Source organism: Caballeronia sp. dw_276 (assembly GCF_018449635.1).
Classification (GTDB): domain Bacteria; phylum Pseudomonadota; class Gammaproteobacteria; order Burkholderiales; family Burkholderiaceae; genus Caballeronia.
Genome location: NZ_JAAVUV010000013.1, coordinates 115,344 through 215,347 on the forward strand (window position 1 = coordinate 115,344; position 100,004 = coordinate 215,347).

The window sequence follows — 100,004 nt, forward strand, 5'->3', positions numbered from 1 at the left end:
CCAGGATATCTATCGACGCTTGACAAGCGGAGAAGAAATGGTGGTCGTACTCTCCGGTCATGCGGGTGACGGTAAGTCGACTGTCGCATTGGAAGTGCTCAAACAGCTGCGGAACATAGCGCCAGAACAACCGCTTTTACAGCCACCCGAGCCACTCGAAGAAGCGTTCGTTAATGGATTGCGTATCTGCATACTCAAAGATATGAGCGAACATACTGCAGTCGAACGCCGCAATAAGTTTGAGCAAGCACTTGAGGAAGGATCAGGCAGTTGGCTCATTGTCAGCAACACGGGTCCGCTACTCAACACTTTGAGCGAGATGCGGGGTGATATCGATGAAAAGGTATTGGGCTTGCTCGACCAACCGATCGTCGAGACGCTCGACGATGAGAAGCATTGCATCAATGACTTTCATAAGCAGATCTTTATTGCAAACCTGAGCAAGCTCGATAACGTGGATACCGCGGTCAATGTGCTGCGTAAAATCTCTTCCCATCCCTCTTGGGATATTTGCAATGGATGTGCAATGCGCGAGCAGTGCCCCATTCAACAAAATATTAGCGCCGTCCAGAACGCACCTGAGCTTAAGGAGCGTGTGTCATCAATATACCGCCTTCTTACTTCCTACGAGCGCCGTCTTACCATGCGGCAAATGACGGCTCATCTAGCATACAGCGTTACCGGTGGGGCAGCTTGTTCCGACGTCCCCGAGCTCATTGAGCAAATCGGAGCTGAGGCGGCGTTACGAAAGCATCTATTTAGCGAGCTATTTTTCGGGTTTTCAGATCGAAAGCCAAATTTGCAGAGCTCCAGTCTGTATTGCGTCGAACAACTTCAGGCACATGTGGAGTCTGGCCGTACGCGGCCAGCGGTCGAACTCAAACTTCAAGAGGCGACATTGCAGACCTTCGCGCCCATCCCTGAGATCCTCGAGCCGGTCCTACAACACTGGCAAATCAAGTTCACGGACGGTGCGCTAGGCGGCACTGCACGCAGCGCCATACGCCGCTTGGCGTTCATGTTTGGCAAACGAGTCGATGTACCTTGGTGGAGCAGTTTTATTGACGACTTCACCGGATCTGCCACCCTTAGCGACTGGGAACAGTGGCGAATCCACGGGTTTGCGAAAGTGAGCCCTGCGGAGCGACGCGCCTTAGTTCGACAGATCTTATCCGTGCTCAGCGAGCATTGTATCGGAGCGATGCGCGCATCAAGCCTCAAGGACAAGCTATACATTACGCTACGTCGCGACGACATGGAAACCACGCAACCCGTCCAAGTCGTAATTGGCGAATACGATGAGAATGACTTCCGACTTGAATTCAATAGTTCAGAAAAGATGCCGCAACTCATCTATACCCCGGCGGGCGGTGAAGTCTTCATGCGTTTGCCACTACCACTTTTGGATTTCGTTAACCGAAGAAGCACTGGCGATTTCGGGCAGGAATTGGATCCTATCCACGTCAACCAACTCGATCTGTTTACCTCACAACTCGTTAGCCGCAAACGCTTGCCAGTGGAAGATATCCGATTATTAAGTATCAGTGTCACTGGAGAGCAACATGTCTATCGAGTAGCGATAGACAATTCCAGTATGGAGATTTACTAGAGATGGCCCGATTCCCTAACTTCAGCCTATCGGAACAACAGCCGGCGAACGAGGACAAGAACGCGGCCATTCAAGTCTTTGGCCGTCGTTTCTTCAAAGACCAAACTCCTGTTGAATATCTCGCAGAATTCCTGCTCGTGTTCGCTTCCGATAAAGACGAAAATGTCACGAATGCGTATTCGTTTCCTCTATATTCTTCGACACCTACGGTCCTGCACTATCATCCACCCTACAAACTTACGCTGAAACTGTTCTCATTTCTAGCGGCATCTAAGCTCGAAACACGTCACCGCAGCCACATTGACTCTTTTAAAGATGGGATTAAGGAATTGGAGCGCCGTATTAGCGCAGGCTCTAAGATCGATCACGACGACGCAGTGCGATTGATCCAGGGGGTGTTCTCTGGTTTTGTGGGCGTAGCGGGCGACCGCACTTGGACGGCTCATACGTTCTTGCCCGCTTCAGAAGGTTTGCTGGCACGGGAGGTTATATGGAGGCATGAGGGGCCGAAGGGGGCAGCAAAAAATCCCGAATTGACATGGGACGTCGCACTCTCAAGAGACTATTTCAACGTAAATGCGCATAGCTTTTTGGCGCGTGGTGGTGAGCACCTATATCTTCAGTTGACTAGTCTCTTCAACAATCACAAAGAGGACGCTTTAACTTCTCTTTTTGATGGAAATTATGCTGATAACTACGCGCATCTGAAGAGCGTAGGGAGTCTGAGTCAACTACGCGAAAGTCTCCAAAAACGCTTACGGCAAATGCTAAGCGAGAGTGATCAGGCAATAGGCCCGCTAGGCGAATTCGTCAGCCAAGCGTTCGATGCAGCAGGGGTCTCCAGTGAAGGCGAAAAAAGTTCGGCTACTCTCGGATGGGTTCCCACTGAAACATCAACAGAAGCATCGTTGTTCGCGTGGGAAATCGATAATATTTGCGCAGCGCAGCGCAGTGGCCTGCAAAAGATCTCATTGCTGAAAGATCTTTGCGTATTACATGTTATGCGGAGTCTTTGTTTTCAAAGCGCGCGCGTCACTAGTGCAGCAATTACCTCGGGATTTATTGGAAATTACGCATGGATAGTCAGTCCTCCCGGTGAGCAAGATAGCAACAACACCAAAAAGATCGCAATTAATGCCTACGTGGACGTCGAAAATCTACTTTACGACTCACTTCGTAGGTACGACCGTTACGAAGAAGGTATCGAGCCGCTGGATACTGTAAGCCGGCAGGAGTGGTTACATCGCGGCGACGATAATGTCCGTAGTTTGTTCCGGAAAATAGGAAAACAAATTGGCGTGATCGTGCCACGCAACGGGTTAGGAATGCGCATCACCCTGCCCGCTCAGATAGTGCGTCTGATGGTCGCCGCACTTGTGCCCCCTGGCACAAGAATTCGACTCGATAAGTTTCATGAACGAATATTCGCGCACTACGGTCTAGCAATTAATCAAGAAACAATCCATTTGGCGTTAGCTAGTTCGTGTACACAGAATGCTGCTGACGCATTCGGCATTGATTCGTCTTGGTTCGAAGAGGAATTGCGTCGCGGTGGTTACCTAATTCCCCTGTCCGACGCCGTAGCACTGGTACTCAATCCTTACAAGGGATAATTGTGAATCTGTTTGTTGAAGAGCTGACAAAGTATTTGACCGATGAGTGCGCGGGTGTATTGAGCGCTGGGACACACGACAAGAACAAAATCACGCTCGTGGTACAGAGCTTGCCATTGGTCGAAACGATCACCGTGCTCGAGCGAGTTGACAATTTTTTCGTTACCAAGTTTCCAGGTATCGAGCGCGCAATTAAGATATCCAGAGGACTCTGGCTAAGCTGGGGTGTTGATGAAAGAGCTGCTCTGCCAGATGAAGAGCGGATCATGGAAAAGTGGGTGGACATGGACGATCAGCTAACCATTTTTCGCAACAGGGGCCATTGCATCTTCTTCGGGTTCGATCATGCTTCCGACAAGGGAAGTCTAAAAGACTTCCATTTGGTAAGCGAAGATCTATTGTGGCGTCGTGTTCTTGTTCAGCGCTACCGTAAGTGGGTTCTTCAGATTGCCGAACAGCTAAATGACCAAGACGAGCGAGCCACTGAAGTGCTTGAAAACTTCCTCAGCACAGTCGAAAAGTTTAGCGCGGGTCGTTTAGTACGTGTGGCGAGCTTCTTCGATCAGATTTTGGCGCGCAAACCCGACACACTACGAGAAGTTGTCTCTGAGTGCTACGCCGATCTCTCGAGTTGGGGTGCCCTTCCCCTGCTTGATGTCCCGATGGGGCGCAATGTGACCAGAGCACAGCACCTAATAACGCAAGGCCACCGTTTTGCAACTCACGCAATGTTTGCTTCAAAGACCGATCGCGACAAGGTTTTGAAGAAAATCGACAAGGCGGAGATTGGCGACGAAGAAACGGAACCGTTCAAACTCCCAACCCCGGTTACCGAGACTGTCACTCCCTACAAAACAGCAGCGGAGTACTTGAATGATGTGCGCTCATTCGTGCGCGACCACGACGTAAGTGCGCTCGCCCGTTTGCAGCAGTGGGACGCTACCCCGCTGTTAAAAGTCATCGAGAAGCGCGAACTAGGTCCTCGTCCCACCCCGAAAGCGATGGTGCTTAGGGGATATAGTGACGTCGTCTTTTTGCAATCCATCAAGCTTACGATTCAGCGATTTTTCGAAGAATACGGCAACAAAGTGACAGCAAACGAGCTTTACAATATCAAATTGCAGCTCACTCGCTATGAAGCAGACGGTGCAGATCTTGCCCAAGATATCTACCGACTCTTAAATGGGATCGTTGGAACCGTCATTCCAGATCGGTTAAGTCTCCCGGGTGTTGATCAGGACATCCCGATACAGTTGGAAGGCTTCGAAGGCATTATAACGGCGCTAACCCGAGCCACAGCAAAAATCTACTTCACTGTGGCCATTAATTCAGAGATGGACACGGAGCCTTTCGAGCAACAATATGTCTGGCCCGTGCCGACTACCCATCCTGAACGCTTACGTCTGGTCTTTGCTGAACAAACCTTAGGCTCGCTATCTAAGCTGTCGGCACCGCGGCTGCCGGCGTTTCATATTGGTGGATTCGATGAGTTGTTTTCCGCAATTGATGAGCAGGATGCACACCGATTATTAATGCTCGGAATGAACGACTTCGACGTTGTCAACGTATTTAACGACGTCGCCAAGCATCCTCTTTATGCCGAGCTCGTCTCTAGCTGTACGGCACTGACTGGCCGCTACAAGGAACACCTAGAGGGGATTCTCAGCAACGGTTTCTATGCAGCGAACGCAAACGTGCATCGGGTCATCACAGCCTATTCCGAAGTGGTCACGCAAGTCATCAGTCGTGCAGCCGGCGCTGAGTACGTATTACCTTGTCTCTACCGTGCCTTTTTGGCGGTAAGGCACAACGATAACCCCACGCAACCCTACCTCAACGCAGCAGTCTCGCTACCAATCTCACCATTTGTCCTTGAGCTTTCGAGCGCGCGTGCCGTTTTTTTGCGGGACGGGTTTAGTGAAATCGTGGCGGAGTTGTTCGACAACGGGAGCGCAGCGGCTGAACAACGTTGGCAACGTCTCGTCGAACTTGCTGAACTACGCCGGCCTGTCGTCGCGCTAGTTGCGGATGCTAACCGTTCGCTCACCAGTGCCTCTCAAGCGTTCGGATTGACGCATTTGATTGGCAACGCCGACCGAAGCGCTCTACCTGTCGCTTCACAGAGCTTGATGCGACAAGAGACTTTTGACGAGGACGACTTAGGACAAATGCTGCAGCCGTCAGGGCGGGCACGAATTTACGAACAACTGATACGCACCTACCAAGGCCTACACAGCCATTCCCACGATCAGCTCAGTTTGTTGTTCACAAACATTGCAGAGATAGACATCGTGCTCTCGGGCGTTGACCGATGGTTAAAGGCGTATCTCAAAGAGACTTTAGACCAGCCGATGCCGTTCTACTTGACCTTGAAAGTCATCACGACGGGAGTTGCGACGACGACAGCCGTCAACATGCTCGTCGCTTGGAAGAACGCTTGGACTGAAAGCAGTTTTAGCAATCAACGAACGTGCTCGATTCACATCGGACATCGACATGCGACCTCGCCCAGCGAACTGGAGGCTATGCTGCGCATGGAGCAGCACCTGCGGTACGACTTGGGCATCATTGCTCATTTTCTCGACGACAAACATGAGGGAGACCAGCTGGAGCCTGTTGAAGCGTTCGATACCGTATATGGGTCGGTTTTACGGCAGTTCCCGCTAACAGAATACCCGCGACCTATCCGACAACTTTCCGCGCAAAGCCAACGGCAGATGTCCATAAGCAATCGTCGCATTCAAATGGCCAGCAAACATACCGAGATTGCAGCTCGGCTGAAGAATCCGCACACGTCTTCTTCACAAGAGCATACGGTTATTACACAAATTGACTTCACACCGTGGAAGCAAACAATCGAAGTGTTGCATCAAAAAGCCGTATGGGTCTCGTGCGTTGACCGTCACATCGATAGCAACCTCATCAGCGCCGCGTCGAGTGAGAATATTAATTTGGACCGCAGAATCGTCGGATTCTCATGTGGTCTAGGTAACTATGGCGAACTGAATCGGACAATCTCCACTGAAGTAAGTGATTTCGGCACGCTAACGAGATCGATTGCGTCTCGCTTACGCCAACACTTGCAGGACTTGACGAAAGAGCAAGCAGAGTTGGGCGCACACAATATCATCAGGTCTGCGTGTGAAATTCCGGGCTTGTCGTTGGTAAAAGCGATTGGACGTGACGAATACATTCGCGATGTCATCGGCTATTCGCTTGTCAGCCGACTGCTCGGCCGTCGGCCCTCATCGGTACTGCAGTCTCTCATCCCACTCGACAGTTTCCCACATTGGTTCCGCGATCGCGAAGATGCGAACATTCCCGATCTGCTTTTTATAGCAGCACATCTCATTGATGGCCGACTCAACATTGAGGCAACCGTTATCGAAGCAAAGTTTGCCCACGAAAACGTGGGGCATGCGGAGAAAGCGTTTGCGCAGGCGAGCGCTGGTTTGCGGCAACTCGTTAAACTCTTCGCGCCCCGAGATGTGTCGTTGAAAGCTACTGTTTTCGAGCGCAAGTACTGGTGGGCGCAATTACATCGCGCGCTGTCGAGTCGTGCGGTCGTAATGCTTGCGAGCGATGACTACCAAGCTTTGTGCACCGCGCTTGACCGATTAAGTGAAGGTGATTTTACTATCACGTGGCAGGCTGTGGCCGCAACCTTCTGGACCAATCGAGCAAGTAGCGATATCTCGCAGCGGTTTATGGGCGCCGTCGATGTAGGATTAGATCGCCCGCTACCTGACGATTTTGGCGTGTACAACATCGAATTTGGTAACGAGACAATCATCCAGCTCCTGACGCAAGACAATCAGGTTCCGTTCGTCGTTCCGGGAACTGCGCTAACTCTTGCCCCGGCGGGGCAGCCTAGGCCCGTGGTACGACCGATCGCGTCGACGGTAGCATCGCTTAATACTGGTGTCGCGGAAAACGCTACGGGAACGCGCTACTATGCGGAGCACCCCAGGCCCAAGTCCAAAACCGAGCAACACACGGCGGACGCGTCCACGGTTTCTTTCCAACAAGTTTCTTCAGAAAAGCCGACTAACGCTGAGCATTACATTCCAGCGACGATCACAAAACCGGAAAATCTCGTGGTGCCGCCGCCCACGCAAACTGTTCCCACGCACGATGTAATCGCAAGATTCTCAGCAAATACGCCGATAGGACTCCCTGCTCGCGTGGGGCGGCTGTTGATAGGTACTGACAATCGAGGACAAGATGTTTTTTGGGAATACGACGACCCGGAATTAGAAAATCGTCACATGCTGATTTTCGGAGCTTCTGGATCTGGTAAGACCTATGCAATTCAATGCTTGCTACTCGAAATGATCAAGCAGCGCCAGCATGCGGCGATCATCGATTACACAGATGGTTTCTTACCCAGCAAACTTGACAATGCATTTGTTGAGCGGGTTATGCCTGAGACACATGTGTTGGTGCAACGACCCTTCCCCATTAATCCGTTTCAACGTCTTTCGAGGGAAGAACCTGGGATCGGCAAATTGTTAGAACAGCCGCACAATGTTGCAAGTCGCGTCGCTGATGTGTTCTGCTCGGTATACACCGTCGGCGACGTACAGCGGGCTGCTCTCGCGCGGCAAATCGAGCAAGGCTTAGTGAGTGGGACTAAGTTCGGTTTAGAAGAGTTGCAGCAAGCTTTAGAAGCAGACCCAAATGCGCCGCAGACACTCGCGCTCAAGATATCAGAATTGGTCAAGCAGAAGCCGTTTTCTATTGAAGAAGGATCGGGCTGGAAGCAGATCTTTGAAGGATCATCACTCGCGCACATTTTACAACTTGTGAATATCTCAAAAGATATGCAGCGTTTGATCGCGGAATTTGCATTATGGGACTTCTTTGCTTACGCAACCAGAAATGGTGATAAAGACATCCCATTACCTGTCGTACTTGACGAAGTCCAGAACTTAGACCACCGTAGCGACCGCGCAATCGATAAATTACTTCGTGAAGGTCGAAAATTTGGCGTCGGCATGATCCTGGCAACGCAAACCATCTCCAATTTTGATAAAGAAGAGCGTGGACGGCTCTTTCAATGCGCTCAAAAGTTATTTTTCAAGCCTGCTGAAACTGAGCGCAAAGATTTTGCGCAAATTCTGGCCGATGTTTCACCAGCGCGCAGCCGCGATGAGTGGATCATTGAACTCGGCAAGCTTGGTAAAGGCGAATGCTGGGCCATCGGCCCACACCGCATTGTTGAAGGCCGACCCATGCGACGCGATCCTATCAAAATCAAAATTGCACCTCTCGAGGCACGCTAGGTAGAATGATGCAACGAACCATTAAGGGCTACCCGCCAAGTTTTCACGAGACGTTCTTCCCGGATCGACGGCACTTAGCTGCCGTCCTGAAGCTAGCCAATCGAGCCTTCGTAGGAACAACCGAGTCAATATCGGCTGAAACAGGAATTCCCACCGGCAAGAGTTCGGGAAAGGTCCTTCCTCATCTCAAATATGCGTACGCGATGGGGATGATAGGCTCTCTTGCGCTAACCGATCGCCTCTACACACTCAAGCAAACGACGTTGGGGCGCCTTTTTTATGCGGAAGATCCACTTTTGCACGAGCCGATAACACAGCTAATTATGCATTTGATGCTGTCACGACCTATTGGTGGGGCCAGCGCGTGGCATGTCTTTTTCGGACGCTCTCGTGTAGCGCTTGGCTTTTCGGCAACACTAGACTCCGCATCGGCGTTCCTTGCACATGAGTTAGGGAACAGTTCAGCGCTGCCCGGTCCGATTTTCTCTACTTATCGAGAAGACGCGAGCCTCGCGCGAACCGGCGTACTCAACATTGAGAAAGAGACTTATGAAAGAAAGGGGTTGCCAATGCTTCCAGAGTATTTTTCGGCGTTTGCTTACTGCTGGCTCACGTACTGGGAACAGACCGCTTCAGGGGAGCAGCAACTGTCCTTAGCCGAGTTGGAAGCTCATTGCGGGTTTGTTGAAGTAAGCGGATGGAGCGAGCAGCAATTTGAAACCTTTTTGATGTGGACCGTCGAGCAAGGTATTACGCGCGTCGATCGTCAAACGGGAACGCCACTGATCATGAAGATAAAGCGCAGCGAAGAACTGAGCACGAGCATCTACAGCGATTTACTGTAGCAATAATGACAAAGTCCCGGGGGAGTAGCAATGAAAGTAGCAGACGTGATCACGTTCAGGTCGGATTTATTTTTTGACGGCGCTGTACAGCTATCTTGGGCAGACAACCAGATTGATCGCGCTGATGAGGCGGCTCGTAGCTTTGTCTTCCACGGTCCACGTTATCACGGAGTCAGTAGAGAAGGGCACGGCGACGACCTCTATCGGCTAACGGATACCGCGACGCTCGCCGCAGAGTTACTTGCTCGCATTGCTGATGGCGCCTCGACGGACACTAATCCGTTTTCGCTCGCCATTGCTGGGTATGGTTCTGGCAAATCCCACTTTGCGTTAGCGTTGACCCGTCTACTAAGAGATCCGCAGTCGGACCTTAGCAAGAAAATTGTCTCAAACTTGAGTCTCGCTGATACTCATGGAGCTGAATTAGCCCGTGAGGCATTGGACACCATCGGTAAGCCTGCGCTCGTTATCGCACTCGACGGTACTGGCAACTTCAATCTCGGAAACGCGCTGAGCGCTTCGTTATTTCGCATCCTCAAGGAGCGCAAGATTGACGACCGCGCCATGCGCGAATTGTCACCGCGGTTTGATGATGCGGTGAGTTTTGTCAAGCGCAACTATGAGCTTCGAACCCGAGAGTTCAACTCCCGGCTATCAGGCAAATCTCAGCGGGTGATTGTCGAGTCACTTGCATCGCGAGATGAAGACACATACGCGACCGTAGACGAGCTGTATTTTGAAGCAAACGGCGCCCATATCCCGGTGTCCGGTCGTGAATCGATCCAAGACGTAATTAGTGTTTTCTGTGACACGTATTGTTCGAAAGACGGTCCATTTTCGCGCTTAGTCATCGTGTTTGACGAATTCGGTCGATTTTTAGAGTACGTTGCAGAGCGTCCTGCGCTCGCAGGCGACTCAGCCCTACAACAGATGTTTCAAGGCATCCAAGACAATGCTTCTCGTGCACATTTCTTGGGCTTTATCCAATACGAGCTTAAAGCCTATCTTGCTCGCTTGGGCAACCGCGATGCCATGCACATTCAGAAGTACATTACCCGCTTTGACGTCGCCAAGAAGTACCATGTCTCGTCGAATCTAGAAACGATTATTGCGCATCTACTTGACAAAAAGGACGACGCTACACTGGAAAAGGCTTTAATTCAGGAACGCCTATCCCACCGATCACTCCATGCAATGATGAGTGACATGTTGCCAGGACTGAGACAACTGCCTGTATGGAACAATGCGGAGGAGTTCGAGCGAGTTATCGTCCGCGGATGTTGGCCGTTGCATCCGTTAGCGACATGGTTCCTCACCCGGCAACAAGATATCGTTCAATCCCGATCGGCGATTACCTTTGTAAAAAAAGCAGTCGATGCATTCCTATCGCGTGATGCTGTCGAACAGAACGGCCTCATCACGATTTCAGCGAGTCATATACTTGCTGGAGACATGCTGACCGAAATGCTTGCGGCAGAACGAGCACATGGCGGCGTAAACGTCGAGAATCTGATGGCTGCGGTCGCGAAATACGATGCTCAGCTCGAACAGCTCGATCGTGCCCTGCTCAACTCGATCGCAGCAGCGAAAAAGATGCGCGTTGTTTCTAGCGAGCAAAGTGCGTTCAATCGGCTCCTCGCAGAGTTCGTCGGCCGCCCAATTGAGGAGTGTGTTTTTCACTTGTCTCGCCTCGAACAAGAGCTCGGGGTGATTGCATGGAGCCGAGAGCTCAAACAATACGAAATCGTAACTGACGCGGCGACGCGGGGCCAATATCAAAAGGATTTACGCAGCAAGCTCGCAAACATCACTTCGATTGACGTTGAGGATATCTTCATTGGCCGCGCCAAGGCATGGAGCGACATGCTGTTCGACGATGTTTCGACCACGTTTGGGCAAGAGCGTGACATCCCAACGCTTGAGTGGGCGTTCACGGCGCAACTTACGAATGAGCAACGCTTAATGAGCGCCGTGCGAAACGCTTTTGTCGACTGGCGCCAAGCGGTCAAGCCCGATCAAGCTAAGGGACAGATCATTTATAGTCTTGTTGCGTCAGACACGGACGTGGTTGCACTGGAATCGAAGATAAAAGAAACCTATAAAGCGGAGCTTTTGCAAGCCGGTGTATCGTCGGCGCCTATCTGGACCGTTTTGATGTTGGATCGGTCTGAGCGTATCCGAAAGTACTTGGCGACGCTATACGTGTTGGATGACCGATTTGACAGGTCTGAGCAGGAGCGTTACGCGCGATTCATTCCTGAAGAGCGAGATACTGCAAAGCAAGGGCTACAGGCGGCCTTGCGAGACGCTATTAAAGAGCGCGTCTCAGTAGTTGCGGGTGCTGTAGTCCCTGCAGGAAGGTTGACCGTTGAAGCCACGACCATTTTAAAACAGGTGTACTCGCAAGTCCTGCCTTTTCCCTTCGATGGTCTAAATACGAGAAATGGTAACGGCAATGCGGACGTAGCCGTCATTGCCCGCGCACTGTTCGGACGTGAAGTCTCTTCGGCATGGTTGGCGGTACAACAAGTCAAACTACAAAACCGAGTTCGGACAGTTCTCGGAGCCTCGTGGGAGACTTTGTCTAGAGACGGTAGCGTAAAACTCCTTCCGGGTAATAGTCAAGTCGCCGGTCTCTTGGCGTCGCTTGAGACGGCTCACAAAGCGGCACCAGACCGGACGTTGGGGGACGACCTCGCGTTGCTAACGCGCCCCCCGTTTGGCTGTAGCCTAGCCTCAGCGTCATTGCTCATTGCATTATTTGTTGGGAAATCTCAGCCACCACGTGCTATTCGATATGAGAGAGAAGGAATCGCACTGAAAGAGTGGTTGGAAGCAGCTTATGGGTCAAACGGAAAGTTTTTAAGTGATGCGGCGCTTAGTAAGACTAGCGTCTTGTTCCTCACCGAGGACGCATTGACGCGCTGGAGTATATTTTTTGCAGCTTGGGAGGCTGAAACGACACTTAAAGGCAACGTCGACCAGTTGCGCGAAGCCGACCGCTTACGTTCCCACGATCCTTTGCCGGAACAGCTCGAGGCGAATTTTCGGTTTTTGCGACACAAGGCACTTGAAGATCAGAATGATTTGGATGCCCATAACCGAGTTATTCGAGAATTGGAGCAACGGCTCGAGCGTGCGATGCAACAAAAGAACGTTCAGGAATTTCTTGCGGTCGCCGACGGCTACATAGTACGACGTAAATTCATGAGCGCTCGTCCGGAAAAATGGACTGCTGAGCAAACAGACGCCATTAAGTCTGAATGCGGACAAATCGCAGACCTTGTTCGTGAGACTGCACCGCAATGGATCAACGCGCAAGCATGCAATTCGAGCGAACAGATCGCGGACTTCCGCATTCGAATGAGCCGTGCACAGAAGACTTTGGAAGGGTTGGGTATCAATGACCTTGCACGGTTAGCCGAAAAGCACAGCGGAGAGATGATCGCTCGCGTCAAGGAGCGCTACCAATATGAAACAACGTTAAACGACACAGCAAACCTCGTTCGTACGTCGGATCAGTTGGCTTCGACGCCCCTGCGAGAAATCAATGACCGTATTGAGAAGGCGGAATCCCTGATTCGAATATTAAGCACGGCGCTACAGAATCTGAACAAAGCAAGCGATATCGCACAACTCATCGAACAGCTACGCGCCAAGCAACAAACATGGCGCCACTTTCGAAGTGAGCGACAACGGCACTATTCCGCACTTTTTGCTCTAGCTCCGGCTACTACGCAAGAGGCGCGTGACGTCTTATATAGCTTAAATCTGGTCGGTCAGCAGTTTCTTAACACGAAAGACGCTGTTGACATCCAGCGCCGGGTTGCGTCGTGCAATGCTTTAGTCGACCTACTGGGTGAATTTGACGAAGTCTCTGGCGCACCAGACGATATAGGATCCATTTTGAAGAAAGTCTATGAACTTTCTGCAGACTGTCCATCCGAAAGTGAAGTTTCGGAGCTTGAAGACGAAATTGACGAAGAGCGCGAGTGGATAGGAACTTGTGTAACGGCGTATATCGCAGGCCGGGAATTGCTGCTGGAGCAACGCTCGAGTGTGTGGACAGCCGCTGCAATTGAAGAACTCAGAACATTAAGCACTAGACTAGAACAGCTCGAAAATGAGGGCGTTCCAACAAAATTCTCATCTCTTCCGGAATCACTGTCAGCAGCAGACCGTTCACGAATAGCAAGAGAAATTCAGACGCTTAACGCAGCCCGAAACCAGGCACTCGAGGATTCACGAGCACGCAGGTCAGCGGTATGGCTGACCGAGCTCGAAACGCAAATTGATAGGGTGAATACTTTATCAGAAAGCGCATGCACCGGCATCCTTACCGCCCTGCAAAACCGCCCGTCCTACGTGTTACCGGCAGATGCCGAGCGGCTTGGAGACCTGCAAAAACGTGTACAGCGACGGCTAGACCAGCTCGACATCTCCGATCTTGTAGCACGCATCAATGCGATGCCTGCTGAGAAGCGCAATCTTCTTCTGCAAGAGTTGCGCAGGATCGATCAACAGATGGCCTAACACACAAAACACGGACGCATCTCAAGGATATGCGCAAAATACCGGCTTACGGCGTCACAGCGCTCGTCTGGTTGGCCAAACAAAACTTTCGACGATGATGTTCCGGTCGTTAGATTTGTTCGGCTGTTTAGGCAAGTATGTCCGGGATGTCGCTACTAAAACGTCACGAGCAGCGGCCAAAGCGACACGCTAGCTCTTCTTACCGTAACATTCGTTTAGCAACGCCCTGTGAGCAGAAACTCACAGCGCTTTAACAACTGACGAACAGCCCCGAGTCATTACTTGTGTAAGCGCGCAATCCAGCACACGGAATCGATATACTTCCGCGCGATCGGCGATCGTGCCTCGCCGGGCGCTTACCTCCGATCTTCAGTTCCTTCAGTAGATCTCCATGTTCACGGACCATAAACGTTCATTTGTGACACACCAGGCAGGAACCCCCGCCTTCGTCTTCGAAATATAGTTCGTCCAAATCTTCGTTCGATATCACCGGCCTTAGCGGATTGACCGGCCGCCGGCTGATCTCCCGCAGGCGTCGGACTTCGAAATCGGTTTCGATCTGCGCTACTCTTTCTGGCTTCTCCAGATCGGTCAATGGTTCGCCCTTTGTCCAAGTGAAGGGTGACCCGTGTTCAAGCGCCGACTTCTCGTAGGTCTTCGCTTCTTCGAAAGCGTCAGGATGTTCACGCTTCAGCCGCACCCACTCAATTTTCTGCTGGAAGAAACAAAAGGTGCATCCGCTTCTCGAACGCCAATCGTAGTATTTTGGTACACCTACACCCGATGCCTGCAGGACATCCATGACACCGGGTTTGTCGATACCGTCTTCTCGGAACGGTAGCTTCACGATCAAACGAGCATGTTTAGATGAATAACCTTCGCGGTACTCTTCGTCCGACCGGATCGCGACATACGAAATAACGGTATCGCCAGCGGCGAGCATCGGTTTCACCCATTGCTCAAACGGCAGCAGCTTAAGTTGCCGAGTACACCACCGCGTTTGAGGAGAAGGTAGGAAATGCCCATACTCCTTCAACCAAAAATCAAAATCCCGACGCGGATTTAGGCGCAAGATCGGCTTACCCAAGAACCCCTCTAGTCGCCCTAAAAACTCATATACTTCGGGGAGCTCCTTGCCTGTATCGGTAAAGAAGTATTCAATGTCTAACTCGGGTCGGTGTTGCCGCATGTATACAGCTAGCGCGGCACTGTCCTTCCCACCCGAGAGTCCAAGAACATGTCTTTCAGCCATGAGATTCTTCCTTATTGTTTTCGGTGAGTGACATGCCGGCCTGAGCTAGCGCCGCCAATAATATCTCCGTCTTCAGGCCCTTCCCCGTCATTTGGCTTAGTAGTGATGTAGCGATCATGTTAACTGTCGGAAGGTCTCTTGCTGCGATATCGAACGTTCGCGAGAACGCTTTGCTGTCTTTGCCGGCACCAATCACGATGGCGAACGCTTCTCGTGTCGGCGCCCTCCGTTGAACTGACAGCAGCACTTCGACTTGTTTAAAGCGTAATGCCCATTCGGCGATTGCGAGCAAGGCAGTATCCACATCTCGGTCATTCCAATCTCGTGGTGGTTTATTCGCCGCCAAGCTTAATACGCCTTCAAGGTTTTCTTTCGTACCTTGATATGATGCTATCCGTGTCGCGAACGCGTCCAATCGAAAATCCCCTGATACTCCAACTAGGCCGACAGCGCGTTTCCGTAAACCATCTAGATCGTCGGCGGAGGCGTCCAGCGCCTCAATCATTCGATCGCTCATCCCCTGAAGCATGTTTTTGTATGCGACCGTGAGCTCTTGAAGCGGACGTTTTAACTTCTTGACATACTCGCTTGCATTGCGTGCACCGAGCAGCGTCATCAAGTCTACGAAGAGTATCTTGTGTGGATCGTTTGCCTTATAAAGCAAATCGCGAACTGCCCTTGCTTCTTCCGACAACGTCTGCGTGCGTTTCACCCACGCCGGGAGTTCGATGACTAATGACACCATCGCGCGCGCAGCTTCTAAAGGATCGGCGATCACACGATTTCCCGTCACGGCACCCAGAATTGAAGCTATGCCCGATAAAATCGCTGCCCGATCTTGATCGACGGTCACCCATCGCAACGAAAAACGCCGAGGATCCTGCAAGCACTCGTCAACATCAGCGTCGCTTAAACCAGGTACGAACATTCCATCCTTGTAGACGGCGATGCTGTCCTTATGCGAGTTTATAAACGCGAGGAAAAGTATCGGATGCACGCCAGAGCGAAGCCCGAAGGGTACGGCGCTCCAACGGCTATAAATTTCAGATAGGTCAACGCGCCTCTCGTGTCCGGAAAACATCTTCTTCGTTGCGGTCCAAAGTGGCACAAACTGACGCGACGGGCTGCCTGACGAAGGCGCGACAAAACGCCAACGGTTTTCGCCTTCGTCATACGCATGCAGACCAGTGCTGGCAAGAAGAGATTGGTAGAGACCCCTCTCTGCCGGATAACCCTCAATCGCTAGCGCTTCTTCGCCTTCATTCAACAGCATTCGATGCAGCAAATCTCGGCGAGCCTTCACGCTGCTGGAAGAGAGTGAGTCTCTGTTCACTAGTTCGTTGTGCAGAGACGGGGCCTTCTTATAGAGTTCATCAGCTATGGACGAGGCGAGCGCAGACAAGCGGATGTCTTTGGTCACCTCGATCGTGCTTCCTAGCCAAAAAGCTCCGGCTAGACCGCCGCGAAGGGCCTCTTCAAGCGACGTCCTAACTGCCGCAGTTCTGGCGGACATTTCGCGGCGCGCAACGGGATCTCCCTCCAGCTCCGGACGGTTGCTCTGCACGGACTGAAGCGCCAGTAATTCAACGCCCAACTCGTGAATTCGCGCGTAGTTGTTGGGTAATCCAAGAACTGTCGAAAATTTCTTATTAGGGGCGGCCTCCAAAAACGAAAGGCAATGCTTTTTTGCACCGCGCAATGTCATGTCCCGAGGTGGTAATACCAAGAGGAACTGCCCAAACTCGCCGCTCACTGGTTCGTAGCGATCAATCACCCTAAGGACGTCGTCCAAATGGCAGATCGACGTGCTCATCCACCTCAGCGTGCCCTTAAGACTGTAGTGCCGTTTTGCTACTACGGGATGCAAATTCGCAAGCTGAGTCAGGAGCTCAAGATTTAACGCCGGGAGCGATCCCCTTGCATCAGAAACAGCAACGTCAATATCAAAGTCGCTGCCTTCGAAAACAGACCATGCACCTATGTGTTTCCGAAAGATAGCAACCCGCCATCGATCGAGTTCAGCTAACGCTGCTTGTACTTCGTCACCAGTCACAAGCGGATGAAGTGACTTTAAAATAGCCGGCTCTGCTGCAAGGCCCGACCCGCTTCGGAAGAGATCAATGATGGCAATGTTTTTGATGAGAGAGATATGGAGCGCCCCCCCACGCGATTGAGCGCGCTCCACCGCCTCGACCGCTTGCGCCCATCGATGGCCGTCTGGAGACGCCAGTATCGCCGGTTCGAGGTTAGCCCGAAGAAAATCCCAATAGTGGTCGGGCTGATACCAGGAAGTCTCGCGGGCCGTATGCTCAATGAGAAAAGCCCTGAAACCATACGGCTCAACAGAAGCCAAAAATCCGAAAGTGCTGCGCTCGTTTTGCCCGAATTGGCGTTTCGAAACGGGGCCAAGAAGTACCGCCATTGTGGGATGCAGAGGCCAGCACTCATCTAAAGTGTTGCCAAATCCATCCCCAAGCATCGGACGGCGTCGTTGAATGGCACTAGCGATGTCAGCAGCAACGCTGGCAGTAGAAGGATGTGGGAAATCGCTTTCCACAGCTTTCGCAAGTAGCTGGACCACTTCGTCGTTTGCAGCCACAAGGGAGATATCTGAAAATCGCCCTTGGACCTTGGCCCAGTCGTCACGACTGTCAAGGCCCAAGCGAGTCGCATACTGCCTAAACGACTGATGCAAGATGCCCACGACCACGAACCTGCCGGACGCGCGTGCGGCGGCTTCGGCGAGTTCTTGAAAAAAATAAACATCGTCTCCACCAGTCGCCGACGCTTCGAGAAATTTCCCCATTTCATCAATGATGAGCATGACACCATCAAATCGCTTGTCGTCGGCAGCCTGACATAACGATTCGATCACAGATACGCCACTAACTTTACGTAAGTCGACAGAATCTTCCTGACCCAGTGCCTTCGCTGCAGTACGAGCGATCTCTCGAACAACGCTACCTCGCTTCCCTACGATCGGGAGAATCAGCCACCCGCCTCTTTTTATAGGCATGGCTGCGTCGAATGAGGCTATTCCCTCGACTCCCAATGATTTTCGCGCCTTCGCACGAAGAGCCCGATCACGACCGACCGCCGACGCTAGCGCGAGCGCGAGCGAAGACTTGCCGCCGCCGAACGGTCCCGTCCAGGTAAAAGCACGCTGATTAGTTTCAATTAGTTGGCGAGTCATATTGTCCAAAACGGCATGTGCCGTTCCGTGACATAGATAACCATCCAGCGCGTCCATCCGTCCATAGTCTGCATCGAGTCGAATTGAACGCTGATAGTGATTCGCTATGCGAACATGCTCCGACAGCGCAGTTTCAATTTTCTTACACATATGCCGCCCTTAACATGTCTACCTCGACAGACTCCAAATTGTCAGTTCGACGAATAACTTGCCGTAAGCCGGCCGTGTCGTCCCAAATTAGACGACCTCTAGTTATCGTCGAAAGCGTGAAGAGCCGCTCAGCGACTGAATCTTCGTCAAGCTTGAAAACCCTTCCCGGGGAGCCGTCTCCGTAAACAATTCCCTCAAATGCTAACGCCGTATCACTAGCAGCAGTTCGGCGCCAATAATTGGATAGCGCGAAGGCGAAAAGCCCATCGGGCAACGTTATTTTGGGTCCGCGGCGGAAAGCGAATACACCCTTCTGTTCTTCTTGAATCAGACCGAGCTCGCCGAGCATCGGCTCGGCGTAGTCTTCGGGTGAGCCGGCTCCGACCCGAGGCACGTAGCTACGAACGCAAGTCTCAATGTCCCGGGTTAGGGTTGAGGCAGAAAGTTTCTGCCCCCTCTTTTTTGCAAACTGAGTTAGCGGCACATGCACATCTTCACGTGTGAACGAAGGCGATGAAACACGGTTAAACAGCCAAAACCACGTCGTGGCTCGGCTCCCTTCCCCTGCAAGGCACCAATGGACGAACCAAGCTGTCGCGAGGTGCTCGGAATAAGGATCAAGCCCGTCGTCGCTGAAAATGGCCTCCCCAAGCGAGGTCACCCCATAGGGAATGCGGCTATCTCGATGGTCTTCTAAAACACGGCATGCAAGCGCCCAATGACGGATCGACGAGACCATATTTTTTCCAACGCCGAACCGAGCAATCGAGTCATCGTTGAGAAAAACGCTTCGATCTACCGTATTTTGTTTTGTGCGCTGATCAAACGCCTTTTTTAACCACATTTGGCGAAGGGGGAAGGTTTCATGCCCCGAAAACGCCGGAAGATAGTTGGCAGATTCAATTAGATTTTCCATTGCACCATGATACTGGAGCAACTCGCCAAGCGGCAAGCTCTGAACTGGTGAATATCACCAGTTCCGCACCCCGCGTTCCCTAGCGCGTTGAAATCCAAATGATTTTCCGTTCGAGATTCAATTTCGCGGAGCGTCGATGAGCCGTTTTATGCGACGGGGCCGCACCGACCCTGAACTGCGATCGACGAACGTGATTTGACCGGACTGCTCAGGCGCCCATGAGACATGAATTGGTCGATCCGGCCCGTAGACATAGAGGCGGTCAAAAGGCAAGTGGTCCACGATCCATTGAGCGACCTCATACATGTCTTCGTCGACAACCAGAAAATCGACGGCGGCGCCTCCTCGATCGCAGATCGCCATCCCCTTGTTTGTGTACTCGCTACAAGCATGTTGGTCAAGCGCCGGTGCAATTCGCCCGACGCCAAGGCGCTTGATAGCGGATGCAAGACGAGCGGAGCAAAAGCCGAAGGTCAATCGAACGCCCCCGAAATAGTCGACCACGGGATCTATGATGCGCGTCGCCAACTGATAGATCGCGTTGTACGTCTCCGGCACCTTCGGGCGATTGTCAATTCCAGCAACCGAGACGGTTTCTCCGCACTCGATGAAATCCCGGTATCGAAACGAAGCACCGCAGGGGTCGTCGAGTGAGGGTATGTCGGTCGCAGGAACAAGCTTAAAACCTTGAATCTCCAGACGCCTCGTCCGCAGCAACTTCGCGAATGCGCTCGCAGTTGCTCCGTGCTCGGGAAAATCAAAGTCGATCGACGATACACAGTCATCAAATGCGACCTGCTCAGCATAGTCCGCGTGTTCCTCATTTAGAAACCGCGACTTCCCTAGCAAGATTGTAGATTCGTACTGCTCACCATACTCAAATAAATCTATTGATTGCAGTCTAAGGTTGATCTTGATACGTCGTTTTAAGAGGGGAATCGGTGACGCGTCAAACGCGTCATATTCCAGCAAGGTGAGCTTTCCGGAGCTGATATGAATTTTCACTAGATCGGCGCTCCGAACATCGCCATACAGTGCCGCGCCCGCACCTACATAGACTCGCAGAATTGGAGGCAGTGCCTCAACAAGTGAAGTGTGTACTTGCAGCGAATGTCCCTCCGCATATGCGCCGAGACCCTGGCTCGCCGCGGATTCACATGCAAGCCTTAGAGCGTCATTCGATGCGATCTGTTGCAGCAAGTCTCTACCTGCCGAAAGCGCAGCGGCAATTGTTCCAAAGAAAGATTTGACATCTTCTTTAAGTGAAGCACTCAGAGGTAGTGCACTCTCCTTCCTCTCGAGACAGCGGAGCGCGAAATAGACCGTCGTGTCGCCCAATCGCTCCTTCCTCGCTGCTTCGTATTCGTCGGCGTCGTACGCCTGTAGACAGGCGTGGACAACTTTCGTGATTGAACCAACGCTACCAATTAGTGAAGCGTGCTCAACAACCTCCTCAATGATCGGCGACCGGCCTAGTGTAAGTAAGACGGCCCAAAATTTCTGAAGCTCCTCGACCCGGCCGTCCAACAGCACCCGATTGGCTTGCGCGCGCGTCCTCGTATTGGGTACTCGTTCAGGGCGAAATAATTTCGCTCTGCGCCAGACACGCGACGACCGCTGACCGGCAACAAGAAATGCCTCATGTTCCTCGGCGGTGGTAAACACAAACGCTACACCCGGCGCCACTGTAACCGAAGGGCGCTTCAAGGTGCATTCCAAAAGTTCCTGAAATGCGTCTCGAGAAAAGTATTTTTGAAACGTATTACGAGTAGTTAGGTAGCCATCGCGATAGGGCGCCCCGGCTATCGAGGACACTTTGTCAGTCATGACAGCGACGGCCAGCACTTTTCCAGCAAGGCCGAAGGCTCGTGACAACGCTTCGGCTCGCTCTGCTACATCCTCAATAACGTTCAGAACAAACCCGAGGTTCACGACATCACTTTTAATTTGCTCTGCGTCGGGGTCAAAATGCGGATCCCATCCAGTCGCGCTGATTCCCTGCTGCCTAAGATTTCGAATGTCATCGCCCTTTCCGCAGCCATAGTCGAAGATGGTCCACTTCCCAGTGAGAAAACCAAACCGGCCTAAGGCTTGCATAGGGGCAGACAAATTTGAACGACTAAGTGCTGTGCGGTGTCTGTCTACGCTGCGATCGCCAGCGACCGACCCTTCAGCGCGTCCCTCATCAGTTGAGTTTGCGAGTGGAACGAAGGAGCCCTCGACGAGTTGATAGCCACTGCGCTCGATCAGCTGCTCCCATTCGCGTTGGAAGCCGATTCGCGACGTATCGACGAAGAGGCCAATGGCTTCCGCTTCATTAGTGACCTTAGAGAACTCCTGTCGACGTGGGTCATGCCGGCCCAAAAAAAGCTCCTTTCGATGCAAAATCGGAGGATTTGACGATCGACTATAATTTCTATGCGCGATAGCCGCCGCGGAATCCGTACTTACGCGCCAGCTGGCTACTAGAACCGGGAACGGCTCTGAGTCGAACCCCGGATAAGATAGGAAAGAAATCTCTGAGTCTTCCAACGAAGCTCTGACTATGTTCCATTCAGCTGCGGCCGAAGGAAGATAGTGACTTGCCTTCACGATCAGGTTTTGAGTTTCTTCATCGATCTCGGTCACTGCGTCTCGATGGACGTACAAGGAGCGACCGACGATTTTTCCCGTCTTGAATTTCGTACTCATATGTCCCCGAATCTAAAAGGTACGAATATAGTCAGTAATGTTCTGCGCCTTGCCCAGGATTTGCTGGACTTACATGATTCACCTTTGGAATCAGCAGACAGGCGGCGACAATTTGGCCAATATAATCCTTTTGGCCCGCGGCGGTTACGAACGGTTTTTGCTGGCAGTCAGCACCATGCCGTCGCAGCTTATTTTCTGATCGTAAAATGCAACTCGTCCGCCCTTGGCGAAACAGTGGCCGTCCAAAAATGGGTCACTGCTGCAGCCCTGAAAATGTCGAGTTGCATGGTGGAGGTTCAGAAAAGCTGGTCGCTCAGGTTTTGTCAGGTTAGCTTATTTGGAGGCGCTTCTGAACATCCCACCGCGTTTACATTTTCCGGGTTATCCACCATACGCCTCGAATAAGAATTGCGAATGAGACACCAACCTTGAATATGGACCCGAGGCAATCAAGATCGTCGTGATCGCGGCGACTTGCGCACCGATCCACTACTCTTGCGTGCGCCTCCTGCCCGCCCGCTTTACCGTCGGCACTTGCCGCTTTGCGCCGGCCTGCGTCAGAGACAACGCCAGTTGGTCTCGCTGCTCGCGCGCCTGCGCCGCTTTACGGGTCGCCGCATCAAGGTCCTACTGCTGGCGTGCAGCTGCCTGCCGCTCGCGGTCGCCTTCCAGTAGCGCCCGGGTTTCGGCGGCTTTGAGCCCGTTCCTGCGCCAGCGTGTCGTCGCCACGCACCTTGTCCAGTTCAGAGGCGAAGTCATGTCGGGCGGTTTCGAGCGCCCGCTGCAACTGCTGCTCGCCCTGTTGCGCAAGGCCCTGCTAGCCCTGCAACGCGGATGCAGTGGCCACGGAGATAGCCAGCACTTGGTCCAGTTCGGTGATGCGGATCTGCGCGCCGTCCAGCGCGGCCGCACTGCCCATCAGTTCTTGAGTTCTCGACGCGCCTGGTCGCGTTCGGCCTCGGCCTGAGCCTGCCGGGCCTGTGCGTCCGCGACCGAGCGTAGCGTCTCGAGCTGCGCGGTCGCCAGCTGCTCCGGGGCCATATCGACCACCCGCGTCCAGAGCGCGACCGCCAGTTCCCGGTCGCCGACTGCAGTTCCACGGGCAGATTAGGATGCTGATGCGCACACGCCTCTTTTCACTGAAGGTGGCCCCGAAGCGCGTCAGCGCCTCGGCCAGCGCATTTATGCTGCCCTTCTTCACCAGCTGATAGAGCCGGTTCGCGGTGAGCGCAATGCGGTGCCTAAAAAATAGCAGCACGCAGAACTCACGATACAGATCTTGCGTGCGCGGAAACTGCGCGCGCAGTTGCTCGATTTCCGCGCACAGTTGGGGCCCCGAGGCGGGCGAGCCATCAGCAACGTTCATGTCTAATCCGTAAGAAGCAAATGAGCAGCTGATGCAAAATGACGAGGGTGACTGCTGGCGGTGAAATGGGTATAACCCGATAGCGGTGCTCACGACAGGCTGCAAAGCTTTTCCCAGACGAGCTGCAAACGCGTGCAGGAAACCTGACGTAAGACACCAATATTTCTCTCCACCAGCTTGCGCAAGCAGTTTCACAACAATCGAGGAAACAGCTGGAGCAGATGCGCGCAACTGGAATCCCTCGCATCGAACTCTATTTACTTTACATACAGCATTGTGGAACGGCACTTCTTCGCACCGCACCGGCATGCCTAGGTCGCTTTCAGTGCTTTGCTGGGTCGGCTTCCAGCATCCAGACGATAATCAATGAAAATTTCGTCGCCAACTTTGATCTTTATGATCGCACGGATATAGACGCGATCCTTGTCCTGCTCGGCCTCGCAGTTCGGTGCGCAACTGTGATTTATCCAGCGCGCGGAGTTGCCGGCGACAGCACCATCGATCACGCGGCCATCGCCGATCCCGAAGAAGAAAGTGTGCCCCGCTTCCGCTTCTGATCGCGCAAACCGTCGATTTGCTTCGCGTTCAGACAGTACCTCACCCTTGTATTCAAGCAAATAGTCGCCACGCGTCATGACCGCCGAGGCGAATACCCCGCGCCCGTGAATAGCTGACCGTCGTACGTAGAACCTGCGCATGCCCTGCTCCGAAAAATGATGCTTGACGAATGTCCCTCCGATGCAAAATCATACCGTTCCAGACAAGATCACAGCATGGGGCTCATGCGAAAGCGCACCTATTATTTGAAACGCCAGCCCGCTCGAGGTACGCTGGTTCGTTACGACGACCGTGTGGCTGAGGTATTGGGTGGTGCCAGGGGCAATCGGGTCATGATTAGATCCGTGCACGGGGACGGGACGACGCGGATCACCGCGGTGAAGTGGCGAAATCTTGCGGCGCTGGGCGCATCCCTTTTTGAGTGACCCGGGATTGACGCATTGTTCTCGCAAGTTCGCAAAGGCTCGTTCATCATGGACAAGCTCCTATCCGAAGCAACGATTAGAGGCGTTATGTCGGAACATACATCGACTCTGGTTAGGTAAGTCGCTCAGCTGTGGTCAGCTCTCGCCTCTTCTCCAAACCGTGCCACATCTAAAGTCCACCTACGGTCTCAGGCGTTGACACGCGTCGGCCAGATGATCCGCGTTTTCGGAGAATCAATCCGGAGGGCATGCTTTCGCCAACGAGGTCAGCTTCGACGCACGGACTCGCACATCGCATGCTCGATTCAGGGAGGCAAAACGGTATGTTGGAAGCGAAGACAGCAGAGCCAGAGCAGATCGGCACGCCTCAGTGGACAGCCAGCGAGGTTGAACGATATTTGCGGACAGGCGAATACGACGGTTTTTTCGTTGGATGGCCGGGTTCTAATCTGGCTGATATAGCGACACGTGCGTCTCAGCGCCTTCGAAGCGCCCTTGTAACAGAGACAATGCGGCGCTCAAAAGGCTTCGAGTCTGTCTCGCGTCTCCCAAATGACCTCCACGCATGGAACAGTGAAAAACTCAAACCTATGGTGGATGGTCTCTTCGACCCGCGTGAACGCGCGATCGTCATTCGCCTGCTTTTAGATAACGTTGTATTCGTCACCCGATCTAACCTGGAAAAAATTTTAATGACTGAACGGTGGCTCTCTACAGCTTGGGATGTGGCCAACATATTTTTGGAGAGCGTTAAGGCCCCGGCGCTATCTGGACAGCCCTGCAATATAGTCGGCTTGAGCCAAGAAACGAGGTGCTACGTGTCGATGGATTACTTTGACGAGACCGACCCATTTGCCGATTTCGTCGTCCACGAGGCTGCGCACGTCTTTCACAACTCCAGACGCGTGGCTTGTGGGCTGGCCGTAAGCGCTCGCACCGATTACGTCCTCGACATTGACTATCGTATGCGGGAGACGTTTGCATACGCCTGCGAGGCATGGAGCCGGATCAGTTCGGCCGCCCATTGTTGTGGTGAACGAGAGGCGTTGATTTTGCAGCATGCCGATAGGGGGTTGCCGAGCGACGATCGAGTGAACCATGACGAATCTCTCGATGTCCTTCTTAGCGCCGCTCGCGCCCATAACGGTTGGCAACGGATCGCCAAGCGGTGTGAACCAGGACAGCGAGCTTCCAAATCGTTTAAACCGCTGGCGACTGATAAGGCAAACTTCTCAGACGTCGGCAGCGCCTAGCAACCTAGCGGCACTCGGCTTAGGAGGAACACATAGTGGCTGCTCCAGCATATGTCTATACGATTGCATGCGTTGCCGTGATGCTGGGCGAACCGGAGGCCTGGTTGGAGGAAATCGCGCTCATGATTCTGGAATCGGAAGACGGGTGTCTATAGATCGTCGATAGACTCGGTCCAGATCGCGAGGAATCGAACACGGTAAACGCATTTACGGAAGCGGGTATCGAAGCTTTGAGAGAGGCCATCGCAGAGGTGAAGCAAGGTCAACGCCGCACGCTTTAGTCGCGCTTGGGCTGTTAGCTGACGGGAACGTAACCTGCGCCTCAAAGCGACTTTTGTCTCGCTCTCCGGCTCAAGATCGCGATCCCGACGGTCATATCCCTCGACAATGCTGAGCTTCGCTTTAACGTCGCGCCGCGTTTGCTGCGTCGATGACAATCGCTAATGTTCTTCGCGCGTCTTCAAGCTCTTGAACCGCAGCGGTCAACCGGGCAAGCTCAAGCGCGGAGGCTTGTCGTTCACCCGGTTTAGCGAAATGCGCTTCTATGGCAGCAGAGGCCGCCTGTACCTCACGTGCAGCTTCCGCCATCCTTTTGAGCGCCTCCGCTTCACGTTCATTGAAACTCTCGTTTGCCACCGGTTATCAACCTTCAGACGTGTAAGAGGCTAGCAGGTGCTGTCCTGCGTGATCAGCTCGACAGGTGTTAGAGCGATGTATAACGGTACATGCTACTCTTGGTTATTCTATCTGCTGCAAGCATTTATGGAGGCCAACGCGATACGCCAGTATGCCGCTGCGGCCGTTATCTTGGCGTCGGGGCGCGACCGCATGGCAGTCGTGCCAAGGCTCTCCGAGATGGTTCTGACTGGCCGACGCCAGCACCGTGACGCTGTCTTAAGCTAACGTACGAGTGATCATAACGAACGACAGGCCGGAATATATTGGCCCGCTCACGACCCGCCGCGCCTGCATGTCGGCGACCAGCATCAGATACTCATGATCACGACGGTACGAAGTTTAGACAATCGCTACTGCAGTTACGCAGCTCAAATCGCTGTTCCGCAATTCGACGAAATTTCGTGATTTGCGCAGCGGTTGAAGCTGCCGCATCTCTCCCAAACCTTGTCGATCCACATATGGCCGGAACAAAACGTAAATCCACCCGCCCGAGTGTTATTCATAAGCCACTGAGCAAGTCCGCGCTTTTGCCGATGTCGGCACAATCGGCACGGGAGTTGTCGCTCGCTCATCATCTTGCGCTAGCTGCTTGTCGCGGTGAGCGTGCGAATCGGCATCAAATCAACGAGTTGGTCCGTTCGGTCTATATGGCCTACTACCTTCAACGCATGGGGTTCGGTGAGGTGCCGTTTGAGTGCTATGAACACGCAGAAGCGGCGTTCGAAAATGCACTAGCAATAGCGGAGAAAAGTGCCAAGTGGACATTTAGCGAGCAGGACGCGCCCGTCATCGAACGCGTGCTCGCGCTTCACGACCAGCAATTGATTGAGGCGCCGATGCACCGGGTGGTGGACGCCGAAAAACAGTAAGCGGTGTTTTCTCCACACTACGAAGGAAGCGTGAGGATCAGCGGTCCGCTAAAACGGCATATCGTCGTAACGCGGCGCGGCCAATGACCGCTTCACAATCTTTAGCCATTCCTTCAGTTGCTTCATGTCTTCGAATACGAGCAGGTCATGTTCAAGGGCGTGGAGGCTCTCCTGCAGCGAGAAGATATCAGAGGCAAGATTGCGCATGATGGTGGCGGGCGACACCTCAATGAAGGGTGGAATTCCGTAGCTGTGCTTGAATCCGTTCTCGACATGCAGGATTTCGTGGTCGAGTTCACCGACCTGTTCCTTTAGTATCTTGTTGTAGTGTTTCAACCGGTCTTCGCCGATGTTGTTGATGGCGCTTTGGTCGATATGTTCCAGCTCCAACTGCAACTCAAGTAATTGCAACAGGCTGTTTTTGCTATACGCCTGATTGGCCCTTTGCATGAGAGCGGTCTTCCGCTCACGTTCCTGCGGATCAGTTTCTCGATCAGGATGCAGAGCGCTGGCTAGCTTTCGGTAGACCTCGCGAATCGATAAGCTGAGCTCTGCCTGCTCCGCTTGTTCTCGTGCCTCTGCAGCGAGTTGTTTAGGGGTCTTTTTTCGTTTCGCGCGGCGTTCTTCACGAGCTTGGTTTTCGACGGCATCTTGTTTTCGGAGCTGCTCCATTTGCGCCTGCGCGCGCTGCAGCACATCCTCGGGCGAACTCATGTCAACGTCGTCGCCTAACTCAACGCCGAGCATGGCCTCGAGCGCCAATTTCATATCGTCAAACTCGGCGGCAGCTTCACTGTCAAAGTCAGAGCCACTGTACCGGTTGTAAATCGTCTTAAGCTCCGGATCATCGCTCTCGGCGACCAACTCCCCCGCCAAGTCGCTGATCAGGTCGGCGATCGTGCGCCGCTCGGATTTGGTCAGCCCCTTCATATCGTATGTTTGGTCCAGGCGATAAACGAGCTTGGTACGCAAGTCGATGGAAGTTTGCTCAAGGGGCGCGAACTCGCTAAGGTATTTCCGATGGAAGGCAGGCATTGCAGCCTCCCAGGCACTCAGCCGGGCACGCCGCTTTTCGATCTGCTTGATCAGCGTGTTGAATGCCTTTTGCCCCTTCGACAGATGAGCCTTATTGTGGTCGGGAGCAATGCTGATGGCCCTGAGATTTGTCCTGGTCATAGGATGATTTCCGCTGGTCGATGCTAGAGAGCGAGCACCCACTATTTTAACGGAGGTCGCTATAGCCGCGTTGGTTCCGCACGCGGCTATAGCGGAGCACGTGCACGTCGCGATCGATGATCGACTCATGCCGGCAGCGTGTCGAACGCCGATTGGACCCCAGAGCGTAGTCTCTTCAGACGTGGGTTGTCACAAGCTGCGTGCGTTTGGCGAAGTTAAACGGCAATAAGTCGCCGATGTCGGCCCCCGGCGCTCGTTGCGGCAGCTCGTTGAGCACATGATGCAGATAGGCATAGGGCTCGACCTTGCATGCCCGGCAGGTCAGCACGAGACTGTAGACCATGGCGCTCGCCTTTGCGCCCGCGACTGTGTCAGCGAAGAGCCATGAATTTCTCGCTGTTGCAAATGGCCTGATATCGCGTTCGAGAATGTTGTTATCTGCGGGGGCACGTCCATCGATCACGTATCGGCTTAAATATTTCCATTGGTTTCTCGTGTAGCTGATCGCCTTACCCAGCAAGCTTTCAGGAAGGACATGGGGTGCCTGCGTATCCAGCCATGTCTTGAACGCTTCTAGCAACGGCGCGCTGTGTTGTTGCCGCAGCCGGTAGGTGTAGTCGGGTTGCGTCTCGCCATCGGGCAGTTTTGTCCGAGCGAGCGTCTCAACGTGGTAGAGCGCCTTGAAGTATTCAAGTGCCTGCAGCGCACGACCACCCGTCTTCTTTTTCTGTCCCTTATGCGCATCAACGAACAAGCGCCTTGCGTGGGCGATACAGCCGAAGTGAGTGGCACCTTTGAGCGTTCGCCATGCACTGTACCCGTCAGTCATCAACATGCCTTCGTAGCCAGCGAGAAACGCCTGCGGATATTGTTGCCCGCGCCCTGGCTGGTAGTCAAACAGCACCACCGGCTGCTCGCTGTCTGCGGCGCTTCTGTACGTCCACATATAACTGGTGCTTTGCGGCGTCTTGCCTTCTTCCTTGAGTACCTGCACCGTTGTCTCGTCGCCGTGGATCAGCGGCTGTGACAACAGTGTTTGGCGCATTGCTTCGTACAGCCGGCTGTAGTGCAGCTCGGCAGGCCTTATGATCCAGTTCGCCAGCGTGCCGCGGCTCACCGCAATGCCTGCGCGCGCCAGCGCGTGTTCCATCCGGTACAGCGGCGTGCCGTCAACATATTTGCCGGTGGTCACCGTCGCAATCATTGCCGCGCTCGCACTGCTCCCCGGCAATGGCTGAACAGGCATGGGTGCGATCACCATCGGCGTGCGTTCGGCATTGCGCTCACAGTGGCGGCACGCATATTTGAAACGCACATGTTGGAGCACCAGCGCCTTGATCTCGATGTGCAACTGCTCGCTTGTTTGTTCGCCCATGCGGTGCAGCGCGTTCTGGCAGCACGCACAGATCTTCCGCTCATCGGGCAGATCGTACTCGATGCGCCGGCGCGGCAACTCTGCCGGCAGCGGCTTGCGCCCACGCTTGCCGCGCTCAGGCTCATCAAGCTTCGGCAATCCCGTATCGGGCAGCGCGAATGCGTCATCCGAATCATCGTCACCGGGTTCAGTCGCGGCGATCTGCTCGGCTTCGTCGAATATGCGATCCTTGAGTTTCTCGCTGCTCGGCGCGAAGCGCTTGAGCTGCGCCAGACGGAACAACTCCTCGAGTTGTCCGACGCGTTGCGCAAGTTGCTGGTTGTGGGACTGAAGCTCGAGAATGCGCGCGATCAACTCATCGGGCGAAAGCTGTTTGAGATCGTCCTCAGCGGACGGATGACTGGCGTCGGTATCCATGTCCTCCACGATAGCGAAGCCGCACACCGGATGGGTTTACGTCAAAGTGTAACAATCGCGCCGGGCGTCGCGCGCGCGACGCTCGGCGCGCTGCTACTGACCCTTCAGCTCACGTGTCGGTACTGCCTCGAAGGGTGACGACGCACGGCGTCGATGTCGATGCCTTCGAGTAACCAGTGAAGCTGCTCGCTCGTCAGTTCCATCACCGCCTGCTGTCGGCGTGGCCAGGCGAAACGGTCCGCCTCTAACCGTTTCATCATCAGCCAGAAACCCGAGCGCTCGTAAAACAGCAGCTTGATGCGGTTGGCACGCTTGTTACGGAAGGCGAAGACCGCTCGGGCAAACGGGTCAAGCTGCATGGACTGCTCGACCAAGATAACAAGACCGTTGATCCCGTTCCTAAAATCGACCGCGTCGCGGTGCAGATAGACCCGCAGTTCAGCGTCCAGTCGGAACATCACAGCGCCCCAACGTTTCGATCATCGCCGATACCAGCGTCGCGTCGTGGGCGCCGCACTCGAGTCTGAGTGTGATGCCATTGGGCATTTCCACAGTTATGCGCGATGGTGCCAACGGGCGCTGCGCGACACGCGTGGCGTCGCGGTGCGGCGGCGGCAACTGGGGAAGTGGTGGTTGTGGGTCGGCGCAAGCAATCTCGACGACCGGAACAAAAGCTGCCGCGTCCCCTGACCCCTGCGTCGCGCCCTCGCCGCGGTACGTCTTCTCGTGCTCGCAGATCCACCGGTGCAGTAAATTCGCGTTCACCCGAGCCCTCAGCGCCATGCCCGCCACCGATACTCCGGGCTGCAGGCAAGCCTCAATCAATCTCTGCCTGTCCCGTTTGTCAAAACGCCGTTTGCCGTCCCGACCCACGCTGATGACCTTAAGCGGCAAAAAATCTGAATCTGAATCATTCTGTGTCATGGAAGGTGTCCATTGATTTTCAGTGCACACATCCTGCGCTATCTGATCTCATGACACCATGTGCGCTCAAATCACCGCTTACCATTCAACGCAACAAATGGATGGCTTTGCTGCCCGAGCAGACAGAGAAACAGAAATCGTAGAGATTGAGCCTTCAACTGAACATGGTTTGTTTCCGTCCAGCCAGAGACTGGTGGTGCTCTAGTCCGATCTCGCAGGTGCAAGAACGAAAACAACTGACAACCTTTGGTCGACGGCGCCTTTTACGGGCAGCGTTGCGCTCTGAATCGAAAGCGGGCGGCCAAGAGGCCGCCCCACGTGCTCTAGACCGATTTACACCGCGGGCGCTTCAATAGCTGCCTGCGTACTGCCGTTATCGTCGGCTACCGTCGCTGCGTTCGCAGCATTGCCTGAACCACTCACCTTCTTCGCAACTCTCTTTTTCGCAGCTGGTCCTGCTTTCTTAGCAGTAACCTTCTTGCTAGCAGCAGAAGGTATCGGAGTTGATTTCTTCGTCGCACTTTTCTTAGCCGCTGCCCTTTTCGCGGTGATTTTCTTCGCTGCAACTTTCCGCGTCGCCTTCTTTGCCGCATTCGCCTTCTTGGCTACAGCAGACGCTTTACGCGCCGCTTTGGTCGCGACCTCAGCAACGGGCGATGCACCCTCCTCCTCAATCAGGAATTTGGTGCAATCTCTGACGTTCGCACGTCATGCTGGCGCGCGTCCTTTCCGCTCAACGGCGAATCGATGCGAAAGACGAACCTAAAGCACGACGCCAACCCAGCAACGTGATCGCTCCAGCTACAATTACGTATTCGCGCAACACCACCTTCCATACTGATCACGGTCGTCGAAACAGCTGATCAACATCACCGAGATCCGCAGTTCGTGCGTTGTCTGAAGGGACTGGCGTATTAATCCGCCCCCGTCGATCGGTGAAGGCGCGCACACCAACTCGATGCGCGAAGCCCACTGGACGTTGCTGGTCAAAGCGACGAGATCCCCCCGCCAACCGACGGCAACGGGATGAAAGATAATGATCCGTCCGGGAGTACAGACAGGTCGATGCCGATAAGTCGACATTCGGTGATGCCGAACGTGCTGCCTTGGTAGGCGCAGATCGAGCGATCGTCTTTCAGACCTGCATTGACGTACATTTCCGGGCTTGAGAAATCCACTACCTTGTCAAAGTCTGGCTGAAAATGCTGCACATCTTCCGGCTTTGCGATTGACTGATCGAGCGAACCAGAAAAGAAATGCAACATCCCTAGTGTCACCGAACTCAGGATCACGCGATTACCATAGCTCGCGATGGGCTTGATACCGTATTGCACGTAGCGGAAGCCGAGTTGCGCACCGCCCCTGATACCGCCGCCGAACAGAAACGAACCGACCTCAAGCGTAAAATGCCCGCTCTCTTGGACTAACGCCCAGCTGTTAAGGTACGAAATTGCGCGGGAGGCAATAACGAGCTCGTACCCAGCCTGTCCAATACTTGCGACAGTCAAAATTGCCATGCCTGCCGTCAGTGCAATTTCCGTGGCGCTGCTGCGCCCGCCGCCGCCAAGCAAGATCGTCTGCTCAGCAACGGTGTTGGTCAGCGTTGGCGCGCCCGACGCTTTTTCGTCGAAAGGCTTCATGCGAGTCAATTTCCATTCGCTGTCCGGTGGATCAGTCAACACATAATGACGATTGCTCTTTACAACGCCGTTCTCGTCGGTGAGTGTCACTACAAAGCCGCGCGAGGACGTACTTAATTTGCATTTGTCGAATAGATTGGCCGACGCTTCACCACGAAATGCAATGTGTTGGATCGCCTTACCATCTGCGGCCGGCGGCAAACTTTGAGTCGTTCCTGCCATCGTCGTTGATGGAATTGAATTCAGGAACGGCAAGTTATAGGTGGTCTGATAAAGCTTCAGATATGGCTGATACGAGCTGTCGGAAGTTATCTTCGAAACGTAGCTTGTAAAATAGTCACTGATATTGCTGTCGCCCTCAGCGCCGGTGTCGTTCCAACATTGCTGGAAACTTGTCGGAAACGACACATCAACCTTGTAAGGGGAAAGATTATTGACCGTTACTAGGGCGTCTACGCCGGCGTGTGCCCCCGGAGCGATCGCCAGTCCAGACAAAACGGCCAGTGCTGTGCGTCGAATAGACCTTAGCGGTTTCATGATTTTGGAAGTCGTTTGAGTTAGTCAGGCAGTCGGCTTGAACGCGACGGCAATAGGCGAGAGAATGGCGTCGCCACTCGCGCTTTGACATGAGGAAATCGCGCCGTCATCAGCGATCGCGCACACCCCAATTGCATCTCCGGTAATGCTCGCGAGATAAAGGCTAGAGCCGTTTGTGACAAGGCCGCCGAGCATCCCCATGCCGGGATCGAGCGAAACTGTCTGACAGCTGCTCAAGGCACCGCTGGCGGTGAGCGTACATGCATAGAGTTCAGCTTTCGTGCCGTTCGTCACGTACGCGTGTCCATTCGCAATGGTCAGGCTCGACAGCGCACTACTTCCTGTGAGATTGCCGACCGCGCTCGCCATGCAGTTGCCGAGCGCGCCATTCGCGCCCGCATCACAACGAGTAACGGTGCTATTGCCGGAATTGAGCACGTAGACCTGCTTGTTCCACAAGGCGATCGACGACGGATACGAAAACGTGCCACCACCATTCTGGGCAGTACAGTTAGATAGTGCCCCGTTGTTGCCAATGCCACATCCGATCACGTTGCCGCTGCCATTGCCCATATAAGCATTCGATTCCGATACCGCGATGCCCATCGGCATTGTCAGCAAGCCACCAGCCTCGGACGTCACACAATTGCCAGGCGCGCCGTCCACGTCGACGACACACGCGTCGACAACCTTCCTCGCAATGTCAAGCAGATACACGCGCCCGTCGGACAGTGAGATGCCTGCGAGGCTTTGTAGCGCGTCGTCGGGAACAATGAAGCGACACTTCGAAATCAGCCCTGACGCTTCGGCGACGCACGAGCTGACAGAGTTGTCGCCGTTCGCGGCGAGCATGAAGCCTATCTTGGTTGTGGGTACCGAAGAGGCGGGAGAGCTGTTGCTGTCGCCGCACCCGGCGACCAATGCCGTAGCCGCGATCAAAGCAGCCGAGAACAAATGAATTCGATCAATCATGGCGCAGTGTCAAAAAGAGGTGACTCTTTTTACGACACTACTTTCGATTTCTTTAGATGAAGCTTGCTGTTTGCTGTTAATTTTCTTTCACAGAGCGCAGGCGCTGCTAAGCCTTTTTGACCGGGGGATGGACTTAAAAACCAAAGAAATCATCATCGTTTGATGTGAATCTCGCAGTCGGAATTGATCTAGTCGTTGTGTTGATTGTTTATCGAGCCATGAGGTCCGTGTGGATCTCCGACCCGAACCAACGGCAATCTCCACATGCAAAGGAAAACCGGATTCCCCTCAAGTTTCTCAAAATAAACCCGTAATACCGAGCAGTTCTTTATCAATAACCGGCATTCAGTGTGCCGCGAATGAGCATATACGCAGCCTTGCTACTACAACACATCTGATTTTTTGGACAACCTTTCAATGAAGAAAGCGGTGCTTGCGGACGCAATCGGCGGAGTGGTTTTGACCGTATTCGTCACAGTCGTACTGACCATGCTGCACGCGCAAGTGGGCGGCAACCATGGCATCGTCAATTTTCTGGGAAGCGCGGAGTTGCCCATCGTCGCATCCGTGCTGATGCTTGACTCGCTACGCGAGGCGATCGGTTCCATCTATGAAGGCGAGTATCGCCAGAACATCTTCGTAGCGGGAATTGTGTTGTTCGTCGTCGCCTTGCTCCTCGCGTCCAAAGGCGTCGATATAGAAGTGGCACGCCATCACGCGCTTGAAGACGCCGTCTTGGGCGCGACCGCAATGGCGCAGTTGCCGGTCGCACAACAACTTGCATGGGTGCACAACGCCGAGCAGGCTTTGCCATTGCCAATATGGGTCGTCCCGGCCAACGTGATCGTCTGGGCGGCAGCAATTATTGTCTCGGTCTGGAATCGCGCTCTTGCCATAGGCGAAAAAGAGCGCTCAATCTCACGCGAAAACGTCGAAGCGTTTGTGCGTCTGATCGACGAAAGCCGGCGCGGCGACACCGTAATCACCGCGTTGCTCGATGATGAGAAACGCGCGCGTGCAGAACTGGAACGCGATTCGGCCGACGGCACCTCCGCTGACCGACAAATGAAGCCCGGCCGCCAGGCCGCAAAGCTGCGGCATACGCGGGCGCTCGAAGCGCTGCAACTTTGCCTGCGCCACAACCTGTCTCCGCACGAGTCGGATGACCCCGCTAAATTCCTCGCCCATTTGCCCAAATGATCCAGCTCCTTCTGCTTCTGCTCGGCCCCCGATTTGCGTCACGGCACCTGTCCAAACTGCTTGCTTTCGGCTTCCTTTGGCTCGCCATTGGCGTGTTCGTCGTGTTCGACGCGCTTGATGGTGCGCTTTGGTTTCCGCTTCATAGTTTCGGCATATTGTTGCTGATCGAAGGCGTGGTAGCGATCATCCTTGCACACAGCGGCTTGTCGTTGCAAACACGTTTCAGGTATGTAAAAGGCGCCATTGGCGTGCTGATCGGCGTGCTCGTCATCACCCGCCACAGCTATAGCGATTTCGCACTGGCGATGCTTTTCGGCGCAGGGTTCGCGCTCGAAGGATTGTTGCTCATCGCCGCAGCCTGGGTCGTGCGCTACCGTCACTGGCGCTCGACCATTGCGCTTGGTGTGTTCACTCTTGTGCTCGCGGTGATCTTTTTTCAGCCATATCCGACGCATTATCACGGTACCGTTCCCTATTGTATTGGCATGTGGCTCGCGACCAGCGGTGTTCGCATGATCTGGCTTTACCGGCGCCAACGTAAAAGCGGTTATGGACGTGAGCCTAATTTGGATACGCTCCGGGATACCGTTGGTGAGGTTGCCACTGACATGCAGCCAATGGTCGTGCATGTATGGACGCCTGTAGGATCTTCGAAGAATGCGGCCCTGCGCCGTCCCGTGATCGACCGCTACATTGCCGCTGTGGACGTCAAAGGCGTGATTTCCACCGGGCACGCGTCGCTTGAGGCGGGCAGCCTTTATCTGAGCCTATACCCAGCGGTCGAGATTGACCGTTCGCCAGATGAATTCGGGCGGCTGTTGCGTGCCGATTCGTCAAACGATGTGCGCGGCCGATATTTGCCGAATTACCCCGAAGAAGCGGCCGCCTGGTGCGAGTCGACCATGAAAATTGCGTTCCGGCGCTATAACGCCATGCGCCTGCGGGATTTCGAGCAACGATACAAGTCGAAAGAGATTTACAACCTGACGAACCGCAACTGCTCCAGCACGGTGGCCGAAGCTATCGACGCCGCGCTGGAAGGCACGGAATACCGGACCGGCGACTGGCGAGACGTGGTTCGCCTGATCATGCTGCCTGAACTGTGGATCGCGGCGCAGCTGCGCCATCGCGCTCAAACCATGGCGTGGACACCCGGTCTTGTGCTCGACTATGCACGCGCATTGCGGGTTGTGTCGCAACCGCCCGCAATTGGATGGATTGCACTCGCAGCGCTCGCATGGCGTCAGTCACGCCGCGCTCGACGCACCCACGAGTCGGAAAGCATCTGAGCCGGTGATGGAGAAGTTCACACACGTACGCATCGTCATGGGCATGATCGTCAGTCTCGGGCTGACGCACATGCTTAAAGGTCTCTCCTCGACGATCCAGCATCCGAAAAAGGTACAGATCTACCCCATTCATATGGCATGGGTAGCGTCGATGGTGCTGTACGTGCTGCATTTCTGGTGGTGGGAATTCTCGCTGCGAGAGATCCCGCGATGGACCTTCGGCATCTATCTTTATTTGCTTTTTTACGCGTTCGTCATCTACCTCATGTGTTCGATGCTGTTCCCAGATTCAATGAAGGAATACGACGGATATCAGCACTATTTCATGTCCCGCCGAGTCTGGTTTTTCGGGCTGCTGCTGGCCAACAGCGTGATTGATATCGGCGACTCGGTGATGAAAGGTGAAGTCCACTTGCTGCACCTAGGTGACATCTACTGGCTCAACACGGCCGTGGTCGCAATCGGCTGCGTCATCGCGATGCGCACGCGTAACCAGGTCTTTCACGCCAGTTTTGTTGCGGTGAACTTGGCCGCGCAAATTTACCTGATTGGCCAGTCTTACTGGAGCGACGCATGATCGGGCAATGGCTGCAATGGCCGCAAGGCGCTGATGCGGCAAGCAACTGGGCGACTGAATACGCAAAAACTGCGTCGGTGCAATGGCGCGGAAGCGTCGCTCGGATCAGCAATGTTCGCAACTTCACTTATCGCACCCGGGACGATTTCACACCTGCCTGGTACGACGCCGACTACGATCTTAATGCACTTACATCACTTGATCTTGTCGTGTCTCACTGGGCCGGGGAATCGGTCGCGCACGTGTTCGTGAGCTTCGGTTTTGCAGATGGGCGCTATTTGGCTGTGTCGATTGAAACACGTCGCCGCCAGGATCAGCAATATTCGGCATTCAATGGTTTTTTGCGTAACTACGGCTTAATTTACGTAGTGGCGGACGAGCGCGATTTGCTCGGCGTACGCTCCGACGTGAGGCGCGAGCGCGTGCGCTTGTATCCCGTACAGCTTCCGGCCGACGCATTGCGCGACCTATTTGTTAGCTACTTGGGTCGAATCGAAGGTCTCAACAAACAGCCTGAGTACTACAACACATTGTTTAATAACTGTACGACTAATATCCTTCGACACGCGCGTTCCGTTGCGCCACGATTGCGCTACAACTGGCGAATTTTGTTAAGCGGGCATGCCGACGAATACACCTACCGAATGGGATTTCTCGATCGCGGCATCTCTTTCGAGGCTTTGAAAGCACGCTGCCTAGTTCGTCGGTCCGCTGACGCGTGCATTACTGAAGGCTACTCCGAAGCAATTCGCCGATCCTAAACATTGTGTGCGTTTTTCCGCGATGGCCTCCCATGGCCTATCGCAAAGCTTTTACGCAACCCGATACACGGCTAAGTTGTTGTCCGAGTAGTGCGAAATAATCAACTTCATCGATTTGTTGGCAGCCCTCCAATCCGAGTGGTGCAGCCCCCTTGTTCCTCTTTGTTAGTCAGATCGGATGCCGGCTCTTTGATAACGAAACAGACCTGCTGGCAAATCCTTAGTCGCGTGATGATGAAAAGAGTTGATCGACCGTTAGTTGATTTTCCCTCGTCAACGGGTGAAAGCGGGAAACTCGATTGACCGTCATCGACCCAACCCGGTCAGACAACTTCCTCCAAACCAGCCACTTAGCGGAATCGATGTCCAGCCAACCGGAGCGCCAGGAAACGGCCGCTGGTGAACTCACCCGATCGGCCATCTACAGTCATTCGCTGGACGTTTTTCGCAGACATTCCAGCGGCCGATCCACTCAAAGAGCCGTCTTTCGAGAGTCGCCGATCGTGTCATCTCTTCGGCCATCGCGGTCGTTCCGCGACCGACTCTCGTCGGTCTGCTACACGTCGCTAACCGGCCGTGTGCCCGAACGTTTCCATAAGGGAGACGCGCATCCTGCGCGAACGCGTACTTACGTTTAGGAAGATATGCCTTTCCGTAAGGCAGAGGTGAGCGCGTAAAGACCTCAAGACCGACCGGCGTGATGCCATCAAACTAGCGCATACGCCGCGCGCGAATTACCGATCGGCCGTATAAGTGACAGGCGTCGATGACGAGGCACTCCGCGATCTGGCGCGCGTATGGTTGACCGCCAAGACGACCTAAAAGCAGGCTCGGCAACGCCTTAAGTCGTTCCTGCTCTCTGTGTACGTTATAGCGGCCGCGCCGACCGGGGACCTGCTCAGCGACACTGGGTAGGCGAGTATCGCTTTGCCACCGGATGGCAGACAGGTAGCGTTTGCAAAATAGTGACGCATGATCGACGGCCGAATGACGCGATGCGCGCGACTTGAACTGGCATTCCGTGATGTGGTGATTCCCTGGCGATTCTATCCTTCAATCCGCGGCCTGCGGGCAATGTGTAGAGTGCAGTCGAACCGGAGCCGCTAGCGCCTTTCTGGCAGGAGTAGACGACTCGAACGGGGGCAGGCAGCATTTCGTCGTCGAACGCGGCGAGCGAGATGGCTTCGGCGCACGTGGATATTACGAGACACCCGGCCAGTGCGAGCGGAAGCAGTCGCCGCATCTTGGCCCCCCGCTCACTTCGATACATTGATGGCCGCGGCGTCTGGCTTTTCGCATATCAGCGGCGTCGATGGCAAATGCGGCCCGGTCGGAGCGTGCACGGAGATTAGATGCCACAGGAGCCGGCCCATCGGAAGCCGGTAAATATCGCTGTGGGCGCCACCGCTAGAACCGGGTGAGTTGAACTCCGTAATGCCGACCGATGTGTCGATATACATCACTTTTCTGCCGACCACTGCCACTTCGTCGTTTGCGGATGTCACACAATCGGGTTTCCCAGCGGGACACACGCTTAACGGTTGGTTGGACCGACTCGGTTGATTGAAACCGTTCGAATCATTGGATCCGCTGTTATCGTGCGCTGCCCAGCAAGAGAATACATCTGCGTACTCGGGGTTCGACGCATCACATGCCTTGCGATACGAATGAATGGATCCCGCTGCCGGATACCACGACGGCCACGCCGTGGCCTGATCCTTGTCCGAGGCAGTGAGCACGATGCGCGTACCCATCAGCATCGAAAAGTCCCGGTACGGCGCGCCTTCTTCGCTCCTAGGAGTAACGAATCGATTGATACTCACTGCTCCCTGGAGTCCCACTGCAAGATCGACGACCGAAGTCGGCGGCTTCTCACTCGCCGCCCCGGTCTCCAGCACCGGCGAACTGAACAGCGCCCGCGTTGAGGCCCGCGCACCGAAGCTATGCCCGATCAACACCGTCCGTAGAGATATCTTGCCATCCGCACTGGCTGTACTTTTTAAAACGCAAGGCAACGTCCGATTCAGCAGTACATTGAGCCAGGATAAGCCAAGCTCGTCAGCATCATCCGCCTTGTTTGGATAACTGAAGAAGTTGACCACGCCGTTGGTCCAGAACGATGGCCACGTCACGCCAATGATCAGCGGGCGAAAAGGTGCGGTCACAGGGCTGACGGAGATGTTTTTCTTCTTGGCGTCGCTTTCGGGATCACCGTCCTCATAAGCTGCATCGATGATGTTTCCAGTGATGTCGTTGAAGTTTCTGATCGCCTCATCTTGCGAGGTATTCCAGCCCATCACAATTACTACAATATGAGTGTAGCCGTGGAGATTGACGTCCTGGGTGAGCTGTGTCTCCAGCGGTCGCAGCGCATCAAGGCCATCGCCGTAGAGCAAGTTGATCGAGCGTGCCGGAACACTGGCTGGCATCGATCCCGCGCCAGCATCCTTGTCGACGCAGTCGCGCCAATTGTACTGCCGAAGGAAATCAACATCGCTCTGGCCATCCTTCGCCACGCCTCTGGCCTTGTATGCGTTGTAAATAAAGCATTGGTAGACCATCTGACTGGCCCGGTCCGCCCCTGGTGCGTCGATCCCGTACCGAACGATATGCGAGATGAACAACGCCTTCCGGTCCCGCGTCTGGAATTCGTGGATCTGATGCTGCGTGCCGTCACTGAATCCCGGCGGCGGCTCTTTTTCGAGATACGCTGCATCGGAATGAACGAAGCCCGCTTTCCCTGTCAACCCTTGCTTCGGGCCACCGATGGTGTCCTGCGGGCTCTTTTCGATGGCAAGCAGGTAGCCCGGGTAGTGCAGCGCCTCACCTTTTGGGAAGTAGAGGACCGAATGAAACTGACGCTCGATCGGACCGTCGATTTCGAGGTTTTTCTCGGCCTGCTGCATGGATGTCAGGGTGTGACACGCGCCGAGCATCATCGATGCCCCGATTCCTGCGAACGAGATGGCATGGCGCAAAGCCTTCGCGCCCGCGCGCCTTTCGCCGAGGCAGTCGTTCATTTCTGGCTCCGCAGTGTCAAAGGGGATGGATGTCATGCCGTGCGGGCCAACAAATTCTCGCGCAGGAAAACGGTGACCCGCTCCAGCGCGACGCGCGTCGGATTAGTCGCTACGTCCTCTGCCGCATCGTATTCATAGGTGAGCAACGCATGCGGGTGCGGCTTCGGTCCGGGATTGTCGTATTCGTAGAGCGTGGCGTTGTTGCCGAAAGCCTCTGCGATCCGGACCACGCGCGCATGCGGACTGACGCGGTCATTCTTGAAACGCTGCACAATCAGTGGGACGTTGTCGGCCGCGCACCGACGCGTGGCGGCCTCTAGGTCGGCGTCCGATACGTTCATGTCGCGCATCCATTCGCCCTCGCCCGAACCGGTGAGGATATAGGCGGGCGAAGTCGGGATCGCGGGTTGCGAGATGACGGCCGCTCGCACGCCTGGCTCGATCACCATCGGGATGACGAACGCGCCGGTCAGACACATGCCGATGACGCCGACGCGCCCGTCTGCATTATCGGCGCTGACCGAACGGGCCAGTCCACGCAGCCAGTCGCACACGGGCGCGGACCGGTTCGACTTCAAGTAGGCGAACTCCTTGCTGATGCAAAGCCTGGCGTAGTTCAGCGTGGAGTCGGACCACATGGGTGCACCGAACAAATGCGGCGCATGCACACGAAAACCCGCGGCGGTCAGTCGATCCAAAAAATGCACCGTGTGTTCGTCGAAGCCGGGCAACTCATGCATGACGATGACCGACGGCCCTGTGCCTTTGACATATACCAAATGCCGATAAGAATCGTCATCGAACGTGTAGGCGTCGAAGCCGAGCTTCCGCATGGTCTGGTCGGGACTCATGGCGAGAGCGCCCGCCTGTGATTCTCGCGCGAGGGAACCGGTGAGGAGCGCAGCGCCTGCGGCGAACTTGAGCAGGCACCTTCGTTTACGGTTGCGATGCATGACAGGCCCATTTGTATTCTTATATCCGACGCGTATCCCGCTCCGGTGACGGTCCGGATCCACACATGCGCTGCTCTTCTTTCAAGACAAGCATAGGATACCTACGCTTCTATTATTCGCTGGTGTTTGTACTAATTGAAGATGAGGCGTGAGCCACGTAGCGGTGATGGCCGGCATATCTGCGTCGGATTTGGAAAGGAAGTTGGCCGAACTGGCCTCCATTCGATGCTTGGTTTAGCGTTTGCGTGTGCTTCAATTGATCGAACACTTATGCATCACGGGGACGAAAATGAAGACAACGACCTCCGGCTTTTCTGCTTGCGCAGCAACGGTCCTTTTGGTCGCGGTCGCGCTCGCGCTGAGTCTTCAAGGTTGCGTGTCCCGCAATCCGTCCGCAGATATGAGACATACATGCGAAGGGAAATCGGGTCATGTGGAAGGCACGAGTCAGCTTTTTGACCCGGCGACCGCCGTACGCCCGTCGCCGAAGCCGATCGTCAAAGTCATCGAGTTCACCGACAACGGCGAGTTGACCGATCGCTGCCAATTGTCCGATGTCTACGGCGAAGTGAAGGGTCTTAACGAGGACCCGTCCATCGCGTCTCATCCGAAGATGATCGTGTTCTATGTACACGGATGGAAACACGACGCCGCGCTGGGTGATCCCGACCGCCTCAAATTCAAAGAGCTGATCGAGTATCTATCTGCGGTCGAGACAAACCGTCACAGCAATCGGGATGTCGTAGGCATCTATGTCGCCTGGCCAGGCCGATCCGTCGCGGTGCCCGGGCTCGACAATCTGACGTTTTGGGCCCGCAAGGGCGCCGCGGACCGCGTGAGCGAGTCGGGCAACTTCTCCAAGATCATCGGTGCGGTCAACAGCATCCGCTGTCAACGCAAGAACCCGAATGACGTCATCGTTGCGATCGGCCACAGCTTCGGTGCACGGATCCTGTTTTCCTCGATTTCACCGATGATCCTTTACGACCTGCAAATGAAACACCCGGGCAAACTCTTCGCACCCTACCGGCTGCTCGGTCCTCCTGTCGACCTGACCATTCTCCTGAACCCCGCTTTCGAGGCGTCCCGCTACACCGCATTGGATTCGAGTCGTAGATATCAGGAATCGTTCAGTCCGAACCAGCCACCGTCTCTATTGTCGATCTCGACCTCCAACGACGACGCCACTCGACTCGCTTTTCCGGTCGGCCAGTTCATCGGGACCCGCTGGGATGAACGCGAACGTACGACGCTCGGTAACTACAATGTCTATCAGACGCACACAATGAAGCACGATAGCCCGACGTCACCCGACACAGCAAAAGGAACATTTTGGTACGACCACTATTGCTGGGGAAACATCTGTCTCGCACGCAAAGATGACGACGTGCAACGGGGCAACCCGTTCCTCGTCGCCGGCACGGACGCATCGATCCTTGATGGCCACAACGGCATCTGGAGTGAACAGTTCAAGGAATGGATGGCGCATTTCATTGAATCGACCGAAGAGGCTGAGCGTCAATCGGGAGTCAATCGGGGCACTTGCTTCTGATCCTCGCTGCACACGTGAGGGCGAGCTTACAGAAATTGCCTGGCTTTATACAAACGCAACGAGCCGCGCGTTGGACGAATCCCACTGAGTCTGGTACCCCGCCTAATGCGTCAGACAGCGCATGGTGGCGAGCGATCAGTTTTTCAGCTTTCTGATCCATAGTAGAGCGTGCCAAACGCGCCACCGGTTGAAGCCAAGCGTCGCTGTAAACGCATAAAGAGAATTTGCACCTCTGCAAAATACAACGAAATCGCCAGCCAACACCTTCCGATGCACGTTCTGATAGATGGGTCAATTCGTCAGGGCTTTGAAGTGTTATTTTATTGTCTTGTTGTCGAAGCGCAAGTGGAGGCAGAAAACAATGTTCACGCACGCTGCCATCATTGCGGGGGCGCTACGCTATGTGACCGAATGGCTCTGAAGAGCAGTCTCCGCGCTTGCGTAGCTCGTGCGCTGGACGGGTCGGAAGTGTAACTCCGTCGAAATACAAAAACCGCCATCCGGCCGCGTCGTACTACGAGCCCCAGCGGCCTGCCCGATTGCTGCGGTACGTCCCGATACGCCTCAGCGCGGCTTTGCCTGATTAACTGTCATTTGGTGCGTTCATAGAATGGCCTTTGTTCTGCGATAGCGGACGCCGGAACCGGCTTGGCTCGAAGGGCTGGTCAGGGTCGGGGTGAGCCAATCCCAGCTACGAACTCATCGCCGTAAAGCGGCCACTGGTATTTGGCTGCCCGATAACGGCCGGTCGTCAACGCGGACTCTCGACCCACTTGAGCCGTTCAACCCGGCACCTCCTTGACGGCCGCTCGCGTGGGTACGACGGCCACTCGCGCAGCGTTGTAATTCACGCCGGTGCGGGACGCTATAGGTGTGGATGCCTGGGTAACTGCTAGTGCGAGTACCTGGTGATGAATATCAGCCCCGCTGAGTTTCAGGTTCCACCTCGATTATTTGCAGCCGACGATAGAACCGTTTGTGACATCGCAGAGAAAGGAACGGCTGGCAGGCGCGCCGAGGTCAGTAAATCCGCTTACCAGGGAGGCTGCGCAAGTACTGTCCGAGTCAGCGATGCCTGTGTGATAGCTAATAACTCCAACCAATTGCAAAGGGTTGTCCTCAGGGGGGGCAGGGCATCCCCGCTGTAGTCCTGCGAAGGCTGGACCGCCCGAATCCCCAAGACAGAACGTTCGCACCACTGCTTTTTTTATCAGTAGTCGACCGTCCTGCGAGACGACGTCTGCCTCAGGCCATGTTAGATTAACTCGCGGACTTGCTCGCTCCGATTCGTCATGGATACCGTAGCCGAGAAGTGTCACGGCCCCCGAATACGACGCGGATGGGATAGATGCGGGCTTGACCGTATCCTTCGATAGAAGATCGTCTAATTTCGTGGCCCGCTCAAACTTTACGAGAGCAAGGTCATTCAGCGGACCCATAGCGGGCAACCCAGTCTCATCAGGTCGATAATCAGGATGCGTCAGTACGGCAACGATTTTCCTTGAGCTTGCACCCGGATACGCTACAAACCTGACCGACACGTCCGGCCCATTCACGAAATAATCCAGATTAAGAGAGTGGTAGCCATTAATGTCAGATCCCACCCCTCCAGGCATGGCGATCGCCGACGCCGTGCTAAGCGCCGGGCCACCCGTTCCCGGCCCCAAAAAGCAGTGCGCTGCAGTCAACACCCATTCACTGGACACTAAGGTCCCAGTACAGACGGCACCCGAAGCGTAATTGATCTCAACGACCCCCCCGAATTTCTTGGGATCGAAAGACGGGCAGGTTGGCGCACCGGGATGGGGGCATGGCGCCGCGCGCTCCTCTGACGCACTGACGGAACACTGAGCCGTGGCGAGTGCGGACGAGGCAGTGTAAGAGCGCAGAATTTGTGGGGTGGTTCGCTCCGATATAGTTAGCCCTGGAGGAATACTTGAGTCCTGCGGTGGCGCAGTAGCCGGCGCGTCGTCAGCGGCACCCAAGACAGGTGTGTAGCCCCGCACTATATATTGAAACTGTCGAAGCCTTTCTACTGAGATGACGTCGGAGTCCGGCAGCGCCAACTGGAGTTTGGGCGAATCAGGAAAGGGCGCTAGGGCCCGCGCTTGCTCTCGAAGCGCTTTCAGAGAGTCTGCGAGCGATGCCGGTGGATGCAGCACATAGTTGAGAACGCTATCAGGAAGAGCGCCGACCGATGCTTGATCCGCGCGCATTCGATTGAGGATACTTCTCCGGGCATCTGCCGACGGCAGATTCCGGATGTCGTAGACGATCGACGCAGTTAAGTTTGCCTGGAATTGAAGGCCTTTGAGAAAACTTAACTCGTCAGGATCTCCGCGCTCATCGAGAGCCTTGCTGACGCTCTGTGCATTTGACATTGCGCAAACCAATACCGCGAACAGGGCGGTCCACTGTTTCATTTTGCAGCCGCAGCAGTACTGCCGGAAAGACCCTTCAAAGCGGTAGTCAGCATGTCATTGAACGATTTGTCCGCTGCCGCCTTTTGGATCGCTGCATCAAAGGCGGATGGATCTTCGCTTTCGCTTACAACTGCGTAGGCATTCAGCGTTGAGGGCAGGTCAACCCCGCCGATTTTCGTCGGTACGCTTCGGATCTGGTCAACAAACGGGTCTCTTGCCTGCCCCCCACCGCCCAGTAGCGAGGTTCCTTCACGCAGTCGGCCGAGCGAGAAGGGTACAACGATGTCCGCCTTCTGCACTTGGTCACTCGACGGTGTTTGAGAATTGATAGGTTTCTGTGCAAAACCCACGATAATCCCTACGGTTTTTTCGCCATTGCCGGGATTTTTCGCAGCAGTCCGATTGTATTGGTAGAAAACCGGCTCAAACGTGCGAGTGTCATTTGATACTTGGACTACTGCGATCTCTACATACAATGACGGTAGCTCTGCTGCTCCAATTCCTGCAAGGATTGGCGTAGTAAGCCTGCCCTGTGGACTCGGCACGCCGACGCCGAATTTGCCTCTGGCTATTATCAGGCAGCCGACTGGCTGAGATATCGGCGGCGTTCCGTATGCCACCCAAGTGGTCGAGAGGTCTTGCTCAGCTTTCTCGAGCTTTGCTGTAACTGACTGTTGAACTACTGTAACAAGGAACGGGATGGCAGCCGCGGCTAACGCTGGGAGCACAGCAGCTGTTGTTCCTGCAGCACTGCCCACGCCACTTACGGGGCAAACGGCTGCTGGAATAATTCGCGCGGTTTCTCTCTTCGCTAACTCTGTGATTTGTGCGGGCGGCTTTGGAGGAAAGATGTCAGTCCAAAGCGTACATCCCGATAATAAAATAACGGAAAACGACACCATTAGTTTCATTTTATCTCCGCACATTTAAAAGCTAACACGCAAATCTCGCGAGGATGTAGCCCCTTCATATCCGATGCCGCCCATCGAGTATTGTCGAGTCGTCGTCATATCTCCAAGGCCGATCAGCTTTTATGTTCGGTATCACACAGTAAACGGTCACTTCATAATTAGTTGTGCTGCTAAATCAGAACGTCCGTCAGCGGGACCAGTGGATTCGGCGAACGCGCTCGCTGCCGCTTCGGTGAAACGGACTCGCGACGACGCACTATCTCGAACCGTGAGCATCGGAAACCCCTCGCAATCCACCGACAAATGTGAACTGTCCGCTAGAAGCACGCATTTTTCCGTGAAATCAAAAGGCGAGATATGCGGAATCAAATTGCTTTTTACCAATGAGCGCGGTGTTCGCAAACGCCCTCAATTGCAACTGAGCGGCGTATTCGGCAATTCCGGCAGCAAGGTCTTGGTAACTCCGGGACACCGAAAATTACCGTCTTGCATTGGTTAACATACATATAAATCGCTGATCAGCTCGGCTTTCACGTATTACAAGAAGGCTCGACCACGACAATACCTTCTCCTAGCCGATTATCCCGTACGAATGACGCATTGTTGCTATTCGCAGCGCATATTATTATTTTCACGAGTCAATCGATAACGACCGGTCATGATCGACCTTTCGTGAGCAGCACGCAAATCGGAACTCAACCTCGATTGCTCGCACGACGCTGCGTGTTTCCACGCGAGTCAATCCCGCTGCTTTGCTCACTCTTATAAGGGAGAACATCATGTGCAATCGCGCCCGGCACGACCGAGTTCGTTCGATCTACTGCATTCTGCCTCCGCATATGCTGAAAGAAATCGCCAAAAATGGCACGCCTCGGCAGCGCGCGCTCGCCATTGACACATTGGCGGCTGACCACACCTTCCGGCAGATACGCTCCGTCCAGGCGGCGATGCTCGCGCCGAGCCGCCGTGCCTCGGTGCCGACTGTTGCGCCTACCCCTTCTGCACACCGAAGTATTTACACGGCCAACCACACAGAGACGCTGCCCGGCACTTTAGTACGATCAGAGGGCGCGCCGAAGTCTAACGATGAAAGCGTGGACGAGGCCTACGAGGGGCTTGGCGCGACGTTCGACTTTTACTTGGAGATATTCCACCGCAATTCAATCGACGATGCCGGCACGCCCCTGATCGGGACGGTACATTTTGGCAAGGAGTATGACAACGCCTTTTGGAACTCGCAACAAATGGTGTTTGGCGATGGCGACGGCACGCTGTTCAACCGCTTCACCATCGCGATCGACGTGATCGGACACGAGCTCACGCATGGTGTCACAGAGCACGCAGCAGGTCTCGCCTACTCAGGGCAACCAGGCGCGCTCAATGAATCCGTGTCAGACGTATTCGGTTCGCTGATCAAGCAATACGCCCTAAAACAGACGGCGGATAAGGCGGATTGGCTCATCGGGGCGGGACTGCTTGCGAGCGGCGTAAAGGGCGTCGCTCTGCGCTCGATGAAAGAGCCCGGAACCGCCTACGACGATCAGGTGCTCGGCAAGGACCCTCAGCCGGCAGACATGACTCACTATGTCCACACGATGCAAGACAATCAGGGAGTTCACATCAATTCTGGCATACCAAATCGGGCGTTTTGTCTGGCAGCGCTCAACATTGGCGGCTATGCGTGGCAGAAAGCGGGGCGCATCTGGTACGAAACCCTGAACGACTCGCACATCAAGCCCAATAGCAACTTCAAGACCTTTGCGAAACTCACGGTCTCCAACGCCAATCGCCTGTACGGTTCGAGCAGCGCCGAAGCGAACGCGGTCGACAATGCTTGGGAGACGGTTGGTGTATTGTGAGTCTGGTGACGGGCGTATGGCCCGTCTGCTTGCCGGGTTCATATGCGCCTATCTTTTGACGTCTGGCCGTGCTTCTGACTCCCTGCAGGAGGAGCCGCCAATGCGCGCGGAACTGAGAATCGACGGAGGCGTCGGCTTTTTCCCCGGACTGGCCCGCCCTATCACGCTGGACGGAAGTGATTTGTCGCCCGACGAGCGCGACGAGTTCTCGCGCCTCGTGTCCGCCATTCGCGCGCTGCCGGGCGCCGCGCCCGGGGCGACGGTGAAAGCCGTGCCGGATGGACGGACGTACCGCATCACCATCTCGTCCGGAGACGGAAACATCGAACTGCGATGCGCCGATGCTGCGCTTCCACCAGCGTTTTCGGCGCTTATGGTGTTCATCAAACAGCACGGGCATCGCTGAACAGGCGGCGTGTGGGCCGAGTCACCTGTTTCACCAAATACCACTTGTCTAAGCGTTTGATGGAGGTTCGTCGCATGTTTCGCCCACGCCCACACACTCAGATTTTCCGCGGCTGGACCGACGAGACTCGCTTCAAGCTTGCATCGCCGCGTAATCGCTGCGCCTCGGCCAATGGGACGGCGATACATGTCACAGGCTCCCTCCAATTAGCGAACTGAATGGCCGCTTTCAGAGGGCCGATATATCGGAGCCGACAGATGAATCTCGGCTGGGGCTGCTGACGTGAGGAACATCATCGTCGGGGAAGGTCCATTAGCTAGGGCGGAGCCGACGTTCGAATGTCAGTCTGATAGCGCGGGAATGGCCGTGGATGGCCGGCTCCGGCCTCCCAGCGATCGGCGGCGCACGACCCTTTGCGGTTTTTCAACACCTGCCGTATCAATGACCGGTTCCAGCTCAAGCGGCCACTCATTCGCTTTTGCTAGCGGGCAAATGATCGGCCATTTGAGGTCATTCGGGCCCGTTATATTCTGCACTGCACGGGTGCCTCTCCAGCGCGTTACATCCAAATTGCCTGATACAAAACGTCTCGGATCTGCTGGATTCGAACGTCGCCGATATAGTCGATCTTATCCAGTTCATCGTCAGACTTTGTCACTAGCTCGCCGACAGTCTGGATACCGGCACCCCGAAGTCGTTCGACAACGTTCGGACCCAGACCATATGGGTATGCCGGTGATTTCCCGAGAACATCTACTTCGCGCTCCAGAATGGCCAAGCCATGCTCCTCCGCGAGAGTCGGTAACTTGATTTCGCTAAAAGTTTGGCCCAATACGTGAATCTCCGCCGCCTCTTGCGTGCTAGCAAGCCATTCGTCAATCATTTCGCTTGTCAGCCGTGTGGATGTGCCGTCAAGCAAGCTACATAGGTTTATTGCAAACACCGGCCCCCGACCGCCGGATTTCATAGCTCGGGAAGCCTCGCGCCGCGCCACGAATCCGAGATACTCCAATATCTCGAAGATTTTGATGTACTGAGATACCAACTGCCTATGGATGAGCACACGGTCCTGCGCGATGCTTTTCGCCCCGACCTTGACCGGCTTCGAAGAGTGCTCAACGATCGCTTCCATCAGATCTCGAGCAGGCTCGATCAACGGCTCATAAACGCCCAGCTTCGGAGCTACTTCGTCCATCAGCGGCCAGTAGTAATCCTGCGCCATCTCAAGGAAGCACTTATTGACCTCAGGAATGCCGATCCTTTCCTGATCGTCAAAACGATTGCATGCCAAGATAAATCCGCGAAGGTTCCCCACTACGGCACGGCCAAGCAGATTCGCAAATTGCCGCGGCGATAGCCGATCCGAAAACGTGGAGCGTTCGGCCAGTCTTGGATAGCGAGCTTGGACTACCTCCGGAAAGAAGTCGGGGTATGCCATAACATCGGAACGGCTAATGTCTACAACCGTTGAATCATTGAAGACATCGAACCGCACGCCAAATTTTGTAACGCCCGGGTATATAGATGCCTTGCACGATGTTAAATTGCTCGAAAGCGTTCGGAACAGATCGAAAAACACTTCGAGCGGCTTTTCCCGTCCAATGTGTGCCGCATCGTCAAAAAGCAGCACGATTCGTCGGCTCAACGCTTGTGCAAGCTGGGTCAAGCCCAGTTGCAAACGCATCTGTTCCGACACGATGGGAAACTCATGGGGGTGACCGCACTTTGACAGTTCCTTCTGAATCTGCTCAGAGAGAAGCGCGCAGAAGTGATGGATATATTCCTCGCCGTCCGACTGAAGGAGCGGAAGATAGCGAAGGCTAACGTAGATGGGAAAGACGCTGTCGCCAGCGCGCATTCGTCTGTAGGCCTCCAGCAGCAGCGCGCTCTTTCCGCTACCTCGCCCCCCTCTAATCAACACCGGGCCATGCGCAGTCAACTTACGAATGATCACATTATCGTACCCGGAGAAGCTGTGATATTTTTCGAAGCTTTCGGGCGGACATTCCTCGGCAGCCAGGATCAATCCCGAGTCGTTATCTTGGTCGTTAGGAAAAGTCATGGAATCGCCTTTCTAAATTCGCAGTACATTGCCAGTGCTTTGTCTGGCGCAAGGGAGGCATGCGCGGTAGGGATAAAGTGAGAAATAAGCCCTAGCTGACTCACAAGAATGCAAGTTTCGCGGATCATATTCTTCACAGTTGCCTCGTCAAACATCAAGGCACTTGTGAAAAATTCCCAGTGAACGCCTTTGGAAAGTGCCGAATATAGCTGCAAGCTCTTACCCTTTGTCACATTGACGTAAGTTTCTGCGTCCAACGACAGCAAGTCTTGCACGTCTACATCTACACGCTGAGCGTTTACGAAATCGATCATTCCCTCTACAGCCGGTTTCCAAAAAACGTGGGCCACGTATCGCGAGAACAGCGCTCGGCTAATCTTTGGTACGTCGTAGTCAAGGCTCCACATTTCCTGCTGCGCTTTTTCGTCGGGTATGACGTCCCCAGACCAGGAAAAGGCTGACTTCGCCCGTTTGCCGGCCTCATATTCCGGTTGCGCCTGAAATTCTGCGAGGTAAAGCATTCGAAACGAATCAAGTCGCCCAACCAAGGCCGCGCACGCGTTTTCCAGTAACGCGCGAGCGCAGAATGGACCGAAACTTACCGCATCCTCCGACGTGCCCTCGTCAAAGAACTTCACGGACTTTTCGGCGAAGTGATTGATCGACCGGGCCAACTGGCCCAAAGCGGACTTTGCTAATCCCTCAGGCTGGTCCCCGCCGCAGAGGAGTGCGCCAAGTTTTCCCATTCTCTTGTTCCCTCTAGATTTGCTTGTTATATGCGGCCAACTCGCACCATCGGTTGCCGATTTGTACATGTTGACGATCAGTTCAACCTCGCACACCCGCTACTCCGTCGTCTGCCCGCATTGTAGCTTGCAGCGCGGCACGTCATTTTGTGTCTAGTTTGCAAGCGACGTACAACACCAAACCTATCCCCCGCAAGCGCCTGACCAAAATGGACATTGCATCGAACCAGCGCGCAAGAGCGCTGTGCTGGCACGAAGGATCGACGCCGCAATGTCCCGAATCAAACTGCATGAGACGTTCGGGCGTCGGTATAGAGCCGCTGGCGAACGACCGTAGATGGCCGGGTTGAGGCAGCGGCATCCTCACTTTGCTCGCCGGAAACCGGCCATTGAGCGAGGCCAAACGAGACTTCGGCGTGCCAAACTGGACGACGGCGTCGACCGACCGCTGATGGCCGGCAGTCGCCCAACCCGAGCGGAGGTTCAAGTTAGTTTTGAGTAGATCGCGTATTCCGCAAGCTACCGTCCGGAGCGCGCCGTTCCTGCCGTAACACCCCTTCCAGTTTGCATTCCAATGCGTTCACAAACTCGTATGCTGCTTGCGTTTCGAGCTCAGGCAGGTCGATCTCGTGCACGAAGGCTACGATCGTGCAATAGGCGGCGGCTTCGACCCCACGCTGGGCATCGTGGCGCGCGCGCTTGCGGCCGCGCATATCGTCGTGGTGGCGTCGCCCGCTTATTTGCGCTATAGCGCCCCGCCCGCGCATCCCGACGATCTCAGGAATCTGCGCGGCGTGGTGATGTGCGGCACGGCCACTGGCCGCATCCGGAAATGGACGATGCAGCGGCCAAATGGCGACGAAGCCACAGCTGCAGTCAACGAAGACATCGTGAAGAACGATCCCGCTTCCATGCGCGACGCCGCAAGGCCTGGGCTAGGCGTCGCGATGCTGGCACTTCCCGACGTATTGCCGGATCTTGCCGACGCCAAATTCGTGCGTCTGCTGGCCGAATGGCATGCTGATGCGGGCATGATTTCGCTTTACTACGCTTCCCGGCGGCTGCTACCGGGAAAGACGCGCGTGTTTATCGACTTCGTGATGGAGAATTTTCGGCAGCTGGGTTATGCGCAACGATTCGACGCGATGAAGGAGAAAGGCCGATAGCACGCACGCGCTACGAAGCTTGCTGCCGTACAAGGACACCCCGCGGAGCGGGAGACGGAAAGATGTCCTGCAGGAAGCCCCGTTTTAGAGCTGCGTTCGTTTCCCGAGTTGCAACGGCAGCCTAAATCTAAGAAAGGCGCCGGGCGATCAGGCAACGCACCTCGTCGGGACAGAGGCGGTGGCTCCTCCAACTCGCCATTGATTGGTTTCGGTCCAATCATGTCAACAACATCACGCGTCACTGAATCCCGTCCCCACAGCTTCGCCACGAATATGCCACCTCGATGGGCATTACACGCACCGCTTGGCCGCCTGCCTCACGGCGCGCGTTCGCGTTTCACCCGAAAAAGCTGCGACTTAACGGATGCGTCGCGGTGCCGCATCCCGTTCAGGTGGTTCTGTTAGCATCGTGTCAGCCCGCAAGGTAGTATGGATCACTGACTTAGAGAAAGGCTCTGTCACGACAGCCGCTTCGGCAAACAGCGAAGGCGCTGCCCAGTCCGCAATCGCCAACGCGGGGTGTCCAGGCACACGTCGCGACGGATACACAAATCCATCAGGTCGTTCGTTTAGCGGTAGCGATAGCATTGCAGCCCGAAGGTGGCAACCGAGCCACTGACAGGCTTCGTGATCGTAAGACGAAATAATGTCGTGAATTCCAAGGCGGCTGCTGTGCTCTTCACCGAGATTCCACAAAAGCAGTTGTCGCGAAAAGCGGACCCGGGCTATTTGCCCCCGGTCAGTTGCTTCGGGAGTGATGTGAAAGCCGTTGCCGGCACCTCTGTTGTTCCTCACGAGCTGGCTTTCCCATGCCGCTACACGTTCATCCAAAGCAATGTAGACCCACGTGAACGGGAGTAGGTCGTTCGCACCCACAAGCTCAAGCGGCGGACCGAAGCGATGAGGCTTATACGGCGATGCGGTCGCAACGTACTTTTCATTGTCAACCGCTCTGACGAAAACCCGGTCGAGCTCATAGGCGTAGGTCTGTTTGGACAAGGCCTGAACGATCCGGTCCGCTGTCGGAACCATGCCTTGCAGATGCCTCGGTAAATCTCTTCCTTCGTTGTTTTCCCCGGACACTTTTCAGCTCTTAGTCAGGGTCAGCAACCTCCAGTCTCACAAGCGTCATCACCTTGTCCATCCGCGCCTCTTGTGGCAGCGACAGCATTCTGGATTGTGCCGGCGCAAGCGCAGCACGATCCTCGAATGGCAATCCTGCGAGCACCTCCGCAGGGGACAACTCGTTCAGTGAATCCTGCTCGGACACGAAAAAGGTATTGACCTGTTTTCGCGATTTCCTGTTGAGGAGGTCAAGCACCCGCGGCATCGTTGAAGGGACGTCGCCGACGAACTGCCATGTCGGATAGCCGCGGCCATTCTGCATTCCTGTCGGAATCACGCTGTAAAACCGGGTGCCATCACCACGGTAAAGCGTGCTTTTCGACATGCCTGTGTGCTTAAGTACCTCTTCAGGACTCAATCTGGAAACCGGCAACGAATTTTTAACGGTCAATGGTGCATCAGGGCAATCGGATAGCAAGATCCTACGCAGGGAAGCTGCTAGCGCGCCGCGTGTCCTCTGCGATAACAGATCGTCCTGTTCCGCAGGGGACATTCTCTGCAATTCCGCCGATGCGCCTTGCAGCAGGACCTTTGCAACCCGATCAAGCAACTTCTCAGGGTTTCCCGAATAATGCCCTGTCGCGAGCGCGACCAAATCGGTACGCGCCGTGACCTTGTTCCGCTTAGTTGCCAATTCCATGTCAGCTCCTGTTAGGAGATCGACGGCGGCGCCACAATCGGCGCAGTCATTCGAGAGCGCGAGGCGACGCTTCGCGTACGAACGCGCCGGATCACCAGTTGCCCCAATTTCCTCACCCGGCCCCTGATCCGCCGCTCTGCCCGCTGGCGGCAGTAGAACGATTTCAGAACCGCTTTGGTCCTTCCATTCGAAAAAAATCGGAAGACGTTCGTCACCGCAAATGCAATGCGACTCGGATCGAATGAGACAACAGTTCCGTTGCGGCGAATTACTTTATAGTCTTCAAGGGTTAGAGACTCTTCGACGGCCCGCATGTCGACGGGGACAGTCCCCGCCGGTTCCCGCAATGCCTGCGAGATGCGTTCGAGTCTTTCTTGACGCAAAGCCACAGTTCGCTTCTGCTCGGCCTCAACGCGGGCAAGCAGCGCAACACGCTCAGGATCGCCCGACGGCAAGGCCTCAAGAGTCGCGCGGGTGCGCGAGAGCTGCACGAGCGTACGGTCAAGCTCCGAAGTGGCAAGCTGTTTAATCCGTCGGCGTTCGACCGCCGAGAGTTCGACCTCGTCTTCCCAATTAAGCATATTGGATTGCCCCTGAGGGGACTTGCCGGAATGATGGGAGTATAACAAATTTTCCCATTTTTCCCAAAAGTCTCATTTTTCCCGGCCAACGGAGATGGACTGGGGTTTTCGGCAGACGACCCGGGTTGTGCTGCCTTGCCGGCTCAGGCAGAGGTGCCTCCGGACGAACCTGCCGTCAATGGTCAAAGTCTAACTATGCGGCGATGGCGTTTTCGGCGCTGGTGAGAGGTTTAAATATGTTGTCGAGACGGGCGAAGCGCATAAAAGCGGACTAGTGATCCCGGAAGGTAGCGAAAGTTATCCAGTCGGCAAGAGGGCACCGCTGCGACGGCTTATCATAACGGGAGGATTTCAGAAGAGAGCTTTCTAAACTAGTCGAAGCTGACGCCGTTTGAACACTTGAGTAGAAATTGCTTCTGGAAATCGGCTTTCGCAGCGGGGCGACGTCTCGTATTCGGCGATAGACTTACACTTTCTTGTCCTCGCGCTTTGCGTCAGCCATAGCCTCCGGCTCCAACTCTTCTGCGGACCGATTCAGGTGAACAAACAGGCCCCAAGAGGCAAGAAGCAAAGCTGTCGAACCAATTAGCCAGGCCGCATACTGAAGCTGCGACGGATCTTGATGCAGCGCTTTGAAAGTTGCCACGAGCCCTTCGATCGCGAGCGCGACAACGACGACGACTAAGAATCGCGACATGAAACGTCGTACCCGTGTCGGCGCGCTCACGTCGGCGTCCCGTATAACTTCCTCCTCTACGATGGTCTCGGCAATTTGCAAGGCAACAACCGCCCCAGCCAGCACCCCCAAAGCTTCAATAATCGATAGTGCACTTGTCTCATCCCAATGACCCGCAAATGCAGTCGATCCGACACGAGCAGCGATCGCAATCAAGACCAGTGCTCCGCATGTAAAAAGAACAGCCATCAACCCGTGGACAATCGTAAAGAAACGCACAAGAAACTTCATTTTTTCCGCTCCGTTCAATGGCGATTGGCTGGTCCATGCCGCGTTTTTAACAGTTCGTCGAACGCAGTTGGGCAAAAAACGGCATCAAATTTTGTTCGATCACGTTTCGGTTATCAAACTACTAGCCAACGACGACAGCATTGGCAAGTCGCTCGTCTTGCTCAGCACATACAGATTCATGTCAGCAAAGACGTGCCATGTCTGCAACGAACTGAGCTCTGAGAGCATAACGCAGTACAAAGACATCATTCGTGGAACCGGCCTTTTGTGTATAGCGCTCTCTAGTACGCCGTTTCGATTGTCGGTACAGCAAGCCATCAGGCAGATGCATGGTGTCCTGTGCTAGCGAATCTAATGAGCCGTGTGGAGAAGCAGCGCGTACCGATCGGACGTGCGTGAAAGCCATAGAAACTGGGCATCGGGTTTGTGTCTGACATCACGCGTATTACGCGGCGAAATGCCCAAGCCAGTTAAGTTGAAATCGATGGTCAGTATTTTTGTTACCGCTCCTCAAGTTTCGCTGCGGTCTCTACCATGTTGCGTCCCTTTCGCTTGGCGCGCAGCAACGCGGCATCGGCGACCTGAACGAGGGCTGTTCGACTACATTGCGATGGCGCGCTGGCGACACCAATCGAGGCCGTGACATTTCGAAGTCGATGACCATCATATTCAACAACCAAGGCGGCGATGACCGCGCGAATTTTTTCGGCGCGATCAATGGCGCCTTGTGCATCACGTCCGATCATCAGGACGACAAACTCTTCCCCGCCGTATCGAAACACGGACTCGGAATCTACAGCAGAGCTTTTGAGTGCACCTCCAACGGCGCGTAAAACTGCATCTCCCGCTTCATGCCCGTGATCGTCGTTGAAACGTTTGAAGAAATCGATGTCGATCATAGCGCAGCTCAACGGCACGCCCGATCGCTCCGTTTCCTCCATTTGCGTCCCAAGCCATATGTCTAGTTGACGGCGGTTCTGCAGTTTCGTGAGCGGGTCAGCCATCGCGAGCTGCTGTAGTGTCTCTCTCAGCCGAAGGTTGTCCAGTGCCAACCCCACATTTTCAGCGAGCATACGCAGATACTCGTCCGATACGTGTTCTGTTTTTGCATCGTCCTCACTTTCCAGGTACAGCATGCCCAGTGCGCCATGTTGGCCCATGAGCGGAAGACAGTACGAATTCGGAATGTGACTATCGATGTTGAGATGGGCGCAGGGAATGTCAATGTGGGCCCCGACGGGCCGGTGGAGACTGCCGCGGCGAAGACCCCAGCATTCATCAGCAATAAATTCGCTTTCCGTGTGTACCGGTCCGTTCCATGAGCACGCCTCGGTGAGTATGTCACGCGCATCATCCAACAAATATAGCCGCCCCCCCATTTGGGGAACAAACTCAGGACCAAAGCGCTGGACAACCCGGACGAGATCTTGAACGTTACTGCAGCCGTGCATACGCTCAGTCATGCGCGAAAGCGAGTCTCGCATCGCGCGGTCGATTTCGCGCTCGTGCTCAAGCCGTTGCCGCACGATTCCGTTCTCACGGAAAACCCTCAGCGCCTGCGCCATGTCACCGATCTCGTCGATGCGATCATATGTGGGCGGTTCGACCGCGAAATCTTGTGCGGCCAGCCTGCTAACGACGTCGCTTAACTTCACCACGGGATGTAAGACCCGCCGACGGAACACAAAATAAAGGACGAAGGCGAACACAAGTCCAGTGAGTGCAAGCGTCAGTTCAGCAATGGTGCGCCACAGCTTGGACGCAACTACGGCCTGCTGCACCGCGGCGTCTGTGCGGTGATCGAGGCGATCTTGGAACCGCTCCACGTTTTTGCGTAATCCGTCGAGCTCGCGCTCAAAATCTAGTGAGAACAAAGATTCGATTGACGCGTTGCGCTGACCACTTGCGAACGCTGAAAATGCTAACCTTTCGGCATCGCGGAGACGGTCTGTTGAGCTGATGAGGTCGTGAAGCGCGCCTATTTCGTCTGCGCTCGCGCCGGCATCGCGAATTGAGCGGGTGCGCTCCTCCATGTCCGCAAGAGACGCGAGCTCCTGTCTGTAAGCCGTTAGATCGGCAGGTCGACCACTGATCACATACTGTCTCGCTAGGTCGGTCGCCCCAAGCACAGCAACGTCCAACCTAGATGTCGCCTGATCAAGCAAATAGCGCTGCGCCACCAGCTGACGCTCTTCTTTCTCCGTCGATGTGGCCATTAACATCGCAGCACCGGACGCAACTGTCAACGTAACGGTAATGGCATAGGCCCAGTTTGTAATCGTTGCGAGGCGCATTCAGTTTCCGCTATTTCTAAACCATCACGTGCTCTAATCAGGTGTGGTCCGATCACGCTGCCGAGGCCTCGTCCCATACCGGATTCCGGCGACGCAGTGTTTAACTGGCTCAACAATCAATGGAGGCGTCAATTTGCCATACACAACGCGCGAGGACGAGAGCTAACGCTGCCCTCATGCCCAGATCAGAGCACCCAAGATCCCAAGTAACGCAAGGGTAATTGCCGGGACGCCCAGGTAGATGATTACGTTACCCCTCGATCGCTGTCGAAGAAAATGGCCGCTTTGGACCATATCGCAGTGCCATTTCTTTTCTCGTGGTTTATCGGCTCGCAATCGTCTTATAGCAATGCGCCTTCTGTTTTGCTGGTCTCCTAAGCTTCAAGGGACCTGCGAGCGGCTTGCTGCCTTGAACATACTACCCGCTCACGCTCCCGTTCTGTCATTGGTGGGTCCCAGCATACTAGCCTTGAATTTATGACAGCATCAAGCCGACTTCGCAGTCGTGAGCGTTGGCCCAAGTTTCAGCGCAGGCGCTGGATTTGGCGGATCTCGGCGCAAGTCACTCACCTGCTCGATCCCGTTCTTCAATACCGATTCACAAAATGCCAAGCGCGAGCGATAGTATTCAGCTTGGACCTGCGCGTCGAGAATGCGCTGCTCAGCCTGATAAAGCGCCATGCGCAATTCGGGCATTGCTTTTTGGGCTTGCTGTTTCACCGTAGGCGCATAGCGGGCTGCCCAGTTTGCGATCCATCTCAGCATTGCCAATCCCCCGTTCGGTATTGCTACGCCGCCATCGCCTAAGCTTGGTTTAGCGCTCGAAACTAAAACATACCAAATCTTCAGATCGTTGCCGCAGAAAATCTGCCGCCGGTGTTGCGGAAACAGCAAACGAGCGGTACAGCAAGCTAGCCGTCAATAAATTTGCAACGGAGGTCGGTTTTTCGGACATCGAACCGGTAACAAAAAGAGTTTCTTCACCACAGAAAGCGGTGCAGCATCCATGAGGCGGATTTATGCTCCACGAATTAAAACTGACGCCGTCAGCAGCGCGAGTGGCCAAATAACGGTCTGCACAGCGTCACTAGGTGTGTCATACGCGGCTACCATCACCGAGGTACGGATTAACTGTGCTTAGATAAGCTCACGCGCAGTGCGTCGCGTTTTGCCACAGCACGCTCATCCGTAAGAACCAACTTTCTGCTGTCGTTTGGTGTCCAAGCGGTTTGCCAGACGGAAAATACAAAAGCTTCGTTTTCACCAAACTAACGAACCATGCCCTTTCTGCATTGTGGTAGTTCCCTTGCCTTGTTTGCTGCATACTGCAAACTCGCAAAGGAGGCCTTATGCGATTTGTTTACCGAGATTTCAATATTGAATGCTCCGTCGAACGACTCGGCATTTCGGATTTCGTGAGCCGTGCCACGATTTGGCACATGTCGTCAAACGGTGGAGACGGCGACGTACACGAAACAGGAGATTTAATATCGTCTCTGACTGAAATTAAAGCGTTAGGCCACGCCCGGAATTTCGCGGAAATATGGTGCGATAAGAAGATTCTTGAAAACGGTGCTTAACAGGCGTTAGTTGGCAGCAATGAACTCGACATCGCGAAGGGTAAGCGTAACAAAGCGGTGTAACGCAAGTAAGCGTGAGGGTGTTACCCGCGCTTACCCCTTGTGCGACTTCGGGCCGCTAGAAGGCCGTGGCCTGAATCCGGAAAGCACCTCGTCCGCTTCCGCCATGAGATCCCGGCTGAAAGCGAGCGTGAGTTGGCTGAACGCTGCACGTGTCGCGCCCAGCATCGTGGCCAACTGTAAATCGGACGCGGACTCGCCCCACAGGACGCGCTGGACCAGTGTCACGCCACCATTGCGGGCGATCAGGCGCAATGCATAGCCAAGTGATGCATTGTGCAGGATCTCAGAGCCATAAGTGTCGGCGAGCGCAGTAAGGATCGCGAGTTCCACCCGATCCGGTCTGCTGGGGATGCGCCGACGAGCCGCCCCGCGCTCGGCTTCACTCATGACCTCCTCATCGGTCAGCATCCGCATTAGACCGCTCGCCGAATCGAGCGCTCGCAAGCCCGATCTTTCCCCCGCCCGGAATGCGGAAATTGCATCGTCCAGCCGCAGGACGATGCGGGCGGTTGCGGGATCGAGTGGAGCTCCCATGTCAGGCGGGGTCGCAGGCGGCGGGGTCGCAGGCGGCTGGGTCATAAGAATTCAAGACCTGCAACGAGGGGTATTGGAAGAACCATTTTACCCCTCACCTATAAAACCCGCTAAGTGCGACACAAGAAGCAGTGCTAGCGAACACATCATGCAAGGGTGCTCTCCAATTCATCGTAGACCCAGTAGCTTGAGCGATGAAACCCAAACGCAGCTGACGATCGTGAGTCTATTATCTTTAGGACAGTGCGCATCGAATCCCGCTTCCCAGGTTGAAGAAGTTCAGTCCTGGTTTGCCCCTCGAACGCAGCGACCGCATCTTTCCCAACTTTGTCGATCCATGTATAGCCGGAACAAAACGTAAATCCACCCACCCGGGCGTCGTCCGAAGACCGCTGAGTAAGTCCGCGCTTTTGCCGATGCCGGCACAATCAGCAGGGGAGTTGTCGCTCGCTCATCATCTTGCGTTGGTTGCCTGCCGCGGCGCGCATGCGAATCGGCATCAAATCAACGAGTTGGTCCGTTCGGTCTATATGGCCTACTGCCTTCAACGCATGGGGTTTGGTGAGGTGCCGTTTGAGTGCTATGAACACGCAGAAGCGGCGTTCGAAAATGCACTTGCTATAGCTGAAAAAAGTGCCAAGTGGACAATTAGCGAGCAGGACGCGCCCGTCATCGAACGCGTGCTCGCGCTTCACGACCAGCAATTGAGTGAGGCGCCGATGCACCGGGTGGTGGCAGCCGAAAAACAACTGCGTCGATTTCTGGCCGGCGAAAGCGCCTCGCCGTTGGTCCGCCCGAGCGCGAAATAGCGGCTGGTTTCCCTTTCATTATACGTGTTGTGAATTCAGACATACCGAACACTAAACGTGTCGGCCGCCGTAGACGAGAGTTAAAGCTGTTACTCCTACAGGAGTGGAATTTGTCACTCGAAACCATTTTTTGTGGGCTGTTCTGGCTGACTTCTAAACCCTTCCATCAACGCATCGAACATATAACTTTGCTGTCCGGGAAGAAAGAGAAAGAGAAATCACAGAGATTGAGCGTTCAGCTGCACAGGGTGTGTTTCCGTCCATCCACAGATCTGTGGTGCTCTCGTCCGATCTCGGAAGTGCAAGAACGGCAACTATTGACGACGCTTGGTCGACGGAGAGCTTTACGGGCATCGTTGCGCTCTGCATTTGGAGCGAGCGGCCAAGAGGCCGCCCTCCGTGCACTAGACCAATTTACACTACGGGCGCTTCAATGGCTGCCTGGGTACTGCCGTTATCGTCGGCTACCGTCGCTGCCTTCGCAGCATTGCCTGAACCACTCAACTTCTTTGCAACTCTCTTTTTACCGACTGGCCCTGTTTTCTTCGCAGCAACCTTTTTGCTAGCACCGACGGATTGTCTCGGCGTTGCTTCCTTCGCCTCATTTTTCGTGGCAGCTGCCTTTTTCGCAGTGATTTTCTTCGCTGCAACGTTCCGCGTCGCCTTCTTTGCCGCATTCGCCTTCTTGGCTACAGCAGACGCTTTACGCGCCGCTTTGGTCGCGACTTCAGCAACGGGCGATGCACCCTCCTCTATCAGGAATTTGGTGCGATCTCTGACGTTCGCAAGCCATGCTGGCGCGCGTCCTTTGCCACTCCATGTTGCACCTGACTTGCGGTCGCGATACTTGGCGGGCTGTGGTCCCGTTCGGTAGCCTCGGGGTTTCGCTGTACCCGTTGCATTTGCATCCTCGGCTTCTGGAGACGCAGCGGTCGCTGCCACCGCATCACCTTGGATCAAAAACCGGGTCCGGTCTTTCGCTTTAGCGATCCAAGCCGGTGCGCTTCCCCGGCCGGTCCATGTGGCACCACTCTTTGGGTCCTGGAACTTGGGCGCGACTTTGGTGCCAAGGGCTTTGGATGCTTTGCGCTTTGACCCAATAGCCAAACCACTGTCCCCTGTTGCTTCCCGCCTTGCTTTCGTTTCTTCTCCAATATCTTCGGTGGTCAACCCATGCTCCAGCATCAGGCGACGGATTTGATTTATTGCTGACTGCGCTTTCTTTGCTATGAGTACATCGGCTTGCGCCTGCAACTTCTTTAGCTTTTCTTGAATGACTTCGAGTGTGGGCATAGTGGCCTCCAATAGTGAATGCTTGCACTATGCCATGACACTTGCTTTACGCAAACAAACTTGTCGATTCAAAGCATTACATCCGCGTACAGCACTACTTTCGATTGCAGACTTACCGCTTCATTTTCCAAACTTGGATACTCGAGCATGAAGTTGATATCAATTGTCGGTCGAAGAACAGCGGCGCCCTTTGTACAATTGGAGCCTCACCGAGACTTTGTTGGTCATTCCTTTGTAGACGCGAGCTGCGTTGCGCAAACTCAAGGCTTCTTCCTACATCTATCCTGGATCGAGGATGCGCACATTCGCCGTAGTCCTACGGATAAAGTAATCAAAAGGAGGCATGCCCTGGCGCTTTTGCCGCCGTGTGAGCAGACGTTTTTGAGAAGGGTCATTCAGTGAATCAGGTAAGTCGTAACAGAGACCGTCATTCACTCAAGCACTGCCTAATCGAGAGTAATATATCGCGCATCTGTTACGCGAGGAAATTCCTATGGCCGAATTGAGTTGGTTTAACCAGATCCATCGAGAGTGGCAAGCGCTTAAGGTTCACGATGCTGCGCTCGACATCGAACAGTTCTATCGACATGTTGTATCCGCGTACAAATCGGGCTTTGCCCCGCTCGAGTCAATTGCCACGACCGCCAACGCCCTGCTCCTATCTTCAATTTCCGGCGCACCGTATTTAGGCCGTAAGCTCCTCATGCAGATCGGCATCGACAAGCATCCCGCGTTGCGCGTCACTTTCGCTCTGTCGCTCTTCGCAGGCACGGGCGGCGACAGCGATCCGGAATTGGCCAATCGCATCCTCGTCGACGTTTTGAAAGATGAAAACGCGCAAGACAAGCTAAAGGGACTTTCAGCAGCGGCGCTGGGCGATAGTGCCCGGCTCGGGCGAGGCGAAGCACTTGATGTCGAGCTCGCGAAGGCAAGATACGAGACGGCATTCGGCTTTGGCCATCGCGAAGCTGCGCAGACACTTGCTCTCTACTGGGAGAATCGCTGGGGATGCACGGCGTCAGGAGACTCGGTTCCTAACCGCGCCATTGCCCAGAAGTGGTACAAGCGTTGCGGTGAAAATAATCAAAAGATGTTGCAAACAGCGAGCCCCGTCGCTTCATAGTTCGTGCGCGGAGGTAACCTTGCGGCTCCGCATCGTTCGTCGCGCAATGCTGGGTTTGAATGCCATACCGCAGGCCGACTATAACGTTGCCCGTCTTCGATTAGCCTTGGATGCGACGCATCAACCAATAACGGCGGCTGACCCGGCGCAAATCTGCATCAACCTATTTGTGCCGCCCCACACCGCATCTCAGACCATCTAAACGAACCTGTCGTCATGATCAATTGAGCAGTTGATCCTTGACGAAAGATCCAATCAGAGCAGCATCATTTGTTGCAAGAGCTCCAACGCCTTGTTTTCGTTCAGAAGCCCAGTGCGCGCCTTCGCAGCAATTGTCTTCAGCAATGCTTCAGCGATGGGTGGAATCCCACGCAAATGCGCAAGGTCGCTCGCCACTGAAAGCGAAAGCGCTTCATCGGCCAGGTCTTTCCCAGCGTCCGACGATTGTATGTTCTGGTTGGCACCATTAACCGCATCAACAGGTTTGTTAAATAAGTTTGCAGCGTTCACTACAGTGGCGACATTTTCCTTTGGGTTACTTGTAACGTCTCGATCTGGAACGCTGACAGTTTGCGGTTGAAGCACGGTGCTAGTTTCGTCCACAAGATGTTTCGCTACTGCCGCTTGCGGTTTATAACTTGTTGCTGTGGGCGTCGCAGTCTTGCGTTTTCTTGAGGTCGGTGCGAGGAGCTCGTTCACGTGGCCAGGCACATCGTCCGTCTGTCGTGGCGTGTCGAGCCACCCCGCCGGCAGCTCTAGTACATCGGTAAAGCGTTTCGCCTCGACATCGTCCAAACGCTTTTTCCCGTGCAACCGATGCGCCATGTTTGACTGGCTTAGGTTCAACATTCGACTTAGCAGCGCTTTCGATCCATTGCGGGCAGTCAAGATATGAAGGTTCGCCTGTCGAACTTCAGGAATAGAAGGTGTGCTCGCCAGTTCAAGCGACTGTTGCTGCGCTGCCTTCGCCGCCCTCGAAACGCCCTTCGACTGATCGGTCTTCGCGATTGCGCCGGCACCTTTCGGCGCAATCACATTGCCCTTCTTGCTGGCTGGCGCGGGTGCAGTGCTGGTCTTTCTTGGCATATCGACATCCTTGGCTGTTACAGCTTCGCTTAAAACGGGGTGCTTTTTATGATCGACCGACTTATGACTTGGCGACGGGTCCACTGGGTCATCAAATACGCCGTCAGTTGGCCTATTTTCCAGCGGAGAGCGCAGTCGTGCGATCACGTCTGGTGGTAACGTTGGGTTTGGGTGATCGAAGAAACCATCGGGAAGACCAAGCGTCGTTTCCATGTGAAACGCTGTCTCGGGCGTAAAACGCTCACCATTTACCAATTCTGCGATGCGGGCCAGATTCGAGTCGAGACCCAACGCTACATTTTCGGCACCAACAGCGTCGACGAGTACTTTGAACGCTCGAGTCTTGAATATAGATGCCGTCTGGGCGGGATCCTTTGACTGAACAGGTTTCCCGTAATGCTTCTTTTGCGTCTGCGATGCGCTGGTTGGCGGGTGCTGGCGCGCTGGACGTGGACCGCTGCCTCGCGAATCTTGGCGTCCAAATGTACGACTCATAAAATAAACTCCGAATGTTGCGCTCGCGATTGCGGCAAGAGCGAGAGTCCAGTAAGCAGTCAGACTGCTGCCAAGTAACCGAGAGATGGCTACAGCAATCAACCGAATCTAAAAATTTACCGAGCCTAAGCATCACAGCTCAACGATTAAAGACTCAAACTTATAAAAATCTGGGCGGGTTGGAAATGTAAGCGCCTACGACGCAAAGTCCTCTGCATCAAGGCGGACTTCGGTCGCGCCGCTGCGCAAAGCCAGGCGCTGCGTGACGGCCGTTATGCGATGGCGGCCTTCAGCAAATATACGCAGCACGCGGCCTTCGCTTGCATCAGGACCCAACCAGAAGTACTGCTCTAGCGCCGTCCTCGTAATCAGTGCCTTCACCTCGCGACCAGCGGTCACTACCGTGAACATAACGGCCTGGCCATTTTCCACGAGGGATGGTTCATGTGAGTGTTGCGCGCCGTTCATTTCTTCGTCACTTGTCAGATCTAACCCGAATCAACCGAATTATAGGTGCAAGTGTATCAAGCTCCGTGTAGCACTACACTGCCAATGAGCACACACGGAGTGTCCCGCAATGATGAACAGTCGAATACAGAGCGTTACTGATTGACACTGTCCTTGAACGCTTTTCCTGCAGTGAACTTTACCGTTGTAGCTGCGGCAATCTGGAGCGCTTCGCCGGTTTTCGGATTGCGCCCCGCACGAGCGGCACGTGCCCCCGTACCGAACGAACCAAAACCAACTAATTGAACCGTATCGCCAGACACCACCGCTTGCGTGATCGCTGTCAGCACCTCATCGATGATTTCGCCGGTCATGGCCTTGCTTGCTCCGGTTTGTGCTGCGACAGCATCGACGAGTTCTTGTTTGTTCATCAGTATTTTCTCAATAATTAAGTTTCGTTGGTCAAACTTTACCATCAAGAATTAGGTCGGCACTAGAAGAGACCTTTGAGCTTATCTATTTGCATATATTGCCATTCGCGTCGAATTCCAGCCACCCACTACAGCGCGCGAGCCGAAAAGATGGCATCCGAATACACACAGCTGGGCGAACTGCTCAAGGGATCTGCCTCGCGATCTGCGCAGACACGAGGTAAAACTTCGTTGCGACCGCTGAGTTGCAACTATATTGGACCGTGGATTGTTCTCCATGCATCTTGGGACAGCCTAGTTGCAGACACCAGGTCTGCAGCGTTACATCGGTTGCAGGGCGCAGCGCAAAATGCGAGCATCGTAAAACTCGGTGTCGTCTGTCCCCGATCCGTACTGGGACTACGAAAGGTTGCGCGGCATCGACGACTGCGACGGCGGGTCACTTAAATGCAGCTGCTAAGATCACATACGCTGGTACACATTGCAACTAGCGGAATGGCGAGGACTGTCGACAGATATAGTGCTCCAGCTTCCCCTCAACCGCTATTACCGCTCAAGTTAATCGGCGCGCTCAGCTTTCTGCTTCTCATTGCGCGAAAGCATTGGCAGGCGACAAACCCTAGCCCCACGTCGGAAGCCAACTCGCTTTCTACTTCTTGCGGGACCGCTTTCAGCATCAAGCCTGCAATCGATAAGAATACGACACGCGGTTTGCCCCTCGCGGTCGCACTGACATACATTAGATCGCAGTCCTACTCAGCTTCCCAGCTTGGTGCATAATGTCATCGATCCAATTCGCGGTGTCTCAACCGACGGTCGCATCAATTACTTCGCCGCCGGCTAAGTCTTAAAATAACGTGTGGCTGTCCTCTGCTCTCGTGCGCAAAGACGATTGGCCTTAAGTTCAAAATGCTTTTCCGCCGTAGGCCAAATTATATGTGTCACTAACGGAGCCTCGAAATTTCGGGCCGATGCGCCGTTGAGGTGACATTTTTGCTTACGGTCCGAACGAAATAAGAGTGTCAATTCACACTAGTCCGTATTAAATTCATCACCTCGCCTCCTACACCTCGATTCCCATCCGTAAGGCCCGGACTAATGGAATATTCTCTGTATATTCCGGAGCCCGTTGCGCTCGCCTGTCCACGCGGCGGCCACCGGCTCGAAGCATTCAGCCCGAAGCTTGCACGCCGCGTCATGTTTTATCGTCGTGCGCCGCTCGTACAATAGCTGTTCCTTGAGACGGATCCCAAAGTGATCGCGTTTTGCGAAAACCCCAGGCTATGCGATGATCAACGGATCGCGTCGTCTTGCTGACTTCTGGGTTCATTCGTCGATCTGAGATCATTAGCTATCCTCATAGAATCTGAAGTTGATAGATCGGTACAGCGTTTCCCTGCGAAGATGACGAGCGCGAATGCCGTCTGGCGCTCGGGAGCGACTTCAATCTCAAATGGCTAGTGCCGGGAGAATCACTAGTCTCGATTCTGTGGAAGTTCGGCTGTGCAAACGCACTCGCTGCAGATTTCCTCGTTCAACTGATAGACCCGATATTGACCCGTCTGTCGGCGTGGCTGCAGTGCGCGAAGTCGTCAACCTCATGCGCCTTCGTCGTCTGCTGCACCTGCCCAAGAACGTGCTGCACGCATCGCTGCTCGGCGCGGCGGTCCGTGGTCGCTACCACCCCGCTTTCCGGTATGGCCGACAGTGCGCGGCACATGGCTACCACAGGGTGCTGTATCAACTCAACGATGAAGCTCCGAGCAGCCGCTTCCCGAACATCGGCGGCCTTTCAAACGGCTTTTACTTCTTCGAAGTGAATGACGCTTTGTGGCCACTCACTGCCCTTCCGCGTCAGGTGGTCTCGTTCCCTGTTGCGCGAAAATGTGGCTTGCGACAGAGCCTCCAGCCCAAACGTGGTTAGAGACGCGGTGGGCTCATCATCCACGGGTATCATGTGCGATTCACAGAAGGCCGTCCAGTACGAGTGACGAAAATGGTAGATACCATGGACTGAAGATCCGCCGCCGACTAACGCGCGCCGGTTCGACTCCGACCTCGTGCACCAAGGCCGACAGCGACCTCAGCCGTCGACAGCAGGCTGACCCAAATTTTTCTGCTTTGCTTCGATACGTGCATTGCAAGAACCAAAGAAATCTGCCCCCGTGGTCGAACGCTTGCTGGCGCTGCACGACCAGCAAATGAGTGAAGCGCCAATGCGCCGAGTGGTGGAGGCTGGAAAACAACCAAGCCAATTTTTGGCCAGCGCCTGCGCGTCGCGACTGGTCCGCTTCAAATCGGACTAACAGCCGGTCTCCCCTCCGAGGATCGCGTTCACTACAGCCATGCCGCCCACCAGACTTTTCTGCTCCCGCACCCGCCTCCTGCTAAAGGCACGTCTCAAGCGGGGGGCGCTAGTGCGTTACCGCGACCGAGTTGCGGAGGTGCTGCGAGGCGCGGGACGGACGCGTCATGATCCGTTCGCTGCACGCCGATAGGGTCGAGCGAAGCAGTGCAATGAAGTGGACAATCTGCGGTTGCTCGACGAGCAATTGTTCTAGTGTGAGCCAGCCGGTATCAAGCCGAGCTTATTGCGTTTGCCTGCGGCTCTCGCAGACGGATACGATGTTCAGCGCCCTACTGGTTAATTGCGTCCTTATACAAGCTGCCGGCGGTGAACTTGACGGTCGTCGATGCAGCAATTCGAAGCGCCGCGGCGGTTTTCGGATGCGACCCGTTCGTACAGTACGCGCGCCTGTGCTGAAACATTAGAACCCAATCAATTGAACTGGGTCGCCCTTGACGACCGCGTTCATCACGGTCCCCAAAATACGTCGTTAGTTTCTGCTGCGACGGATTTCGCGATGCCCACCTCGTTTGCTACTGCATCGATTAGTTCCCGTTTTTTCACCTTCGCGTTCCCCAATGTAAGCGAAAGACAGCCTGTACCTGTCGGGGCAGGAGAATACCGCAACAGACAGACCTCATTGGTTTATGAGGCAAAGCCGATCTTGTCGGGGCACCACTCGACGTGGCGCGGCCGGTTCTGCAAAGTCGGCAACTGACGCCGACTGTGTCATCTGCTGCCGCCCTGCTCTCCCGGGAAATCCCTGTTGGCAGTCGTAATGTGTTTCTGCACGTCATCTGCCGAAGGTCTAGCCAACAGTGCTATTCAGGGCGTAGTAATTAATACGCTTCACATCTTATTTATTACAAACGTTCAATACCGCTCGCGTTTCGCCGTTTGCGAGTCGAAAAACCATTTTTAAAGCGCGTTGAGCCGGAAGGGACTTGCGGCAGCGTGAAACATTCTTGCATTTTATGTCGCCGCCCCATGCTGGATATGACTTCCGGGTGCCGACAATTTAACGTTGATTGTTTCACGAATTGCAGACCTGCGGAATGATCTGGCACGCAGGCCGTCGCGGTATTCGAGCAAGATTCGTTTAGCCGCCGTTTCAGTACACGGTCCGCCCTATTCAGCAAATTTCAATATATGTCCCATCGAATGGCGACGATGGACTTCCGATGAGCCAGTCGCCCTCTTGCTGGCCAACCATGCTTTGAACATTATGAGAACACTTCCCCTGTTACCTCAAGTATTTCGCGGAGAGCCAGTGGTGTCGCGCTTCCGGCAGCCTTCAACGGTTGCAAAGTTAACTTGCGAATGGTCAGTTTACTGAGTACGCTTTCGGGAATTAAACGCTCAGCGTGTTTTTTTTCGTTGAGCGTTCACTAAATCAACCAGCGAAGAACTTTTGGCTGACCAGTTTCACATGGAGTCCAGGATGACGACTGCTGCTCGAGCACGTGCAGAGAAGCCGATTGTATCGATTAATCACCAAGTAAGACACGTGCCCAAGCGCATGCCGCTGTCCGCGATAAAAGCCATCGCCGACAACGCCAGCGGCATGTTGGTCGACGTGCGCGAAAGCATGCTCGCGCCGCACCCGCGAAAAAATCCGCCTGTCTTCACGACTGCCCAAGTTGGAACTCTTTGCAGAATCGACCGTCAACGAGCCAATTATTTTCTTCGCGCTGAATCCGAACTTCCGCAAGGAACTTTGCATGGTAGCGGCCGTAGCCGCGAGTTTTCACTAGCCGAGGCACGCGTCTGGATTGATAAGGTTGCGCCGTTCACAAAACGACCGCCAGGAGTCAAAGGGAAAAAGATTGCAATTGGAAACTTCAAAGGTGGCGTGAGCAAGACTACTACCGCTATGACTCTTGCGCAGGGACTTTCGCTTTTCGGGCGTCGAGTGCTAATTATCGACTTGGATCCGCAGGCCTCTTTGTCTGCACTGAACGGGATCCTTGCAGATAGTGAAGTGTCCGACGAACAAACGGTCCTGCCACTTATCTACGGCGACGTAGGTAATTTGGAGTACGCGGTTCAGTCGACTTACTGGGACGGTATTGACCTAATTCCAGCAAGCGCGGCCTTGTTTGGCGCAGAATTTTTCCTTCCATTTAAGCAATCGAAGGATTCTTCATTCCAGTTTTGGGATGTGCTTAATAAAGGAATGGAATCTTTGTTGGATACCTACGATGTAATCATCATCGACACGCCCCCAGCTTTGTCCTACATGACTATAAATGCATTCATGGCTGCGGACGGCTTGATTGTGCCTACGCCGCCAAGCGCGCTGGATTACGCATCCTCAACGCAGTTTTGGAGTTTGCTATCCGATCTATCCGAGAGCATGAAACAGGTTGCCCCTCACTTGGATAAAAGCTTCGATTTCATTCATGTCCTTCTCGCGAAAGTGGATCACAGCCAAGCTGCAACCCACATTGTTAGGGAATGGATAAACAAGACCTATGAAGGGCTAGTTCTGCCGGTGGAAATTCCCACCACGACGGTTACACAAAGCGCAGCAGCTGAGTTCGGCACGGTCTATGACATCTCAAGATATGAAGGAAGTCTGAAGACGTATCAGCGTGCCCGGGAGGCGTATGACCGTCTGGCTCAGCTGATTGACCAGGAGTTGGTTGCGTTGTGGCTGGCAGATGCGGAGGTCGCATGAGCATTAAGGATAGGTTGGCAGCCAAATCTGCCACGATTGGGTCGAATCCAAAAGTCCTCAAAACATCTGATGAAGGACCAGCCCGCCCAAAGACGGCACCCGGCCAACTGATGTCATCGATTCCCTTCCTCGCGGAGAAGGAGCGTGAACTGAGCGCAATGTCTCAAGAGAACGAAAAGCTGCGCGAACAATTGCGGAGCGGGGGTGTTAGCGAAGTAGCCATTTCGGATCTGCACGAAGTGCAGGGACGCCGGCGCAGGCTGACAATGGAGCAGTATTCAGAACTCCGAGAAAATCTCCGCCAAAACGCGCTCGTGCAAGCCATCACCGTTCGCGCAAGAGACACGGGCGGGTATGAAATAGTTTCTGGTCATAACCGAGTCGCGATTTTCCGCGAGTTGGGAAGAGAGCGCATTCCGGCTGTCTTCTTCAAGGAACCGGATGACACGGCAACCGAAGCGAGCGCGCTGTACGCCAATCTTTTTCAACCAGATCTCACCGACTACGAAAAGTATCTGGGGTTTAAGAAGTTGCTTGAACAAACCGGAAAGCAACAGAAAGAACTAGCTCGTGAGTCCGGAGCGGACGAAGGTTCGGTCTCTCGGTGGATGTCATTTGGGGACCTTCCGCCCGACGCTATTGCAATCATCGAAACAAAGCCGTCGTGTATTGGGGGGAAGGCCGCGATGGCGCTAGCTTCCCTTTCGCGAGAAGGGAAATCCGACGCGGTCGTACAAGCGGTAAAAGCCCTCGCTGCAGGGAACATTACTCAGGAAGCGGCGGTTCGACTTGCCAAGGAAAATAAGACCACGCCAGCCAAGCCGGCTCGAGCAGCGCCAATGACCTTTCGTCAGGGTGCAAAAGTTTATTGCAAAGTAATTGGGGCGAAGGAGACGATTCGAATCGACTTTCATTCCGAAGAGGCGCGAGTTGCAGCAGAAGAGGCAATTCACGCTGTGCTGGCGAATTTCTCAGGGTCGAAGCGATAGTCTCACGGTGAGACTTATTTAAATTCAATCACTTACGGTTTAGAACAAGAGATCGAAATGATTTAACCAAACCTAGAAAAACAAAAGCCTTCGGTTGGCGCCGAAGGCTTCTGAATATGGGCTTGCTGTTGCTCACCCTGCTGCTTCACTTCCCCGACGGCAAATCGGGTAAGGACTCACATCTCGAAGTGTAGCGGATAGCGATCGGCAGTCAAGCGTTTGCCCTCCATTTTTTCAAATGGATGCATGACTATGCTTATCGCGCAACGTTTCGTTGCTGGCGAGGGTGCCGATCGCCCTTCCCTGCTCGAAATAGATCCTCTTAACCTCGACAATGAAGCACGCGGGGACTTCGTTTGTGATCGCTCCAACTTGCCCTGGATAGTCTTTCGGGCAGCGCATCGTGCTAATCACATTGCAGCCATCCCTTCACGCTCGCGCGCCCTTCTCGCGGCGCTCGCCCGTACCGTTGACGCTCAAAAGCCGTATGCCGCTATTTTCGCCCGTCGAGAGCTACTCACCGGTCGCGCATTGCAGTCCATGCGCACGTTTTATCGTAGTCTTGATGATCTCGCTGAAGTCGGCCTCATCGTGCGAGCCCCCCAGAGGCGTCATGGTGATGCCGGACTCTTCGGACGTGCCTATATCCATCTCACGGAAAAAGCAGCCGAACTACTCGGATTCGTGGAACAAAAAAATCCGCCGGCTTTGGCAGAGACATCGCAATCCGCAAGTGCAAGGCCAACGAAATCAGAAGCTGACGCCCAACATTATCCTTTGCTCGTACCTCCGTCTGCCACCGTGGCAGACGGAGGTATATATAAGGATCTATTCCCTAAGAATCAAAAGAGACAACCAGGTACGCTTCCGCTGGACCTTCAACGCTTGCTGAGTTTGGGTTTTCATAAATTTTTGGTTTTCAAACTCATGCGAGAAGCAAAGCAGCACGGCAAGCTTTTGACGGACGTGGTCGAGGTAACTTGGGAACACCTGAGGGCGGCAAAACGCCCCATCAGCTATCTCCGGTCTTTGCTCCGCTCGCCGGTCGATTTTGGACACCAACTTCGCTGTCATCACGCGAAGATTCACGAACGACGCACACGATTGAATGAGATCAAAGCTATCGACCATCTGGCAGCACAACACGCCGGAAAAATCTTTTTCGACGACGCCATCAACCGCCGTTTTGAAATTTCTGCCGACGGTAGCGAGATCTCTATTCGCGATTATCGTGAGCCCTGCGCTCGCGTGTCCACGGCTGGGTGGAAACTGGCTTTTGCTTCGGCCATTAGAGCCGGTCGCCTTTTAAGCGCTTTGCCGTCTCACGATGCTGCGTTTGCTGAGAAATGCAAGTCGGTACCTTCGGTCGCCAGCGCCACTAATCGAGCGGGAAGCGATCCGAAGGAGGGCGCAAGGGCAATCATTGAACAGGCGCCCGTTGCTGCTATTTCTGCTCGTCTCGCGGATATGAAACAGCTACTCCGGGCCACATGCGCTGGCATTCGAAAAGATTTGGCCCCAATCTAATTCCACGAACTGATGGCCGAACCATGGCTTCGAGGAGTTACGCTGAAACTGCTAGCTGCGCCTGTTCGCCATAATGGCAGTCTTCAAATCGGTAGATCTTTGTACGCAGCCTTGAGGAGATGGCAGAGAAGGCGGGGAGCGAGCAAACACCAACACGAACGCTCCGCGCCTGCAGGAGACACGTGATCGTAGCTGCTGCCAATAGTCGTGAAGGTCGGACGAAAAAGACGTGGCGTGCACTTCGCTAGTTAATGCTGCAGATCTGTGATCCCTAGCCTGGACCATTGACATGCAACCCAATACTGTAGGTTCTTGATACTCGTAAAGAAAAATAATTGGTAGATAGCATACGATCATGAGACTCGTTCGGGAGGAAGCGCGCAGAAGCGATGGTCCCGGCGGCCCTGTCCGAAGTCAACACCCGACACTCACGCATTCCATCACGGAATGAGTACCAACGACAGCAGAAAACAGACCCTGCTTTATGTGCCGTTACCGCAATCAGCAGTAAGTCAGTAGCCGATTCGGATAGCTAGGGTCATAGGTAAAAATTAGTACCACTAACGACATACAGAGCCACTCCGTCTTAGACAGGATGGAGCTCTCGGCAGGGCTTGCTTCTTCAAGACGGCGGAGTTGATAGATTCACGGCGCCTTGCCCGCATTAAAGCGCGACCAGTTCAGAGATGTCCCAACGACCAAACGATCAGAATGAGCCGCCGCTCGAGGTCATGGTCAGAATACCCGCCTTGGCTTCAACCGATTGTCGCCGAGGTCTCAACTTGAAAGTTGTTCCTTCAATGTTTGGTAGGACTGCTTCGTTCACGCGTTGAGCGTTTAAGGTCGATTAAATAATTTGGGCTTTGCGTCCCGACGCAAGCTTATACAGCTGCCGCTTCCGGGTTTCCTGCAAAGCGAAACTGTTAGACCGGTTTGGGAAGCTAAGCGAGTGCGGCGTAGCGATAGGGGAGGGCACTCATTCACCTAGATCTGTAGTGCCTCGCGCACATATTCTCTAACTTCAAAAGAGCAACTGTTAGTCTGGTCTTCCGGTGCGGCCTCTTAGGCCTTCCTCAACGACGGCGTGTATTATTTTGGCGAAGTCGTCGGGTGCTCCGACACACGACGTATGGCCCGTTTCGAGCACCACTAGCCTCGAGCCTAGAATGCCGTTGCACAGGCTTTTCGCATGGGACAAGGTGCGAGCGGGGTCACGGTTTCCATGGACCACCGCGGTGGGGATAGCTGATAGTTCGTTGAGCATGCTTGTAAGATCCGTTTGTTGCAAACTGCGCAGGCTCTGGACAGTCGCTTCAGCGGTAATGCGGCGTGGATACGTCATAAACGAGTCTACAAGCTCGGCGGGACATACTCTTCCAAGCGAGCGTTCGGCCAGGGCTTTCCACAGCAGTGAACCCCACGTCTGACGGACACGCTCAATGACTGATTCGACGTCGCCATGTCCCTTTGTATTTGCTCCGCTATTGCTTAGCACGAGACCAACCACGTTGGGTTTCGTCGAACGTAAATCAATCGAAGCGGCGAGCGCCGCGATCGGTGTACCGACCGAATGCCCTATCAACACGGTTGGTCCAAGCTCCCTTAGTAGATTGGCTACACGCGCTGCAACTGAGTGAAGGTCGTGTGGGCCGCACCTTCGAGCCAGCCCACGCCAATCGCGCGAAGTTTTACGATTCTTGTGACGGGCGCGATAGCGTTTGGCGGAATAAGGGCGCCTGGCAAGAACACGAGGGTCGGTCGATTTTTGGGTCCATGACTAAGATGGAACGTGGACACTGCCTGAGTCATTTATCTACGTCTGTTTTGATATTCGATCGGAGCGGCAACATTTTGACAATGCGCGATCCCGCAGTTCAGCAATTCTTAAAATGATACGTCAAACGTTTTTCGGCGATACGGTTGCCGCGCGGGCAATCAGCACTTCCGTTGGCAGCTCACCTCCTTAAAAATAGTGTTCTACTCGTTTTGATTCGACTAGCCGGCACCCGCATAAATGAGTTTGCACAACGTAATTTCGCCGCACATCCTGCAGAACGGCGCAACGCCTATGACGTAGACGTATTCCCTTTGTTAGCCCTTTCGCAACTAACGAGCTCTCCGCAAACCCTCCACCGGACGGGGGCTAATTCGGTGCGCCAACAGTTTGCACGCGACCTGAACGCAGCTCATGCAGCAGGTAGTGATGTCCTATCCCGAAGTAGAAAAGATCATTTGGCCGATACGAACCAGATTCTGCGTTTCCGTCAGTGTCTAACACGCGCATTTTGCGACTGTGAAAAACGTCGGCTCAGGTAAGGTAGCATCTTGATCAACCCGCCGGAAACCAGCAGTGCACAGTGACTACCTAGTTTTTGTGGATGAGAGCGGAGACCACAGTCTCACCTCGATTGACGACGCTTATCCGTTATTCGTCCTGTGCTTTTGCATCATCAAGAAAAGTGACTACGTAAATACGCTCGTTCCGCGGATCAAAACTCTCAAAATCGAAACCTTCGGTCACGACTGCGTGGTACTCCACGAGGCGGACATTCGCAGAAAGCGTGGCGCCTTCTCAATGCTAAGCAAGGAGCCGCGAGAGGCTTTCCTGGAAACCTTGACCACAATCATCGAGGACCTTCCGATGACGGTCGTTGCCGTCGTGATCGATAAGCGCAAGCTTAATGAGAAATACAGCACCCCGTCCAACCCTTACCATCTTGGAACCCAATACGGCCTTGAACGGGTATGGGAATTTCTCAAAATGAAAGGGCAGCACGAAACGAAGACCCATGTAGTTTGCGAAGCGCGCGGAGCTAAGGAAGATGACGATCTTGAATTGGCTTTCCGGCGGGTTTGCGACGGTGATAACCGGACCCGCAAGCCGTATCCGTTTGAAATCGTGATTAACGACAAGAAGGCGAATACTGAGGGGTTGCAGATCTGCGATTTGATGGCCAGGCCAATCGGTCTTTCGGTGCTACGGCCCGAGCAAGGCAATAGGGCATTTGCCGTTCTTCGAGGAAAATTCTTCAGCGGAGCTAGCGGCGCGATCGAAGGAAACGGGTTGAAAATCGTGTCCTAGAAAAGCGAAAGGCCCCAGTAGTACCTGGAGCCTAGCGCCGGCCGCGTAGTCGCAACCCATTTAGTCAGTGCGTCAACAACCGCTGCTTTTATCATAGTCGACTGGGGTAGCTCACGCAAGATTTTTGAGGTTCCGTGAGCGTAAGCGGCCGCCCTAGACGGTAAAAACCCGTCGATCATCGCAATTTCAATGAATGCGTGTCTCCGCCAAATGCTTTGAATTTTCGACCATCAGAATGGTTCGATCTAATCAAAACGCTGGCTGCCAAACGTGTGAAAATATTTATAATTAACAACGACTTAGAGTTAGAAGAGTCTGCTAATTGTTATTAGCAGACAAGCGTTTAATGGCTAAAATTGGGGTAATTCTACTTTGCGCCTGTCCTAGAGCTAATGATCTGCTTTAATTTGCGGGTTTTCCCGTACACGTTGGCAAATGAGCAAAAGGGGAGGGCGCATGGCTAATCAGGCACAACAGCTCACGCTACCGACGCCTCGCACCTACACGCGCACCGACTTCGCGGCGCTGCGCGCCTTCGTTCAGCACATCACGCCCTCGGTCATCGCGCACCGGTACTACGATCCGGACGATCGTGAAGTTTCGCCGCAAGCGGCAACCGCCGACGCGATGGAGCGGTTTCTGCGCACCATGCTCGATGACCTGGTGCAGCTCGCGCTGCGCAACGGCTCGGCCGCGCTCGCCGCACACCTGAAAGCGTCCATCAAGCAGCACGGCAGCGCTAAGCTCACCGCGGTCACCTTGCGGATGGTCGAACAGGCGTCGGTACTCGCGGCCGCGGCTCCCGCGGCGGATCATCACGTTGGCCTCTGGCTACGACCGCTGGTGACCAAACGACTGACGGCCGAGCGAATCACGACACTCGGCGAACTCGTTGCGTATTGCAATTCACACGGCGGCAGTTGGTGGCGCTCGGTGCCCCGCATCGGCGCGCATCGCGCGCGGGTCCTGGTTGCCTGGTTGCGTCGGCATGAGGAGGCGCTAGGCGTGCGCGTTGACGCGGATGTCGATGCGGGTCCGCTCGTGCCGGCGGTGGGTCTCCGCAACGTCGTCGTGGTCGGCGGCACAATCGACGCGCCACTTCTGGCACCGTTCGAACGCCTCGCTATTCCGACCGCCTTGTCGGGTGAGCACGGTACCAACCGTGCGCACGAGTTTGCTTTCATTCGCGCGGACCACGACTTGGCGGCGGTGCATGCCTATCTGAATCGTTACCGCGATCGGCTGCCGACGCTGCGGGCGTACACCCGCGAACTCGAGCGTCTGGTCCTGTGGCTCGTGATCGTGCGCGGCGTTGCGCTATCGTCGATGACGGTGGAAGACTGTGAAGCGTATAAAGATTTCTTGAAGACGCCGATCGCCAGTTTCGTCGGTCCGAAACGTTCGCGCGCCAGCGGCCGGTGGCGACCTTTTACGCCGGAGGGTTTATCCCCCGACAGTCAGGCGTATGCAGTGCGTGCGATCCGCGCCGCGTTCGCATGGCTGACGTCGGTCCGCTACCTGGGTGGTAATCCGTGGAGCGCGGTGACCGATCCGGCGACTCTCACGCGTGAGGTCGAGGTGCAGGTCGAGCGGGCGTTATCGATCGACCTCTGGACCCGGGTGCGCGCGGAACTGGATGCCCGATGCAACGGCGAGAATATGGGCGGCTTGACGCCGACCGAGGAAGAAGCGCGCCAGTGGCGTATAGCGCGTGCGGCCATTTTGTTGATGGGGAATTCGGGGGTGCGGCGTGACGAAGCGGCCAACGCTCGTCGTGAAAATTTGAGTGTCGCGGTTGCCGCGGCGACCGGCTCTCCAACCAAATCGCCGGCTGACTCGTCAACCAGCCCAGCGGCCGAACAACGTCCGGTGTGGGCGCTTGGCGTCATCGGCAAACGCCGCAAGCAACGCACGGTGCCGGTGAACGTGGCGACCGTCGCCGCGCTACGTGCGCACTGGGCGGATCGGGAACTAGACTTCGATGCGGCGTGGGCGGAGGGTCCTTTGATTGCGCCCGTCGTAATCAACGGGACCGATGCGTCGCTGGCTAAACATCGCGATGCGTCGGGCGGGGAGGGAGGGGCGTCCCACTGGCCTCATGCACCGTATGCGGCCGATGCACTAGCGCGCCTCGTACGCGAGTCGGTCAGACGCATTGCCGATGGGCTATTTCGGGAGGGAGCGCTGTCTCACGATGCGCACGTTAAACTGCTGGCCACCTCGGCGCACGCGTTCCGTCATACCTTTGGAACACAGACGGTTGCCCGCGGTATGCCGATCGATGTAGCGCAACGGATTCTGGGGCACGCATCGCTGCAGACGACGTCGATCTATGTTCGGGCCGAGCGGCAGCGCATGCTCGAAGAAGCGGCGAAATATTATTTAGAAGATGGCGCCTAGCGTACCAGTGTTACTTCGACGTCCCCGACGTCGAGGATGAATGCTGGAGAAATGCTGCGAAATTGCGATCGGGATCGCGAATGGGAATGCACCACCGGAGTTCACAGTGAGAAGAAGCGCCGAAAACAAATTGACTGTCGTCGCAGTGCTCATTGATCCGCAGATCGAGCAACGACTGCGTTTGCTGGCCGAGACGACGGGGCGTAAGCAGTCGTTTTTTCTGCAGCAGATGATCGAGCGCGGTATCAACGCCATCGAAGAAACCTGGTTGCCGCACGAAACGCTTGGTCAAGTGCGAAGTGGCCGAATGCCAGTGTCACATCCAGGTAGAGGCACATCCGATCTCTTTGGCGATGTTGCCGATGATGAACGCTAAGTTAAACCATACCTCACCAGTTTCTTATCAGCGTATCAGGTGCTCGGAACGCAGGCAGCAGGACGGCCCTGTCCCTCAAAAGCTTGCCCGACAGAGACAATGCCCGTTTCGCTAACTTTGGCGGAGGCGATGGTATTCCGCAGGTGATCCACCGCTCTCAACCCATCGGCCGCCGTCAAATCTGTTTCTCTTTTCGTGCAGCGACTGCAACAGTGGTCGGCGAATCAGAAAGTGGAACGAAACGTCGTGTTTCGCCGTCAAGCGCATCGATGCGACCCATTTCGATATCGTAGACCCAGCCATGCAAATTCATGCGCCCTTGCTCAAGCGCGAGCGCCACCGATGGATGTGTGCGCAGATTCGCCAGTTGCGCGATCACGTTTTCACGTACAAGGCCGTCAAGCTTTGCGCGAGGCGTGTCGAATTGATGTGCCGCGTTGATTGCTTTTGCGGCGTCCGAGTGGCGAAGCCAATTAGCGACAGCTGGCAGATGATCCAGACACGCACAGCTTGAAATTGCACCCATCGCACCGCAGTCCGAGTGGCCGCAGATCACGATGTCTCGCACCTCAAGCACTGCGACCGCATATTCAACGGTGGCCGAGACGCCGCCGGGTTCTGGACCATAGGACGGAACGATGTTGCCGGCATTGCGGATCACGAATAGTTCGCCCGGTTCCCGTTGGGTCAGAAGCTCAGGCACGACACGGCTATCTGAGCAGGTGACAAACAGCGCTTTCGGGCTTTGCGTCGTCGCGAGTTGCCGAAAAAGTTCGATCCGTTGCGGATAGACCTCACGTTGAAATCGCAGAAAGCCGTCGATAATGTCACGCATGGAGTTCTTCACAGTTGAATGTCGGAGGCGGGCACCGGGGTTCAGTACGCCATTGCGCCGGTGTGACCGTTATTATCGGCGACATGGTGGGTGGGTGTCGATCGACGCCGCCTCAAAATTTTCGACCAGCGCGATGCACGTCCGGATCCCTCGGCTGGCTACCATTTGTCGGTCGCTAGCTTGAAAAAGCGGTGCAGGTTGTCTCAACGTTGGCTGCAGCTTTCAATGGTTCAGAATGGAATGCGGAACTGATAGGCGGTCAACCGCCAGTTTGATACGTTCGACACGGCAGCCCGGATCGTTGACAATGGAGAGCTACTCCGCACAGCAAAATCAGGCTCTTTTGAAAACTGAGTGGGTAACGCGGCTCAGCGGGCATGCGCGTTGAACGCGGCGAAGTTAAGTCTTCCGGCAATGAGGAACAAGACCGTGCCCATGGTTTCAAAGCGTGCATATCCACGAGCCTTGCGCTTTGCTGCCTGAAACAGGCCGTTGATGGCCTCGATGAAACCGTTGGTCTGACGGGTCTGGGTCCAGGCAACGATTCCATCGAAATGTCTGCGAACCAAACGCACGACATCCTTCATGGGCTCGACCTTGGAGCGCATGACGTTGGTGCACCACTGGTGCAGCATCTCGGAGACGACGTTGATTTGTTTGCGCTCGAGAATATCGCGCAATTGTTCTCGGTAAAGCCAGGCGCGCGCGGTGCGATTGGTTGTGTACTGACTGACCAACGCCTCAAGGTCAGTCAGTTGCGCGAGGTTCAGTTTGTCGGCGTCCTTGAGCAACGTCCAACGCATGCCTTTAAGCTGAGGGTTCAGTTTCTGCTGCTGCCGACGTACCGTGTCGAGCGCCTTGGACGCGTGGGCGACGACGTGGAACTTGTCAAAGGTAACTCGCGCTTCGGGGAGATGTTCATTGACGCCCTTGATGAAAGCCGGCGACATGTCGATGCTGACCGAGCTCACTTGCTCGGGCGAGCCGCCGTGTTCGCTTAGGTAGGTGGCCAAGCGCTCTATCGTGCTGGCATCTTTGCCTGTGGTGACGAACACGACCCGCCGCGCCTGCATGTCGGCGACCAGCGTCAGATACTCATGACCGCGACGGTACGAGGTTTCGTCAATCGCCACCGCCGTCACACCCGACAGGTCGGCCGTCGCGAGCGCCAACTCCACATACCGCGAACAGATGGCATGTACTCGATGCCACGACAGATTGACCGCGCGTGCAACGGCGGCGAACGGCATCTGCTGCGCGAGCATCAACACGAGCGCCTCGAACAATAATGTAAAGCCGCTGAGCTGGCCCACCCAACCTGGCTCAACCAAACGCACTGAACCATCGGGCAGGCGCACTCTGGGCACTCGCACTTCGAGGAAGCACTCGTGCTGGAAGAAATTCAGATGCCGCAGGCGCTTGATTTGCGTGTCATGCACGGGATGCTCGCCGGCAACTCCCGCATAGCCAAATCGGCTGCCTGCAACGAAGTCAACAGCGATGTTGAGCTGCCGCTGAGCAGCATCGAAGTCAACACTTCGGACATACCAAGGAGCCGTAATACCGAGGGCGGATTCGAATAATTGATTCGTCATACCAGATTGGCTTTACATGGGTGAATCCCGCATTCTGCCGCAATCACCCATGACTCATCTTACTGGATGAGCGCGCCTCAAGGGTTCGCTGCGCCGGGCTCACGCCCGCCCTTGACCCGCCAAATCCACCAACTCCAAATTTAAAAGAGGCCAAAATCATCGATTAACATGTCCGGTCATCTTGCAAAGCGCTTGCATACGGCCTCTTCAAATCCCGAAAGCTCACACATTTTTTTGGTCTCCGTGAAAACTACGTCTCCTGTTGCTCTTGTCACTGGCTCGACTTCGGGTGTTGGTGCTGCAATCGCGCGGCGACTCTCGAAGGACGGATTTTCAGTCGTCCTGCATTCGCGCAGTTCGGCCGCTGCTGGTCATGCGTTGGCCCGGGAACTTGGATCGGCAGCTTATGTGCAAGCCGATCTGGCCGACGATGCTGACAGAGTAAGGCTCATCCGCGAGGCGATTGCGGTATGGGGCCGACTTGACGTTCTGGTTAATAACGCAGGCATCAGTCGCGTTATCCCCCATGCGGATCTGACAAGGGCGACTCCGGACGTATGGCATGAGTTGTATGAAGTCAACGTCGTGGCGCCGTTCCGCTTAGTGACTGAAGCGCAATCCGCACTTCGTGAAGCGGCCACAAGAGGCAAGGGCGGTTGCGTCGTGAACGTTAGTTCACATGCCGGCATCCGGCCAAAAGGCGCGTCCATTCCTTATGCAGCGACGAAAGCAGCCTTAAACCACGTTACCCGTTTACTCGCTGTTTCACTTGCCCCGGATATCCGCGTGAATGCTGTCGCTCCTGGTTTGGTCGATACGCCTTTGACGGCGGACTGGACGGAAGCTCAGCAACTTTGGAAGGAACGCGCACCCATGCGCAGGGCCGCCAGTCCGGAGGATATTGCCCAAGCTGTCGCATTTTTGAGTCGCATCAGATTATCTGACGGGGGAGGTCCTGCTCTCGGACGGCGGGTTGAATCTCACCTAGTAAGCTCATGATGACTGACTGTTTAGAGAGACCTGAAGTCCGCTCGGGGTCGTCATGCGCTGACCACATCCGGCAGTGCCCGGCCAGTAGGAGACCTTCGACACTCGTTCGAAAGACTGTGGGCAATAGCGCCCATATTTCACGAGAAAGAACGAGCAATGTGAAGGTCGATATAAAACGGCAGAAGACTCGACTGCTTTGACCAAGAACAGTAGTGAGCCAAAGAATTAGACATCAGGACGACAATAGGAGCTTGGCTGCGATGGTACGGTTTGCTCGCCCGAAGAAAGATTGTTTTGGGCGAAGGCGAGCAGACGTACTCGAGAGTAATTAGCTGTACCGGACGAGCATTTGCAATGCTTCATCGAATTGCCCCTTTGCCTCGGCCTCGCGAAAATAGCGAACGCGTTCCACACACACCTCGGCCGGCGTGTTCGCCGCGTGCAGCAGCGTCATGACTTCATCGGCAAATGCATCTAGCGGCATGCTGTTCGGGTCCGCCGATTGACCGGGCGAAAGTTCCGTCTGCACCTGCGGCGGAACGATCTCGATCACCTCCACTTTGCCTTTGAGGAGAGGGCGGATGGCAGCCGTGAAGGAGTGAATGGCTGCCTTGGTCGCGCTATAAGTGGGAGAGGCCGGATAGGGAACAAAGGCAAGACCGGACGACACATTGATGATCGCGGCGTCGGCCTGCGCACTGAGATGGTCGATAAAAGCGTTCGTCATGCGGATCGGACCGAGGATGTTGGTCTCTATCATCCGTTCTGCGCTGGCTATGTCGCGACGGGAGGTGACCTTCTCAGGACTGAAAATACCGGCATTATTGACCAGTATATTGAGTTGGGGATGCTCCGCGACGACCTGCTGGACGAACGCTTCGACTTCGTTCGCTGCAGTGACGTCAAGGACGTAGGCGGCCATTCGCTCCCGACCGGCAATTGTTTCATTCAACACCTGCTGACGACGTCCAGTGATGATGACGTGGTTTCCTGCATCGTGCCATCGATGTGCCAAGGCTTGTCCGATGCCTGAGCCACCGCCCGTAACAAGAATGGTATTGCCAGCGTTCTTCATGTCTTTCGTCCTTGGTCGTTCTGGTACGTCGATTATTAGATTAGTGCAGGAGCGCATTGCGCCGCAGAGAAACACAGAACGAGAATGCTGGCCTAGATCGTAACCAATCTGGTAGCCCCCGCACAGTTGCTAATATCGCGACACCATGTCTCAAAACTGGAACGAAGATGGACCTTACTGCAGTCTCTGATTTTAATTTGGTTATCAGACACGGTGGCTTCGGCGCCGCCAGTCGCGCCAGTGCCACATCCAAAGCAACATTATCTCGACGCGTTCGCTAACTGGAAGACAGCCTTGGCGCCCGCCTCATTGAGCGTGCTACGCGACCTTTGCGTCTGACCGAAGAAGGTGCCATGTTGCATGCGCACACCAAAGAACCATTCGGCGCAATCACCGATGCCTTGCAAGATAACAAGGGTGGACTAAACCGCCCTAGCGGCCGCCTGCGCATTAGTGCGCCACTGTTGTTTGCCAACCTGCCGCTGGGTCCGTTGGCCGCCGCATTCCTTGCAGCCTAACCCGAAGTCCTTCTCGAAGTGACCACCAGCGACAGTTTTGTCGACTTGCGGGATGGCAACGTGGATATCGTCATCCGTGCGAACCCGCGCCCCGATGACGACCTGGTGGGCCGCTGTTTCTTGCGCAACTCACTGGTGCTCGTGGCACCGCCCGATTTGCAGCGTCCAAACGATGAAGATCCGGCATTTCCCGCTGTGATGCGCACAGGGATGGTCGACGGCGATACGTGGACCATAGTTGATGCGCAAGACGGCTGCACTTATAGGTATAACCCGCGTGCGGTCCTGCGGCTGTCCTCGCCGCTGTCGATCCGCGACGCCGTCCTTGCCGGCGCTGGCGCTGGCGCTGGCGCTGCGATGGTGCCGCTTGCAATCGTCGAGGATGATGTGGTGGCCGGTCGTCTGGAGCAGTGGGGCGCGTCAACGCGGCCGCCCGTCAAAGTGTGGGTACTGCATGCGTCGTGACGCTTGGCGAGCGCGAAGGTGAGCGCTTTCGTCGATTTCATCTGCAATTATTTTGCAAAACAGAAACAATTGACTGATCGTGGTCGAGCAGTGAACTAGACTGCGTATGCGTTGCGCTTCTGTCTAAAGCACGATCACCTTTCTATTTGAGTGGTGGATTACGGTGCACGTCCGCTCTCGATTGTTCCCGGTCGGATGCGGATCAAGATTCGGCTGACACACCGTCGGATCGGGATTTGACCGAAATCGGCCATGAAGGGACATTCGACACCATTCGTGAACCGTCGACAATTACCAATAACTATCGAGAGTGCGCGTGGAATGTTCGATGCCCGAGCGACGACCACCTGTCTCACATTCTCGCGCGATTATTATGCGCCCCTGAGTTCTTGCGTGGCTTTCGCAAGGTCTTTGGAGGGCGGCAGACCGAACAGGCGAGCATATTCCCGGCTGAATTGATTCGGGCTTTGGTAGCCGACGTCGAATGCGATCGACGTCGCGTTTCCTTGGCCAGAGATCAGCTGCGAGCGCGCGTGCAACAACCGGATACGCTTCTGATACTGCAACGGGCTCAACGCCGTCACTGCCTTGAAATGGCGATGAAATGCCGAAACGCTTAATGCTGCCATCTCGGCCAACGCCTCCACTCTGATCTGTTCGGTGAAGTTGCGGCGTATCCAATTGATCGCAACGCCGATACGCGAAAGCGCCGTGTCCGGCGTTGCGATGTCTCGCAACATCCAGCCAAGCGGCCCCTGCAGCACCCGAAACAAAATCTCCCGCTCGTACACGGGAGAGAGCACCGCGATCTCGTCTGGCCGTCGCATCAGCCGGAGCATTCGAATCCACGGGTCGAGAAACTCGCCATTGACTGACGCCACCGAGAATCCCGAACCGAACAGCGTGCTGCAAACCTGCACCGGCAGGTCCCGGATAAGCGCCGCGACGATTGCGGTATCGAGAGTCAGGCTGACTGCAAGATAAGGTTCGCCTGTCGCGGCCGGATGGACGGATCCGACCGCCGGGAGATCCACAGACATGACGAAATAGGTTGCCGGGTCATAGTGAAAGGTCCGGTCGCCGACCGTCATGGTTTTTGAACCCGTCAGGATCAGGTTGACCATTGGATCGTAGACGGCGGCGAGCCGGTGCTCGGGGATCTCACCCTGGACCATGGCGACACGTGGGATGCCCGTTTCAGTACGCTTGTTTTCGGCGCTGGAGGCCAGTGCTCTCAGTTCTTGCAGTTGCTGTTCCATGAACCAACCCTAACAGAGGTCATGTCACCGTGCATGCGAAAAGCACAAATAGGCAAGGTTCGAGGAGGTTCGGGTGAGTGCAAGGTAGTCAACGGTCGTAGTCTCTCCTCATACCAGACACGAGGAGAAACGCATGAAAATCGTCATCGTGACCGGAAGCAGTCGCGGCCTTGGAGCCAGCACCGCCCTCGAGTGCGCCAAGCGCGGCATAGGCGTGGTCGTCACCTACAACAGGAATCCGGAAAAGGCCGACGACGTGGTGAAGGCCATCGCCGGGATTGGCGGGAAAGCGGTCGCTTTGAAGCTCGACGTTGGCAACAGCCGCTCGTTTTCCGAGTTCCGAGAAGCGGTTTCTGCTCAGCTCAAGGCTCTGTGGGATAGGGAGACATTCGACTTCCTTGTCAACAACGCCGGGTATGGGCTCTATGCCCCAATCTCCGATGTAACCGAAGAGCAGTTCGACGGCCTGTTCAACGTTCATCTCAAGGGGCCGTTCTTCCTGACTCAGGCGCTCCTGCCGCTCATCGAAAGCGGCGGCCATATCATCAACGTCACCAGCGCAACCAGTCGCGTCGCGACCGCGGGCGTCGCACCGTACGCCGCCTTCAAGGGCGGCTTGCAGGTTCTGACGCGCTACATGGCCAAGGAATTTGCCGAGCGCCGGATCAGGGCAAACTCGATCGCGCCCGGCGCGATCCGCACAGAGTTGGGCGGTGGACTGAACGTTGAATTCGAGGCCATGCTTGGCGGGCAGACAGCGCTCGGCCGGGTCGGTGAACCGGAAGAGGTCGGTGGCGTCATCGCCAGCCTGCTGTCCGAAGAGAACCGCTGGATCAACGCCCAGAACATCGAAGTGGCGGGCGGCTACGTCATCTGAATCGGGGAGAGATCACCATGCTCGACCACGTCTTCCTATCCGTCAGTGATATCGATCGTTCGATCGCTTTCTACGAAGCCGCGCTCGCACCGCTCGGCATTGCCCACGCGGTCGACTACGACGGCAGGCAAGGTTCCGCCGGCCATCCCGATCTCAAGGGTTTCGGCGCGAATGGCCGCGTGTTCTTCTGGCTGCGCGAAGGATCGGTCGAAGGCGGCGCCGCCCACGTCGGCTTCATCGCCCGCAGCAAGCGTGAAGTTAATGAGGCCTTCGAGGCAGCAATGTTGGCAGGCGCCACTGAAATCCACCCGCCGGGGCCACAGCTTCACTATGACCCCCGCTACTACGCGGCCCAGGTTCGTGATCCCGACGGCTACAGCGTCGAATTCGTCTACAAGGAATGGCAGCACTGATATGAAGAAGCTCATGATTTACGGCGCGCCCGGATACACCGGCCGCATGGTGGCGGAACACGCCTTGGCAGCAGGCATGCCCCTTATCCTCGCAGGAAGGAATGAGGCGAAGCTCATAACGCTCGCGGCAAGCCTCGGTGTGGAGCATCGGGTCTTCGCGCTCGAAGACGCCGCTGTGATTGATCGATCACTGGGTGATGTCGGCGTCCTCCTCAACTGCGCGGGTCCCTTCGCCAAGACCGCCAATGTGCTCATGAGAGCCTGCATCCGAAACGGCGTCCACTATCTTGACGTCGCCGCGGAACTTGACGGCTACCGTCTGGCCGAATTGCTCCACGTCGAGGCCGAGGCTGCTGGTGTCATGCTTCTGCCCGGCAGCGGGGGAAGTGTCGCGATGCTCGGCTGCCTTGCTGGACACGCTGTTGCGAGAACGGAGAATCCCTCGAGCATCGGGGTGGCCATGCATGTTTCGGGCGGTCTGTCCCGAGGCTCGGCCGTCAGCGCCATGGGAAGCGTCACCGCTGAAACTCTGGCGCGCGCCAACGGGAAGCTCGTCGCGCGTTCTGCCGGAGCCATCCGGCAACTCGACTTCGGCAGCGGCATCGTTGACTGCTTTCAGGTGACGCTTCCCGATCTCATCACGATCTGGCGGTCGACGAACGTTCCAGACATCGAAACCTTCGTCCATGTGACGGGCGACGGATTTCCGCGAGGTGATCTCTCGGCGCTTCCAGACGGACCGAGCGAGCAGGAACGGTTGGCTAATCGGTATCAAGCCGTCGTCGAGGTCACCGATTCCGACGGCGAGGTCATCCGATCGGTTCTCGATACGGTCAACGGCTACACGTTCACTGCGATCGCTGCCGCCGAAGCGGGCCGGCGCGTGCTGGCTGGGGAGGCGCGCGGGGGTTTTCAGACCCCTGCGATGCTTCTCGGCAACGGCTTTGCCGAGACCATCGCGGACACCACGATCATCGACGTATAGGGAGCTGTCCATGCAGAGACTCGTCGATACATTCATCCAGGCCGCCAATGCCTTCGACGTCGAGGGCGTGTTGGCTCTCTTTGCCTCCGATGCAGTCATCGACGACGTCTCGGTGGGCAATGCCTTTGTCGGCACCGAAGGTGTTCGGCTTTATCTACAGCAGTTCTTTGTTGGTTATAAAACCGCTAGCAAGCTTTTGTCGCTTGAGCAACTTGATAACTTCAACGCTGCCGTCCGCGTCGATTTTACGGGCGACTTTGGCCACGAAATAGGGACTCTCAAGCTCACGATCGACTCCGACGGTCTTATCAAGCGCATTGACGCAGATCTCGAATAAGCATCAAAGAGCAAGACAATTGGCGTCCGCACGGACGCCGACGCCGGGAACGGCTTCACGTCGCAAGCCTCCGGAACAGCAAGGACAACTCTCATGAACACGTCACAGTCATTTGTCAACGATACCGCAGACACGCTTGCGGTCGTCGATGCCCTCTATCGTTTTGCCGCCGGCATCGATCTTCGCGACAAGAGCCTTCTGTCGTCCTCTCTCGCAGAGAATGCCGTATCGGACTTTCGCCTGGCTGCCGCCAAAGCGGGATTCGACTATCCGGTCATCGAGGGCAGAGACGTTATCGTCGCAGCCCTTACGACCTCCCTCGCGACGCTGGACACCACGCATTCCGTGACAAACCCGCGTGTCACCATCGACGGTGACACGGCACGACTGGACGCACTCGTGGAAGCCCAGCATGTCCCTCGGAACGATCACACTCATCATTATCTGATGAAGAACCGCTACGATGTCGAGCTGGCAAGAGAGGGCGACATCTGGGTCATCACACGAACCACGGTGGATAACGTTTGGCGCTCAGGCGATCCTGCTGTTCTTTCTGTCGTCTAGAGAGCGCTTACTAAAACGTCGAGTGATGCAGTATCAAGTCGCCGCCGCCTCTCTTTTCAAGCTATAGCCCGCACGTCGTTTGTAGAAAACTAAGCGCCGGCTGAATTTACCCCTTGTGACCCGGCGGCTTGATCATGCGGTCGATAAGAGAACGCTGTCCTTGTCTTTACTAACGGTCACGCGTTCCCGGGCGTCTGGCTGAAAGCGGAAGAGTTCTCGACCTCTGTTGTCGATGATGTGACTGCATTACGCAAACGTGTGAAGCTGAAGGAAATGGTCGTATTCGAGTCGACGATGCTCACGCACCGACCTTACCCGGCTTTCAGCTTCGCCATCGGGAATGGTGACGAGCAGATCTCCGAGGAAGCCGAACGCAGTTTTCACCTGGCTGTTGACATTCGCCGCGCTCGACTGCAACGCATCAAGCCGCTTGCCAGCGAGCAGGTGGTTGAGCGAGGGACGGCCGGCACGGAAGGAACAAATCTGGAACGCCGACTTGAGGATTCTCCGGAGTTGCCAGAAGACCTGGAGAATTTTGCTGACGACAAGGCTGTCGAACGCCTAGAGGACCGACTGACCCGCTGGCAGCGGAAGCTCCTTGACCTGTCGCTTCGAAATAACCTGCGGAGCTTCAAGGCTGGCAAGAAATCACTGAAGCTGGATGCACCTGCCCCGGGTCACCTTGAGCACATTCTCGCCGAAGGTCACATCATCAAGTTGCTTACGCGGGCGGACTTAATGGATGGGAACGACCCTCGTAGCCAGGTAATTCACGAAGCGCGTGAGCGCGAAAACATCAGGCGTTCCCACGCGTTAGATGCTTTGAAGCGCAAAGAGGTTTTTTGTCGGACTCTCGCCAGACGAGATGGGACATTCCACGGCGGACTCGTCAGCCCACTGTGATACCGAGCAACCCTCCGTCTGGGCGCTCGCCGTCATCGGCAAACACCGCAAGCAACGTACGGTGCCCGTGAGCGCGGCGACGGTCGCAGCGTTGCGCGCGCACCGGGCGGATCGGGGACTGGACTTTGATGCAGCGCACGCCCAGGGTCCCTTGATCGCACCGGTGGTGATCAACAGGATCGACGCGTCGCTGGCGAAAAATGGCGACGCATCGGCGGGGCAGGGCGCGACCGTCCACCAGTTTCATGTGCCCTACGCGGCAGATGCACTGGCGAGACTCGTGCGCGAAGCCATCCGACGCATTGCAGAAGCAATGTTGCGCGAAGGTGCGCTGTCACACGATGCGCACATCAAGCTCCTGGGCACCTCGGCACAGGCGTTCCGGCATACCTTTGGTACTCAAACGGTTGCCCGAGGTATGCCAATCGATGTAGCGCAACGGATTTTGGGACACGCGTCATTGCAGACAACGTCGATCTATGTGCGGGCCGAGCGCCAGCGGATGCTTGATGAAGCGGCGAAATATTATTTGGAAGACGGCGGCTAGTCGGCTCCGGCGAATGCAGTGCCGAAGCAATTGCGCCGCAGCACTCCAAGAGTGGCGCTGCTGCGCATAGCGCTCTTGTCCGGGTAAGGTATCCTCAGGCTTGGCACGCATTGCGGCGCTCACCCAAATCAAATGGAGAAGACAGACATGAACAAGCAGGAACTGATCGACGCAGTGGCGAATCAAGCGGGCATCGCGAAGTCGGCAGCAGAAGAAACGATCAACGCATTCCTTGAGACCGTGACCAAAGCGGTGGTCAAGGGCGATGCGGTTCAGCTGATCGGCTTTGGGTCGTTTGGCACAGGCGCACGCGCTGCACGAGCCGGGCGCAACCCGAAGACCGGCGAGACTCTGCAAATTGCGGCGTCAAAGACCGTTAAATTTACCGCTGGCAAGGCGTTCAAGGACGCGGTGAATAAGTAGCCCGTTGACCCGTTATTCCGCCGGTCTCACTTGCGGGCGGCATTTGATCGCTTAATTGCTGTCCGACCACTGCGGAATGCCAATCATCTAGAGATAATTGTTTCTGTCGGTCGGCGCCTGATTCCAAGAGGCTCCTGCCGTCATCAGATTCTGCACCGAACGCGCGTGGGTCAGTCGGCGGCAGCTTATGAGCACGGTGCAATTGATGCAGAACAACATCCCTGGAACCGACGCGTCCCACAAGACTGTTTTTTACAATCGCATTCGCTACAGGGCCAATTGCACCATCCTCTGCACGGTTTGGATCACCGTAAAGAACGCGTCCTCGTGACCACCAAGTTTGATGATCAACTTCTAGGAAACCGAGCGGCAGCAAAGGTACGTTGACTGGCTTTGACGCAGGGCGAAGGAACTGGTATCCGCACGGCGGTGATGTACAGTCACCGCGTGCGGACCGTCTTAAGGGAGCGTGTTGCCGCCAGCGATGCCGAAGACCTCGCCAGTGATGAAGCTTGATTCTTGTGATGCAAGAAGAACGTACACGGGCGCACATTCGGCTGGTTGACCGGGCCGCTTCATCGGCACTTCCGAACCAAACGAGGGGATGGCGTCCTGAGGCTGGCCGCCGCTGGGCTGCAACGGCGTCCAGAAAGGACCTGGCGCTACCGCATTTACGCGGATTCCCTTCGACACAACTTGCTTTGACAGTGCTTTCGTGAACGCGACGATTGCTGATTTCGTCGGGGCGTAGTCAAGCAATGAAGGCGAGGGCTGATATGCCTGAATTGAAGACGTATTAATAACGGTGGCGCCTGCCGGCATGTGCGGCAACGCCGCCTTACACAACCAGAAAAGCGCAAACACATTCGTGCGGAAGGTCGCTTCAAATTGCTCGGTCGTCAGATCTGCGATGTCCTCTTGTGCGGTTTGCTTGCCAGCAACGTTCACAAGAATGTCGAGACCTGCAAGTGTGTTTTTGGCTTGGCTCACAAGATTTTTGCAGAATTCTTCGCTTTGTAGATCGCCTGGAATCGCAACGGCGCGACGACCCTCGGCCTCAATCAAAGCAACAACCTCCTTCGCATCCGCTTCCTCTGAAGGTAGGTAGTTCAACACAATGTCGGCGCCTTCGCGGGCAAATGCAATCGCGACTGCGCGCCCGATTCCGGAATCCGCGCCCGTGATCAGCGCTTTACGTCCTGCGAGCCGCCCGAACCCCTTATAGCTTTTTTCGCCATGGTCAGGCGCCGGCGTCATGTCGTGGATCGAGCCGGGCGGCGTTAGGGGCTGCTTCGGGAACTCGGGCTGAGGATATTGAGTAAGCGGGTTTTGCATCGCATACTGATTCGGTGTGTCATTGCTCATGGATCCTCCAAAGGGTTGAACATATAGCGGAAGATTTAACTCTCCGTGCTTGGCGTTCACATTCAGCAAATGGCGGGCCCGTAGCGATTGACGAGGAGGTTTGCGATGGCCGACTGTGACGCTAAGAGCGTGATCCGAACGGCGCACCGGCCAATGTCATGATCGAATGGACCATGGTCAAATGAGTAAGCCCTTGAGGCAAGTTACCGAGAAATTCACCCGTGTTCGGATCAGCCATTTCTGAGTACACGCCAACACCATGGTTAAGGGCACGGACGATGGCCTCAAACATGGCATTGGCTTGCTCCCGTTGACCTAGTAATAGACGCGCCTCGATTTGCCAGAAGGTGCATGCAAGGAAGCAGCCTTCCTCGTCCGCCACGCCGGTATATCTGTAGTGATACGGGCCCGTGCCAAGTTCGCGCTGAATTGCATCGAGCGTCGACAGGAGCCGCTCCTCGCCGTCGAAGCGAAAGCGAACGGCGAGCGCCATGGATGCATCGAGACGGTCGCTACCTGGAAACATCACGAACGCGTTCTTTTCTTCGGACCAGCAATGTTCTTCGATCCAACAAGCAACGGAATCGCGCTCCCGCGCCCATCTGTCGCGACAAGTGGTCGGCAACTCACCCGCATCGGCGAGCTCAACGGCTCGCGCCAGGGCCTGCCACGCGCTCACCTTTGACATGGTGTAATGCTGCGGTTCTTCCAGCTCCCACATGCCCGCGTCCTTGCGGCGCCAGCTTTCCGCGCATTGGTCAGCGAGCCGCGACAGTGTTTGTGCGCTGCGTGCATCAAGAATGTTGCCGTGTTCCACGAACACCGATGCAGTCTCAAGGATGTCACCGAAAACGCCATGCTGGTGCTGGTTAGTCGCAGCATTACCCGTTGAAACTGGTGTCGAGTGCCTGTATCCAGGCAAATCGATTGTCGTAACGTCCGAGACAACATCGCCGCGAAGTGAGTACAACACCTGTGGATCTTTGGTCTCTAGCCGCTTGAGCAGCCAGGTGAATGCGGCCTTCGCTTCTGCCTGAGCATCGATGCGCAAGAATGCCTTAATCGTGTAACCCGCATCGCGCACCCATGCATAACGATAGTCGTAGTTTTTCGACGACCCAATCTTCTCTGGCAAGGACGTTGTGCCGGCCGCCGCTATCGCGCCGCTCGGCGAGAAAAGCAGTAGCTTTAACGCCAAGGCACTGCGCACAAGCAGCGCACGGTGCGGTCCTTCATACTTTAATTTTCGAGACCACTGTTTCCATTCGTCGTCGGATCCGTCGATTCGCTGATCGATCTCGGCAATGGGTGGAACGACCAGTGGCTCGTCTTCACCGGCGATGATGGCCAGCGTCTCACGCTGCCCAGCGACGACATCGAAGTGTGCCACGAGGCCATCGTCAAATGCATCGTTGACAATCACAGCCGCGCTGTGAATGAAGAGACCGAGCACCCGGTCGGCATGGAAGACCAGATGCTCGCCGGCGGTCGTGCAGTAGGGATTGATCGTATCCGCTCGCCGACTGTAGCGGATCTTGACCACGAAACGGACAGTGCCCTGGATACCTTCAACCCGGCGCGCAAGCTCTGCCCACGGCAGCCGACCAGCCGCTCCGCTGTTATGCGATTCGGTCAGCATGGCTCTTCCGGAGTTGGTGCTGAAAATGGTCTCGAGGACGTTGCTGTCTTCCCGATACCGTCGCTCAACCGTGAAGTCCTCGTGTGGGGTTATAGAGAAAAAACCGCCGTGCCCGGGGTCTAGTAACCGATCGAATAAAGGAGGCGAGTCGATGTTTGGAACGCACCACCAGTCGATCGAGCCGTCGGCACCACTTAGAGCGATTGAGCGACCATCGCCCAGCGCGCCGTACGCATCGAGCGCCAGGAACCCGTCTGCATCACGGCGCCCATCATGATGTAAAGCGGGAACGACGGGCATAACCATAGATTGACCTTCGTTGATTTGCGTGAAATGAAGAGTTCGGGCGGTGCGGGGCGGCCCGAACATTATCCTGTTTACATTCCTGTTCCGAACGCTTGCTGCAGACGTTGACCCGCGTAAGCTTGTGCATCCTTGGCTTTCTGGACAACCGCAGCCGTGCCAAAGAATTCATGGGTCACGCCGTCATACACCTTGCGGTCAACCTGCCCGTTGGCTTGAGTGAGCGACTTCTGCAACATTTCACCGTCGTCCCGAAGAGGATCGAGGTTAGCGTTGATGATCGTAACGGGCGGCAAGCCTGACAAGTTTGCATGCACGAGATCGAGACGCGTGTCCTGTTTATCAGCAGGCGTGCTCAACAGCTTGTCGAGGAACCACGAGATCATTGCTTTATTGAGTGGCTTGGCAACGGCGTTTTCGATATACGAAGGCGTATTCATGCTTCCTGTTTGCGCAACAGGATAGACCGCAACCACGGCCCGCGGGATGGGCCCATGGGCGTCGCGTGCAGCGATCGCGGTTGCAACCGCTAGGTTCCCGCCCGCGCTCTCTCCGGCAAGTGCGAGCTTGGTCGGGTCTCCTCCAAACATAATGGCATGAGAGGCGACCCATTTGTACGAAGCGAACGCATCGTCCCACGCAGCCGGGAATTTCGCCTCCGGCGCGCGCCGATAATCTACAGAAACAACGATCGCATTCGCGGCCTTTGCAAGGCCTCGCGCGCCTCCGTCGTACACCTTCCGGTCAGCAATGACCCATCCACCGCCGTGGAAGTACGTAATCACAGGGAAGGGCCCTTTCCCGGATGGCCTGTATAACGTCGCTGGCAGTCCGCCGGTCGCGCCTTGGACGGTGATATCGCGACTCGATACGCCGGGAACAAGCGAGGTAGGTGCCGTATCGCGGCCTTGGCTCTTAAGCACGGCATTGACCGCATCGGCGACTGTTGGCTGCATCCGTGCCGTCGGGACATCGACCTTTTCAATCGCTTTGGGATCCATCGCCGCCATTGCGTTGAGGACGGCGAGCATGTCATCGTCGGCGCGCACCGTCGCAGTTGCTTTTGAAACGGTATTGGCAATAGGCGACGGCTTATCGGGTGCGCTGTTGCATGCCGCGAGAGAAAGAGCAAGAGCTATCGGAATGATGGCTGCCAATGCAGACCTTTGACGGACATGCAGATTTGAATGTAACGTGATTCCCGGCTGGACCATAGGTTCTCCGCTAGAGATTGATGCGCGGTAGCGCGAATTTTTACGCAAGGAGGGCCATGCGGTGTCCAGTTGCCAGCCGCATTCTTGGGACGCAGTCCGGTTCCGCACGACCTCAGCACATCGCGTTCCCGAAAGGAAACGTCTGTTGTGCCGGGAATGGCAGCACTGACGGACTTGAGCTGGACGCAAACTTGGGTAAGCCGCTTGAATGGGGTATCTCAGGATCAAGGCGCTGATTTCGGGGCTGCGCTTCTCGGTTCGACGCTTAGGTGGCAACCAATAAGGCGTCTTTTTTAGCGGTGCATTTGGCCCTTTGCGCTCAACGCGTCTGCGAATCGGCTAAACTGAAATCAGTCGCTTTACAGCCATCGGTTAATCTTCTTTCGTCCGCTATCAATCCATGCAAATCGCGTCACTATTACCGAACGAGCCGCTTCGGATTGAGGCGCTTGAACGTATAGGCGTTCTAGATACCCTACCGGAAGATGCGTATAACGATATCGTCGCGCTTGCCGTTCGAATTTGCGAAGTTCCGATTGCCTTGATATCGCTGATCGATCGTGAGCGTCAATGGTTCAAGGCTTGCATCGGGTTGGATGTAACAGAGACGTCCCGAGATGTTGCCTTCTGTGCGCACGCTATCCGCACGCCGGATGACCTGTTCATTGTTGAGGACGCATTAAGCGACACTCGCTTTTGCGACAATCCACTTGTCGTGGGCGGCCCGCGCATTCGCTTTTACGCTGGTGCGCCGATAGTCACGCGGGAGGGCCATGCACTCGGCACGGTCTGCGTAATTGATACGGTGCCACGGTCCTTGTCAGCGGATCAGAAAAATGCGCTGAAGGCGCTGGCGCGTCAGACCGCATCTTTGCTTCAACTGCGTCTCATGGACATTGAGCGGGCGGAGCAAACAAAAAGCTTGCGCGAGAAGATCATGGATGCGCTTGCGGACGACGAGCGCGAGCACGATAAATTGCGGCAAAAACAACGGGTCGCTTTGATCGGTCAGCTAACGAGCGGGGTAGCACACGACTTCAACAATCTTCTTCAATCAGTGAGCGTGAGTCTGCAGCTCATCGAACGCAAATCTGAGAATGCTGTCGCAGTACGCCGATACGCAGCGGGTGGCCTTCAGTCCGTCGAGAGGGGTGCCAAACTTATCGCTCAATTGTTGGCGTTCTCACGCGATGAGTTGCCAGTGCTTCGACCTATCAATGTCTCGGCCTGTATCCGCGATATGAAGGAGCTGCTCTCTCGCGTCCTGGGCACTGCGGCGCGTCTTAATTTTGATTTGGAAAACGAAGGCGTCATCGTAATATGCGACGGAACTCAGCTCGAAGCGGCGGTGCTTAACGTGGTAATCAACGCTCGCGATGCCATGCCAGATGGCGGCGACATTTACGTCACCACACGCATTCGAAGCGTCACGTGCGACCCGAACGTTTCAGACGGACCGTATCTCGAGGTGAGGATCGCTGACACCGGCGCCGGGATGCCATACTCGGTCGCGAGCCGGATTTTTGAGCCTTTCTATTCAACTAAAGGTGACAAAGGAACAGGTCTGGGACTCTCCCAGGTTTTTGCGTTCTCGGTCAGGGCGGGTGGCGCCGCAAGTGTAGAGACGGCAATCGACAAGGGCACCGCGATTATCATGCTTCTAAAGCCCACATCAGGCGCCGAGAGCTCGACAGAATTCGACCCTCAAGCCTTAGCGAGTACAGCTCAAGGGCTCAAGCAATCGCACGTGCTCATCGTCGACGAAAACATCGACACCCAGCATTATCTAGTTGATCTTCTGTCGGATGCGGGTTACTCAGTGCGCTCTGCAAGGTCTGCCTCCGCAGCCCTCTATGCAGTCGAGCAGCATGTCCCGGATGCGGTGATCGCTAACTACTCCATGCAAGGGTTGAGCGCGGCGTCACTCACGATTGTCATGCGCGAGGCGGACCCGCAAATGCCTTTGATTTTCATGACGGGCAGATCGGATATTGCGGAAGTGAAAGCGAAGCTGCCTGGCGGCGTCATGGTGCTACAAAAGCCCTTCCAATTCCAAACCCTTGTCGACGTGCTCGAAGATGCCATCGTAAAACGCGGGAGCATTTGATCCGCCAAACGGGCAAGCCAATCGTTGATCAAAGATTCGCCTGCGGCATCTTATGGCATCTCTGCAGTCACCATTCGGACGAAGCGGGGCGCAGTGGACGCGGTTTCGAACCGACCAATGAAAAGATCTATCGAAATGGACAACGGCAACGGTTTTGAAACGGTCGCGCATCTCGGCGCTTGCGCAATACCAGGTGTTTGGAAACGCCCTGTGGGTCAGGCATCGACAAGATAGCAACATTGGCGGCGGTGGTTCGCCGCGTGCTCGAAACAGAACGCGAATCTGCTCGGCATGAGATCAGAAAATGCATAGTTGGATTGTCGGCATCACCGATGAGCGTTTCCGAGTGGTGAAGGCACCGCACCAAACCATGGCTCGCGGGATGCGGCGTGAAAATTGCTAAGCTTGTCCATCGACAAACCATCGGAGCGCATCGTGAAAGCAACAATCTTTGCTCATGAGTCTGTGCCCCAGTCTTCGATGGTGGAAATACACCGGTTCAAATTCCAACTCGATGACGGAAATCTTCCTCCTTGTGACGAAACCATCTCGTTGCGTACCGCTCGGGTGATCGTCGAAAGCTTAGAAGACGGCAACGCTTTTATTAAAATGCTACGCGCGATCGTCGCGGCGAGCGCGGACCAATACGATGACTTGGTCGGAAACGCCTATCCTGACCATTTCGTCGCAGACGATGAGTCGATTAATCGCCCAATGCCTGGGCGCGAAAGCCAAGCACACAGAACGTAACGGTAACGGCCCACGCTATGACAATAATTGTTGGTTTTGTCGCTTGAACAATATGAACAACCGTTTCTAGGCACCGGACGAGTGTAGGGCTTGGCTGTCAACAAGGGAGGAAGCTTTGCTTCCATGTCTGATTTTCTTCCTAATTTGCGTACCCGTGCGGTTGCTTCCCGAGTGTTGATATGGACGATGTTAAAGGGTTACAACTTTACCGAATATGGAGCACGCGAACACTATCGCATCATGGTGTTCCAACCAAAGTTTTGGTCGTGGATGATCTTCTCATCGCGGCAGAAGCGCTGGCGATTGCTCTGTCGGACCCCAAGCGAGCGACCCGTTTTGCGTTGAGTGGCGTAGAAGCGGTAAATCAACTCAGCGAGTGGACCCCTGACGTGATCATTCTGGATATCAACATGCCGGAACACGATGGATATCAGACTGCACGCGTCTTACGTCGTCTGGCAACGACACGTGACGTTGTGCTGATTGCGTTCACCGCGCAGTCGGAAGCCGAGATTAGTCTCAGAGCCGTCGCTGCGGGCTTCGACGCATACTGTCAAAAAGGCAATAGCGTCTCGAGATTGATTGGTTTGATCGACAACTTCATTGCAGAACCATCGAAATGATGCGACGTAGCGCATTGCGCGTGTCATGGGTCGGCGACCCGCCGGCGAAACACACGTGTACCGACGTTGCTGTTTAGAAGGACGGGTGATGAACAACAGGAAGCCAAAGCTGGTCCTCTTTAATTCACGCGGTGTTGCGACTGCTG

Annotated in this window: 75 protein-coding genes and 4 pseudogenes (1 of these 79 only partly in view); 41 read left to right on the top strand and 38 right to left on the bottom strand. The window is 55.2% G+C overall.

Annotation, left to right across the window (positions count from 1 at the left end; genetic code table 11):
- The 5 genes in view from HB633_RS24775 to HB633_RS24795 are tightly spaced (at most 30 nt apart) and all read left to right on the top strand, a layout consistent with a single transcriptional unit that may run on beyond the window.
- Positions 1–1,609 carry the final stretch of an NERD domain-containing protein kinase family protein gene (locus HB633_RS24775; RefSeq protein WP_213780749.1) on the top strand. 2,444 nt of this gene lie to the left of the window's left edge, so the window shows 1,609 of its 4,053 coding nt (coding positions 2,445–4,053); the start codon falls outside the window, past its left edge; it ends in the stop codon at positions 1,607–1,609.
- A 2-nt stretch (positions 1,610–1,611) separates the two neighbouring features.
- Positions 1,612–3,222 carry a hypothetical protein gene (locus HB633_RS24780; protein WP_213780750.1) on the top strand — a complete coding sequence of 537 codons (1,611 nt, stop codon included), beginning with the start codon at positions 1,612–1,614 and terminating at the stop codon, positions 3,220–3,222.
- 2 nt (positions 3,223–3,224) lie between these two features.
- The gene (locus HB633_RS24785; RefSeq protein WP_213780751.1) at positions 3,225–8,507 is read left to right on the top strand and encodes an ATP-binding protein; all 5,283 of its coding nucleotides are present in this window, start codon (positions 3,225–3,227) and stop codon (positions 8,505–8,507) included.
- A 5-nt stretch (positions 8,508–8,512) separates the two neighbouring features.
- Entirely contained in the window at positions 8,513–9,352 is an 840-nt protein-coding gene (locus tag HB633_RS24790; RefSeq protein WP_213780752.1) for a hypothetical protein, read from the top strand.
- 30 nt (positions 9,353–9,382) lie between these two features.
- Entirely contained in the window at positions 9,383–13,885 is a 4,503-nt protein-coding gene (locus HB633_RS24795) for a hypothetical protein (RefSeq protein ID WP_213780753.1), read from the top strand.
- Between the two features lie 412 nt (positions 13,886–14,297).
- Here HB633_RS24795 and HB633_RS24800 read toward each other — a convergent pair whose 3' ends face one another.
- The 4 genes from HB633_RS24800 to HB633_RS24815 all read right to left on the bottom strand — a co-directional run bounded on the left by HB633_RS24800 (position 14,298) and on the right by HB633_RS24815 (position 22,024).
- A complete protein-coding gene (locus tag HB633_RS24800) occupies positions 14,298–15,137 on the bottom strand; it encodes a phosphoadenosine phosphosulfate reductase family protein (RefSeq protein ID WP_213780754.1) in 840 nt (279 codons plus the stop codon).
- Positions 15,130–18,480: an ATP-binding protein gene (locus HB633_RS24805; protein WP_213780755.1), complete on the bottom strand. Its 3,351-nt coding sequence runs from the start codon at positions 18,478–18,480 to the stop codon at positions 15,130–15,132. The genes HB633_RS24800 and HB633_RS24805 overlap by 8 nt, the downstream gene beginning before the upstream one ends.
- Positions 18,473–19,396, bottom strand: a complete 924-nt coding sequence (locus tag HB633_RS24810) for a DUF4007 family protein (RefSeq protein WP_213780756.1) — start codon at positions 19,394–19,396, stop codon at positions 18,473–18,475. The genes HB633_RS24805 and HB633_RS24810 overlap by 8 nt, the downstream gene beginning before the upstream one ends.
- A gap of 117 nt (positions 19,397–19,513) precedes the next feature.
- Positions 19,514–22,024: a DNA phosphorothioation-associated putative methyltransferase gene (locus HB633_RS24815; RefSeq protein WP_213780757.1), complete on the bottom strand. Its 2,511-nt coding sequence runs from the start codon at positions 22,022–22,024 to the stop codon at positions 19,514–19,516.
- On the opposite strand from HB633_RS24815, the gene HB633_RS24820 reads away from it, so the two are divergent.
- Positions 21,998–22,492 (top strand): hypothetical protein, encoded by a 495-nt coding sequence (locus tag HB633_RS24820; protein WP_213780758.1) that lies wholly within the window; start codon positions 21,998–22,000, stop codon positions 22,490–22,492. The two genes, HB633_RS24815 and HB633_RS24820, sit on opposite strands and share 27 nt — an antisense overlap.
- A 412-nt stretch (positions 22,493–22,904) precedes the next feature.
- On the opposite strand, the gene HB633_RS24825 is transcribed toward HB633_RS24820, so the two are convergent.
- Complete coding sequence (locus HB633_RS24825) at positions 22,905–23,453, bottom strand: hypothetical protein (RefSeq protein WP_213780759.1); 549 nt, start codon at positions 23,451–23,453, stop codon at positions 22,905–22,907.
- Between the two features lie 311 nt (positions 23,454–23,764).
- On the bottom strand, positions 23,765–24,151 hold the full coding sequence (locus HB633_RS24830; RefSeq protein WP_213780760.1) for an SET domain-containing protein-lysine N-methyltransferase: 387 nt from the start codon (positions 24,149–24,151) through the stop codon (positions 23,765–23,767).
- Between the two features lie 608 nt (positions 24,152–24,759).
- Between HB633_RS24830 and HB633_RS24835 the strand changes: the two genes are divergently transcribed.
- The gene (locus HB633_RS24835; protein WP_213780761.1) at positions 24,760–25,689 is read left to right on the top strand and encodes a hypothetical protein; all 930 of its coding nucleotides are present in this window, start codon (positions 24,760–24,762) and stop codon (positions 25,687–25,689) included.
- Positions 25,690–26,091: 402 nt separating this feature from the next.
- On the opposite strand, the gene HB633_RS24840 is transcribed toward HB633_RS24835, so the two are convergent.
- Entirely contained in the window at positions 26,092–26,325 is a 234-nt protein-coding gene (locus HB633_RS24840; protein WP_213780762.1) for a hypothetical protein, read from the bottom strand.
- A 500-nt stretch (positions 26,326–26,825) separates the two neighbouring features.
- Between HB633_RS24840 and HB633_RS24845 the strand changes: the two genes are divergently transcribed.
- Positions 26,826–27,236, top strand: a complete 411-nt coding sequence (locus HB633_RS24845; RefSeq protein WP_213780763.1) for a hypothetical protein — start codon at positions 26,826–26,828, stop codon at positions 27,234–27,236.
- A gap of 48 nt (positions 27,237–27,284) precedes the next feature.
- Here the strand turns inward: HB633_RS24845 and HB633_RS24850 are convergent, their stop codons facing one another.
- The 4 genes from HB633_RS24850 to HB633_RS24865 form a co-directional block, all read right to left on the bottom strand.
- The gene (locus HB633_RS24850) at positions 27,285–28,412 is read right to left on the bottom strand and encodes a J domain-containing protein (RefSeq protein ID WP_213780764.1); all 1,128 of its coding nucleotides are present in this window, start codon (positions 28,410–28,412) and stop codon (positions 27,285–27,287) included.
- A gap of 175 nt (positions 28,413–28,587) precedes the next feature.
- On the bottom strand, positions 28,588–30,141 hold the full coding sequence (locus HB633_RS24855) for an IS66 family transposase (protein ID WP_213780765.1): 1,554 nt from the start codon (positions 30,139–30,141) through the stop codon (positions 28,588–28,590).
- 167 nt (positions 30,142–30,308) lie between these two features.
- Positions 30,309–30,662, bottom strand: coding sequence for an IS66 family insertion sequence element accessory protein TnpB (gene tnpB / locus HB633_RS24860; protein WP_062004250.1), 354 nt, complete (start codon positions 30,660–30,662; stop codon positions 30,309–30,311).
- Positions 30,643–31,128 (bottom strand): transposase, encoded by a 486-nt coding sequence (locus tag HB633_RS24865; RefSeq protein WP_062174207.1) that lies wholly within the window; start codon positions 31,126–31,128, stop codon positions 30,643–30,645. The genes tnpB and HB633_RS24865 overlap by 20 nt, the downstream gene beginning before the upstream one ends.
- A 406-nt stretch (positions 31,129–31,534) precedes the next feature.
- Between HB633_RS24865 and HB633_RS24870 the strand changes: the two genes are divergently transcribed.
- The gene (locus HB633_RS24870) at positions 31,535–31,894 is read left to right on the top strand and encodes a hypothetical protein (protein WP_213780766.1); all 360 of its coding nucleotides are present in this window, start codon (positions 31,535–31,537) and stop codon (positions 31,892–31,894) included.
- A 220-nt stretch (positions 31,895–32,114) separates the two neighbouring features.
- Here HB633_RS24870 and HB633_RS24875 read toward each other — a convergent pair whose 3' ends face one another.
- Positions 32,115–33,305, bottom strand: a complete 1,191-nt coding sequence (locus HB633_RS24875; RefSeq protein ID WP_213780767.1) for a hypothetical protein — start codon at positions 33,303–33,305, stop codon at positions 32,115–32,117.
- A 24-nt stretch (positions 33,306–33,329) separates the two neighbouring features.
- Complete coding sequence (locus tag HB633_RS24880) at positions 33,330–34,277, bottom strand: hypothetical protein (RefSeq protein WP_213780768.1); 948 nt, start codon at positions 34,275–34,277, stop codon at positions 33,330–33,332.
- Between the two features lie 417 nt (positions 34,278–34,694).
- Between HB633_RS24880 and HB633_RS24885 the strand changes: the two genes are divergently transcribed.
- From HB633_RS24885 to HB633_RS24900, 4 genes are read left to right on the top strand one after another with little or no spacing between them, the layout of a single operon-like run.
- Complete coding sequence (locus tag HB633_RS24885) at positions 34,695–35,477, top strand: hypothetical protein (RefSeq protein WP_213780769.1); 783 nt, start codon at positions 34,695–34,697, stop codon at positions 35,475–35,477.
- Positions 35,474–36,766 (top strand): MFS transporter, encoded by a 1,293-nt coding sequence (locus tag HB633_RS24890; RefSeq protein ID WP_213780770.1) that lies wholly within the window; start codon positions 35,474–35,476, stop codon positions 36,764–36,766. Before HB633_RS24885 ends, HB633_RS24890 begins: the two co-directional genes overlap by 4 nt.
- 37 nt (positions 36,767–36,803) lie before the next feature.
- A complete protein-coding gene (locus tag HB633_RS24895) occupies positions 36,804–37,343 on the top strand; it encodes a hypothetical protein (RefSeq protein WP_255581135.1) in 540 nt (179 codons plus the stop codon).
- Positions 37,340–38,104: a DUF4105 domain-containing protein gene (locus tag HB633_RS24900; protein WP_213780771.1), complete on the top strand. Its 765-nt coding sequence runs from the start codon at positions 37,340–37,342 to the stop codon at positions 38,102–38,104. The genes HB633_RS24895 and HB633_RS24900 overlap by 4 nt, the downstream gene beginning before the upstream one ends.
- A 1,256-nt stretch (positions 38,105–39,360) precedes the next feature.
- Here HB633_RS24900 and HB633_RS24905 read toward each other — a convergent pair.
- Both HB633_RS24905 and HB633_RS24910 read right to left on the bottom strand, forming a co-directional pair.
- The gene (locus tag HB633_RS24905) at positions 39,361–41,124 is read right to left on the bottom strand and encodes a hypothetical protein (protein ID WP_213780772.1); all 1,764 of its coding nucleotides are present in this window, start codon (positions 41,122–41,124) and stop codon (positions 39,361–39,363) included.
- A 32-nt stretch (positions 41,125–41,156) separates the two neighbouring features.
- Positions 41,157–42,077: a dienelactone hydrolase family protein gene (locus tag HB633_RS24910; protein ID WP_213780773.1), complete on the bottom strand. Its 921-nt coding sequence runs from the start codon at positions 42,075–42,077 to the stop codon at positions 41,157–41,159.
- Positions 42,078–42,366: 289 nt separating this feature from the next.
- On the opposite strand from HB633_RS24910, the gene HB633_RS24915 reads away from it, so the two are divergent.
- Positions 42,367–43,629, top strand: coding sequence for a hypothetical protein (locus tag HB633_RS24915; protein WP_213780774.1), 1,263 nt, complete (start codon positions 42,367–42,369; stop codon positions 43,627–43,629).
- Positions 43,630–43,720: 91 nt separating this feature from the next.
- Here HB633_RS24915 and HB633_RS24920 read toward each other — a convergent pair.
- Both HB633_RS24920 and HB633_RS24930 read right to left on the bottom strand, forming a co-directional pair.
- A pseudogene (locus HB633_RS24920) lies at positions 43,721–43,881 on the bottom strand (IS21 family transposase); the annotation flags it as partial.
- Between the two features lie 2,167 nt (positions 43,882–46,048).
- The gene (locus HB633_RS24930; protein WP_213780776.1) at positions 46,049–46,963 is read right to left on the bottom strand and encodes a hypothetical protein; all 915 of its coding nucleotides are present in this window, start codon (positions 46,961–46,963) and stop codon (positions 46,049–46,051) included.
- Between the two features lie 779 nt (positions 46,964–47,742).
- On the opposite strand from HB633_RS24930, the gene HB633_RS24935 reads away from it, so the two are divergent.
- Both HB633_RS24935 and HB633_RS24940 read left to right on the top strand, forming a co-directional pair.
- On the top strand, positions 47,743–48,822 hold the full coding sequence (locus tag HB633_RS24935) for a M4 family metallopeptidase (RefSeq protein ID WP_213780777.1): 1,080 nt from the start codon (positions 47,743–47,745) through the stop codon (positions 48,820–48,822).
- A 100-nt stretch (positions 48,823–48,922) separates the two neighbouring features.
- A complete protein-coding gene (locus HB633_RS24940) occupies positions 48,923–49,228 on the top strand; it encodes a protealysin inhibitor emfourin (protein WP_213780778.1) in 306 nt (101 codons plus the stop codon).
- Between the two features lie 559 nt (positions 49,229–49,787).
- Here the strand turns inward: HB633_RS24940 and HB633_RS24945 are convergent.
- Together HB633_RS24945 and HB633_RS24950 are read right to left on the bottom strand one after the other, a co-directional pair.
- Positions 49,788–51,290, bottom strand: a complete 1,503-nt coding sequence (locus HB633_RS24945; protein ID WP_213780779.1) for a hypothetical protein — start codon at positions 51,288–51,290, stop codon at positions 49,788–49,790.
- A complete protein-coding gene (locus tag HB633_RS24950) occupies positions 51,287–52,036 on the bottom strand; it encodes a hypothetical protein (RefSeq protein WP_213780780.1) in 750 nt (249 codons plus the stop codon). The genes HB633_RS24945 and HB633_RS24950 overlap by 4 nt, the downstream gene beginning before the upstream one ends.
- Positions 52,037–52,635: 599 nt before the next feature.
- Here HB633_RS24950 and HB633_RS24955 point away from each other — a divergent pair.
- Positions 52,636–53,202, top strand: a complete 567-nt coding sequence (locus tag HB633_RS24955; protein WP_255581136.1) for a substrate binding domain-containing protein — start codon at positions 52,636–52,638, stop codon at positions 53,200–53,202.
- A gap of 357 nt (positions 53,203–53,559) precedes the next feature.
- On the opposite strand, the gene HB633_RS24960 is transcribed toward HB633_RS24955, so the two are convergent.
- From HB633_RS24960 to HB633_RS24990, 7 genes are all read right to left on the bottom strand, one after another.
- A complete protein-coding gene (locus HB633_RS24960; protein WP_213780781.1) occupies positions 53,560–54,201 on the bottom strand; it encodes an RES domain-containing protein in 642 nt (213 codons plus the stop codon).
- A 94-nt stretch (positions 54,202–54,295) separates the two neighbouring features.
- Positions 54,296–54,967: a hypothetical protein gene (locus HB633_RS24965; protein ID WP_213780782.1), complete on the bottom strand. Its 672-nt coding sequence runs from the start codon at positions 54,965–54,967 to the stop codon at positions 54,296–54,298.
- An 11-nt stretch (positions 54,968–54,978) separates the two neighbouring features.
- Complete coding sequence (locus tag HB633_RS24970; protein WP_213780783.1) at positions 54,979–55,548, bottom strand: hypothetical protein; 570 nt, start codon at positions 55,546–55,548, stop codon at positions 54,979–54,981.
- A 466-nt stretch (positions 55,549–56,014) separates the two neighbouring features.
- Positions 56,015–56,515, bottom strand: coding sequence for a hypothetical protein (locus tag HB633_RS24975; RefSeq protein WP_213780784.1), 501 nt, complete (start codon positions 56,513–56,515; stop codon positions 56,015–56,017).
- Positions 56,516–57,015: 500 nt separating this feature from the next.
- The gene (locus HB633_RS24980) at positions 57,016–58,809 is read right to left on the bottom strand and encodes a sensor domain-containing diguanylate cyclase (RefSeq protein ID WP_213780785.1); all 1,794 of its coding nucleotides are present in this window, start codon (positions 58,807–58,809) and stop codon (positions 57,016–57,018) included.
- 486 nt (positions 58,810–59,295) lie between these two features.
- Positions 59,296–59,703, bottom strand: coding sequence for a hypothetical protein (locus HB633_RS24985; protein WP_255581137.1), 408 nt, complete (start codon positions 59,701–59,703; stop codon positions 59,296–59,298).
- A 779-nt stretch (positions 59,704–60,482) separates the two neighbouring features.
- Positions 60,483–60,986 (bottom strand): hypothetical protein, encoded by a 504-nt coding sequence (locus HB633_RS24990; protein ID WP_213780786.1) that lies wholly within the window; start codon positions 60,984–60,986, stop codon positions 60,483–60,485.
- A gap of 269 nt (positions 60,987–61,255) precedes the next feature.
- Here HB633_RS24990 and HB633_RS24995 point away from each other — a divergent pair, with 269 nt between their 5' ends.
- Entirely contained in the window at positions 61,256–61,795 is a 540-nt protein-coding gene (locus HB633_RS24995; RefSeq protein ID WP_255581138.1) for a hypothetical protein, read from the top strand.
- A 414-nt stretch (positions 61,796–62,209) separates the two neighbouring features.
- Here HB633_RS24995 and HB633_RS25000 read toward each other — a convergent pair whose 3' ends face one another.
- Positions 62,210–63,088, bottom strand: coding sequence for an H-NS family nucleoid-associated regulatory protein (locus HB633_RS25000; RefSeq protein WP_213780787.1), 879 nt, complete (start codon positions 63,086–63,088; stop codon positions 62,210–62,212).
- Positions 63,089–63,581: 493 nt separating this feature from the next.
- Here HB633_RS25000 and HB633_RS25005 point away from each other — a divergent pair, with 493 nt between their 5' ends.
- Positions 63,582–64,211 (top strand): sel1 repeat family protein, encoded by a 630-nt coding sequence (locus HB633_RS25005; protein WP_213780788.1) that lies wholly within the window; start codon positions 63,582–63,584, stop codon positions 64,209–64,211.
- Between the two features lie 255 nt (positions 64,212–64,466).
- Here the strand turns inward: HB633_RS25005 and HB633_RS25010 are convergent, their stop codons facing one another.
- The 3 genes from HB633_RS25010 to HB633_RS25020 form a co-directional block, all read right to left on the bottom strand.
- Complete coding sequence (locus tag HB633_RS25010) at positions 64,467–65,792, bottom strand: hypothetical protein (RefSeq protein ID WP_213780789.1); 1,326 nt, start codon at positions 65,790–65,792, stop codon at positions 64,467–64,469.
- Positions 65,793–65,987: 195 nt separating this feature from the next.
- Positions 65,988–66,260, bottom strand: a complete 273-nt coding sequence (locus HB633_RS25015; protein ID WP_255581139.1) for a DUF1488 family protein — start codon at positions 66,258–66,260, stop codon at positions 65,988–65,990.
- Between the two features lie 134 nt (positions 66,261–66,394).
- The gene (locus HB633_RS25020; protein WP_213780791.1) at positions 66,395–66,670 is read right to left on the bottom strand and encodes an HU family DNA-binding protein; all 276 of its coding nucleotides are present in this window, start codon (positions 66,668–66,670) and stop codon (positions 66,395–66,397) included.
- Positions 66,671–67,768: 1,098 nt separating this feature from the next.
- On the opposite strand from HB633_RS25020, the gene HB633_RS31030 reads away from it, so the two are divergent.
- The gene (locus HB633_RS31030; RefSeq protein WP_255581140.1) at positions 67,769–67,900 is read left to right on the top strand and encodes a hypothetical protein; all 132 of its coding nucleotides are present in this window, start codon (positions 67,769–67,771) and stop codon (positions 67,898–67,900) included.
- 349 nt (positions 67,901–68,249) lie between these two features.
- Positions 68,250–68,594, top strand: coding sequence for a hypothetical protein (locus tag HB633_RS25025; RefSeq protein ID WP_213780792.1), 345 nt, complete (start codon positions 68,250–68,252; stop codon positions 68,592–68,594).
- Between the two features lie 713 nt (positions 68,595–69,307).
- Here HB633_RS25025 and HB633_RS31035 read toward each other — a convergent pair.
- Positions 69,308–69,581, bottom strand: a pseudogene (locus tag HB633_RS31035) (HU family DNA-binding protein).
- An 877-nt stretch (positions 69,582–70,458) separates the two neighbouring features.
- On the opposite strand from HB633_RS31035, the gene HB633_RS25030 reads away from it, so the two are divergent.
- The 6 genes from HB633_RS25030 (at position 70,459) to HB633_RS25060 (ending at position 80,071) form a co-directional block, all read left to right on the top strand.
- Positions 70,459–71,697 (top strand): AAA family ATPase, encoded by a 1,239-nt coding sequence (locus HB633_RS25030; RefSeq protein ID WP_083637981.1) that lies wholly within the window; start codon positions 70,459–70,461, stop codon positions 71,695–71,697.
- Entirely contained in the window at positions 71,694–72,686 is a 993-nt protein-coding gene (locus HB633_RS25035) for a ParB N-terminal domain-containing protein (RefSeq protein WP_213780793.1), read from the top strand. The genes HB633_RS25030 and HB633_RS25035 overlap by 4 nt, the downstream gene beginning before the upstream one ends.
- A gap of 252 nt (positions 72,687–72,938) precedes the next feature.
- On the top strand, positions 72,939–74,213 hold the full coding sequence (locus HB633_RS25040) for a replication protein O (RefSeq protein WP_213780794.1): 1,275 nt from the start codon (positions 72,939–72,941) through the stop codon (positions 74,211–74,213).
- Positions 74,214–76,563: 2,350 nt separating this feature from the next.
- Entirely contained in the window at positions 76,564–77,295 is a 732-nt protein-coding gene (locus tag HB633_RS25050; RefSeq protein ID WP_213780795.1) for a DUF3800 domain-containing protein, read from the top strand.
- Between the two features lie 456 nt (positions 77,296–77,751).
- Positions 77,752–79,695, top strand: a complete 1,944-nt coding sequence (locus HB633_RS25055; protein WP_213780796.1) for a phage integrase family protein — start codon at positions 77,752–77,754, stop codon at positions 79,693–79,695.
- Between the two features lie 106 nt (positions 79,696–79,801).
- Complete coding sequence (locus tag HB633_RS25060; RefSeq protein WP_213780823.1) at positions 79,802–80,071, top strand: hypothetical protein; 270 nt, start codon at positions 79,802–79,804, stop codon at positions 80,069–80,071.
- A 175-nt stretch (positions 80,072–80,246) separates the two neighbouring features.
- On the opposite strand, the gene HB633_RS25065 is transcribed toward HB633_RS25060, so the two are convergent.
- Together HB633_RS25065 and HB633_RS25070 are read right to left on the bottom strand one after the other, a co-directional pair.
- A complete protein-coding gene (locus tag HB633_RS25065) occupies positions 80,247–80,906 on the bottom strand; it encodes a carbonic anhydrase (protein ID WP_213780797.1) in 660 nt (219 codons plus the stop codon).
- A 368-nt stretch (positions 80,907–81,274) separates the two neighbouring features.
- On the bottom strand, positions 81,275–82,501 hold the full coding sequence (locus HB633_RS25070) for an ISL3 family transposase (protein WP_213780798.1): 1,227 nt from the start codon (positions 82,499–82,501) through the stop codon (positions 81,275–81,277).
- A gap of 243 nt (positions 82,502–82,744) precedes the next feature.
- On the opposite strand from HB633_RS25070, the pseudogene HB633_RS25075 reads away from it, so the two are divergent.
- Positions 82,745–83,489 (top strand): annotated as a pseudogene (locus tag HB633_RS25075) (SDR family oxidoreductase).
- Between the two features lie 330 nt (positions 83,490–83,819).
- Here the strand turns inward: HB633_RS25075 and HB633_RS25080 are convergent.
- Entirely contained in the window at positions 83,820–84,566 is a 747-nt protein-coding gene (locus HB633_RS25080; RefSeq protein ID WP_213780799.1) for an SDR family oxidoreductase, read from the bottom strand.
- Positions 84,567–84,919: 353 nt separating this feature from the next.
- Between HB633_RS25080 and HB633_RS31175 the strand changes: the two genes are divergently transcribed.
- The gene (locus HB633_RS31175) at positions 84,920–85,084 is read left to right on the top strand and encodes a hypothetical protein (protein ID WP_346730361.1); all 165 of its coding nucleotides are present in this window, start codon (positions 84,920–84,922) and stop codon (positions 85,082–85,084) included.
- 12 nt (positions 85,085–85,096) lie between these two features.
- Positions 85,097–85,549: pseudogene (locus tag HB633_RS31180) on the top strand (LysR substrate-binding domain-containing protein); the annotation flags it as partial.
- Positions 85,550–85,920: 371 nt separating this feature from the next.
- Here the strand turns inward: HB633_RS31180 and HB633_RS25090 are convergent.
- Positions 85,921–86,808 carry an AraC family transcriptional regulator gene (locus HB633_RS25090; protein ID WP_255581143.1) on the bottom strand — a complete coding sequence of 296 codons (888 nt, stop codon included), beginning with the start codon at positions 86,806–86,808 and terminating at the stop codon, positions 85,921–85,923.
- Positions 86,809–86,941: 133 nt separating this feature from the next.
- On the opposite strand from HB633_RS25090, the gene HB633_RS25095 reads away from it, so the two are divergent.
- The 8 genes from HB633_RS25095 to HB633_RS25130 all read left to right on the top strand — a co-directional run bounded on the left by HB633_RS25095 (position 86,942) and on the right by HB633_RS25130 (position 91,857).
- The gene (locus HB633_RS25095) at positions 86,942–87,685 is read left to right on the top strand and encodes an SDR family oxidoreductase (RefSeq protein WP_213780800.1); all 744 of its coding nucleotides are present in this window, start codon (positions 86,942–86,944) and stop codon (positions 87,683–87,685) included.
- 17 nt (positions 87,686–87,702) lie between these two features.
- Positions 87,703–88,098 (top strand): VOC family protein, encoded by a 396-nt coding sequence (locus tag HB633_RS25100; RefSeq protein ID WP_213780801.1) that lies wholly within the window; start codon positions 87,703–87,705, stop codon positions 88,096–88,098.
- A gap of 1 nt (position 88,099) precedes the next feature.
- Positions 88,100–89,083, top strand: coding sequence for a saccharopine dehydrogenase NADP-binding domain-containing protein (locus tag HB633_RS25105; RefSeq protein ID WP_213780802.1), 984 nt, complete (start codon positions 88,100–88,102; stop codon positions 89,081–89,083).
- A gap of 10 nt (positions 89,084–89,093) precedes the next feature.
- On the top strand, positions 89,094–89,420 hold the full coding sequence (locus tag HB633_RS25110; RefSeq protein WP_213780803.1) for a nuclear transport factor 2 family protein: 327 nt from the start codon (positions 89,094–89,096) through the stop codon (positions 89,418–89,420).
- Positions 89,421–89,513: 93 nt separating this feature from the next.
- Positions 89,514–89,984, top strand: coding sequence for a nuclear transport factor 2 family protein (locus tag HB633_RS25115; protein WP_213780804.1), 471 nt, complete (start codon positions 89,514–89,516; stop codon positions 89,982–89,984).
- Positions 89,985–90,242: 258 nt separating this feature from the next.
- Positions 90,243–90,887 carry a DUF4011 domain-containing protein gene (locus HB633_RS25120; RefSeq protein WP_346730362.1) on the top strand — a complete coding sequence of 215 codons (645 nt, stop codon included), beginning with the start codon at positions 90,243–90,245 and terminating at the stop codon, positions 90,885–90,887.
- Positions 90,850–91,434, top strand: coding sequence for a tyrosine-type recombinase/integrase (locus tag HB633_RS25125; RefSeq protein ID WP_213780825.1), 585 nt, complete (start codon positions 90,850–90,852; stop codon positions 91,432–91,434). The genes HB633_RS25120 and HB633_RS25125 overlap by 38 nt, the downstream gene beginning before the upstream one ends.
- 147 nt (positions 91,435–91,581) lie before the next feature.
- Positions 91,582–91,857 carry an HU family DNA-binding protein gene (locus tag HB633_RS25130; RefSeq protein ID WP_255581144.1) on the top strand — a complete coding sequence of 92 codons (276 nt, stop codon included), beginning with the start codon at positions 91,582–91,584 and terminating at the stop codon, positions 91,855–91,857.
- A gap of 459 nt (positions 91,858–92,316) precedes the next feature.
- Here HB633_RS25130 and HB633_RS25135 read toward each other — a convergent pair whose 3' ends face one another.
- The 3 genes from HB633_RS25135 to HB633_RS25145 all read right to left on the bottom strand — a co-directional run bounded on the left by HB633_RS25135 (position 92,317) and on the right by HB633_RS25145 (position 96,378).
- On the bottom strand, positions 92,317–93,222 hold the full coding sequence (locus HB633_RS25135) for an SDR family oxidoreductase (RefSeq protein WP_213780806.1): 906 nt from the start codon (positions 93,220–93,222) through the stop codon (positions 92,317–92,319).
- A gap of 121 nt (positions 93,223–93,343) precedes the next feature.
- Positions 93,344–95,230, bottom strand: a complete 1,887-nt coding sequence (locus HB633_RS25140) for a glycoside hydrolase family 15 protein (protein ID WP_213780807.1) — start codon at positions 95,228–95,230, stop codon at positions 93,344–93,346.
- An 8-nt stretch (positions 95,231–95,238) separates the two neighbouring features.
- Positions 95,239–96,378, bottom strand: a complete 1,140-nt coding sequence (locus HB633_RS25145; protein ID WP_213780808.1) for an alpha/beta hydrolase — start codon at positions 96,376–96,378, stop codon at positions 95,239–95,241.
- A gap of 400 nt (positions 96,379–96,778) precedes the next feature.
- Between HB633_RS25145 and HB633_RS25150 the strand changes: the two genes are divergently transcribed.
- From HB633_RS25150 to HB633_RS25160, 3 genes are all read left to right on the top strand, one after another.
- Positions 96,779–98,485, top strand: a complete 1,707-nt coding sequence (locus HB633_RS25150; RefSeq protein ID WP_213780809.1) for an ATP-binding protein — start codon at positions 96,779–96,781, stop codon at positions 98,483–98,485.
- Between the two features lie 435 nt (positions 98,486–98,920).
- Positions 98,921–99,235 (top strand): hypothetical protein, encoded by a 315-nt coding sequence (locus HB633_RS25155; RefSeq protein WP_213780810.1) that lies wholly within the window; start codon positions 98,921–98,923, stop codon positions 99,233–99,235.
- 179 nt (positions 99,236–99,414) lie between these two features.
- A complete protein-coding gene (locus tag HB633_RS25160) occupies positions 99,415–99,858 on the top strand; it encodes a response regulator (protein ID WP_213780811.1) in 444 nt (147 codons plus the stop codon).
- Positions 99,859–100,004 lie beyond the last annotated feature (146 nt).

Bases quoted from the DNA above. Each gene is read 5' to 3' on its own strand.
- HB633_RS24880 (WP_213780768.1), bottom strand. From the start codon at position 34,277: ATGATTGATCGAATTCATTTGTTCTCGGCTGCTTTGATCGCGGCTACG.
- HB633_RS24895 (WP_255581135.1), top strand. From the start codon at position 36,804: ATGGGCATGATCGTCAGTCTCGGGCTGACGCACATGCTTAAAGGTCTC.
- HB633_RS24980 (WP_213780785.1), bottom strand. From the start codon at position 58,809: ATGCGCCTCGCAACGATTACAAACTGGGCCTATGCCATTACCGTTACG.
- HB633_RS24805 (WP_213780755.1), bottom strand. From the start codon at position 18,480: ATGTGTAAGAAAATTGAAACTGCGCTGTCGGAGCATGTTCGCATAGCG.
- HB633_RS25110 (WP_213780803.1), top strand. From the start codon at position 89,094: ATGCAGAGACTCGTCGATACATTCATCCAGGCCGCCAATGCCTTCGAC.
- HB633_RS25145 (WP_213780808.1), bottom strand. From the start codon at position 96,378: ATGGTCCAGCCGGGAATCACGTTACATTCAAATCTGCATGTCCGTCAA.
- HB633_RS25030 (WP_083637981.1), top strand. From the start codon at position 70,459: ATGACGACTGCTGCTCGAGCACGTGCAGAGAAGCCGATTGTATCGATT.
- HB633_RS24780 (WP_213780750.1), top strand. From the start codon at position 1,612: ATGGCCCGATTCCCTAACTTCAGCCTATCGGAACAACAGCCGGCGAAC.
- HB633_RS25140 (WP_213780807.1), bottom strand. From the start codon at position 95,230: ATGTTCGGGCCGCCCCGCACCGCCCGAACTCTTCATTTCACGCAAATC.
- HB633_RS25015 (WP_255581139.1), bottom strand. From the start codon at position 66,260: ATGAACGGCGCGCAACACTCACATGAACCATCCCTCGTGGAAAATGGC.
- HB633_RS24830 (WP_213780760.1), bottom strand. From the start codon at position 24,151: ATGCGCAGGTTCTACGTACGACGGTCAGCTATTCACGGGCGCGGGGTA.
- HB633_RS24965 (WP_213780782.1), bottom strand. From the start codon at position 54,967: ATGGAATTGGCAACTAAGCGGAACAAGGTCACGGCGCGTACCGATTTG.
- HB633_RS25080 (WP_213780799.1), bottom strand. From the start codon at position 84,566: ATGAAGAACGCTGGCAATACCATTCTTGTTACGGGCGGTGGCTCAGGC.
- HB633_RS31030 (WP_255581140.1), top strand. From the start codon at position 67,769: ATGGAATATTCTCTGTATATTCCGGAGCCCGTTGCGCTCGCCTGTCCA.
- HB633_RS25005 (WP_213780788.1), top strand. From the start codon at position 63,582: ATGGCCGAATTGAGTTGGTTTAACCAGATCCATCGAGAGTGGCAAGCG.
- HB633_RS25065 (WP_213780797.1), bottom strand. From the start codon at position 80,906: ATGCGTGACATTATCGACGGCTTTCTGCGATTTCAACGTGAGGTCTAT.
- HB633_RS25070 (WP_213780798.1), bottom strand. From the start codon at position 82,501: ATGACGAATCAATTATTCGAATCCGCCCTCGGTATTACGGCTCCTTGG.
- HB633_RS24900 (WP_213780771.1), top strand. From the start codon at position 37,340: ATGATCGGGCAATGGCTGCAATGGCCGCAAGGCGCTGATGCGGCAAGC.
- HB633_RS24795 (WP_213780753.1), top strand. From the start codon at position 9,383: ATGAAAGTAGCAGACGTGATCACGTTCAGGTCGGATTTATTTTTTGAC.
- HB633_RS24915 (WP_213780774.1), top strand. From the start codon at position 42,367: ATGAAGACAACGACCTCCGGCTTTTCTGCTTGCGCAGCAACGGTCCTT.
- HB633_RS25130 (WP_255581144.1), top strand. From the start codon at position 91,582: ATGAACAAGCAGGAACTGATCGACGCAGTGGCGAATCAAGCGGGCATC.
- HB633_RS24825 (WP_213780759.1), bottom strand. From the start codon at position 23,453: ATGAACGTTGCTGATGGCTCGCCCGCCTCGGGGCCCCAACTGTGCGCG.
- HB633_RS25135 (WP_213780806.1), bottom strand. From the start codon at position 93,222: ATGAGCAATGACACACCGAATCAGTATGCGATGCAAAACCCGCTTACT.
- HB633_RS24845 (WP_213780763.1), top strand. From the start codon at position 26,826: ATGGCCGGAACAAAACGTAAATCCACCCGCCCGAGTGTTATTCATAAG.
- HB633_RS24945 (WP_213780779.1), bottom strand. From the start codon at position 51,290: ATGACTTTTCCTAACGACCAAGATAACGACTCGGGATTGATCCTGGCT.
- HB633_RS31175 (WP_346730361.1), top strand. From the start codon at position 84,920: ATGTTGCATGCGCACACCAAAGAACCATTCGGCGCAATCACCGATGCC.
- HB633_RS25105 (WP_213780802.1), top strand. From the start codon at position 88,100: ATGAAGAAGCTCATGATTTACGGCGCGCCCGGATACACCGGCCGCATG.
- HB633_RS25100 (WP_213780801.1), top strand. From the start codon at position 87,703: ATGCTCGACCACGTCTTCCTATCCGTCAGTGATATCGATCGTTCGATC.
- HB633_RS25090 (WP_255581143.1), bottom strand. From the start codon at position 86,808: ATGGAACAGCAACTGCAAGAACTGAGAGCACTGGCCTCCAGCGCCGAA.
- HB633_RS24940 (WP_213780778.1), top strand. From the start codon at position 48,923: ATGCGCGCGGAACTGAGAATCGACGGAGGCGTCGGCTTTTTCCCCGGA.
- HB633_RS25020 (WP_213780791.1), bottom strand. From the start codon at position 66,670: ATGAACAAACAAGAACTCGTCGATGCTGTCGCAGCACAAACCGGAGCA.
- tnpB (WP_062004250.1), bottom strand. From the start codon at position 30,662: ATGTTCCGACTGGACGCTGAACTGCGGGTCTATCTGCACCGCGACGCG.
- HB633_RS24990 (WP_213780786.1), bottom strand. From the start codon at position 60,986: ATGGGAGCTCCACTCGATCCCGCAACCGCCCGCATCGTCCTGCGGCTG.
- HB633_RS24850 (WP_213780764.1), bottom strand. From the start codon at position 28,412: ATGACCAGGACAAATCTCAGGGCCATCAGCATTGCTCCCGACCACAAT.
- HB633_RS24910 (WP_213780773.1), bottom strand. From the start codon at position 42,077: ATGCATCGCAACCGTAAACGAAGGTGCCTGCTCAAGTTCGCCGCAGGC.
- HB633_RS24835 (WP_213780761.1), top strand. From the start codon at position 24,760: ATGTTGGAAGCGAAGACAGCAGAGCCAGAGCAGATCGGCACGCCTCAG.
- HB633_RS24810 (WP_213780756.1), bottom strand. From the start codon at position 19,396: ATGGAAAATCTAATTGAATCTGCCAACTATCTTCCGGCGTTTTCGGGG.
- HB633_RS24885 (WP_213780769.1), top strand. From the start codon at position 34,695: ATGAAGAAAGCGGTGCTTGCGGACGCAATCGGCGGAGTGGTTTTGACC.
- HB633_RS24800 (WP_213780754.1), bottom strand. From the start codon at position 15,137: ATGGCTGAAAGACATGTTCTTGGACTCTCGGGTGGGAAGGACAGTGCC.
- HB633_RS25010 (WP_213780789.1), bottom strand. From the start codon at position 65,792: ATGAGTCGTACATTTGGACGCCAAGATTCGCGAGGCAGCGGTCCACGT.
- HB633_RS25000 (WP_213780787.1), bottom strand. From the start codon at position 63,088: ATGCCCACACTCGAAGTCATTCAAGAAAAGCTAAAGAAGTTGCAGGCG.
- HB633_RS24935 (WP_213780777.1), top strand. From the start codon at position 47,743: ATGTGCAATCGCGCCCGGCACGACCGAGTTCGTTCGATCTACTGCATT.
- HB633_RS24930 (WP_213780776.1), bottom strand. From the start codon at position 46,963: ATGAAACTAATGGTGTCGTTTTCCGTTATTTTATTATCGGGATGTACG.
- HB633_RS24905 (WP_213780772.1), bottom strand. From the start codon at position 41,124: ATGAACGACTGCCTCGGCGAAAGGCGCGCGGGCGCGAAGGCTTTGCGC.
- HB633_RS24875 (WP_213780767.1), bottom strand. From the start codon at position 33,305: ATGAAACCGCTAAGGTCTATTCGACGCACAGCACTGGCCGTTTTGTCT.
- HB633_RS24975 (WP_213780784.1), bottom strand. From the start codon at position 56,515: ATGAAGTTTCTTGTGCGTTTCTTTACGATTGTCCACGGGTTGATGGCT.
- HB633_RS25040 (WP_213780794.1), top strand. From the start codon at position 72,939: ATGCTTATCGCGCAACGTTTCGTTGCTGGCGAGGGTGCCGATCGCCCT.
- HB633_RS24950 (WP_213780780.1), bottom strand. From the start codon at position 52,036: ATGGGAAAACTTGGCGCACTCCTCTGCGGCGGGGACCAGCCTGAGGGA.
- HB633_RS25115 (WP_213780804.1), top strand. From the start codon at position 89,514: ATGAACACGTCACAGTCATTTGTCAACGATACCGCAGACACGCTTGCG.
- HB633_RS25150 (WP_213780809.1), top strand. From the start codon at position 96,779: ATGCAAATCGCGTCACTATTACCGAACGAGCCGCTTCGGATTGAGGCG.
- HB633_RS25160 (WP_213780811.1), top strand. From the start codon at position 99,415: ATGGACGATGTTAAAGGGTTACAACTTTACCGAATATGGAGCACGCGA.
- HB633_RS25055 (WP_213780796.1), top strand. From the start codon at position 77,752: ATGGCTAATCAGGCACAACAGCTCACGCTACCGACGCCTCGCACCTAC.
- HB633_RS25125 (WP_213780825.1), top strand. From the start codon at position 90,850: ATGGGACATTCCACGGCGGACTCGTCAGCCCACTGTGATACCGAGCAA.
- HB633_RS24865 (WP_062174207.1), bottom strand. From the start codon at position 31,128: ATGACACAGAATGATTCAGATTCAGATTTTTTGCCGCTTAAGGTCATC.
- HB633_RS24890 (WP_213780770.1), top strand. From the start codon at position 35,474: ATGATCCAGCTCCTTCTGCTTCTGCTCGGCCCCCGATTTGCGTCACGG.
- HB633_RS24970 (WP_213780783.1), bottom strand. From the start codon at position 55,548: ATGCTTAATTGGGAAGACGAGGTCGAACTCTCGGCGGTCGAACGCCGA.
- HB633_RS25095 (WP_213780800.1), top strand. From the start codon at position 86,942: ATGAAAATCGTCATCGTGACCGGAAGCAGTCGCGGCCTTGGAGCCAGC.
- HB633_RS25035 (WP_213780793.1), top strand. From the start codon at position 71,694: ATGAGCATTAAGGATAGGTTGGCAGCCAAATCTGCCACGATTGGGTCG.
- HB633_RS24790 (WP_213780752.1), top strand. From the start codon at position 8,513: ATGATGCAACGAACCATTAAGGGCTACCCGCCAAGTTTTCACGAGACG.